68 protein-coding genes and 1 tRNA gene are annotated in these 83,406 nt (G+C 43.2%); 44 read left to right on the plus strand and 25 right to left on the minus strand.

Translation table 11 applies throughout. The annotated features are described in order from the left end of the window. Positions 1-1,307 (minus strand): DUF6600 domain-containing protein (locus tag ABIC84_RS25190; protein WP_429265371.1); only part of this gene is annotated, 1,307 nt, incomplete at its 3' end. A gap of 203 nt (positions 1,308-1,510) precedes the next feature. On the opposite strand from ABIC84_RS25190, the gene ABIC84_RS25195 reads away from it, so the two are divergent. The 3 genes from ABIC84_RS25195 to ABIC84_RS25205 all read left to right on the plus strand — a co-directional run bounded on the left by ABIC84_RS25195 (position 1,511) and on the right by ABIC84_RS25205 (position 3,655). After that, positions 1,511-2,473, plus strand: a complete 963-nt coding sequence (locus ABIC84_RS25195; protein ID WP_429265372.1) for an isopenicillin N synthase family dioxygenase — start codon at positions 1,511-1,513, stop codon at positions 2,471-2,473. 73 nt (positions 2,474-2,546) lie between these two features. After that, entirely contained in the window at positions 2,547-2,918 is a 372-nt protein-coding gene (locus ABIC84_RS25200; RefSeq protein WP_426582816.1) for a hypothetical protein, read from the plus strand. 68 nt (positions 2,919-2,986) lie between these two features. Continuing rightward, the gene (locus tag ABIC84_RS25205) at positions 2,987-3,655 is read left to right on the plus strand and encodes a CPBP family intramembrane glutamic endopeptidase (RefSeq protein WP_426582814.1); all 669 of its coding nucleotides are present in this window, start codon (positions 2,987-2,989) and stop codon (positions 3,653-3,655) included. Positions 3,656-3,661: 6 nt separating this feature from the next. Here ABIC84_RS25205 and ABIC84_RS25210 read toward each other — a convergent pair whose 3' ends face one another. Beyond that, positions 3,662-4,900: an MFS transporter gene (locus ABIC84_RS25210; RefSeq protein WP_429265373.1), complete on the minus strand. Its 1,239-nt coding sequence runs from the start codon at positions 4,898-4,900 to the stop codon at positions 3,662-3,664. A 143-nt stretch (positions 4,901-5,043) separates the two neighbouring features. Between ABIC84_RS25210 and ABIC84_RS25215 the strand changes: the two genes are divergently transcribed. Continuing rightward, entirely contained in the window at positions 5,044-5,925 is an 882-nt protein-coding gene (locus ABIC84_RS25215; RefSeq protein ID WP_426582810.1) for a LysR substrate-binding domain-containing protein, read from the plus strand. Between the two features lie 91 nt (positions 5,926-6,016). Further along, on the plus strand, positions 6,017-7,489 hold the full coding sequence (locus tag ABIC84_RS25220) for a TlpA family protein disulfide reductase (RefSeq protein ID WP_429265374.1): 1,473 nt from the start codon (positions 6,017-6,019) through the stop codon (positions 7,487-7,489). Positions 7,490-7,519: 30 nt separating this feature from the next. Here ABIC84_RS25220 and ABIC84_RS25225 read toward each other — a convergent pair whose 3' ends face one another. The 4 genes from ABIC84_RS25225 to tilS all read right to left on the minus strand — a co-directional run bounded on the left by ABIC84_RS25225 (position 7,520) and on the right by tilS (position 10,934). Beyond that, positions 7,520-7,957 carry a hypothetical protein gene (locus ABIC84_RS25225; RefSeq protein ID WP_429265375.1) on the minus strand — a complete coding sequence of 146 codons (438 nt, stop codon included), beginning with the start codon at positions 7,955-7,957 and terminating at the stop codon, positions 7,520-7,522. Positions 7,958-7,959: 2 nt separating this feature from the next. Further along, complete coding sequence (locus ABIC84_RS25230) at positions 7,960-8,901, minus strand: hypothetical protein (protein ID WP_176626671.1); 942 nt, start codon at positions 8,899-8,901, stop codon at positions 7,960-7,962. Between the two features lie 216 nt (positions 8,902-9,117). Next, positions 9,118-9,600 (minus strand): hypothetical protein, encoded by a 483-nt coding sequence (locus ABIC84_RS25235; protein WP_426582804.1) that lies wholly within the window; start codon positions 9,598-9,600, stop codon positions 9,118-9,120. Further along, positions 9,597-10,934, minus strand: coding sequence for a tRNA lysidine(34) synthetase TilS (gene tilS, locus ABIC84_RS25240; RefSeq protein ID WP_429265376.1), 1,338 nt, complete (start codon positions 10,932-10,934; stop codon positions 9,597-9,599). Before tilS ends, ABIC84_RS25235 begins: the two co-directional genes overlap by 4 nt. Before the next feature lie 87 nt (positions 10,935-11,021). Between tilS and ABIC84_RS25245 the strand changes: the two genes are divergently transcribed. Together ABIC84_RS25245 and ABIC84_RS25250 are read left to right on the plus strand one after the other, a co-directional pair. After that, on the plus strand, positions 11,022-13,562 hold the full coding sequence (locus ABIC84_RS25245; RefSeq protein WP_429265377.1) for an OstA-like protein: 2,541 nt from the start codon (positions 11,022-11,024) through the stop codon (positions 13,560-13,562). A gap of 271 nt (positions 13,563-13,833) precedes the next feature. Next, entirely contained in the window at positions 13,834-14,079 is a 246-nt protein-coding gene (locus ABIC84_RS25250) for a hypothetical protein (protein ID WP_091216455.1), read from the plus strand. A gap of 16 nt (positions 14,080-14,095) precedes the next feature. Here ABIC84_RS25250 and ABIC84_RS25255 read toward each other — a convergent pair whose 3' ends face one another. Then, positions 14,096-14,461, minus strand: a complete 366-nt coding sequence (locus tag ABIC84_RS25255; RefSeq protein ID WP_429265378.1) for a hypothetical protein — start codon at positions 14,459-14,461, stop codon at positions 14,096-14,098. Positions 14,462-14,567: 106 nt separating this feature from the next. On the opposite strand from ABIC84_RS25255, the gene ABIC84_RS25260 reads away from it, so the two are divergent. From ABIC84_RS25260 to ABIC84_RS25275, 4 genes are all read left to right on the plus strand, one after another. Continuing rightward, positions 14,568-15,653, plus strand: a complete 1,086-nt coding sequence (locus ABIC84_RS25260) for a Gfo/Idh/MocA family protein (protein WP_426582796.1) — start codon at positions 14,568-14,570, stop codon at positions 15,651-15,653. Between the two features lie 3 nt (positions 15,654-15,656). Then, positions 15,657-16,391, plus strand: coding sequence for a glucosamine-6-phosphate deaminase (locus ABIC84_RS25265; protein WP_426582794.1), 735 nt, complete (start codon positions 15,657-15,659; stop codon positions 16,389-16,391). A 121-nt stretch (positions 16,392-16,512) separates the two neighbouring features. Then, entirely contained in the window at positions 16,513-18,228 is a 1,716-nt protein-coding gene (locus ABIC84_RS25270) for a GMC oxidoreductase (protein WP_429265379.1), read from the plus strand. A gap of 25 nt (positions 18,229-18,253) precedes the next feature. Further along, positions 18,254-19,012, plus strand: coding sequence for a 3-keto-disaccharide hydrolase (locus tag ABIC84_RS25275; RefSeq protein WP_090534489.1), 759 nt, complete (start codon positions 18,254-18,256; stop codon positions 19,010-19,012). Positions 19,013-19,165: 153 nt separating this feature from the next. Here ABIC84_RS25275 and ABIC84_RS25280 read toward each other — a convergent pair whose 3' ends face one another. The 5 genes from ABIC84_RS25280 to ABIC84_RS25300 all read right to left on the minus strand — a co-directional run bounded on the left by ABIC84_RS25280 (position 19,166) and on the right by ABIC84_RS25300 (position 25,749). Beyond that, positions 19,166-20,869, minus strand: coding sequence for a CocE/NonD family hydrolase (locus tag ABIC84_RS25280; protein ID WP_429265380.1), 1,704 nt, complete (start codon positions 20,867-20,869; stop codon positions 19,166-19,168). Positions 20,870-20,899: 30 nt separating this feature from the next. Continuing rightward, the gene (locus ABIC84_RS25285; protein ID WP_429265381.1) at positions 20,900-21,598 is read right to left on the minus strand and encodes a LytR/AlgR family response regulator transcription factor; all 699 of its coding nucleotides are present in this window, start codon (positions 21,596-21,598) and stop codon (positions 20,900-20,902) included. Then, entirely contained in the window at positions 21,595-22,653 is a 1,059-nt protein-coding gene (locus tag ABIC84_RS25290) for a sensor histidine kinase (RefSeq protein WP_426582784.1), read from the minus strand. Before ABIC84_RS25290 ends, ABIC84_RS25285 begins: the two co-directional genes overlap by 4 nt. Positions 22,654-22,830: 177 nt before the next feature. Then, positions 22,831-23,280 carry a hypothetical protein gene (locus ABIC84_RS25295; RefSeq protein ID WP_426582782.1) on the minus strand — a complete coding sequence of 150 codons (450 nt, stop codon included), beginning with the start codon at positions 23,278-23,280 and terminating at the stop codon, positions 22,831-22,833. A gap of 129 nt (positions 23,281-23,409) precedes the next feature. Next, positions 23,410-25,749, minus strand: a complete 2,340-nt coding sequence (locus ABIC84_RS25300; protein WP_429265382.1) for an efflux RND transporter permease subunit — start codon at positions 25,747-25,749, stop codon at positions 23,410-23,412. Positions 25,750-26,163: 414 nt separating this feature from the next. On the opposite strand from ABIC84_RS25300, the gene ABIC84_RS25305 reads away from it, so the two are divergent. The 4 genes from ABIC84_RS25305 (at position 26,164) to ABIC84_RS25320 (ending at position 32,890) form a co-directional block, all read left to right on the plus strand. Continuing rightward, positions 26,164-26,532, plus strand: a complete 369-nt coding sequence (locus tag ABIC84_RS25305; RefSeq protein ID WP_426582778.1) for a diacylglycerol kinase family protein — start codon at positions 26,164-26,166, stop codon at positions 26,530-26,532. Next, positions 26,522-27,247, plus strand: a complete 726-nt coding sequence (recO, locus tag ABIC84_RS25310) for a DNA repair protein RecO (protein WP_429265383.1) — start codon at positions 26,522-26,524, stop codon at positions 27,245-27,247. Before ABIC84_RS25305 ends, recO begins: the two co-directional genes overlap by 11 nt. Positions 27,248-28,099: 852 nt before the next feature. Continuing rightward, entirely contained in the window at positions 28,100-30,484 is a 2,385-nt protein-coding gene (locus ABIC84_RS25315) for a glycoside hydrolase family 3 C-terminal domain-containing protein (RefSeq protein WP_429265384.1), read from the plus strand. A gap of 60 nt (positions 30,485-30,544) precedes the next feature. After that, the gene (locus ABIC84_RS25320) at positions 30,545-32,890 is read left to right on the plus strand and encodes a glycoside hydrolase family 3 N-terminal domain-containing protein (protein ID WP_429265385.1); all 2,346 of its coding nucleotides are present in this window, start codon (positions 30,545-30,547) and stop codon (positions 32,888-32,890) included. Positions 32,891-33,028: 138 nt separating this feature from the next. On the opposite strand, the gene ruvC is transcribed toward ABIC84_RS25320, so the two are convergent. The 4 genes from ruvC to ABIC84_RS25340 are packed head-to-tail and all read right to left on the minus strand — an operon-like array spanning position 33,029 to position 38,154. After that, a complete protein-coding gene (gene ruvC, locus ABIC84_RS25325) occupies positions 33,029-33,613 on the minus strand; it encodes a crossover junction endodeoxyribonuclease RuvC (RefSeq protein ID WP_429265386.1) in 585 nt (194 codons plus the stop codon). 19 nt (positions 33,614-33,632) lie between these two features. Next, entirely contained in the window at positions 33,633-34,271 is a 639-nt protein-coding gene (gene aat, locus ABIC84_RS25330) for a leucyl/phenylalanyl-tRNA--protein transferase (protein WP_429265387.1), read from the minus strand. 11 nt (positions 34,272-34,282) lie between these two features. Continuing rightward, a complete protein-coding gene (locus ABIC84_RS25335; RefSeq protein WP_429265388.1) occupies positions 34,283-36,220 on the minus strand; it encodes a DUF3857 domain-containing protein in 1,938 nt (645 codons plus the stop codon). A gap of 8 nt (positions 36,221-36,228) precedes the next feature. After that, the gene (locus ABIC84_RS25340) at positions 36,229-38,154 is read right to left on the minus strand and encodes a DUF3857 domain-containing protein (RefSeq protein ID WP_429265389.1); all 1,926 of its coding nucleotides are present in this window, start codon (positions 38,152-38,154) and stop codon (positions 36,229-36,231) included. Between the two features lie 463 nt (positions 38,155-38,617). Between ABIC84_RS25340 and hflX the strand changes: the two genes are divergently transcribed. After that, positions 38,618-39,802, plus strand: coding sequence for a GTPase HflX (gene hflX, locus ABIC84_RS25345; protein ID WP_426582762.1), 1,185 nt, complete (start codon positions 38,618-38,620; stop codon positions 39,800-39,802). 144 nt (positions 39,803-39,946) lie between these two features. Here the strand turns inward: hflX and ABIC84_RS25350 are convergent, their stop codons facing one another. Together ABIC84_RS25350 and mqnB are read right to left on the minus strand one after the other, a co-directional pair. Next, positions 39,947-40,852 carry a menaquinone biosynthesis family protein gene (locus ABIC84_RS25350; RefSeq protein WP_429265390.1) on the minus strand — a complete coding sequence of 302 codons (906 nt, stop codon included), beginning with the start codon at positions 40,850-40,852 and terminating at the stop codon, positions 39,947-39,949. A 12-nt stretch (positions 40,853-40,864) separates the two neighbouring features. Next, on the minus strand, positions 40,865-41,485 hold the full coding sequence (mqnB, locus tag ABIC84_RS25355; RefSeq protein ID WP_429265391.1) for a futalosine hydrolase: 621 nt from the start codon (positions 41,483-41,485) through the stop codon (positions 40,865-40,867). 76 nt (positions 41,486-41,561) lie between these two features. Between mqnB and ABIC84_RS25360 the strand changes: the two genes are divergently transcribed. The 7 genes from ABIC84_RS25360 (at position 41,562) to ABIC84_RS25390 (ending at position 50,411) form a co-directional block, all read left to right on the plus strand. Beyond that, a complete protein-coding gene (locus ABIC84_RS25360; protein ID WP_090534603.1) occupies positions 41,562-41,978 on the plus strand; it encodes a 6-pyruvoyl trahydropterin synthase family protein in 417 nt (138 codons plus the stop codon). Between the two features lie 9 nt (positions 41,979-41,987). Beyond that, the gene (gene folE, locus ABIC84_RS25365) at positions 41,988-42,629 is read left to right on the plus strand and encodes a GTP cyclohydrolase I FolE (protein ID WP_090534521.1); all 642 of its coding nucleotides are present in this window, start codon (positions 41,988-41,990) and stop codon (positions 42,627-42,629) included. A gap of 119 nt (positions 42,630-42,748) precedes the next feature. Beyond that, entirely contained in the window at positions 42,749-43,636 is an 888-nt protein-coding gene (gene fabD / locus ABIC84_RS25370; RefSeq protein WP_426582753.1) for an ACP S-malonyltransferase, read from the plus strand. Positions 43,637-43,719: 83 nt separating this feature from the next. Next, complete coding sequence (locus ABIC84_RS25375; RefSeq protein ID WP_429265392.1) at positions 43,720-47,454, plus strand: ATP-binding protein; 3,735 nt, start codon at positions 43,720-43,722, stop codon at positions 47,452-47,454. 70 nt (positions 47,455-47,524) lie between these two features. Then, positions 47,525-48,280, plus strand: coding sequence for a DUF6597 domain-containing transcriptional factor (locus ABIC84_RS25380; protein ID WP_426582749.1), 756 nt, complete (start codon positions 47,525-47,527; stop codon positions 48,278-48,280). Positions 48,281-48,310: 30 nt separating this feature from the next. Further along, positions 48,311-49,468 (plus strand): FAD-dependent oxidoreductase, encoded by a 1,158-nt coding sequence (locus tag ABIC84_RS25385; RefSeq protein ID WP_429265393.1) that lies wholly within the window; start codon positions 48,311-48,313, stop codon positions 49,466-49,468. A gap of 259 nt (positions 49,469-49,727) precedes the next feature. Beyond that, on the plus strand, positions 49,728-50,411 hold the full coding sequence (locus ABIC84_RS25390) for a hypothetical protein (protein ID WP_429265394.1): 684 nt from the start codon (positions 49,728-49,730) through the stop codon (positions 50,409-50,411). Between the two features lie 218 nt (positions 50,412-50,629). Here the strand turns inward: ABIC84_RS25390 and ABIC84_RS25395 are convergent, their stop codons facing one another. After that, a complete protein-coding gene (locus ABIC84_RS25395) occupies positions 50,630-51,496 on the minus strand; it encodes an NmrA family NAD(P)-binding protein (RefSeq protein ID WP_429265395.1) in 867 nt (288 codons plus the stop codon). Between the two features lie 243 nt (positions 51,497-51,739). Between ABIC84_RS25395 and ABIC84_RS25400 the strand changes: the two genes are divergently transcribed. The 3 genes from ABIC84_RS25400 (at position 51,740) to ABIC84_RS25410 (ending at position 55,487) form a co-directional block, all read left to right on the plus strand. Next, positions 51,740-52,213: an SgcJ/EcaC family oxidoreductase gene (locus ABIC84_RS25400; protein WP_426582738.1), complete on the plus strand. Its 474-nt coding sequence runs from the start codon at positions 51,740-51,742 to the stop codon at positions 52,211-52,213. Positions 52,214-52,325: 112 nt separating this feature from the next. After that, on the plus strand, positions 52,326-55,247 hold the full coding sequence (locus ABIC84_RS25405) for a response regulator (RefSeq protein WP_429265396.1): 2,922 nt from the start codon (positions 52,326-52,328) through the stop codon (positions 55,245-55,247). 78 nt (positions 55,248-55,325) lie between these two features. Next, positions 55,326-55,487, plus strand: a complete 162-nt coding sequence (locus ABIC84_RS25410) for a DUF1016 N-terminal domain-containing protein (protein WP_410505664.1) — start codon at positions 55,326-55,328, stop codon at positions 55,485-55,487. A gap of 296 nt (positions 55,488-55,783) precedes the next feature. Here ABIC84_RS25410 and ABIC84_RS25415 read toward each other — a convergent pair whose 3' ends face one another. Then, positions 55,784-56,680 carry a helix-turn-helix domain-containing protein gene (locus tag ABIC84_RS25415; protein WP_426582734.1) on the minus strand — a complete coding sequence of 299 codons (897 nt, stop codon included), beginning with the start codon at positions 56,678-56,680 and terminating at the stop codon, positions 55,784-55,786. Positions 56,681-56,840: 160 nt separating this feature from the next. On the opposite strand from ABIC84_RS25415, the gene ABIC84_RS25420 reads away from it, so the two are divergent. Beyond that, the gene (locus tag ABIC84_RS25420) at positions 56,841-57,602 is read left to right on the plus strand and encodes an SDR family NAD(P)-dependent oxidoreductase (protein WP_426582732.1); all 762 of its coding nucleotides are present in this window, start codon (positions 56,841-56,843) and stop codon (positions 57,600-57,602) included. Between the two features lie 196 nt (positions 57,603-57,798). Further along, positions 57,799-58,782, plus strand: coding sequence for an aldo/keto reductase (locus ABIC84_RS25425; RefSeq protein WP_429265397.1), 984 nt, complete (start codon positions 57,799-57,801; stop codon positions 58,780-58,782). A gap of 625 nt (positions 58,783-59,407) precedes the next feature. Here the strand turns inward: ABIC84_RS25425 and ABIC84_RS25430 are convergent. Next, positions 59,408-59,481, minus strand: a tRNA-Met gene (locus tag ABIC84_RS25430). 163 nt (positions 59,482-59,644) lie between these two features. Between ABIC84_RS25430 and ABIC84_RS25435 the strand changes: the two genes are divergently transcribed. The 3 genes from ABIC84_RS25435 (at position 59,645) to ABIC84_RS25445 (ending at position 62,927) form a co-directional block, all read left to right on the plus strand. After that, a complete protein-coding gene (locus ABIC84_RS25435) occupies positions 59,645-60,025 on the plus strand; it encodes an START-like domain-containing protein (RefSeq protein WP_090534561.1) in 381 nt (126 codons plus the stop codon). A 107-nt stretch (positions 60,026-60,132) separates the two neighbouring features. Then, entirely contained in the window at positions 60,133-61,587 is a 1,455-nt protein-coding gene (locus ABIC84_RS25440; protein ID WP_429265398.1) for an LptF/LptG family permease, read from the plus strand. A 134-nt stretch (positions 61,588-61,721) separates the two neighbouring features. After that, on the plus strand, positions 61,722-62,927 hold the full coding sequence (locus tag ABIC84_RS25445; RefSeq protein ID WP_429265399.1) for a bifunctional 3,4-dihydroxy-2-butanone-4-phosphate synthase/GTP cyclohydrolase II: 1,206 nt from the start codon (positions 61,722-61,724) through the stop codon (positions 62,925-62,927). 134 nt (positions 62,928-63,061) lie between these two features. Here the strand turns inward: ABIC84_RS25445 and ABIC84_RS25450 are convergent, their stop codons facing one another. Further along, positions 63,062-67,492 carry a translocation/assembly module TamB domain-containing protein gene (locus tag ABIC84_RS25450; protein WP_429265400.1) on the minus strand — a complete coding sequence of 1,477 codons (4,431 nt, stop codon included), beginning with the start codon at positions 67,490-67,492 and terminating at the stop codon, positions 63,062-63,064. A gap of 186 nt (positions 67,493-67,678) precedes the next feature. Between ABIC84_RS25450 and tsaD the strand changes: the two genes are divergently transcribed. Next, positions 67,679-68,680, plus strand: a complete 1,002-nt coding sequence (gene tsaD / locus ABIC84_RS25455) for a tRNA (adenosine(37)-N6)-threonylcarbamoyltransferase complex transferase subunit TsaD (RefSeq protein WP_426582599.1) — start codon at positions 67,679-67,681, stop codon at positions 68,678-68,680. Positions 68,681-68,757: 77 nt separating this feature from the next. Further along, positions 68,758-68,943, plus strand: coding sequence for a hypothetical protein (locus tag ABIC84_RS25460; RefSeq protein WP_091176516.1), 186 nt, complete (start codon positions 68,758-68,760; stop codon positions 68,941-68,943). 29 nt (positions 68,944-68,972) lie between these two features. Here the strand turns inward: ABIC84_RS25460 and ABIC84_RS25465 are convergent, their stop codons facing one another. Next, positions 68,973-69,299: an MmcQ/YjbR family DNA-binding protein gene (locus ABIC84_RS25465; RefSeq protein ID WP_426582596.1), complete on the minus strand. Its 327-nt coding sequence runs from the start codon at positions 69,297-69,299 to the stop codon at positions 68,973-68,975. Between the two features lie 104 nt (positions 69,300-69,403). On the opposite strand from ABIC84_RS25465, the gene ABIC84_RS25470 reads away from it, so the two are divergent. From ABIC84_RS25470 to ABIC84_RS25520, 11 genes are all read left to right on the plus strand, one after another. Next, positions 69,404-70,018 (plus strand): class I SAM-dependent methyltransferase, encoded by a 615-nt coding sequence (locus ABIC84_RS25470; protein ID WP_426582594.1) that lies wholly within the window; start codon positions 69,404-69,406, stop codon positions 70,016-70,018. 175 nt (positions 70,019-70,193) lie between these two features. Beyond that, entirely contained in the window at positions 70,194-70,757 is a 564-nt protein-coding gene (locus ABIC84_RS25475; protein WP_426582592.1) for an adenylyl-sulfate kinase, read from the plus strand. Between the two features lie 7 nt (positions 70,758-70,764). Beyond that, positions 70,765-71,643 carry a sulfotransferase gene (locus ABIC84_RS25480; protein WP_429265401.1) on the plus strand — a complete coding sequence of 293 codons (879 nt, stop codon included), beginning with the start codon at positions 70,765-70,767 and terminating at the stop codon, positions 71,641-71,643. Positions 71,644-71,866: 223 nt separating this feature from the next. Continuing rightward, positions 71,867-72,037, plus strand: coding sequence for a hypothetical protein (locus tag ABIC84_RS25485; RefSeq protein WP_429265402.1), 171 nt, complete (start codon positions 71,867-71,869; stop codon positions 72,035-72,037). A 28-nt stretch (positions 72,038-72,065) separates the two neighbouring features. After that, positions 72,066-74,513 (plus strand): TonB-dependent receptor domain-containing protein, encoded by a 2,448-nt coding sequence (locus ABIC84_RS25490; RefSeq protein ID WP_429265403.1) that lies wholly within the window; start codon positions 72,066-72,068, stop codon positions 74,511-74,513. A gap of 131 nt (positions 74,514-74,644) precedes the next feature. Further along, positions 74,645-75,325, plus strand: a complete 681-nt coding sequence (locus ABIC84_RS25495; protein ID WP_429265404.1) for a porin family protein — start codon at positions 74,645-74,647, stop codon at positions 75,323-75,325. A gap of 120 nt (positions 75,326-75,445) precedes the next feature. After that, complete coding sequence (locus tag ABIC84_RS25500; RefSeq protein ID WP_426582586.1) at positions 75,446-76,405, plus strand: zinc-dependent alcohol dehydrogenase family protein; 960 nt, start codon at positions 75,446-75,448, stop codon at positions 76,403-76,405. An 86-nt stretch (positions 76,406-76,491) separates the two neighbouring features. Next, complete coding sequence (locus ABIC84_RS25505; RefSeq protein WP_429265405.1) at positions 76,492-77,325, plus strand: universal stress protein; 834 nt, start codon at positions 76,492-76,494, stop codon at positions 77,323-77,325. 247 nt (positions 77,326-77,572) lie between these two features. Beyond that, complete coding sequence (locus ABIC84_RS25510; RefSeq protein WP_429265406.1) at positions 77,573-79,060, plus strand: alpha-amylase; 1,488 nt, start codon at positions 77,573-77,575, stop codon at positions 79,058-79,060. A gap of 57 nt (positions 79,061-79,117) precedes the next feature. Continuing rightward, entirely contained in the window at positions 79,118-79,417 is a 300-nt protein-coding gene (locus ABIC84_RS25515; RefSeq protein WP_090534590.1) for a GNAT family N-acetyltransferase, read from the plus strand. A 3-nt stretch (positions 79,418-79,420) separates the two neighbouring features. After that, positions 79,421-80,275, plus strand: coding sequence for an NAD-dependent epimerase/dehydratase family protein (locus ABIC84_RS25520; RefSeq protein WP_429265407.1), 855 nt, complete (start codon positions 79,421-79,423; stop codon positions 80,273-80,275). A gap of 68 nt (positions 80,276-80,343) precedes the next feature. On the opposite strand, the gene ABIC84_RS25525 is transcribed toward ABIC84_RS25520, so the two are convergent. Both ABIC84_RS25525 and ABIC84_RS25530 read right to left on the minus strand, forming a co-directional pair. Continuing rightward, a complete protein-coding gene (locus ABIC84_RS25525; RefSeq protein ID WP_429265408.1) occupies positions 80,344-81,111 on the minus strand; it encodes an SDR family NAD(P)-dependent oxidoreductase in 768 nt (255 codons plus the stop codon). A gap of 144 nt (positions 81,112-81,255) precedes the next feature. Beyond that, positions 81,256-82,971 (minus strand): IlvD/Edd family dehydratase, encoded by a 1,716-nt coding sequence (locus tag ABIC84_RS25530; protein WP_429265409.1) that lies wholly within the window; start codon positions 82,969-82,971, stop codon positions 81,256-81,258. Positions 82,972-83,406 lie beyond the last annotated feature (435 nt).

Below are 83,406 nucleotides of genomic sequence, written 5' to 3' on the forward strand. Positions count from 1 at the left end.
GCTTGTTGCTGCTGACGTTGCTGTTCCATCTGTTGTTGGCGCTGAGCTTGTTGCTGCTGACGTTGCTGTTCCTGCTGTTGTTGGCGCTGAGCTTGCTGTTGCTGACGTTGCTGTTCCTGTTGGTTTTGAGGCCGTTGCTGCTCACGTTGTTGTTCCTGTTGCTGTTGGCGCTGAGCTTGTTGTTGCTGCCTTTGCACTTGCTGTTCCTGTTGGTTTTGAGGCCGTTGCTGCAGTTGCTGTTGACGCTGTTCCTGCTGTTGTTGCTGGCGTTGTTGTGCTTGTTGCTGACGCTGTGCCTGCTGGTTGTCGCCTACCGGCCTTGCATTGGGTTGATTAGGGCGAGCATTAGCACCGGGATTTGGCCGGGTAGCGGGCCTTTCATGATTCACCTGTACTACCTTGTTGTCTGGTTGTGTATTTCGGGCCACTTCCTTTAAGCGGGCAGCGTTGTTCCGGTTGATGCCAGCGTTACCGGCTCGCCTGTTGGCTATGCCATCATTAGGGTTTTGCTGCCTGTAAGCTGCCGCGTTCACAACTCTTGCCGGGCGTGCATCGGGTGCTTTCCTTACCTCAGGACGATAAATGTTTACTGTATTATTAACTATTCTACCGCCGCCGTTTGGCCGGTTAACATTATTAATGTTGTAAACACGAACGTTACGGTTGTTGGTAACCTGCCTGATCTCGTTAATTCGTGGGCCGGCTATATAAGTGCGGTTGTTATTAACATAAGTGTTGTTAATAATGGTTGTTTGATGAATAATGTTCACCACACGTGTTGGCGGTACATAATAGTTGTAAATGTTTGGCCTGGTAATATAAGCCTGTGGCGCACAAACCCAGTAATAATCCGGCACACGGTAACTGTTGCCCAATGATATGCTGATACTGATGCCCGGTTGTAAAGGCGCCCAGCCGTAATAACCGCCGCCATGCCTCCAGCTAACCCATGCCGGTGCCCATTCGTGGCCCGGAATCCATTCCCAGCCGTAATAATCATCATAACGCCAGCGGCCATAATGAAACGGGGCCCAGCCCCATTCATAATCGGATACCCAGGTATTGCCATAGTCGGTTACAACCCAGTGGCCCCGCGTAGCATATGGTCTGAAATCGTCACCGGCGTCCGGGATCCAAACGTTGCCGTATTGCGGGTCGTTAACCCAGGTACCGTATGGGTCAAGTTCGTCGTAAAACTCCTGGTCGGATACATAGCCTCCTTCCTGGGCTTTGCTCATGTTTGGTGCGGCAAGCATTATTAAAAATGCTATTAAGCTGATACCGCATATTTTATTAATAAATTTCATAATAACGTATGTTTAAGATGGCCTGTCACGTGGTGTTGCTGAATGTATGACAAGCAGAAGTATAAAACGTTTAAAGCAAAAATTGTTTTGAAGAGTTAATGCGAACAGGCTCAGCGTAATTATGGGGATAAAATTTTATCACTATCTTGTGTTCCTCGCTTAAAAATTAAATAATTTTGCTACCTGTTTTATAAACTATAACTATGAGCACAGTAAACATTCCACGCCTGGACCTGAATACCTATATAAACGGCAGTGCCGAAGAACGCAAGCAATTTTCGAACGATATCGGCAAGGCTTTTAACCAAACCGGCTTTGTTACCATCTCTAATCACGGCCTCAGTAAAGAATTGATAGATAGGCTTTACGATCAGGTTAAAACGCTGTTTGCCCTGCCCGATGCAATAAAACAGCAATATGAAATTCCCGGTTTGGCTGGCCAGCGTGGGTACACCGGAAAGGGCAAGGAAACAGCAAAGGGCTTTAAAACCCCCGACCTGAAAGAGTTTTGGCAGATTGGTCAAACCGTAACTGACGATGAGACGCTGAAAGCACAGTACCCGGATAATGTAACCGTTAACGAGCTGCCTGAATTTAACCCAACCACCATCGAAGTTTACAAAAAGCTTGAGACAGCCGGTAAACATCTGCTCCGCGCAATTGCCGTTTACCTCGAATTGCCCGAAAACTATTTTGATGATAAAGTCCATAACGGTAATTCCATACTTCGTACCCTGCATTATTTTCCGATAACCGATCCTGAATCGGTGCCTGATGATGCTGTACGTGCCGGAGCCCACGAAGATATTAACCTGATCACCCTGTTAATAGGAGCCAGCGCCGATGGTCTTGAACTGTTAACCCGCGATAATACCTGGTTCCCGGTTAAAGCTTACGGCGAAGACCTGGTAGTTAACGTTGGCGACATGCTGCAGCGCTTAACTAACAATAAACTGAAATCAACCACTCACCGTGTGGTGAACCCGCCGCGTGAGTTGATGAAGTTTTCACGTTTCTCGGTACCGTTTTTCCTGCACCCAAAATCAGGTATGGATTTGACCAGTCTTGATTCATGTATTGATGAGCAGCATCCTAAGCTGTATACTGATATCACTGCTGGTGAGTATTTGGATGAGCGCTTGAGAGAGATTGGTTTGAAGATGTAAGATATTACAAGCCCTTTCAGTTTTGAGAGGGCTTTTTTTGTAACAGATTATTTTATCCGCCGCCCGCCATTTTATGACAGGAGATAACCCTCACCATTCATTTAGTGAAGATTTTTGTATCTACCTTGAATACCATCTGTCAAAGACATTCAAAAATTTTGAAGATGATGAATTAAGACGTTTTTGGTGCGATGGAGTGTCAATGCCGGCAAATGAAAAGCAGCTAACGGCTAAAAGCGTTAACGATACCCGTAAAATCGTAACCAAAGCATGGATTGGGGAAGACGGGCAGGGAGAATACGAGATGACAATAAGTTTAGGCCCGAAAGCACTCAGCAGATATACGCGGGGATTGGATTTAAAAGGATGTGTTCCATCTGAGAATTTTTTAGATTGGATTACGCTTGCAAGGGTTGAAAAGAAAATTGAGTTACGTCTGAAATAAGCTCTGCCCAAACCATTGCTAATTCATAATCTTTTGGTACATTGAAACACTAAACCTTAAATCGCTAAATGATACAACAACTGGAAAACGATGAACGGAAGGTAATAATTAACAGTCTTTTAGTTGTTATATCACTCCATGTATGCTGGTCGTTAAGTTCAATACTGTTGCGCGGCTTACCAATAGCCGAAAGGATGTTGATAACCAGAATAACGTTTTGGGTTTATTGTGGTGTTGTTTATCTGTACGCCCGTGAGGTTGAAAAACGGCCTTTTTTGTTGTGGAAAGAAGAAAGATATCCGTTTAGGTTTTATATAATATCTGTCATCGTTATAGTGGTAGTCATTGTAGCTGCAACTGTTTTGCTGTGGCTTCCTTTAAAAGCGGTGGGGTTTAAAACCAGTGCTTTAGCAGCTCAGTTTTTGCAGATGGCAGTACCGTTGAAGATTTTCGCCCTGATCACTGCCGGTGTTTTGGAAGAATTAATTTTTAGGGGTTATATTCAAAGCCGGTTACAACTTCTTTTTGATCACTGGCATTTCCCAGTTCTTATATCGGCACTTTGTTTTGCCTTAGTCCACGCTGGGTATGGCACCCTTATTAATATGCTTGTGCCATTTGTTATTGGGCTGATTTTTGGGTACCACTATTATAAGTACCGCAATATTAAAGTTTTGATCATTTGTCATTTATTGATCGATATTAATGCTTTGTTTCATTCAATCCCTAAGCATTAACATATTTTAATCAGCCAGCACGGCTTTTCCTTCAACGGCTTCACCGGATGCCTGTCTTCTTTTATACAATACAAACAATGCAGTAGCCAATACCCCAATAATTCCCTCGATACAAACAGCCCTGCGTGGCCCAAGTTCATTGGCTAACCAACCGGCCATCAAACTTCCTACCGGGATCATGCCCTGGTAAGCCATCACATAATAGCTGATAGCCCTTGCCCGCATAGCCGGGATAGCATGGGTTTGGATATAGGTGTTGATGGCCGATGTTTGCGCCATCATACCAACCCCGGTAAATACCATAAATATTAAAGCAAAAGGGAGTTTGCCTGCGTAGGCCACCATCAGCACGCTTGTACCAAAAATAAGACTTGCTATCGACATGATCTTTACCAGGTTTTTATTACTCTTCAGGTTAGCCAGATATACAGCACTAATTACTGAGCCTAAACCAGCTGCGCTCTCAAACCAACTGAAGGTTTTTGCATCGCCATTAAAAAGATCTTTGGCGAAGATGGGCATCAGTGTATTAAATGGTATCACAAACAGGCTGCTTGCAGTAAGCATCAGGATCATGCTGCTCAGGTCGCTGTCACCGGATACATATCTGAAACCTTCCTGTAATTCTGTCCAGATGCTTTTTTCTGAACGGACAGGCACTATGGTGTTTAGCTTCATCATAAATAAACAGGTGAGCACAGGGATATAGCTCAAAAAGTTGCCAAAGAAACAAACATCCTCACCAAAAGCACTTAGTACGATGCCTGCAATGGCCGGGCCTGCAATACGCGCCAGGTTGGTCATGGTTGAGTTTAAAGCGATGGCATTTGGCAGATCGGCCTTGTCATCAACCATATCCACCATTAATGATTGGCGACAGGTAACATCAAAGGCATTGACAATACCCTGCAACAGGCTAAGACCGATAATAGCCGGGATGTTATAGATCTTGAAAAAGATCATAAAAGCAAAAGCGCCCGCCTGCAGCATGGATACCACCTGGGTAATAACCAAAATACGGTAACGGTTATGCCTGTCGACAATACTGCCCGCGTATGGGGCCAATATTAATGATGGGATCAGGCTTACAAAGCTTACTATACCTAATAAAAGTGCTGAACCTGTAAGGCGGTAAACCAGCCAGCTTACGGCTGTTTTTTGCATCCACGTGCCAATGAGGGATATTGACTGACCGTAAAAAAACAGCTTAAAATTACGGTACTTTAAAGAGCGAAACACATTCATTTGTTCAATTCATAACAAAAGCAATTTCAGGGGAGTACTTAATACAAGACTATTGAATTGTTTTATGCTGCAAATATCGCGCATATCAATACATTTGTAAAATAGATTGTTTTAATAGAATTGATAGATAAAAACGATTGATTATGGAATTGCGTCAATTGCAGTACTTTGTTAAAGCTGCCGAAACCGTGAATTTTACCGAGGCTGCAGCCGCTGTGTTTATTACACAAAGCACGCTATCGCAGCAAATCAAGCAGCTTGAAGAGGAGCTGGGCATGCTTTTGTTCGACAGGATAGGCAAGCATGTACGGATCACTGAGGCTGGTCATATATTTTTAACTCATGCCCGCAAGATTCTTAACGATGTGCAGCGGAGCAAGCAGGCCATCAGTGAATTGCAAAATGCTACCATCGGCGAGCTTAACCTTGGCGTTTCGTACGCTTTTACTTCTTTGCTGTTACCTGCATTGGCACCCTTCAGTACTAAATATCCCGGTATCAAGATCTTTATCACTTATGGCAGCCCCGAAGAATTGGAAAAGAAACTGCGCCTTGCCGAGCTGGATATGATCCTCGCTTTCCACAATGAAAGTGATGACGAAGACCTGGAAATGCAGGAATTGTTTAGCTCGAGCGTGGTAATGGTGGTTTCAAAAAATAATCCGCTGGCGCAACTCAAAAAAGTAAGTCTGGAAGAATTGGCTAAGCTTGACCTCATTTTACCGGGCAAAGGCTTCAGCTCGCGCGATTTTATTAATGATTTGTTTAACCGTAAAAAGATAGTGCCCAATATTAAAATCGAGCTCAATGATGTGCATTCATTACTAGCCCTGGTTGAGAACGGCCATTGGGCAACTATCCTGAATGAAAAAGCAATAATAGGCTGGAATAAAGTTATCGCCATACCCATCGAATCAAAAGATATCAAACGGCAATCATACATACTATGGCAAAAAGGTGTTTACCGCAAACGCGCGGCTATTTTATTTATTGAGGAATTGATGCGGGTGATGGAGAGTGTGTAGTGAATATTTACACATGATATATCTTTAACGGGCTATAAGCGATATAATAATCTGTTTATATTTGAGTTATAATCCGATATAAACCTTATCTATGAGCCTTAAATCAATTTTTTACCAGATATTACTATCTGTAATATGTGTTCAGCTCTTTGCCGCGTTTCGGCCTGATCAGCACAAATCAATTCATAGTCAAGCAACGGAAAACGGCTCTAAAGCAACGATTGTATTCCGGCTTAAAGCCCATGAGCAGTTCAGGCTCGAGTATATGAACGCTTTTTTGGAAGCAAAGCAACTCAAATTTATCAATCCCGGGGAAAAGGATACTGTAATTATACGTAATGTAACAACAGATATTCCTGTTGCCTTAACAATGACTTTTTTTGAGTTTGGAAAAGATAAAAGCACGAAAGAAAGAAAGTTTTCAGTACTTGCATCGCCTGGAGATACATTGAATTTATCATTAACAAGCCAGGGATTTCTGAATACAGAAAGATTAAAAAAAGGAATTGTATTATCCAACGATTCTATTTCATATTATACCAACTATACTACTGCGCCCGGCGGCAAAGCAGTATCCTCCAAGAATGAACTTTGGAAATCTTTTTATACAGAATTTAATAGAAAATTTCGAGAAGAAACGGATAGGATCAATGGCCTTTTGGCTAATTTTCAAATAGATTCATCAGCATTTGAGCAACTGACAATCAACTGTAAACTTCATTATTACAAACGGTTGTTTAATTGGCTTTATGAGGGTAATGGCCAATACTTTGAGCCTGCTTTACCTGTACTTTCAAAGTTGAGTGAGGATATCGAGCATGTTTTAAATAGCCCACACCTATTTTTGGCCGAAGATTTATTGAGTGTGATTGACGGCTACGTCAGGCTCAAAATCATTAACAAAGGTGAGGACTATGTTAATGGCATTACTATATATAAAGAAGCATCGGCAGCTAATTTGGGCAGGTTTAAAGCCAGCTATCTTATTATTTGTTTAACTCATTCGCCGGTAAAAAAAGGGGCTGAATTTGGCGAAATAATAAAGGACTACAAGAGAAAGATGGTTAATACAGCCTATTTGATACATCTCGATAGCATTATGAGAAACATGCTGGATGGCAAGCAGATTATATCAAGCGATATGTTAATTAGTTTAAACGGAAAAAAAGTATCATTGAATCATCTGCTTAAATCGAAGAAACAGTTTTACATATTGGATTTTTGGGCAAGCTGGTGTTCGCCCTGCAGGGCTCAGTTGCCGGTGATAGATAGTTTAAGATCTGCATTGAGAAAAAATGCTGTGGAGGTAATTTCGATTAATCTCGATCAAAAAGAAGCATCCTGGAAAACCGCATCCCTGGCCGAAAAAAAAAAACATCTTGGAATAAACAATTATCACCTTGGTGCGGCAACTAAATCAGCTATTGTGCGCCAGTTAAATATATCATCTATTCCGCGATATGTGATTTTGGATAACTTAAAAATAATATCATCAAACTTTTATCAACCCACAGAGCCCGGTTTTATTGATGAGTTGAAAAACTTAATAATGGGAAGTAGATAATATGATTATTGAAAATGTGCAGAAAAATTTTCAATCACTTTTCTTGGTAAAAAATACCCCAAGTACACCGCCCAGTATCGCCTCAAAATAGGGCAATATCTTGCTGGTTTGTTCAAAGGAATCTTTGGCATATTGCTGACCGTGCTGAAATTGATCTTTAGGGATCATAACCAAAACCACCAGGAGGAAACCTATATAAAAAATGCTTACCAACAATGATAGCCTGTAAAAGAAAATATCTATTTGCGCATTGTCGTATTTGTTTTCCTGACTATAAGCCACTATAAAACCTGTTGTAATGAGAGTGAGGTAGGGGACAAGATGCTGTAATAACCATGATGCAATATCTGTAATGATCTCTTTACCGGTCATCTGCCATAAAATTACGTAAATCAAAAGCAATGCGGATGAACAAAACCAAACTGTTGTTAGCTTTTTCTGGGCTTTATATTTAATGATCGAGGCCATAATTAGGGTTGTAAGCTTTCGGCTATATGTGATTTTTGGAGATGGGTTTGAGCATTGAACCGGGGTGATAACAAAGGTGACAAATGTGTGTTGGCTTCCTCGGATTTAAATTCATAAACAATTACGGTGCAATTATATCCCGGCTTAAAAGGTTTCTTTTTAATGGCATCAGGTAAAACATTGGCCGCCATACGGATCCATTCCAGTGCATTGCCTGCAGTTACAGGGGTGTTAGTTGCATTAAATGGCACATCCGTTACCAAAAAAGCGAAAACCCTGAAATATCCTTTACGGGGAGCAAAAAAATCTAACAGGCTCATACTTTGGTACCGCCCTTCAGAAAAACGGTCACTGCCGCTAACGGAAGTAGCATCGTCATTAATTTCTTCTACTTTGGTAACTACTACAAAGCCATCAGGAATAGCGTAGTACCCAACGTCACCATAATTGCAATTTGATGAAGTAATGGCCCTATAGATGATATTGCTTGCATCGCCTAATAACTGGCAGCTGCTAAAAATCGCATCGTCAAGTACCGCGTAAGTGTAACCTATAGGCGGAGGAAAAGGGAAAGACTTAATAGGGGCAACTGCTTTATCAAAAGCCACCATCAGGGTATCCTGCGATAACGCCTGGAAATTTTGTTTCTGATCGGTAGTGAGCAGTTGACTGGCTTTTTGCCGGGTTTCAGTCTGTAATATCATTAAACTGCGTTCAGATACAACAGGCGACATCCGTCTTAGGTCGTTTGCTTTTATTTTATAAGCTCTTAATAATGAATCAAGCCTCCTTTGCTGTTCTGTTGAAAACGCATAACGGGTGGGCATACGGCGCATAATAACCTGAGGAGTAGATTGCGGCCTGGGGCGGCTGATTATTTGTGCAAAGGCCAGGTTGCTCATGATACATAAATACCAAAGCAATGCACTTTTAAAGAGGTTCATACCAATTACTTTAAGGTTAAACTATTTGATAGAAACTAATGGTGCCGTTGTAACATATAAGGCAAAAGCTTTATTCAAAAGGCTGCCTGTAGCATACGGTCCAAATATAAACGATGGTATTTTAAATAACGTGAGTAGTTTTACTCAATATGGTAAATGTGAATGCGTAATTTTACCTGAATCAGCTGGTTGATGATCAGTGTGTTAGGTGGCTGGTTACTTCTTCATCTCTTCCCGTATAGCCCTCAAAAACTCATTAGGGTGTTTGGAGCCGATGATATAAAGCAGTCCGTCACGATCTGTAAGATGAATAGCTTCGTTGCCGGAAGTAAAAAAACGAATGGTACCTTTGGTATGCAGGTTATAAACAGGATTGTTAAAAAGATAACGGCTATAGGTACCTTTTTCGGCTTTAACAATACTGTTCAAATCTATTTTTACCAGCTTGGTTGTCCACAAACCGTCAAGCATAACGCTTTTGTTTTCTACACGGGTACGGAAATGCAGCAGGAATCCCAGGATAATGGAAATAATGATGATGGAAAAGCCCACTACAACCAGCAAATCGCCGTTGCGTTCGCGTTCGTCGGTGAAAAAGTAGGCTGCAAAACAGAACATAGCTAAAACCAGGCGTATGGTTAGCGGTATAAATTCCCGGCCAAGGTATTGTTTTTCGGTAAAAACGGATTTATCGCTCATGTTAGTTTAAACAGTTCGAAGATAGTAACTTTTTTAGTGTTATCACTTACTTTATACCTTTCGTCGGGGCGGTAGCCGCCAATCCACATAATTTCACCGTTGCCATTTACAAGTACAGGGATTTCGTCCTTTTGGTGCAGCGGTACTTTTTGGTTAATGAAAAAGTCGCTCAGTTTTTTTTTGCCCTTCATCCCTAAAGGGAAAAAATGATCGCCCTCGTGCCAGGTACGCATTTTTAACGGATAAACTAACTTATCAGCATCAATGGATACTGCCAACGGATTATCTTTTATAATCAGCGGACTATCATCATGCAACAGGTTAAGCTTATAAACGCCAAAATTTGCCTCGTGGTCTGTAGCATTGATAATAACTTCGGACAGGTGGGTCGCTGTTTTTTGTTTGAGAATGATATTTTCCCTGTCGAGCAATAAGGTATGTGTTCCGGACTCAAATACCCGGCCCGGATGTTTATCAAGTGAGGCAATGAGATCGTCGATGGTAGTTTCATTAAAACCGTATTCATCCAGCAGTTTAAAAAGAAGCAGCCGTTTGGGGTTTAGGTTTTTTACTTTGGTAATGGGCAGGTATGTGAGGTCATTATGTATCTGCGGCAACGTTTGCCTTAATTCATCAAGCTTAAGTTCAAGCAATAGTTCCAGGTCACGGAAATGGAGCAGGTTGTTTTCAAATGTTTTTTCCAGCGAGGGGTTCAGTTCCTTCAGCTTAGGTACTACTTCAAGCCGGATCTTATTACGGGCATATTTTGCTGATGCGTTAGAGCTGTCCTTCACAAAAGTTAAACCTTCGGTTGTAACAATGGTCTGTATTTCTGTACGGCTGAGGAATAGCAACGGGCGCACCAACTTGCCGTTTTTAGGTAAAATCCCATGCAAACCGGCAATTCCGGTGCCGCGTGTAAGGTTTAACAATATTGTTTCGATAGTATCGTTTTGGTGGTGAGCAAGCGCAACAACCTCATAACCTGATTGCTGACTGATGGTTTCAAACCATTGATAACGCAAATCGCGGGCTGCCATTTGTATGGATACCTTGTTGTCTGCGGCGTATTGCTCCGTATCAAAATTAACAGTATGAAAAGATACACCAAGGTTTGTGGTGAGGTTGCGGCAAAAGGCCTGGTCGCGCAGGGCTTCATCGCCACGCAGCTGAAAGTTACAATGGGCGATGCCAAAATCATATCCCGCGGCTTTAAGCAGGTGTACCATTAAAACCGAATCGATGCCGCCGCTTACAGCCGCCAGTATTTTGGTAGATGGTATAAATAAGCTGTTTTGCTCAATAAAATTAACAAACTGATTAACTGGCAGCATTCATCAAAATTATTAATTTAATAACCCCAACAAAAAACTAATTTTGCCATTGTGAGGAAATACGTTTTATGCTTTTTGTTTTTGGCGATGGCAACTGCAGCTATAGCTCAAAAAAAATCAATTGTAAACCTGATACAATCTGAACGAAGCACCGGCGGAAAAACGGCCAGTGGCAGACAGCTGATTAAGGTATACAAAGGTGTGTTTAAGCAGGATTACTCCATCCTCCGATCAGACAGCGCTTACTTTTACCCTAACGAAAACGCATTTGACGCTTTTGGCAATGTAAATATAAACCAGGGCGATACGCTGAATATATTTTCGGATAAACTGAACTATAACGGCAACACCAAAACAGCCATCCTCACCGATAACGTTAAAATGGTTGACCGTGATGCCACGCTAACCACTAACTATCTTACCTATAATACAGCCAGCCGCATAGGCACTTATACAGGCGGCGGAAAACTGGTGAACAAGGACAATGTGCTTACCAGTAAAAACGGTTACTATTTTGCCTTCAGCCGCGACTCATATTTCAGGTACGATGTGGTGCTCACCACACCCGATGCTTTGATAAAAAACGATACCCTTAAGTATAACACAGGTACGCGTATTGCCTATTTTTTCGGCCCAACTAACATTTACGGCACCAAGGATAAAGATACCCTGTATACCGAGAACGGTTTGTATAACACCGTTACCGAGCAGGCGTATTTTGGTAAAAAAAACTCATACAGGCAAGGTACCAAATCATTAAAAGGGGACAGCCTTTTTTACGATAAGCTAAAAGGATATGGCCGCGCGGTAAAGAACATCACCTTCGAAGACAAGGAACAAAAAGTAACCATTAAAGGCGACCTGGGTACTTATTACAGGGCCGAAGAAAAAACTGTTGTTACCGAAAATGCTTATGTGGTACTGATCTCCGAGCAAAAGGACACCAGTAAAACCGATACCACAGCTAAGCAATTACCCGCTGCAAATAAGAATGCCAAAGCGGCGGCCAAAAAAGTAACTGACCTTACTAAAATTGCTAATGCTATAAAACCTGATAGCAACCGCAAGGCCCCGGCCAATACTATTCCCGTTAAACAGCCTTTTGCCATAGGTAAAAAGGATAGTGCCAATGTTGACATGGCGACTACGCTGGTACAGGGTGCTTTAAAAAATAATAAAGATGCTAATGCCGATGCTTTGATAAAAGCGGCAACACAGGCCAAAAAAGGGAACGAAAAGCTGATCGATTCGGCACTGAAGGCGGCGGCCCCAGCATTAAAAAACAATAAAGATAAAGCGAATATAAAAAACATAGGCAGCTTGGCCGGGGTGGCCGATGCTATTAAGCCTGGGGTTGCTAAAGTAGCAGGAAAGCTTGTCCCCGTACAAACAACTGTGGCGCCAAAGGATACCAGCCACATCAAACGCGATTCGATATACATGACTGCTGATACGATCGAAACGCAGATCATGACCTATAAGAATCAAAAAATTTACCAGGAGCGCCAGCGTACTTTACGCGATACTACGTTGAAGCAGCGCAAGCTGGCAGCGGATAAAAAATCATCGAAGTTTTTGACTGCCTATTATATCAAGGTGCCCAAAGATACCAGTTACTTTCACCGCGACTTTTTTGGAAAGTCTAAACCGGTAAATGATTCATTACAACGGAAAAAGGACGCACTCGCTGCCGCTAAAAAAGCAAAGCAGGATAGTATATACCGTGAACAAATGCAACGGGACCCGGTTTTTAAACAATACCCGGTTAATTTGAAAGATACAGCACGCGTGCGGATGCTTATCGGCCATCACCACGTTAAGATCTTTAAATCTGATCTGCAGGCTAAATCTGATTCGGTATTTTACAGCAACAGCGACTCAACCATGCGCATGTATGTGAACCCAATTATCTGGACACAGGGCTCACAACTGAGCGGCGATACCGTATATATGCAAATGCGCCATAAAAAGCTGGATAATATTGAACTTTTCCCCTCGGCATTTATCGTAAATATTGAAAAGGACGACTCAACGCATTTTAACCAGGTATCGGGTAAAAAAATGCGGGGATATTTTAAGGATGATAAGCTTGACCAGATGTATACGTTTGGCAATGCCGAAACCATATATTTTCAACGCGACAGCGGCAAGGTTTCGGGCATGCAGCGGTCATTAAGCAGCCGGATCCGTACTGTTTTTAAAAAGAACCAGGCTACAGATATTTACTTTTTAACCAAGCCAGAAAACAGGTATATCCCCATTGATAAAGTAAAGGAAGACGATAAGATATTGAAAGGCTTTTTATGGAAGCCTAAAGAGCGTCCAGCATCAAAAGAAGATATCATTAAAAAGCACAGTAAAAAAACAGCATCGACCAAATCGCCGGCAAAAAATGCCCCTGCTAAACCCGGAACTGTTAAGCCGGGGCTAAACCTCAAAACTGATAGCCTGAAAGGGCCGGGATTAAAAAATATGCAGGATAGTACTCTAAAAGTTGATACTGGGAAGAATAATACGATAAAATTTAAAAAGGATACGATAATCAGAAATTTTGCACCAAAACTGCCTGGAAATGGGCAGAAAAAGGACAGTATTGTTAACAAAATGCCATCTGTTAAGGAAAACTGACCCAAAATGAAAAAAAAGTAACATTTTTTATCAAAAAAATTAGTCTACTAATTCTATAGTGCTTATATTTGACTAATTGTTATTATCGTTCTAACCAATTAGTTCTTTATGATAAATAATGAGGTCAGTCAACTTAAATTTAAAAAAGAGACAGCCGGCGGGCTATCTCTTTTTTTCTGCCTCATTTTAAAGCATGTTTAAACAACTGTTTTATTTTTCAATAAAGTAAACATCATCAATCGTGGTATGTTATCTCAATAAACAAACTGCCATGATCGATCAAAAAGATACCACACCGGCCGCGAAAGATGGGAAGTACGAATTCCTGATCAACTACTCAGAACGTGAGCTTACCTGCCGTGTTGAAAAAGAGCAAAATAAGCTGCATGTTTTTATTGATAACAACATCAATGCCGAGCTCGAGTTACAGCCCGACGGCAGCCTTACCCAGGCCAGCGGCAATGCCCTGCCCGAATCAACCATCGAGTTTATTAAAAAACACATTATGGAGGGGTAGGAGAATAAAACTGTTGCTAAACTTGGAGATGGTATTTATAAAGGCTCTGGTTAAATTCCCGTAACATATTTGAAACCGCTTCTGTCAGCAGGTAAGCTTCGGGCGAAAGCGGGCAGAACAATGGTGGCCAAGAGCGCAGGAAAGGGCATAGCAAGTTTTTGCAGGAGCGGGAGCCTGTGAAGGCAGGGCAAAATAATTGCAGCCCGTGGTTCTGCCCGGTTTGCAGGGCAAAGGCCTTGCGCGCAAAGAAGCCTATCTGCTGACTTGATTTTTGGTTCTTTTTATCAAGAAAAAGAACAAAGCCAACCCACGGCGATTGAGCGGGCCAATGTGACTTGGATACAACAACAGCTCTTACATGCTCCCAGCAAGCATCTTCCAAAAATTTTCAATTTCTAAATATTATTCATTAATCTTGAACGGTATTCTAAACCAGATAAACCCTGCGCGCTGTTCCAATTATCGGCGCTTTATTATATATATGTTTTATGAACAAAACTAAAGTAGCCATACTGGGCGCCGGTTTTATTACCGATATCCACATGGAATCATATCATCGCTTTATTCCCGAAGCTGATGTGGTGGCCTGCTATGCCCGCAACCCGGAAAAAGCCAAAGCCTTTGCCGAAAAATATCACATAGCCCAATGGTTTGATGATATTGATAAACTGCTTGCCGAATCGGGCTGCGAGGTAGTGGACATCTGCCTGCCTAATTATTTGCATGCCGAAGCCACCATCAAAGCAGCCAAAGCCGGCAAGCATGTTATTATTGAAAAACCACTTGCCGTTACGCTTGAGGAGGCCGATGAAATGATAGCCGTATGCAAGGCCAACAACGTAAAGCTGATGTATGCCGAAGAGCTTTGCTTCGCACCCAAATATGAGCGGGCAAGGCATTTGGTAAAAGAGGGCGCCGTCGGCGAGATCTATATGCTGAAGCAGGGCGAAAAGCATTCGGGTCCGCATTCGGATTGGTTTTATGATATCAATTTTTCGGGCGGTGGGGTGATCATGGATATGGGCTGCCACGCGTTAGGCTGGTTTCGTTGGATGCTGAATAATGCCAAGCCTAAAAGTGTGTATGCCAGCATGAGCACGGTGCTGCATAAAGGTCGTACCAAAGGCGAAGACAATTCGGTAATTATTGTTGAGTTTGAAAACGGGGTAACTGCCGTGGCAGAAAACAGCTGGGCGAAACATGGTGGAATGGATGACCGTTGCGAAATTCATGGCCTTAGCGGCGTTATTTATGCCGATTTGTTTATGGGCAATGCAGCAGTAACATACAGCCGCGATGGCTATAGTTACGCCATGGAAAAATCGGATACTACACAAGGCTGGAGTTTTACCATTTTTGAAGAGGCTTTTAACCAGGGCTATCCGCATGAGCTAAAACATTTTATTGACTGTGTACAAAACAACAAAACACCATTGGTAACGGGCGAAGACGGCAGGGCGGTGCTTGAGCTCATTTACGCGGCCTACGCATCAGCAGGTGCCGGCAAAAAAATTGAGCTGCCTTTTTCGGCAAAGGTTGATAAACCGGTAAATCTTTGGCTCGATAATAAATAGCAAATGAAATTACATACATATCCTGATTATAATACCATGTCGAAGGCGGTGGCCGACCTGGTAGTTACCCTGGTTAACCAAAAGCCAAATGCGCTAATTTGTTTCCCTTCAGGTGATTCGCCGACCGGTTTGCTTAGCTACCTGGTTCAATATGCAAACCATGGCCTTGTTAATTTTAGCCAAACCAATTTTGTTGGCCTGGATGAATGGGTGGGCCTCGACCGTACTAATGATGGCAGCTGTACCTACTTCCTCGAAAAACATTTTTTTACGCCGCTTAATATTTCAGCTAACAAAAAGAAGTTTTTTAATGCCGTTGCTGATGATCTGGATGCCGAATGCCAGGCTATGAACAAACATATTGATAAACTTGGTGGTCTGGATATGATGGTGGTTGGCGTGGGGCTAAATGGTCACATCGGTCTTAATGAGCCCGGTGCTGATTTTCATTCGTATGCCCACCACTCGCCCCTGGCGCCCATTACTATTGAGGTTGCTCAAAAATATTTTACTACGGATACTGTTTTAACCGAAGGCATTACGCTTGGTTTAAGGCAGCTGGCCGAAGCTTCCGTACCGGTGCTGATAGCCAGCGGGAGTAAAAAAGCACCTATAATAGCACAGGCTTTGCAGGGATGTGTCACTAATGATATACCGGCTTCCATATTTAAAACGCTACAATATGCGCAGGTGTTTTTAGATGAAGCCGCGGCGGCGCAACTGAGCTTAACAGTATAAGAGTTGAAAGCCGAGGGCGGAAAACATAAAGGTAAAGGCGAATAGCTTTAAGCCTTCTGCTTTTAGCTTTATAAAACCTATTGGCAATTAAACAGTTTATTAACCATAACCAATTGTAGCTATGCCTGATGAACCTAAAAATACCGCCGAGCGGTTTACTTATGATGCCATAGTAATAGGCTCGGGCATCAGCGGCGGATGGGCGGCTAAAGAGCTTTGCGAGCAGGGCTTAAAAACCCTGGTGCTGGAGCGGGGCCGTGATGTGCAGCACATCAAAGATTATCCCACCGCAACTATGGATCCCTGGGAGTTTAAACACCGCGGGGCTATGACGAAAGCTTTCCTCGACGAAAATCCGTTGATAAGCCGAGCTGCCGGTTATGGTGAAGACGATGCCCATTTTTTTGTGAAGGATAAAGATCATCCTTACATTCAGGAAAAACCTTTCGATTGGATCCGTGGCTACCAGGTTGGCGGTAAATCGCTTACCTGGGGAAGGGCCTGCCAGCGATGGAGCAAGTATGAGTTTGAAAACCCGGCACGGCTTGGTTATGGTATTGAATGGCCTATTAGTTATGATGATGTGGCGCCATGGTACTCACATGTAGAAAAGTTTATAGGTGTTTGCGGCAATAAGGATGGCATTGAAGCTATGCCCGATGGTGAGTTTTTGCCTCCTTTTGATATGAATGCCGTGCAGGAACATATCAGCAAAAAAGTAAAAGAAAACTATCCAGACAGGCACCTGGTACATGCCCGCTGGGCGCATATTACTGAGCCGAAGCAGATCCATATTGACCAGGGCCGGGTTAAATGCATGGCACGCAACCTGTGTATGCGCGGTTGCCCCTTCGGTGGTTATTTTAGCTCAGTGAGTTCAACGCTGCCATGGGCCAAAAAAACAGGTAATCTAACCATACGGCCGTTCTCGGTTGTTCATTCTATTATTTATGATGAAAAACTGGGCAAAGCTACCGGAGTAAAAGTTATTGATACCAATACCAAACAGGAACTTATATATAAAGCACGTATCATTTTCATGAATGCCTCGGCATTGAATACTAACCTGGTTTTGCTTAATTCAACATCGGGCCGCTTCCCGAACGGGCTTGGTAATGATAATGGATTACTGGGCAAATACATCGCCTTTCAAAATTACCGGGCATCGGTTACCGCCGATATAGATGGTTTTTTAGATCGATATTATTTTGGCCGTAACCCAACCGAGCTGATCCTGGCCAATTATCGTAACCTGCACAAACAGGAAACCGATTATAAAGGTGGCTTCACCACGTTTATGGGTGCATACCGTAACCGGGGACCAAAAGAAACTGCCGAAGGCGGGGTAGGAGGGGCTTACAAAGATTCGCTTACAGAACCGGGCGGATGGAGTGCTTACATGTACCTGCAGGGCGAAACCATACCCAAGGAAAGGAACCATGTGCGTTTAAGTAAAGAGCAGAAAGATCAATGGGGGATCCCGCTGCTAATCACTTCGGTTGAGTATGATGATAATGATGAGCGCATGATCCAGGACTTTTTAACCCAAACCGCTGATATGTTTGAGAAAGCCGGCTGTACCAATATTCAAAAGCACGAAAACAAACAGGCGCCGGGTCTTGATATCCATGAAATGGGAGGGGTGCGCATGGGGAAAGATCCAAAAACATCGCTGCTTAACCAATGGAACCAGCTCCACTTGTGCAAAAACGTGTTTGTGACCGATGGCGCTTGTATGGCGACTACCGGAAACCAAAGTCCTTCAATTTTGTATATGGCTTTAACGGCCCGTGCTGCTACTTATGCGGTGGGTGAATTCAAAAAGGGAAATCTTTAAAACTTACTAATTAAACATAACACCAATGAACAAGGTATTTTTAATAGCATTAACAGCCATCGCCATAAGCGGCTGCCATTCATCCACCCCAAAAAACTATAATAACGACAGCACCGTTGTTGCCGATACCAACAAAAAAACGGCGGTCACAACTACTGGATTTGAGCCATTATTTGATGGTAAAACTACCGACGGCTGGCATGCGTATGGTAAACCGGCACCGGGTTTGGCCTGGAAAGCAGAAGATGGTGTACTGCATCTTGACGCATCGCAAAAAGGCGACTGGCAAAGCAAAAACGGCGGCGACATGGTTAGCAATAGTGAATATGAAAATTTTGACCTGAAGCTGGAGTGGAAAATTTCCAAAGGCGGCAACAGCGGGATCCTGTTTCATGTTAAGGAAGATACTACTAGATATAAATACAGCTACTTTACCGGCCCCGAATGCCAGGTTGTTGATAACAAGGAGAACGAAGACGGCAAACTCATCAAGCACCGTGCAGGTGATCTGTACGATCTGATCTCCATATCAAAAGAAGTAGTTAAACCTGCCGGCGAATGGAACCAAGTGGAGATAGTTTGCGATAACAGCAAGCTTGATTTTACTATCAATGGCGAGCATGTATTGTCAACTACGCTATGGGATGATAACTGGAAAAAACTGGTAGCAGGTAGTAAGTTTAAAGAATGGCCCGATTTCGGCACCTTTAAAACCGGCCACATCGTATTGCAGGATCATGGCGCAGATGTTTGGTACAGGAATATTGAGATTAAGAAGTTATAAGGCTTGTCCATGACTAAATCGTCATTATTGTGAGTTGGAAAATTTGACGTGTGAAGACTTACGAAGTTTCTGAAACTTCGTAAGTCTGGATTCTACAACTTGACGATATATTTCATCCCTGCCTCTTGTTTCCTGGGCATCTCGTGTCTTTCCTCACCTCAATACCGGAACATTAATGTAGCTATCATTAAACCATTTTATTTGCAGTGGTTCTTTAGCATCGCTGATAGTTTCGTCACTTACATTTTTTCCTGTTCCGTAATTGATCTGCTCAAAAGGGCTTTTGTTGATATGGAGCAGGATCACGATACGGCTGCCTTTGCTGAATTGACGGCTGGTGATATAGCTGTTGGTAAAAGGAATGCTTTCCATTTGTTCGGGTTTTAATAAATGCCTTTTCTCGGCGTTGGTGGCATAACTCGCCCGGCCCATAAAGTAGGTGAGATAAAAATATTTGCCATCAGGCATTTCTTCAAACATAACCATATGGTAGTCCATATCTTTTTTATTGATGATGGTTTTTAAAACGCCCGAAAAAGCTCCGCTTATAGTTAAAGGCTTTTCGAGCGGATCACTTTTAAAAACAAGGCTGCTGCCGGTATTCAGCGTGTCGTAAATAAGCTGATTTAAAAAATAATAACTGCTGATACTATCCCGGTTGGCAAAATCTACACGTTGTGAGGTGAAGTGCTTCTTCAATGGCTTAACCGGATTTAACCGGGAGTTATCCAAATAAAACTTCAGGGTATCATTACTCATTTGCTTTAATGAAGGCACATGTTTCCACTCGTTGCTGCTCATAACTTCAAAGTTGAATTTATTCTTCAGGATAGCAGGTTTGGGTTTGTTTTTGAAGATATAATCAAACCACTGGTAAATAATTTCGTGAATATTGATCCGCGCCGCATCATCAATGCGGTAACCATTAAAAACCGAATCGGGATGCCCTTGTGAACCGAAATGCCCGTAGGGGCCGATGATGACATAGTGGTTGGCGTTATGATTATATTTAAGATGTTCGCGATAGTAATACATGCCGCCAATTTGCCCGCCATCGTAGTAGCCGGTAGTTGTTAACACGGGTATGTTGATATCTGCAAATTCTTTTTTATAAGGGATCATATCCTGCCAGTATTGATCATAAGTGGGGTGTGCTACCCAGTGCTTGAACATGTGGTTAACTCCGCGGCCGGTAAGGCTATCAAGGGTATGATAAGCTAAGCCTGCATTATACCATTTCCAGTACAACTGGTTCCATTGCGGACTGTTGTAATCTTTTTCATCCAGGAATTTATTGTTGCTGGTGTAATAAGTCCACGAAAAAACGAAGCTCATTTGCACATTATTGGTCATGGGTACGTCAAGCCCCGGTGCTACCGCGGCCGATGGTACAATGGTTTTAAGCGCCGGGTGAAGCTTCTTTGTAGCAGCCCATTGTGTAAAGCCGTTATAGCTTCCGCCGTACATGCCAACCCGGCCATCGCTCCAGGGTTGTTTGCTGATCCAGTCGATCACATCGTATGCATCGCGGCCGTCGGTTTCATAAGCCAGCGGCTCACCGGGACTGTTCCATTTGCCGCGGGTATAGGCAAACACACCAACATAACCCCTGTCTGCAGCTTCCTGAATTTTTAATGAATCTGTTCGTCGGGCATAAATGGTAAACTGGAAAATAGCTGGCAGCTTTTCGGTTACGCCTTTTTTGCGGGCCACCATCACGGTAACAAATGCGCCGTCACGTGTTTTTAGCAATACGCTATCCTGAAGGTAAGATCCCGTAGCTTTTTTGCTTTGTGCCGATGCCATGCTGCCAAAAACAAAGCATAGCAATAGCAGGGAGAATAATTTTCTCATCATTTTTTATTGTTTATATATGTGTTGGTTGATTTACTTACTTGCTATCCATTGCCTGAATTTGCCAGACTGTCGTTCGGAAACCTCCAGTTGAGCACCTGTACTAAGCGTTATTTTTAAACGGCCATCCACCGTTGTTATGGTTTGGATGTATTGCCTGTTAACAATTTGCGCACGATTGATCCTGAAAAAGATATTGCTGGTCAATTTATCTTCCAACTGGTTAAGAGAGCTTTTCAGGAACACCGTTTTATCGCCCAAAAAGATCCTTGCATAATTATCCATCGATTCAATAAGGTGTACAGAGCTCCACTGAATGAAATGATATTGCTGATGGTCTTTCACAAAGATCTGTCCGGCAGGGTCTGTTTTACCCAGGCGCTGCCTTGACTGCGCTATGGCTTTTTCAAATCTTTCATCGCGGATAGGTTTTACAAGGTAATCAAGCGCACTTACTTCGAAAGCTTTAACCGCATATTGGTCATAAGCCGTTGTAAATATCACCGGTGGTGCCTTCTCTAACGATTCCAGTAAGTCAAAGCCTGATTTTTCGGGCATCTGGATGTCTAAGAAAAGGAGGTCGGGTATTTGGTCATTTATTATTTTCAGAGCATCATCGGCATTGGCGGCTTCTCCTGCAATTTCAAAGTCTGGATAATTGGCCAACAGTCGCCGTATTTCATTTCTGGCAGCGCGTTCATCATCAACAATCAAGACCATTATCTTTTTCATGAAACAGGAATTTTAATGGTTGCCGTTACTATGCCATTTGTTTCGCTGATGGTAAAATGGGCAAAGTCTTTGTATTGTAATCGCAAACGCTCAGTTAGGTTTTTAAGGCCAAGCCCGCTGCTATCGTCCGTCGGATTTAACCGGCCGGGATTACTTACGGATACTATCAAATTGTCATGATCATTAATAAGTTGTACCCGAATGAGCCCACCTTGTTTTTGCTGACTGATGCCATGCTTTATAGCATTTTCAACAAGCGTTTGAATACACAAGCGGGGAATAAGCATACTATGATACTCATCGCCCGCTTCAATGTGATACTGTAGCCGCTCTTCAAGCCGGAGTTTTTCCAGTTCGAGGTAATCTTTAACAAGTTCCAGCTCTTCTTTTATGGAGATCATTTGTTTGTCGCCGCTGTAAAGGGAGTTCCGCAGCAGATCGGCCAGCAGGTCGATTGCCCGTCTTGCCGATTTGGGATCATCAATAACCAAAGCTTTAATGTTATTTAAAGAGTTGAATAAGAAATGCGGGTTAAGTTGTGCCGAAAGGCTGTTAAGCTGCGCATCGCGCGTAATAACCGCCAGCCGGGCATTTTCTCTGGCAATGCTGATCTCGCGTTTTGAGTAATGGTACATGTGGTAAGCCAGTAGCCAGATGGACATTAACCGTACCCCGGCCACGAAAATGCTATCCCGGTAGAAATCAAAAAAATCACCGAACGCTTCCGAGAAGCCCGGTTTAAACCACACTCTGAAAAGGTAAACCTTTGAAACAGTTACAAACAGGTAAACCAACCCCAATACGACGACTGCGGGTACTAACCTGGGTAATAATTTGTTTAATCCGAGGTTTTGCCAGCCCAATTTTACAGCGAAGCGATGGTAAAGGTGGGTTATGGTAATATAAACTGCAACATCGGTAGTAAATTGAAGAATGCTTAACCACCAGTTAAAGCCCGGCTGATTGTAGCCGGTATATCCCCAGTAAAGCGCCGCAACCGACCAGCCAATGAGCTGACATTTCCAATAAAGTGATATAGTTACCTGTTGTTTCAATTTGCTTGCTGCCGAATTATTATCAAAGCAACAAAAACTATTATATAGTTAAAAGATAAAGTACATGAGTGCAGGTATTTAGGGGATGAGCGCGGGAAGAAAATCGAGACTTTTAGACATAAGAGCCAGGAATATTATGACCTGTAAAGCCTTCACAGATTTGTAACTTTAAGTGGGTTACTTCTTAGGGACTTTAAGTTTCTTCTCTCTCTTATTATCAGATACCATTTTTACAATGGTTTTACCCTGGGTTAGCTGTTTGGCATCTTTAACTTTTGCCAGCGAATTTTGCCAGGCTTCGTCTACCAACTTTCTTATTCCCTGCTGCGGAAAAGCTTCAATATCGTTCACCAGCAAATAGCGATACTGCTTGCCTTCACCAATAAGTAATTTTTGCGGATCAGAAAGCTCGGCGCCCCAATAAAAACCAAAATGGGTGTTGTAATTAATGCCCCGGTATACGGCAAACGAGCAAAATATATGGCTCATTTTTTCGGTAGGCGACCAGCCCACGGCCAATGCATTATAATTATCGTAAATAAGTTCATTGGCCTGCGGGTACAAGTCCCATATAAAATCGCGCAGCCATAAAGCGCGCTCCCGCACTTCGGAAGGGAAGGTTCTCATAAAGAAAAGTAGATCGGTAACCTCATCTTTTGGCATAAATAAATGTACAGTATTTATTTATGCCAAAAGGAATTGTACTTAAATCATTTAGTTATGGGCCTAAATGCCTGCCATAGATATGCGATTGTTTTAAGCTTCCTCAATATCCGGTCCTTTGATCTTGTCGCGGTCAACACCGCCTTCAAGCGAGAGTAAAAACGCAGGCAGCAAAGTAAGGTTGCTGATCATAGCCACCAGCAGGGTAATGGATAGCAATACGCCCAAAGCAACGGTGCCCCCAAATTTTGATATCGCGAAAATACCGAACCCAAAAAACAGCACAGTAGCAATGAAGATCATGCTGACACCGGTTTCGCGGATAGTGTCTGAAACTATTTTAGAGATACTTTTTTTACTGTGACGTAATTCATGACGGTAACGGGTAATGAAATAAATGGTCTGGTCGGATGAGATACCCATGGCAATACTGAAAATCAATATGGTTGATGGTTTAAGCGGGATCCCGAAAAAGCCCATGATGCCCGCTGTGATAACAAGAGGAATAAGGTTTGGCACAAGCGATATGGCAATCATTTTTATACCCCGGAAAAGGATCCACATTACGCCCGCAATAAGTACAATAGCCCAGGCCAGGCTTTCATATAGGTTTTTCAACAGGTAGTTGGTGCCCTTTATAAATATGATGCTCGAGCCGGTTAGCTCAACATGGAACTTCTTCGGGTTGAAAATAGAATCGATCCTGGGCTGCAATTCAGCTAATACGGTATTCATTTTTTTTGAACCGGCATCAACCATTTCGAAGGTGACACGGGTAACGCGGTGGGTGCTGTCGAGATAAGTTTTCAGCAGGCCGCTTGTACCTTTGCCTGAGTTGCCGGCATAGTTGAGGATAAAATTTTGCTCCAGCCCATCGGGCAGGCGGTAATACTCAGGGCTGCCACCATAAAATGCCTGCGTGCTGAATTTCAACACTTGGATCAATGATACCGAGCGACTAAATTCAGGGTAGGAGGAAATCAGTTTTTCCAGTTTCTCCACCTTGCGGGTGGTGGCTAAGTTCATTACGCCGTTTTTGCGTTTGGTATCGATACTAACCTCTAAAGGAAGCACCCCGTTAAAATTCGATTCAAAAAATTTAAGATCGTGCAGGGTGTTGTTGCTTTGGGGCAGGTCGTCAACCACATAACCATTGATATTGATCCTGATCATACCAACAATGGCGATGACAACCAATAGGGCTGTGGTTAAATAAATAGTTTTACGTTTGGTATGCACCAGCTTATCTAAAGTGGCCAATAGCCCATCCATTAGTTTACTGTCTTTAATACCGGTTTGACTTGCCTTTGGTGCAGGCAGAAAGCTGAAGATAATAGGCACTAAAATAAGGCTCAACCCAAAAGTGCCCATGATACCAATTGAGGCTATTAAACCAAACTGGGTAAGCAATTCGCTATTGGTAAAGCATAACACACCAAAGCCAATAGCCGTAGTAACGTTGGCTATAAAGGTGGTGATACCTGCTCGCTCAACGGCAACCTCCAAAGCAGCCATTTTATTGCCGCTGATGCCGTACTCGTGAAAATACTTATTGAGGATAAATACACAGTTGGGGATCCCGATAACCACAATAAGCGGCGGGATGATGCCGGTTAAAAGTGTCATCTCATAATGCATCATTTGCAGTACGCCAAGACTGAATATTACACCCAATATCACGATCAGTACCGGGAAAATAACCGGGAATACAGATCGGAAAAACAGTAGCAGGATAAGGCCGGTAATAGCCACTGAAAGGCTCAGGAATAATGAAAACTCATGGGCCACCAGGTCGCCAACCACGGTACGGATAAGCGGTAGGCCCGAATAGTGTACTTTGATATTATGCTTGTTTTCAAATGTCTGCCCAAGCTGGTTGATCTTTTTAATGATGGGCACGCGGAACGGCGTGTTGATGATCTTATCATCAAAAGTAATGGCCATCAGGGTGCTCTGGCCATCGTTACTTACAATCAGCCCCTTATAAAATGGCATGGAAGCAAGTTGTTGTTTTACACTATCAACAGCCGCGGCGGTTTGCAGCAGACCGGTAACCAAAGGCTTCAATACAAATTTATGCTGCAGGGTGTCCTTTTGCAGGTTGTAGATATTAGCCGCCGAGATCACAGCTTTGATCCCTTTTATTTTCTTTAACTGTTCGCCAATCCGGTACCAGTCGTTAAAAACATCTTTATCAAAAATATTGGGCGATTTAATGCCGATAACCATCGATGAAGCATCCTGCCCGAAGGTTTTCTTAAACTCGGTGTAGCGGATAAACGCCGAATCAGTAACCGGAAGCACTTTGCCGCCATTGAAGGTGATTTTTACCTTCGACGCTTCATAGCCCATAAAGGCACTCAGCGCTAAAACGCAGATAAAAATTATCAGCCTGTTTTTAAGAATTGCAGAAGCTACATGTTTCCAGAACATTATTAACAATATATAAAAGAGAGGCGCAAAACTACAAAAAATGCGTTATCTGCCTATTAATGATAGTGATAATGTGACAATGAGTTAACGGGTAACGGGTTATATGCCATTAGCTGATTTATTTGCGGCGTTTAGTGTTCAACTTTTTTAGGGCTGAACACTTGTTGTTTTTTTATAAAATATTGACCCTGATAATCAGTGAGTTATGTTTTGTTGGATTGGCTGTTTTTGGATATTTGAACGGGTTGGTGTTGATAATCAGGGTTTTGTATTTTGGTGAAAGAAAAAGTTGAACACCGGTTTTTTTAAAAATTGAACACTTGTATTATGTCCTTTGCTATTGGTGCCATACCTATGGCAGGAGCGCTGTAAATGCGCTATCCGCTTTTGTGCCTAAACTTTGTATTTTTGAACATGAAAAGGTTGGTACGCAGTTTTGGTTTTGCGTTTAAGGGTTTGGGGTATGCTGCTAAAACCCAGCCTAACTTCAGGTTTCATTTGGTGGCCGGAACGATCGCCGTAATCCTGGGCTTACTTTTTCAGATCTCAACTGCCGAGTGGCTTTGGCTTACGGCCTGCATTGCAGTAGTGCTTATCACCGAATTACTCAATACTTCGCTCGAAACACTGACCGACCTTGTTTCGCCTACTTATAACGAAAAAGCGGGGCATGTAAAAGATATAGCTGCCGGCGCTGTTGTTGTGGCTGCATTGTTCGCGCTGATAACCGGGATAGTTATTTTTTTACCGAAGATCATTTTATTGATAAGGCATGCTGCATAAAACCCGGGGTATCATATTCAGGGCTACCGATTACGGTGAAAGCAGTGTGATCGTACAGATCTTTACCGAGAAATTTGGTCTGCAATCGTACATCATTAATGGTGCTAAAAAGCCCAAGGCTAAGATAGGCAGGAACATGCTGCAACCCCTGCATTTGTTAGATCTGGTGGTTTATCACAAAAATACAGGCAGCTTGCAGCGCATTTCCGAATTAAAGAATGCGCCGGTATTGCTCAGTATCCCTTACGATGTGATTAAGAGCTGTATAGCCATATTTTTAAATGAGGTGCTGTATAAAGCCATAAAACAGCAATCGCCGGATGAGAACCTGTTCGATTTTATTTTCAGCGCCATTGAATGGCTCGATCATCAAACCGAAAGTGTTGCTAACTTTCACCTAATATTTTTAACCCACCTAACCCGTTACCTCGGTTTTTACCCCGACCGCTACATGGCGGCTGAAGCTGATTATTTCGATATAAAAAATGGACAATTCACCCGCTATAAGCCCGAGAGCATTTCCTATCTCTCGCCCCCGCATACCAATAATTTTCGATTAGTATTGCAAACCAGTTTTGAAGATATGCACCTGCTTAAACTAAGCAACGATGAACGCCGCTACCTGGTACAAAAGCTGTTGGAATATTATGCCATGCACATTGAAGGGTTTGGCAATATCAAATCGGCAGATGTATTGGAAGAGGTGTTGGCGTAGGGCTAAAGTTCAAATTTTCTCTTTTTTGCGTTAGCGATAGTAGCGGATACCGGCCAACGTGGCTAAGGCTTGGTGCAGTATGAGCGGATAGCGCGGGCCACAGGCAACGCCCATATTACAAAACAGATCAGAAAATATATTTAATAATCAGCGCCTTGCAATTACGTCATCATAAGGAACGAAGCAATCTCCCACAGGCAGGTAACAGCTATTGTTGTAATGAACTTACATCGTCGCGCTCTTGGCCGCGCGGGGCCAGGTACTTTTGTCTTGATACAAAAGTACCCAAAAACCGAGTGAAACGAGCTCATGAGTACCTATTAAAACATATACTTAACGAATAAATCAAGTCAGCAGGGAGGCTTCTTTGCGCTCACCCACTCCACAACCCGTCGCGCCGGCCTTGCCCTGCAAAACGGTCAGAACCACGGGCTGCAATTATTTTGCCCCGCTTCGCACACACATGTCCAACGCTTCCGCAAAAACTTGCTATGCCCTTTTCCTTCGCTCAAGGCTACCATTGTTCCGCCCGTTTTCGCCCGAAGCTTACCTGCTGACGAAGACGCCTTTTTTAACATGTCATGGGTGGGAACGAAGTATCTTCTTCACCCTGTATGCGGCTCTGCATCTTGAAAAGATTCTTCGTTATCTTTCAGAATAACAGGTAGGTGTATCAGTGTCCCATTTTATCGTCCAATTTCTCCTTCCCATCCGTATTGTTCATCTATTCATCGATAAAACTTGCTATTGTAAAACTTAATTTTTACTATTGTGTAATAATGACACAAAGAGTATGTTTTCGTTGCTGTCGTTATCGCCAATTAGCCCCTTTAACCTATTTAATTTTAAAAAATGAGAACGAGCTACAAACTACACGTTGCTTTAGCATGCGTTTTATTTGCCGGTGGCATCCACCAGGCAGTACAAGCCCAAAGCAAAAGCCCTGCCCCACAATTAAGCGCAACAAACGTAAAGCAGATTGTTGCTGCCATGACACTCGAAGAAAAATCGAAGCTTGTTGTGGGAATGGGTTTTAAGATGCCGGGCGTACCGCCGCCGATAAAGGGTAAAAAGCCCGAAGCTATTGATATAGGTGGTTTTAAATTGCCTCCGTCTGATCCGGATGCTTATAATATTCCCGAAAAAGTGCCCGGAGCAGCCGGTCGTACCCATGCTATTCCACGTTTAGGCATCCCGTCTATCACGGTATCTGATGGTCCGGCTGGTTTAAGGATCGAGCCTATCCGCAATGGCGATAAATCAAAAACCTATTATGCTACGGCGTTCCCGGTTGCCACCTTGCTGGCCTCAACCTGGGATACACAGCTTGTAAATAAAGTAGGCGTTGCCTTTGGTAACGAAGTGCGCGAATACGGCGTGGATATTTTGTTGGCGCCGGGCCTCAACATTCACCGTAACCCGCTCGGCGGCCGAAATTTTGAATATTATTCTGAAGATCCTTTAGTGGCCGGCAGTATGACCGCGGCCATTGTCAACGGTATCGAATCGAACGGAGTAGGTACTTCTATTAAACATTATGCGGCTAACAATCAGGAAACCAACCGTAACTCCATCAACACCATTGTAAGCGAGCGTGCCATGCGCGAAATATATTTGCGTGGTTTTGAGATCGCGGTGAAAAAAGCGCAGCCATGGACAGTGATGTCGTCATATAACAAACTGAACGGCACTTTTACCTCCGAAAGGCTCGACCTGCTCACTACCATTCTTAAAAAGGAGTGGGGCTTTAAAGGTTTTGTGATGACCGATTGGTTTGGCGGTAAAGATGCCGTAGCACAGATGAAAGCAGGCAACGATCTGTTGATGCCGGGTAACCCAACCCAATCCGATGACATAGTGGCTGCTGTAAAAATCGGGAAGCTTAGCGCTCAGCAACTTGATGCCAATGTTGAGCGCATCCTGAATGTGATAGTTCAGTCGCCAACGTTCAAAAAATATAAATACTCGGATGCGCCTGATCTGACCGGTCATGCTGCTGTAGCCCGCGAGGCCGCCGCGCAGGGCATGGTACTTTTAAAAAATGACGAACACGCATTGCCATTTGGTGCTGGTAAAAGGATAGCAGTGTTTGGTAATACCTCGTATGATATTATTGCAGGCGGTACCGGCAGCGGCGATGTGAACAAAGCCTATACCATTTCGTTAATGCAGGGTCTGGCGAATGCCAACTTCAAGTTACAGGAAACGCTTTCCAATAATTACAAAGCGTACCTCACTGATATGAAGGCCAAACAGCCAAAACCTAAAAACTTTTTTGACCATCCTGCCCCAATACCCGAAATGGATGTAAACGCTATCGTAGGCGAAGAAGCTAATGGTGCCGATGAAGCCCTGATCACGATAGGCCGTAACGCAGGCGAAGGTGCTGACCGAAAATTGGAAAGCGATTATTATTTAAACGATGCCGAAAAAGGATTGATCAATGGTGTTGCCAGCGCGTTTCATGCTAAAGGTAAAAAGGTAATTGTTGTGCTTAACGTAGGTGGTGTTGTTGATGTTACCACCTGGCGCGATAAGGTAGATGGTATTTTATTAGCCTGGCAGCCTGGCCTGGAAGCTGGTAACGCCATTGCGGATGTGCTGAGCGGTAAAGTAAACCCATCGGGCAAACTGGCAACTACTTTCCCTGCCGACTATAAAGATGTGCCATCGGCTAATAATTTCCCCGGCACACCCGAAGGTAAACCAACACAGGTTATCTATGAGGAAGGTATTTACGTGGGCTACCGTTATTACGATGCCGCTAAAGTTACCCCGGCCTATGAGTTTGGCTATGGCTTGTCATACACCAATTTTAAATTCAGCGATCTGAAATTGAGTTCGAAGGTTTTCAAAAACATGATCACTGCCTCGGTTACTGTTAAAAATACCGGTGATGTTGCCGGTAAAGAGGTGGTGCAACTATATCTCGCTGCTCCTAAAAAGGACCTGGATAAACCGGAAGATGAACTGAAGGCTTTTGGTAAAACAAAGCTGCTGGCACCGGGCCAATCTCAAACCTTAACGTTTACTATCAAAGCGGCAGATCTGGCTTCGTTTTATACCGACAGGCAGGCCTGGATAGCTGATGAAGGAAGCTATAAAGTGAAAATAGGCTCATCATCGCGCAAAATAGAAGAAACGGCATCTTTCAGCCTTGCTAAAGATATCACTGTTGAAAAGGTAAACAAAGCGCTGCTGCCCGAACAAACCATAAAAGAACTAAAACTAAAGTAAAACCAACCCCGGCCTCTGCATATTTTTTGCAGGGGCTTTTTTCTTTAACCCGAATCATGAATGATCATGGCCAAACCTATTAAACTGATAACCCTGCTGGCCCTGCTGCCGGCAACCGCTGTTATAGCACAAAACAAATGGACAGAAAGAAAAGCAGGCGATATTGCTTTTGTTACTAACACAGGTGGGCAAAACCTGGGCTACGCTACCACATCGGGTGTGAAAATATTAACCGTTGATGGCTTTGCTTTTAAAGACCTGAACAAGAACGGGAAGCTTGATAAATATGAAGACTGGCGCTTGCCGGTTGATGAGCGTGCCAAAGACCTTGCCTCAAAAATGAGTGTTGAGCAAATTGCCGGGTTGATGTTGTACAGCCGTCATCAACCAATCCCGGCGGCAGCGGGCGGGCCATTCGCCGGTACTTATAACAATAAAGTTTTTGCTGAAAGCGGTGCCAAAGCGTCTGATCTTTCGGATCAACAAAAGCAATTTTTAGCTAAGGATAATGTAAGGCATGTGCTGGTAACCTCGGTACAAAGCCCTGAAATAGCAGCCCAATGGAATAACAATGCGCAGGCATTTGTGGAAGGGTTGGGTTTGGGCATTCCGAATAATAATAGCTCCGACCCACGACATGGTACCGTAGCTACCGCCGAATATAATGCAGGGGCAGGCGGCGCTATTTCCATGTGGCCTGGTTCGCTTGGATTGGCCGCAACCTTTGATCCTGAAGTGGTAAAAAATTTCGGCCACATTGCAGCACAGGAATACAGGGCATTGGGGATCTCGACAGCGCTTTCGCCACAGGTAGATATTGCTACAGATCCGCGCTGGGCTCGCGTTAGCGGTACCTTTGGCGAAGATCCGCAGTTAGCTGCCGATATGGCCCGTGCTTATATTGATGGCTTCCAGACTTCGGCTGCCGAAAAGGAAATTAAAAATGGCTGGGGATATAACAGTGTAAACGCTATGGTTAAACACTGGCCCGGTGGTGGTGCCGGTGAGGGCGGCAGGGATGCGCATTATGCTTATGGTAAGTATGCCGTTTATCCTGGGAATAATTTTAAACAGCATCTGATCCCTTTTACCGAGGGCGCATTTAAGCTGCAAGGTAAAACCGGCATGGCCGCGGCGGTAATGCCTTATTATACCATTTCCTATAATCAGGATATTAAAAACCATGAAAATGTAGCCAACAACTATAATTCGTATATCATTAATGATCTGCTCCGCAAAAAATACAAATATGACGGCGTAGTTTGTACCGATTGGCTGGTTACCGGCGATGAAACTACCGTTGATTCCTTCCTTTCGGGTAAGTCATGGGGTGTTGAAGGGCTTTCTATAGCGCAGCGCCATTACAAAGTGCTGATGGCCGGTGTTGACCAGTTTGGCGGCAATAATGAAGTAGCTCCTGTTACCGAAGCTTACCAGATTGGCGTAAAAGAACACGGTGAAGCATTTATGCGGGCAAGGTTTGAGCAGTCGGCAGTGAGGTTATTGCGCAATATATTCAGAACAGGATTGTTTGAAAACCCTTATTTGGAGCCTGAAGTTTCCAAACAAGTAGTGGGTAAGCCTGAGTTTATGGATGCCGGTTACCAGGCGCAGCTTAAATCGATAGTGATGCTGAAAAACAAGGCAAACATTTTGCCTTTACAAAGCGGCAAAACTGTATATGTTCCTAAAAAATTCATACCGGCAGGCAGGAACTTTTTAGGCATGGAAACACCTGAAAAATTGGAGTACCCGGTAAATATGGAAACTGTTAAAAAGTATTTTAAAGTAACCGATAACCCTGATGAGGCCGATTATGCCCTGGTATTCATAGCCAGCCCCAACAGTGGCGGCGGTTATAACAGCGCTGACGCCAAAAACGGCGGAACAGGTTATGTACCGGTTAACCTGCAATACGGTGCCTATACTGCTGCCGATGCCCGCGCAACCAGTATAGCAGGCGGCGATCCGCTGGAGAAATTTACAAACCGTACTTACAAGGGTAAGTCAAGCACTGCTATTAATGTTACCGATTTGGTTATGGTTACCGATACTTATGCCAAAATGAAAGGGAAGCCGGTTATTGTATCTGTTAATATGAGCAATCCGATGGTATTTGCTGAATTTGAAAAGGATGCCAATGCCATCATTGTTGATTTCGGCGTGCAAGGCCAGGCGTCACTTGATGTCATGACCGGTAAAGCAGAGCCATCTGCATTGTTACCGCTGCAAATGCCGGTGGATATGAAAGCCGTTGAAGCCCAGTTTGAGGATGTGCCGCACGATATGAAATGCTATGTTGACGAGCAGGGCAATAAATATGATTTCGGCTTCGGCTTAAACTGGAAAGGGATGATTAAGGATGGGCGGGTGGATAAATATGTGAAGAGTGTGGTGAAGCCGTAAGGGCGAAATATTCAAAACATAACAGCGTCATTGCGAGGTACGAAGCAATCCCCGATTAGCAGGTCCGCCCTGTATAGTTTTGGGATTGCTTCGTACCTCGCAATGACGCTTCTTTTATTATCCTACTTCAAATTCATCTCACTTCACAACCCGCTTAGCATTATCCTTTACAAAAGTATCCCAACCGGAGTATGATTTTTTACTTCCAGCCTTACCCGAACCTGTAGGGATCCGTTGAAATGAATGGCAAACAGCCACAGCCAAACCATCTGTAGCGTCCAAAAAATCAGGCGTTTCTTTAAATTTCAGCAGGCTTTGCAGCATGGCCGCTACCTGCTCTTTGGTGGCGCTGCCATTGCCGGTTATAGACTGTTTTATTTTACGAGGAGCATATTCGGTGATCTCGACATTGCGCGATAATGCGGCGGCTATGGCCATTCCCTGGGCGCGACCGAGTTTCAGCATCACCTGTATGTTTTTGCCGTAAAAAGGAGCTTCAATAGCCAGGCAATCGGGGTGATAGTTATCTATAAGGGCGACGGTTTTTTCGAAGATACGCTGCAGCTTAAGCATATGATCGTCTGTAACGGGCATTTTTACTACGCCCATAGCAAGTAGCTCAATTTTAGGGCCGGTTTCCTTTAGCAGTCCGTAACCCATAACGGCTGTGCCGGGGTCGATACCTAAAATGATCCTTTCCTTTAAATTTACCACCTGCTGCATAGGGCCCAAAGGTAACTAATCAAACTAAATTATTTAGCAATACATCCATATATTGCTCCCGGCTTATCATCCTTGCTCCCAGCGATTCGAGATGACCGGTGTGTACCTGACAATCGATAAGCTTGTAAAGCCCTGTATTGCACAGACAGATGAGCGCTGTTTTTGAAGCGTTGCTGACGCGGCTAAACATACTCTCCCCACAAAAAACATCACCTACGTGTACACCGTAAAGCCCGCCTACCAGCTTGTCATCCTGCCATACCTCAACAGAGTGGGCATAGCCTTCCAAATGCAGGCGATTGTATGCAGCTATCATATCGGGCACAATCCAGGTGCCATCCTGCCCTTCACGCGGAGCGGTTGAACAGGCTGTTATGACATCGTTAAAGCAGGTATCAACAGTAACGTTCAGTTTGCCTGAGCGTAATACCTGCCGCATGGATTTGGATACTTTCAACTCATCAGGAAATAAAACAAACCGTTCATGAGGCGAATACCACAGGATAGGTGTATCATCACTATACCAGGGAAAAATGCCGTTTTGATAGGCAAGCAATAACCGTTCAGTACTCAAATCACCGCCAACAGCCAAAAGCCCGTCTGATTCGGCCAGATCGGGCTTTGGAAATATTAAACGTTTGTCGAGCCTGAATATCATCAGGCACAAATTTATGCTTTACGGCGTATCACCAGCTTTTTATTTTGGGCTTTGGCAATCGCATCCATATAAACCTGCATTTCGGTGTATTTGGCAGCGGGGATCACATGGTTTTTTAAATTGAATTTGGTAGTGCTTACTACCTGGTTTTTAGTTGCATCATAAACATACTTAACATCATAAGTACCGTAAGTAAATTTAAGGCTTTGATCGGCAGGCAGGGCATCAATTTCAAAGCCGGCAGGCAGATCGATAGTAGTAACACATGTTTTTAACATGGGTACTTCAAAATAATAATCACTTTTTCGTTTTTCTTCTACCGGGAATGTTGACTGCCATAAATCAAATACTCTTGGTTTATAAAACTGTTTGCCACCTGCTGATACATCACAAAACTTATCGTACTCCAGATCGATGTCGACTTCTTTTACCCCATCTTTGTCTGTTGACGGTTTAAAAGTAAAAACGGAAGGCTGTTTCATGTTCAACATAGTTATCACCTTCGATTTCTGTTCATCTGTTTTTAAATACATTAAGCCAAGATAATCGTCCCTGTAATCGCCTGTACTGATGATTTTGACGTTTGCCTTGGCACCGCCATCGGCATCAAGTGTGATATGTACTTCGCTGTTAAACTGGTTATCGGTATCTATACTCTTAGGCGTTTTTACGAGTTTGCCACCATCTTCAGTGACTAATAACGCATACCTGTTTTCGGTAAATGAGCCTAACTTTCCAAAAGCCTGGGTCTGGCTTGTGCATTCAAGCCAGGTAGTATCGCTTTTAAGCGGTACACATAATATAATGTGGTTAAAAGGATCGTAAGGGAATGAAGGGTCTGCCGGTTGCATGTTTGCGCCCGCGTTTATGATTGCATAGCACGAAGGTATATTTACCGCTTTAAGTAAGGCCGACATATAATTAGATAAAGCCTTGCAGTCACCATATTTTTTCTGATCAACAAATGTTGCGGGGAAGGGTTTCCAGCCGCCTATACCTAATTGTATGCTCACATAACGTACATTGTGTTGCATATATTCATATAAAAACTTTACTTTTTCTTTATCAGTTTTTATATCGGCAGTCATTTTCTTTATTTCCTCAACCCGCTCCGGGCTAAGTGTACATACATCTGCATTCAATTTTTGTTGCCATTTGCCATAGTTTTGCCAGGTACTGATATTGCCGGGCACGCCGTAAAACTCAAAATCGCTGGCGGCAAAATAGACCCTTGGCAATACCCGCCATCCCTTTGACCCTTCTTCATGCTTAAAGGCTTTTAGGTTGGCAACCTTCCACGAATAGCTGTCAATTTTATCGGCGGTGGTTTTTTGTGGCTTAATATTGGTATTCTTATTCAGGTACCTAAAGCCGGCATCGCTGTTAATGGAGATGTGATAATAGGCATTTTGAACAGATTGTTCATAATCCTGGTAAGCCCAGCTTCCAAGGTCCATCAGGCTCCTAACATCTAAATCATAAATAAACTCAACAGTTGTAGGATAACTGGCAATGGTATGGCTTATAGCAAGCAGCCTGTCATCAGTTGCCATGGTTTCATTGTCAACAGCTAACCTATCATACATATCACTTTTGTGATATTTTTTGATGAGGGTACCATCAGCACCGTAAACACGCATTTCAAATGAATTTACCAGGCTGTACTTTCTGTTGTATTGTAAAACCTTCTCGGCCTCGTCGTTTCCTTTTTCATTTAAGATGGTAACAATAGTATGGAAGTGCTCTTCCGCTTTACCGGGACCTATAAAATTATCATCTTCCATGCTATAGCGCACTACAGAATTTGCATCCTCCTTCAATGAATCGGGAATAGTTGAGGCTATATAAAGATCTTTAGGAATGGTTTTATCCTGTCCGTAGCTTTTAGCTGCTAAAACAAACAGGGCTGCTGCTAACTGCAGCAGCCTGTTAAAATATTTACTGAACATATTATTTATTATGACTTTTTAAGCACGATCTGCTCGTTGATCATCTCGTACATTTTTTTACAGAACTCATGAAAATCAGCATATTCTTCTTTAAAGTATATCGATTTTTTGTGATCGATATTAAGACGTACCATGATCTGCCCATCCTGTTCGGCTACCATGCGTTTAAACACAATGGAGTTATCAGGAGTAGCCATACTTACGCTTTTAGGTAAGGCATCAACTTTATAACCTGCAGGCAGCTTAAAAATGCCGGTTATAGCATAGTTGTCACGATAGCCGAAGTTGATATCTGTAGTACGGTTTTCACTTAAAAACGGGTTCTTTTTAAGATCGGTAAACAGGTTTGAATTAAAGTAGATATAATTATCATCTGAGCCTGCAAGGTCGAGATTGAAATTGATGTTTTGACGTACAGGTAGCGTATCAACGTCAATATCTTCAATTTTTAGCGACGATATTTTAAGGCTGTTGTTATTATCGCGCAGGTTTTCAATATATTTTTTTTCACCATCGGTTTTATAACCTCTTATAACATTGATCCTGTTATAGGCAAAGCTGCTGATATCGGCGCTTCCGGCCATTTTGCCATCAGGCTTAATTTCGGCGTTAATCAAAACTACCTGTCTTACCGCATCAGTATTTTGTAAAAACGTCATTTCGTAAACATTATCCGCTTTGTTTATTAAAAAACCAAATGAATTAAGGTAGTTATAAGGGATTTGGTTATAAAGATTGTATTTGCTGGTCGCATCAAGTACGTAGTGTTTTGCGCTATCAACAGGTATATAAGCCACCGTGCTGTTAAACTGGTATGAGTTTGGATAAGCCGGGTTTATGCGGCCATGTTTACGGGTACTAACCATCATAGGGTAAACCTTTAAGCCCGCTTTTTGAAGTAAATGATAAAGGATGAGGTTTACCTCTGTTGAATTGCCGGTTTTCTTTTCCCATGCTTTAACTGTACCATCGTTGGTGGTTTTGTCATATGACTCGTCCCATTTCATGGTGTTTTTAACCTCGTTAAAAATGTAGGCTATTTTTTCTTCGTCGGTTTTGAAAGTTTTTGCTTTAGCAACAATTGTTTCCTCGCCTGCGAGTTTGCGGTTAAGCTGTTCGCCGAAATCTTCCCATTTAACAACATTTTCGCCAACTTTTGTCCATGTGTCGGAGAAGCTGTGCATAAAAGTTCCGCGAACGCTTAGCAACTGGAAAAGGATCCTTTCCGAATTATCGTTAATGGCATCCATGTATGGCTCCTCTTTTACCGAAGGGATGTTGGCCATTGCCTGGGTGTGGGTATTACTGCCCGAAGTTTTATCCACCACCAAAGGGTAATGAAGGTTTACCAGGTTTTTGTAAGTTAGAATATCCGGAATATTGGTATTAAGCTCGCTGTAGCGTGTAGGTAATTCGTCCTGAAAATACCAGTCGGGAAAATCAACAATGTTATTAATGGTATGCCTGTATTTATATTCAATAATACTACCGGGTTTTACATTAGGGAACGAAAAAACAATTGCGGAGCGGCTTTTGTCGACTGTTTGTGTGAAGATCTGCTTTTTGTCGACCTTAATTGGAGTTGCCACGCCATTTTCAAGGTTAATAGTTTCGGCCTGTAAGCCTGTTATAAATTCCGAATGATTGGCACTGATATAAGATAACCGGATATTGGCCTCATCTTTACCATTATCGTTAAATATTTTAATCCGCCTGTGCCTTTCAAATATGATATTGTATTGGGTATCGAAGTACACTTCGCCTTTATCAAAAAGAATTTCAGCGTTGGCATCTTTTTCAAAATCGCAGGCTTTCATTTCAAGGTCGGCTTTGTCCACCTTGCCAAAGGCCTGAGCGGTAGAGATAGCAGGAGCTTGTGCTTTTGCGGCAGTTGCAAAGGCTCCTATTGCAATAAGGGTTAATAACTTATTCATTTAAATTAATTGTAAGGGTTTAAATTATACTATAATGGTTTGAGTGCAGGCTAATAGAGCATTACATGAGGTGCATTTGCCTATCAGGATTATTTTAATTCAGAGCAAACAGATGATCGCAGAATGATACGTAATCGTTCGGGTACTGATATGGTCAAGTTATAAAATGAAAAAAATGGAGATGTGTTCCGGCTTTTGAGGTTTTAGCCGGTAACCTAAATAGGGCTGCTCCAAGCAGCAGTAAGAGCCTGTTCATCGTGATGAGGTTTAATCAAATCAAAAATAACAATTACCGGAATATTTAAAAGCAAATTTTTTTAGTCATTTTAATTTAATTTTTCATAATGAAAGCTTCTGTCATGAATTTATTCCCGCTTATGTTATTTTGACATTAAAATTTTATTTCACAGCCCCGTTTACGTACATTTATTCAATTGGCATTTGGATTGATATACTGTAATTAATGAAGCAAAAATTTTATGATACTGCTGTGAAGCAGGAAAAAGCTGTACTTGTTGGTGTAATAACCCCTAACGAAACCGACGAGATTGAGAAGGAACACCTGGAAGAGTTAGAGTTTTTGGCCAGCACGGCTGGGGCATTGACTGTTACCCACTTTACTCAAAAACTGCAGCGCCCGGACAGGGCAACTTTTGTTGGCTCAGGTAAGCTGGAAGATATTAAAGCCTACGTTAAAGAAGAAGAAATTGATATAGTTATTTTTGATGATGGCCTTTCGCCTTCACAATTGCGTAATATTGAGAACGAACTACAGGTAAAGATCCTGGACCGCAATAACCTGATCCTGGATATTTTTGCAAGCCGTGCTCAAACAGCGCAGGCCAAAACCCAGGTTGAGTTAGCACAATTGCAATATTTATTACCCCGCCTTACTCGCCTCTGGACACACTTGGAGCGCCAGAAGGGAGGTATTGGTATGCGCGGCCCGGGTGAGTCGCAAATTGAAACCGACCGTCGTTTGATCCTGAATAAAATCTCCTTACTAAAGGATAAGCTAAGGCAGATAGATAAACAGAACGAAACCCAGCGTAAAAACCGCCATCAACTGGTGCGTACGGCATTGGTTGGTTATACCAACGTAGGCAAATCAACAATAATGAACATGATTGCCAAATCGGAGGTGTTTGCGGAGAATAAGCTGTTTGCTACGTTAGATACCACCGTGAGGAAAGTTGTGATTGAAAACCTGCCTTTCCTGATGTCGGATACGGTAGGCTTTATCCGTAAGCTGCCCCACCATTTGGTTGAGTGTTTTAAATCGACGCTTGATGAAACCCGCGAAGCGGATATCCTGATCCATGTGGTAGATATTTCACACCCTAATTTTGAAGATCAGATCCGTACGGTTAACGAAACCCTCAAAGATATCGGCGCTATTGATAAACGCATTATTACTGTATTTAACAAAATAGACGCTTTTAAACCCGAAGATCACCAGTTACCGCAACAGGAAGAACCATTAACACTGGAAGACTTTAAACAAAGCTGGATGGCCAAAAACAATGCTCCTGCCATATTTATCTCCGCAACTAAAAAGGAAAATGTGGAGGAGTTTAGGGCCTTACTTTATAAAGAAGTGAAGGCTATACATACTGAAAGGTATCCTTATGATGCTTTGTTGTATTGATTGGCAACTTACTGTTAAAAAGGAGTTATAATATAAGAGCCGTCATTGCGAGGTACGAAGCAATCCCCGATAAGCTGGGCAGCTCTGTATAGTTCGCGATTGCTTCGTACCTCGCAATGACGTTGTTTTAATAATTTCAGTTTTTTAATTTGTCAAAAATATCCCATCCTTCACCTCCGGTATAATGCCCTTCTCCAAAGCAGTATCAAACATCAGGTTAATAGCTTTACGCCCTTCTTCGCCCAACTCAACGGAGTATTGGTTTACATACAGTTCAATGTGTTTATACATCACTTCTTCGCTCATTTCCTGGGCGTGTTGTTTAATGAACTCCAGGCCTGATTTTGGATTGGCAAAAGCAAACTCCACCGATTTACGCAGCACCCTGTTAATTTTATGCTGAACATCTAATGGTAAATTGCGGTTAGCTACAATGCCACCCAATGGAATTGCACAGCCTGTACGTTTTTCCCAGTAGCTACCAAGATCGACTAATTTCGCAAGCCCTTTTTCCTTATAAGTAAACCTGTTTTCATGGATGATCAATCCAAAATCAATTGTTCCGTTTAATACCGAGTTTTCTATTTCAGAAAAAACAATCTCTGTTTTGTTATTTGCTTCCGGAAATGCGAGGCTTAATAAAAAGTTCGCGGTTGTATATTTCCCAGGTATCCCAATCTTTGACCGCGAAACGATAGGTATTAAGTCAACTTTTTCACTTGTGCCCGATTCGCCTCTAAAAACTTCTTTATCGTCATCATCTTTAAAGAAACGAGTAATTGGCGGATTAAAGATCAGCATGGGGCCAACTCCAAAACCCAGCGCGCTGCCCGAATCGAGCAGTACATATCTATCGGTTACAAAGGCAAAGGCATGATAGCTTAGCTTGGTAATATCCAGCTCACCGCGAAAAGCTTTTTGATTAAGCGTTTCCACATCATCATAAAATACTTCAAACTCCAGGCCTTCGGTGTCAATTTTATGGTGAATAAGGGCATCAAAAATAAATGTATCGTTAGGGCAGGGCGAAAATCCGAGGGTTAGTTTCATACGGGTAGCAGATTAACTGTTAATGATCTGGCTCACCAGGTCGATGGCAAATGTATTCAGATTTTTAATGGCCAGCCCAATGTTCCAGGCTTCGCGGTTGCGTTTTTCAACATAATTTGACACTGCCCTGATTTGCATGCCCGGTACGTTCACCTGCCGGCAGGCGTAAAAAAAAGCCGCGCCTTCCATGCTTTCCAGTTGCGGGTTTAACCGTTGCTGTACTTTTTGAATGGATGGTTCGTGCCCATGTACCATATTAACAGTTATAGCCTTTGCTTTTTTTAGAAAAAAGGCGGGATAAACCTGCTCAAGCGATGTTGTAGGCAAAAAAATGCTTTCGCCAAAGCCGAGGGCGTCTATAGAGATAAAAGCCTCATCATCCTGGGCTCCAAGTTCGGCAAAGGTATCTTCGGTAACCTCTACTACATCGCCTAAATTGAAATTGCGGTCGAAACTGCCTGCTATGCCAAGATTGAGCACAAGATCATAGGTATGGTTGCTTAATTGCCGGGCCATGCCAAAGGCTGTTGGTACCATGCCTGCACCGGTTATCAGTACATCAACCTTGCTGCCAAAGGCATTGGCCAACGGCTCAACCTCAAATTTGGTAGCTGCAACAATGAGTATAAGCATATTGCATTATTTTGACGGCTAATATAAAACAACTACCCTGTTTTTGTTTTGTATATTTGCACCCACTTTTGTTATGATGATACATATAACGCGCAAGGAACATTTTAATGCCGCTCACCGGATGTACCGTGAGGAATGGAGCGCTGAAAAAAACTTTGAGGTGTTTGGCAAATGCGCCAACCCCAACTGGCATGGTCACAATTACAACCTGTTTGTAACTGTAAAGGGCGAAGTCACGCACGCCACCGGTTATCTTATCGATTTAAAAGAGCTTAAAATTATAATCAACGAGTATGTTATTGAAAAACTTGACCATAAAAACATCAACAAGGATGTTGATTTTATGGCGGGTAAAATGGCATCGACCGAGTTGCTCTGTATTGAGATCTTTAACCAGTTAAAAGGACCTATTGAAGCTTATGAGGGGGTGTTTTTACATTCGGTTAAGCTTTATGAAACTGAGAATAATTCTGCCGAGTATTTTGGCGGTTAATTTTATAAAATGAGCGACTCACAATTTAGCCAGGATACCGACGACGACGATTTCGGCGGATACATTAAAATAGATCGTTATAACCAGGACCGGATTGATAGTTTGAAAGATAACTACCATAACGTATTAAAGCAAATAGGCGAAGATGCCGCACGCGAGGGTTTGTTAAAAACTCCCGAGCGCGTTGCCAAAGCCATGCTTTATTTAACCCACGGTTACGAGCTTAATGCCGAAGAGATCCTGAACTCGGCCAAATTCAGGGAAGATTACAGCCAGATGGTGGTAGTAAAGGACATTGAGGTTTATTCGATGTGCGAGCACCATATGCTGCCATTTTTTGGCAAGGCGCACGTGGCTTATATCCCTAACGGGCATGTGGTTGGTTTGAGCAAAATTCCACGTGTGGTTGATGTTTTCGCCCGCCGTTTGCAGGTGCAGGAGCGTTTAACAAACGAGATCCGCGATTGTATTCAGCAAACACTGAACCCTGTGGGCGTTGGTGTGGTAATTGAATGCCGTCACCTGTGCATGAGCATGCGCGGCGTACAAAAACAAAACTCGGTAACCACCACATCGGCATTTACCGGCGAGTTCCTGAAAGAAAAAACCAGGACTGAATTTTTGAATTTGATAAGTTCGAAGTTGAGTTAAGCCCTTTGGGGAGAGATTAGAGGTTGGAGATCAGAGATTAGTTTTTAAAAAGCTTGATCGACTCCCGCCTTTAATCAAATAACAACCAATCTCTAATTAACTAACCTCTAATCTCTAAAATGAAAGCATATATTTTCCCGGGCCAGGGCGCCCAGTTTCCGGGTATGGGCAAAGACCTGTACGATCAATCAGAAAAAGCACGTGAGTTGTTTGAAAAAGCCAACGAAATCCTGGGTTTCCGCATTACTGATGTAATGTTTGAAGGCACAGCCGATGACCTGGTGCAAACCAGCGTTACCCAGCCTGCTATTTACTTACATTCAACCATTTTGGCCACGGTTTTGGGTGATGATTTTAAGCCCGAAATGGTTGCGGGCCACTCCCTGGGCGAATTTTCGGCCCTGGTAGCCGCAGGGGCTTTGTCATTTGAAGATGGCTTGCGTTTGGTAGCAGCACGTGCCAACGCTATGCAAAAAGCTTGTGAAATACAACCATCAACCATGGCCGCTATTTTAGGCCTGGATGATTTTACGGTAGAAGATATTTGCCAGCGTATAAGCGAGGTTGTTGTGCCTGCAAATTACAACTGCCCTGGCCAGTTGGTGATATCGGGCTCCATTGCCGGTATTGACGAGGCTTGTATTAAAATGACCGAAGCCGGTGCAAAACGTGCGCTAAAGCTCAAAGTAGGCGGAGCTTTCCATTCACCGTTAATGGAAGCCGCGAGGGTTGAACTGGAAGCCGCGATTGTGGCTACCGAGATCAAAGCCCCGGTTTGCCCGATCTATCAAAACATAGATGCCAAGCCATATACCGATCCTGAACTGATTAAACACAACCTGATAGCCCAGCTTACCGGTGCCGTTAGGTGGACACAAACAGTAATGCACATGCTTGAAGATGGCGCTACCTCATTTACCGAAGTGGGGCCGGGCAACGTACTGCAGGGCCTTGTTAAAAAGGTTGATAAAACCGTTGAAACTGCAAGCGCCGCGTTACCGCAATAATTTTTAAAAGCCACATACAACATGTGGCTTTTATTTTTGTTATAGGCTTGTATTAAACAAAAAATCCATAGTATAGCAACATCTTGACTACTTCCGGAAAAATACGCCTATTGCTTGCCCTTTTAGGGCTTAGTTTGCTGCTTACGGCCGTTATTGTTCAAAAAACATATACGCCCGTAAATAGTCTTGTGCAGTCTGCCCGGATACTGGAAGAAAACCTCCATAACAAAGAAGCGTTTATAAATAAGCAGCTTAACGGCACCGAACGTTTTAAAAAGATGATGAACCTGCGCAATAATGAGCAGGATGCTATTAATGCTATTGAAAATTTTACTACCAAAAACAACATTTGGTTTATAACCTTAACCAATAATAAATTAAGCTTTTGGAGCGGCATAAAAGTATTGCCCGATAGTACCAATACCATTAAAGATGGTTATTCCTTTATTAAGCAGCCTAATGGGTATTATGAAACCTTCCGGAAAACGGAGGGAAACTTTTCCGTTATCTTCTTTATTCCGGTTAAAATCAATTACGCGTTCCAAAACAAATATCTTCAAAACAAATTTGCCAGGGATCTTCTCGACGATGATAACATTGACATAGCCGATTTTACAGATCTCAACGTTTATGAAGTTCATAGCAGCGTTAATGATTACCTGTTTTCGGTAAAGCTTAAAAATAATGACGCCAATAATGATTTTGTTTACTATGAACTTTCATTTTGGATCCTCACCGCCATTACGCTTTGTGTACTGATGCACAATATTTGCAATTACGTGGCAGCAAAAGGGTATGTGGTATTATCTGTCATATTCCTTGCTTTATATATCGTGCTGTTCAGGTTTGTTAACCTGCATTATAATCTGCCCGATTTTACTTATAAGCTTAGCATTTTCAATCCGGCATTTTATGGCTCAAGCCTGGTTTATCCTTCGCTGGGCGATTTTTGTATCAATATCCTGGTCATTTTTTGGTTTGTAGCCTTCGTGTACAGGCAGCGCCGCAGGCTTTTAACCAATGTGCAAAACAAAACTGCCGGCTATGTTATCGTGGTTATTGCTATTTTAACCCTTATAGGGGTGTCAACATCATTATTGCGTTTGTTTCATGGCCTGGTTATCAACTCAAAAATCAATTTTGATGTAAACAATGTACTCAGCTTAACAGGGTTCAGCATATTGGGGGTATTAATGCTGTGCTTTAGCTTTTTGATATTTTACCTGCTCAATGAAATCATTTTAACCATATGTCTGAAGCTTAACGTACCCCGAACGCACCAGTTATACCTGTTTTTGGCGGGAATTATCATGGCTACCGCTGCGTTTACCTATTTTCATGAATTTACGTTGTTTTACATATTGTGGGCATTGTTGGTACTGATAAGGGCTTATAGTTTTATTTACTATAAAGAACAGCTTTTTGCCACGTCGTTTTTAGGTATCGTGTTTATTTGTGCCTTGATAGCAGCCATTAAGCTTAATCACTTTGAAGACCTGAAAGAGCACGAAACCCGGAAAGCCCTGGTACAAAAACTGGAGATCCCGGATGATGCTACAGCCGATTATATTTTTAAAAGGATAGAAAATCAAATTATAACGGATACCGCCATAGTTCGCTATTTTACCAATGGCCTGCACAACGGCGATTATCTTAAAACCCGTTTCCAAAAACTTTATTTTGATGGCTACCTGTCAAAGTACGAGTTTAAAGTTCATGAATTTGATGCCAATGATGAGCCTACATCGGCAGATAAAAACTACTCGCTGAGTGTGTTTAAAGACCTCGTACTATATAGCTCATTTAAGGTATCCGACTATTTTTACCGCGAAAATGAATCGTTCGGATACCAGAATTACTTTGCCATACTGCCTGTAAATACCAGTAATAAACAATTGGGCACTATTGTAATAGAGCTTAAATCAAAACCGCTGCAATTATCGGGCGCTTTCCCTGAGTTATTGATTGACGGCAACATAAGCCCTGAAAATGACTTTAAAGATTATTCATACGCCTTTTATAGCGATAACAAATTGCTGAGCCAGCGCGGCACCTATGTTTACCCGCTTGATAACAGGGAGTTTAAAGGCGAGCTGAAAAAATACACCGAAAAAACCACTCAAAATCACAGTACTGCCTGGTACGAAAGCTTTACAACATACAATCACCTGATATACAGGCCCAGCGAAAGAAACCTGATTGTTGTTAGCAGGGAGGAAAACTCGCTTTACTATGCGGTTACTTCGCTCACCTTCTTTTTGGTGGTTATACTGATATTCAGCGCGGTTATCATCACTTTAAAATGGTCATGGGCCCGCATCAAGATCTTTAACATAGCCGAAGACGGGCTGAAGATAAACTTCAGGATAAATTTTGATAAGGTATTGTATAAAACCCGCATCCAGATCTCGATGATACTGGCCGTAGTGGTTACCCTGGTGCTTGTTGGTTTTATTACTTTTTTATCCATCAGTAACCAGTACTATACCCAGCAGGAAAAAATGATCAGGGATAAAATAACCCGTATAGCATCGGCATTTGAAAACGGTCTTTTTACCCAGTACGTTGAGCATATCAATGAGGAGAGCCAGGTTCATTTTAATGAGCTGGCCAATACTTACGCAACCGACCTTACTTTGTTTGATACTAATGGGGTTCCCCTGCTAACCACTCAGCCTAAAATTTATGAAAACGGCCTCGTGGCAAAACGGATGAACGCCCGCGCATTTATCTTTTTGAGCAAACTGCAAAAAACCGAGTTTGTAAACGACGAAAAAATTGGTGAACTGAACTATAAAGCGGCCTATGCCCCGGTAACCCTTACTGCATCAAACAAAACGGTTGCCTATATCCAGCTGCCTTATTTTAGTAATGAAGCCGATTACCGTGAGCGCATAAGCTCATTGCTTAATGTAATGATAAACGTTTACGCCATTGTTTTTATAGCAATTGGCCTGTTTGCCATCATCATAGCAAGGCAGATAACCGCGCCGTTAAACTTTATACAACAAAGCCTCAGCAAAACCATCTACGGTAAAAAGAACGAACATATCAAATGGTCGCGCGATGACGAAATCGGCGCATTGGTTAAGGAGTATAACAAAATGATATCGGCTCTGGAAAACAGTGCCCAGCGGCTGGCACAATCCGAACGTGAAAGCGCCTGGCGCGAAATGGCCAAGCAGGTTGCGCATGAAATCAAAAACCCGCTAACGCCGCTAAAACTGGGCTTACAACTGCTTGATAAATCATGGAAGGATAAAGATCCTAAGTTTGATCAGAAATTTGAACGTTTCAGCAAATCATTTGTGGAGCAGATCGAAAGCCTGTCGTCGATAGCGTCGGAGTTTTCGGCATTTGCCAAGATGCCGGATACCCGCATTGAGCAGATCAATATTTTTGATATGTTAAACCAGGCAGTTACCATTTTTAAACAGATGGATAACGTGCAGATCACCTATCTGCAACCAGAGAATTCGTTCATTATCAATGCCGACCGCGACCAGCTGTTGCGCTGTTTTAATAACCTGTTGAAAAATGCTATTGAAGCCACCCCCCAGGACAGGAAGTGCATCATAGATATTAATTACCTGGTAACCAGCAAAAATATCCTGCTCACCATCAAAGATAATGGTAACGGGATTCCGGAAGAGATGCGTGAAAAGATTTTTGAGCCAAACTTTACCACCAAAAGCTCCGGAACGGGTTTAGGCCTCGCATTCATCAAAAACTCTATTGAAAATGCCAACGGCAAAATTTGGTTTGAAACAACTATGGGCACAGGAACCACATTTTATTTAAGTTTACCTGCTGCTTAATAATTAAACCACCTGTAAATCAATGATAACCAGCTAATTTGAAGTGTAATACAGTAAATTAACAAAAGCTATGAGCAATAACCTGGAATACAGAATTGTTAAGCCCGGTAAACCACTTTCGGATTTTGTTGATAGCTTTTGGTTTTTACGCAACCTGTCGGATGCCGACAAAGATACAACGGGGTTACCGGACGGACTTATTGATATATTGCTTTTTAAGTCTGCCACACAGCCTTTTAATATTGCACAGCTTGGGGGGCTAACCCAGTTTGAACAGGCCAAAGTTTCGGCCAATAGCGTAATATTCTGCGTTAGCTTCAAATTGCTTGCCGTTGAGTATATTTTTGGAGAGGCCATTGCCGATATAGTAAACGGTGGCAGATTCTTACCAGATGGTTATTGGGGATTTACAGAAAACGATCTGTTGGATTTTGACTGCTTTGTAGAAAAAGCAACGCAAAAGATCAGATCACTTATTCCGGAAGAAATAGATGAACGTAAACGAAAATTGTTTGAACTGATTTATGTAACGAAAGGGAGGATCACGGTTAAAGAGCTTTCCGAAAAAGTGTTTTGGAGCAGCCGGCAGATAAATCGCTACTTTAATCAGCAATTCGGGATCTCACTTAAAGCCTATTGCAATATTCTTCGTTTCCGCGCCTCCTTGGAGCATATTGCAGACGGCCGGCTGTTTCCGGAGGAGAACTTTTTTGACCAGAACCACTTTATCAAAGAAGTGAAGAAGTTTTCGGGCGTTGTGCCCAAAGAATTATCGAAAAACAAAAACGACCGATTTATACTATTATCGGCCATCAGGCAGAAATAATTTTGCATCGTAATTAAACGATGAAAAATTATGTTATTAGATAATAAACAGGTTGCCATAGTAGGTGGCGGACCGGCGGGGCTGGCCTTAGCAAGGCTTTTACAACTTAAAGGTGCAGATGTAAAAGTATATGAACGGGATATGGACAGAAATGTACGCGTGCAGGGCGCTACGCTCGACCTGCACGAAGGCACAGGACTGGAAGCGCTGAAACGGAGCGGTTTGCTGGATGAATTTTATAAATACCACCGTCCTGTAGCAAGTAAGATGCTGCTTGTGGATAGAATGCTCAATATTACTTTTGATGACCACAATTTTGCGACCATTACCGCGGAAACCCGCCCCGAAATAGACCGCGCGCCTTTGCGGGATATTTTATTGAACTCCCTGCAGTCCGATACCGTGGTATGGGACAGCCATTTCATTTCAATGGAAAGAGAAAGAAAAGGCTGGCGTTTGTTTTTAAAAAACGGATCGAACGCTTATGCCGATCTGGTAATTGCGGCTGACGGGGCCAATTCAAAAGTGCGGCCTTATTTAAGTGATGTTGAACCGGTTTATTCAGGTATCACGCTGATTGAAGGCAATATTTACAACGCTGAAAAATACACCCCAAAACTTTTTTCCTTTGCAAAAGGAGGAAAAGTAATGGCGTTTGATGACGGGCGATTTGTAGGTTACGGCACAAAAGCCGATGGCTCAATTATGTTTGTGGTGAATTTTAAAACGCCCGAAAACTGGCTGGAACAAAGCGGCATTAATTTCAATAACAGAGAGGAAGTTTTTGAATGGTTTAAGAAAGATTTTGCCAGCTGGAGCGATGAATGGCATGAGTTTTTTACAAATGATGCAGTTTGTTTCATTCCCCGCCCACAATATTATTTTCCATTAAATCAAAGCTGGGAAACGGATGAGAGCCTTACAATGATTGGGGATGCCGCGCACCGGATGCCACCATATGCAGGCGAAGGTGCTAATGTGGCATTGCAGGATTCGTTTGAACTGGCCGAATGTTTAACCGGGAATCAATTTACTGATATCAAAGAAGCGATTGCCCATTTTGAAAAAGAAATGGTTGAAAGAGGAGCTAAAGCCACAAAAGACACGCTGGAAAATTCGGAGAGAATGTTTTCAAAAACTGGTTTGGCGCAAATGGCTGAATTTTTTAATCACGTGGAGAAACAATAAGGAAACAACTACGAATTGGAGTAAAGGCCTGTGCGATCTAAAGTTCTGCCCAGACCCTTCAAAGAAAATCAGTAAAAAGCCGCCATTGGTATACAAATGGCGGCTTTAGTAGCTTTTACCGGGCAATTTTTGAACTGGTTCCTTGAGATTCTTAAAAGTTTAGTCTATTGTGACAAATGAACTCCCGTAGTAATTAATAATATTGAGGTTTTTTTGCTCATATCTGTCATGCCCCGATCTTTTAGATTAAATTGCCTTAATGAACTTTCTCTGTAAATTTTTGCTATTGTCTTTACCTCTAAATTATTCTTATCAACAACTCTGTGCAAAAACTGAGGAAAGCCTTAATTCAGCTGTTTTAAAGAAAGATTCAGTTTTACAACGTGGAACGGAAATTATAGATGGCAATAAATATACTGCCGTTAATATTATTGACAATTGGGGAGTTAAATTCTATATAAAAGATGAGAGCGGTAAAATTGTTTACACCTATAAAGATGGCGGAGTTGTAAGCTTTAAATTCCTGGATTTTAATAGTGATGGATATAAGGATATAGTATTAGAATTAATAGCTGTGGATTTTGGCCAGCAAGACCTGATTATTTATGACCCAAAATCAAAACGGTTTAAGTTAGCTGGCAATTGTTCGAATGCTCGAGAAATACCCAGGACAAAATATTATTATTCATATGAAGATTGTTGCATGGGAAGAAATTGGAGTAGTAACCTCTTTTATATTGCTGACTCGAAAATTATTAATATTGGGCACATTAAATATCGGGATGGTTACGGACTATCTTTTTTTAAACTTAATGGTAAAAAGATATTGCTAAAAAAATGGAACGTGCGCATAAATGGTGATACGCCGGTTACAACAGGGCCGCATATCGATTTTGATTTAGGCCGTTATTGGACTAAGCATTGGAGTTCTTTCACTAAATAATTCATCGATCAGTCCCTGTCAATAAGTGGTTCGAGAAACGCACAATCAGCGAACCCTTTCTGTAAATATGCCTCAATTGCGCATTTAGTAGCGGGAGCAGAATCGAACCGCCGACCTTAGGCTTTTTATTTTTATAGCTCTTTTTGTGGTTAGTAAAAAGATTGACCTTGCGGTAAAACAAGAAGCCGCGATGAAACACGAAAAAGAGATACAGTATTTTAAGCATCATTAACCTGCAATTGCTTTTCCAGGTAGTGAAACAGGGTAGTAGGCCCGTGTTGGGCGGTTGGAATTTCCGATTGCTGGCTAATGGTAAGTCTCGTCATATTAGCGAAAGATGCCGCCGCTTTTTCGGAAAAGCCGCCCTTTATCATAAAGTCTTTCCAACCAGCTTCCGGGATAGTCACCACGTTTACCGTTTTGTGCAATAGCTTACCGAATGTTTCAGCCACATCCTGATTAGAATAGGTTTCAGGGCCTTCCAGGAAGAACAGCCCGATCCGGTCGTCCAGCATTAATTGGGCTGCAAATGCGCCGATATCTGCTGGCGCAACCATGGGTAGCTTAAAGTCCGCCGGAAACAAAGTGGTTAATTCTCCCTTTTCCCGGACGGCAGGTATTGCCTGGTCAAAATTGCTCATGTAATAAGCGCTGCGGATCACTGCCAGCGGGATGTCCAATTTGGCTAAGCCCTGCTCTAATTCATACAGTGCACCGAGGTCAAAAATATGATCTCCAGGCTGTGCGCCATAGGTAGAAGCGGCGACGATCTTTTTCAGCTCCGACCCCTCAAGCGCGTTTAGGATACTACCTATCTGTTCCCTTTCCACCGCATCGATATCTTTATCGGGAGCCGCATTTGGGTTCAGCACAAACAGGCGCTCCGCCTGCCCGAACAGTTCTTTTAAACGGGCTGCATCCCGGATGTCTGCAACTTCATAGGCTGCCCCCTTAACAGTCCATTCGGCAGCTTTAGCCGGATCATGGCCAATGATCATCACCTTTTGTTGTTTTTGCAGCAAAGCGGTCGAAAGCGCGGCACCGATATGGCCGGTTCCTCCTAAAATAGCGTGTGTGTATTTCATAACACTATTAATTTCAATATTCATGCCGTAAAAACTTGCCAGAAGTCGGCAAAGATTTTTTTGTTTTTCCTTCATCCCAACCGCCGGCCATTTCTACATGCATCCGCAAGGATGAATAGGGCGGGTTTAGCTGTATGTAACAAAAGGTAAAGGATTTGTAACATAAACATAAGTAACATCATGAAGTATCACCTTTATTTGTAGTATCCGCTATGGATGTTTGTCGTCCTGTATATAATACCTATGAAAAAGATAACAAGCCTGATACTTCTGATATGGCTATGCAGTATCAGCGTACTGGCCCAGCAGCCTGACACTGCATCGAACAACGCTGCGATACGGCAGATGATCAAAAATTATGAAGATGCATGGAATAGCCATAACCCGGAAAAACTGGCTGCCAACTACACCTCTGATGCTACCTGGGTAAACTGGTTTGGCGCCTACTATAAAGGGCGGGATGATATTTTTAGGCATTATAAGCAGGTTCATAATACTTATTTTAAAAACACCCAGTACTATACCCGGGCTGTTGAAGATATTACCTATCTTAACCAGGACCTTGCGGTTGTACACGTACGAACGGGTCTTGCCGGCGACGAACGATATCCGGGTCAAACGTTTGAGTTTCGCCGGATGATCGTCGTGGTAAAACGGGACGGTGAATGGAAGATATTTGCGGGGCAAAACGCCAGGCTGGAAAAAGGCATTAACTAATATTAAGGCTGCTCTGTTATGAATAAAGCCCCGTAGTATCTGTATATTATAATAAATAGAATATTATTTTTGATTATAAAATCCCGGCAGTTTACGCAAACTTAATCTCAGCATGCATCCAGCTAAATGTACCTTCGTCTTGTTGCTTTTGCTTTTGGCTTTTTTCGGTACGGCCAATGCACAAGACACGGTAACCCTGCATCACAAAGATTTTGGTGTTTACAATGAAATATCACTGCGTGATAAACACTGGTTCTTTCATCCTGAAATAAATAGCGCAAATACACCGCCTGATGTCCGTTCCGACGGCTGGGAAGCTGTACGTTATACGGCGTTTGGCGCAGACAAGCTACCCGCCGGGTGGAAAGGTGTTGGCTGGTTTAATATTTGGGTAAAAGCAGGTAAGGATGTGGCCGGCCAAAAATTTGGCCTGCGCATTAATCATGACGGCGCGTCGGAAATATTTATTGATGGTGAGCCAACAGGCGGCTATGGCAAAATCGGCCACCCGGTTGAAGCAACGGAAGCCAACCGGGCACCATTGGAGATGATACCCTTTTGGTTAAAGGGCAATACGCCGCATCTGATAACTATTCACTACGCCAACCCTTTTGGTGTATACCGTAATTTTGTAGGCTTTGAAGTGTTACTTACCAATTACGATTTGTATAGCAAGCGGATAATGCGCGCCCGGACACTATATAATTTTGTGCCAATGTGTGCCGCCGCCGCCTTCATTCTTGGCTTGCTGCACTTTTTGCTTTTTCTGTTTTATCCGAAGCAGAAGCTGAATTTTTATTACGCATTGTTTGTTATGCTAACAGGCATCACCAGCGGGGGTATATACCTTTTTTATTTAACCGGCCATCCGCAGCTGCAATATATTGCTCATTACATGACCTATAACCTGAAGGTGTTGCTGTTGTGGTGGGGCCTCATTTTGTTGTATAAGTTAGATTATGGCCAGGTACATCGCTGGCGCCAGATTATCCTGGCGTGTGTATGCTCGGCCTATTTACTTTTTTACTTTTATAAATTTTATATATTAAAGGAAACTGATTTTCCTGATTTTTTTTCATCAGTTTTCCTGGTTTGTAATGTGGATGGCTTTATCTGTGTATATCACCTCATACGTAAAGGCAGGCGCAAGGCGTGGTTGGTTACAACGGGTGTAATGGCCGTTTTCCTGGTTTATATTTTTTGCTGGGATGATACGTTCGGCGTATGGCCTTACGGTTATAATTCAATGCGGGTATTTGTGATGAGCGCGGGCGAACTTGTTTTACCGGTGTGCCTCTCCCTTTATCTCGCGCTCGATTATGCCGGCACAAACCAGCAATTGGCCGCACAGTTGGCCGAGGTTGAAGCATTGTCGGCTTTTGCACTGGCAAAAGAAGCTGAAAGAACCGAACAGGTTGCGGCTGAAGCCCGGAAATTAGAAGCTATTGTACAGCAACGCACGGCAGAACTAAAAGAAAAGGCGGATAAACTGCGTGAACTGGACGCTGTTAAATCAAGGTTCTTCGGCAATATTGCGCACGAATTCCGGACGCCGTTAACGCTCATCCTCAATCCGGTTAAGGAACTTGCCGGCAAGACCTCCGATCCATCATTGCTGCGGGATTACCGAATGATCCTGAATAATGCCGAGCGCTTGCTGAGGCTTATCAACCAGTTGCTTGATCTGAGTAAACTGGAGCAGGGATTAATGGAATTGTTGTACGAACAGCTCGATTTAAATGCGTTATTATTAGGCCATGTCCAAAGTTTCGAGCCGCTTGCATTGCAAAAGGGTATCACACTGCATTTCCGGTCAAACTATCGCGAACTTTGGGTAATGGCAGACCGGGATAAATTGGATAAGGTCATGTTGAACGTTATCGGGAATGCGGTAAAATTCACTGCGATCGGCAGGGTGGAGATTTTTCTTTATCACGATGATGGGATGTCCGGGAATCAATATGTTGTTCGCGTTCGCGATACAGGTAAAGGGATACCCAGATCAAAGCTTCCCTATATTTTCAGTCGGTTTTACCAGGTCAATTCGCCGGGCAGCCAGGCTGCCGAAGGAAGCGGTATCGGGTTGGCACTTTGTAAGGAACTGATTGAGCTAATGGGCGGCAGTATTGCGGCAAATAGCTGGGAAGGGGCGTTTACCGAAGTGGTGATCCAGTTGCCTTTGGACGAAGCGGCGAGCGCTCATGAGGGTGTAGTGGAATTTAAGACCATGAAAGCAACCCCTGAAAGTGAAGAAGCAAAACCTGATAAAACCGAGACCGATATGGACTTGATTTTGCTGGTAGAGGATCACCGGGAGCTCCGTGACTTTATTGAACGTCAGCTTGCGGAGCAGTACCGGGTAATTACCGCTTCGGACGGCAAGGCAGGAATCACCATGGGTATAGAACAAATTCCGGCACTCATTATTACCGATGTGATGATGCCCGATACAGATGGTTATGAGTTGTGCGGGATATTGAAAAAAGACGAACGGACAAGCCATATCCCGGTCATCATGCTGACGGCAAAGGCCGACGTAGATAGCCGCGTAAAAGGCATTCAAACAGGAGCCGATGCTTATCTTGCCAAACCTTTTGAGAAGCGCGAACTGCTGGCGCTGATCGGGAACCTGATCGAGACGCGCAATATTTTGAAACAACATGTTGCAATGCACAAGAGATGGCTGATAGAGTTGCCCAATATGCCGACGATAGAGCAGGCTTTTTTAAATAAGATAAAAGCCGCGGTTGAAAATAACCTGGATGATAACAGCTATGGAACCGATCAGTTGGCCGGGGATATTGGTGTGAGCAGGATTCAGCTGCATCGAAAATTAAAGGCAATAACTGGCCGGGCCCCTGGCGAACTGGTGCGCGAAATACGGCTACAGCACGCACACGATCTCCTGGCGCGCCGCACTGCCACCATTGCAGAAGTAGCTTACCAGGTTGGTTTCAGCAGTCCGGCAAGCTTTTCAGCAAGTTTTTCACGGCATTTCGGTTTTTCGCCCAAGCAGGTAAATCCATTGCATTAACTCCATTATTAAGCCAGATCTTTTTCTTGCTGCTCTTCTTCAAAACCGGAATATGGCAGTGGGTTTTCGAAACGGCAGATAGAATTATTTAGGCAGTTTTATAGCATGTTTCCAATTGCGAACGCACTTCGTTCGCAATTGGGCCGGACACATTACAAGAGAATATTGCGCATCGATAATTCAGATAAAAGAGATTTTTACATAGCGGAAGCCATAAAGAATAATTGGACGACACGTTAGTTAGAACGCCAGGTTCATAGCAGTTTATGAGTAATGACAAAGATAGCGTGTTGGCAGTAGCCCGAAATGAGAAGGAACTATCTGATGCCATAGAAATCATAAAAGATCAAATATGAAAGTTCGAACTTCAAGGCTTTTTGCTTGAAATGTAGCCATATACATATGTCGAACTTTTTCTTGGAGGATTTGCGTAAAATGGTGTTTTAGAAAAAAGTTCGAGAGCGGCGCATCGTATTTCTCGAACTTTTTTCTGCATCATAACAATGTTCGGGAACTCTCAAGGTAGATGCTTGGTTTCAATTCAATCTCCTGTATTCATTTGGCGTGACACCTACCTGTTGTTTAAACAGGCGGGTAAAGTGTGATGGGTATTTGAAGCCCAATTCATAGGCTATCTGACTGATGGTTTTCCGGTCGTCAAAGATTTTCTCTTTTGCCGCGTCGATCAGTTTGAGCTGGATAAATTCAAGCGGTGTTTTGCCGGTTTCTTTTTTGATCAGGTCGCCGAAGTAGTTAGCCGATAGGTTGAGTTCGTCTGCAAAGTATTTTACAGCCGGTAAGCCAATTGTTTGCGGTTTGTCAGAAGTTAAATAACCATTCAATAAACTTTCAAAGCGTTCGAGGATACCCTTATTCACTGTTTCCCGGGTAATAAATTGACGGTCATAGAAACGTACACAATAAGTCAGCAGCAATTCCAGATTAGCTACGATGACTTGTTTGCTGTGTTTGTCAATAGGGCGTTTCGTTTCCGTTTCGATTTTCGCAAAGCAGTCTTTGATAATCTCCTGCTCATCTTCTGAAAGATGCAGCCCTTCATTAACCTTATAGCTAAAGAAATTATACTCATGAAAATGACGGGCAAGGTTAGTGCCGCGTATCAGGTCAGGATGAAAAACAAGTATCAGTCCCTGGGGTTGGCGCCATTCTTCATTGCTTTCAATATGAAGAACCTGCCCCGGTGAGAAGAACACCAGCGTTCCTTCCTGAAAGTCATAATGACCTTTTCCGTAACGGAGGTCGCCAACTTTTACGCCTTTCAAACTAATGGCATAAATACCCATGTGCATGTGCTTAATTTGATTGGGCTTCGCCCTGGACAAATCCAAAACGCTGATCAGCGGATGATAGGTCGGGTGATTACCAAACTTATTATAGGAGCTCACACTGTCGAAGTTGATGCTGTGTTCCATAACCGGATGAATTAATACACTCAAAATTACAGGTTTTCATTCCAGCAACGGCTTCTGCCGGTCACAATATGTAAAAATGGTAAGCATCCCCGTAAAACGTATAAGTTAACATTTCTATACGCGGGCTAATTTTGCACTATCAATGTTAAACATAGAAAATATGGAAATCTCATTCAGTAACAAAGTGGTTCTGGTTACAGGTGCAGCATCGGGCCTTGGCCTGGCAACAGCTAAAGCCTTTGCGCAGGCAGGCGCAGCAGTTGCCCTGGCCGATGTGGATGAACCAGCCGTTAAGGCGGTGGCAAGCGAACTGACGCAGGCCGGATATAAGGCCATAGGCATCGGCTGTGACGTAAGTAACGAAGCAGAAGTTGCAGCAATGGTGGAATATACTATTACTACACTGGGGGGCCTGGATGCAGCCTATAACAATGCAGGTATACAAGTGCCGGTAGCGGAAACTGCTGATGCATTGGGGGAAGACTTTGACCGCGCTATAGCAGTAAACCTTCGGGGCGTTTTTAACTGCCTGAAATATGAACTGCGCCATATGCGCGAACAAGGGAGTGGTGCTATTGTCAACTGTTCCTCACAAGGTGGCCTGATCGGCACCGCCAACTTAGGCGCTTACACCGCTGCCAAACATGGCGTGCTGGGTTTAACCAAATCATCGGCCTTAGAGTATGCTGCAAGAGGTATTCGCATCAATGCCATTTGCCCTGGTGTCATCGAAACGCCGATGGTTTCCAAAGCCATTAAGGATGCGCCTGAGCACATGGACGCGATCATCAGATCCATTCCAATGGCAAGAGTGGGTAAGGAAGACGAAATCGCTTCAACCATTCTTTGGCTTTGCAGTCCGCTTGCAGGTTTTATGGTCGGACAGGCCGTTGCGCCTGACGGTGGTTTTACCATAGCCTAAGACTGTTATAAATACATTTCAACAAAATCTTAATTATCAATAATTAGACTATGGTAAGGGTATTTAGGATAACAATAATCTTGACGGCGGAAATATGTTGCCACTGTAGGGCCGCACCATTTCTGCTGGATATTAACAAGGGCTTAACGCCCCGAAAAAAATACGCTTGATTTAAAAACATATAAATAGGTATATTATGAAAACAAGAAAATTAGGAAGCCAGGGTTTAGAAGTTTCAGCTATTGGCTTAGGCTGTATGGGTATGAGCTTTGGTTATGGCCCTGCTGCAGACAAAAATGATATGATCAAATTGATTCGTCGTGCAGTAGAAAAAGGCGTTAGCTTTTTCGATACCGCTGAAGTTTATGGCCCGTTTGCCAATGAAGAACTTGTGGGAGAAGCATTGGCACCATTTGGCCACGAAGTAAAAATTGCCAGTAAATTTGGCGTCAAAATAGAAGATGGCAAACAGCTGATGGATAGCCGCCCCGATACGATCCGTAAAAGTATTGAGGGGTCGCTAAAACGACTGAAAAGAGATGCTATTGATCTTTACTATCAACACCGTGTAGATGTTAATGTGCCGATGGAAGATGTAGCCGGAACCGTTCAAGACCTGATAAAGGAAGGTAAAGTTAAATTCTTCGGTATGAGTGAGGCTGGTGTCGATTCCATCCGCAAAGCGCATGCTGTTCAACCATTAACCGCATTACAAAGCGAATTTTCGTTATGGTGGAGAGAACCCGAAGAAACCATCATACCTACCCTGGAAGAACTGGGTGTCGGCTTTGTTCCGTTTAGCCCGCTTGGTAAAGGGTTTTTGACCGGTAAGATTACAGAAGATACTCAGTTTGGGGACAAAGATGTGCGCGCCAATTTTCCGCGTTTTCAGAAAGAGGCAATCGAAGCAAACCAGGCATTGATCGACCTGATCGGTAAAATCGCCAAAGATAAAGATGCCACACCGGCACAGATTGCTATTGCATGGGTACTGGCACAAAAACCGTGGATCGTTCCGATTCCGGGAACTACTAAAATCCACCGCCTGGATGAGAATTTGGGAGGTGTTGAAGTTGAGTTAACACCTGCTGATCTGAAAGATATTGAAGATACCGCTGCTCAGATAAAAATTGTAGGCGACCGGTATCCGGCTGCTATGCAAAAAAGCATCAACCGCTAATTTAAATTTTAACAGCCGGTCCTGCCTCTTAATGCAGGATCGGTTTAACACACATTTATCATGGAAATAGTGCTCAAATATTAAATACCCGGCAACAGGATCTGGACAAAATATCTGCATTCACTTCGGTCGGCAATATTCCCAAATTAAAGCAAGCGTTAACAGCGGTGTTAGAAAATGGCTTAACCGTTAACGAGATCAAGGAAGCATTAACACATCTCTATGCTTATGTCGGTTTTTCACCATGTATATTAGCATTAAACACTGTTAAAGCATTAATAGACGAGCGTGAGGCAGCCGGAATAAAAGACGTTGTTAGAATAGAAATCGCACCAATTCCGCAGGAAGATAATCGCGGATGGGCGTATTTTAAAAGAGTACCTTTTTGCTGATATTTTTGATCGTGATTTAGTAGTCTCTGGGCGAGATGAACCTTAAGGAGAAATCGAACTGCAAAAAGATTGTTGATCGTAGTGCCATCTTATTTTTTTGACTGTTAGCTACAACCGGTTTACGAATTTCTTTACTAAAATCGAATTAGTAAAGCTCGGATTGTAATTGTCTGCCTTATAGATTTTTATTAGCATAAAAAAAGGAAACGGCCACAGGGTGGTGTTTCCTTAAGTAGCGGGGAGCAGGATCGAACTGCCGACCTTAGGGTTATGAATCCTACGCTCTAACCATCTGAGCTACCCCGCCGTTTTTATTTTTATGGCTCTTTTTGTGGTTAATAAAAAGAGTGGCTTTGCTATAAAACAAATGGCCGTCCCTAAAAAGGTTTGCAAATATAGTAGAAATTCGTTTTCTTTAGAAAAAATGTTTCACATTTACTTTTGTTCCTGTTTTTTTAAGTGTAAACCGAATGTCCGAAAAGAAAAAATTTACCATTGAGTACGAGATTAAGTCATCTCCGCGTATCCTGTTCAGCTTCTTAAGCGAGCCTAATGGCTTGTCTCAATGGTTTGCCGATGAGGTTAATATTCGTGACCATGTTTATACTTTTACATGGGATGACGAATCGCAAAAAGCCAAACTTTGTTCAGTTAAGGAAAACAGATCCGTACGTTTTAAATGGCTCGATGATGATGCCCAGTATTATTTTGAAATGGAAATAATGCAGGATGAACTTACCAATGATGTAGCCCTGGCCATTACTGATTTTGCCACCGAAGATGCCATTACAGAACGAAAGCAGATCTGGGATAACTCTATCGATTACCTCATAAGTGTATTGGGCGCCTGATAAAACTTTATTTTAGCTAATTTTGTACGCTGAACTGGTTTTGCACGTTAAAGGGTTTTAACTGTGCGGCTAACTGGTTTTGCCCCTGTTAATTGCAAATAGCACTAATGAAGAAGATTCACCTTTTACTCCTTAAATCATTTATAAGGCCTTTTTTGGTTACGCTTTTCATCGTGATGTTTGTGTTGTTGATGTTGTTTTTGTTTAAATACATCGATGACCTTATTGGCAAGGGCTTTGCCTGGTATACCATCCTGGAGCTCATGTTGTATAATTCGGCCACCAATGTTCAAATGGCCCTCCCGTTGTCCATCCTGCTTTCAACCATTATGACTTACGGTGCGCTTGGTGAAAATTATGAGCTGGTAGCAATTAAGGCGGCCGGTATTTCATTAAAACGGGCTATGTACCCTATGATCGTCATCATTACAATCCTTAGTATCGCGGCGTTCTTTTTTTCGGATTATATGCTGCCGGTGGCCAACCTTAAATATTATTCGCTGTTGTATGATGCCCGGAAACAAAAATCGGCCGATTTACTGCCCGAGGGGGTGTTCAGTACCAGTTTTCCCGGCTATACCATCCGTGTAAAACGTAAGGATCCCGATGGTCAGCGTTTGTATGATATCATGATCTATCAAAAAAGCCCGAATGGTGATAATAACAATTCAGTAATTCTGGCCCGCGAAGGCACCATGTTCCGTACCATGGGCGATAAATACCTGGTATTGCGTTTAAAAGATGGGGTGCGATATGAAGAAACCGCTTCCGAAAATGCCACATATAATACCCGGCAGCGTCTTTTACGCCAGCGTTTTAAGGAAACCGAAACCAAGTTTGATCTGTCGGCATTTAAGCTTACCCGTACCAATGAAAGCGAGTTTAAGCAGGCATCGCAAATGATGAACATTAAACAGCTGAGGCATTATCTCGATTCGTCGCAGCGTTCGGTGGATAGCAATGTGATGGTGAATTATAAACTGGTTACACCATACATTAAATACTATTCAATACCTGCGCAATCAAAGGTTATTAAAAAATATAAAGAGTTTGATCCTAAAAAAGATGTTTTTCAGGGCCTTACCTTATCCGAACAGCAAATGAGCCTCAACAGTGCCGCTTCCGAAATAAGGTCGATCAAGGATGTGATCAAGAACCGGAGCGACAGGTATAAAGGCGATTCGGAAGGCATCCGCAGGTATTTTGTAGAGTATCAAAAGAAATATAACCTTTCGGTAGCATGTTTGGTATTATTTTTAATCGGTGCGCCGCTGGGCTCCATCATCCGCAAAGGTGGTTTGGGCTTGCCGGTTGTAGTTTCGGTGGTATTTTTCCTGATTTACTATATCATTACCACTATTGGCGAAAAATCGGTTAAGGGCGGCGATATTAATAAGTACCTGGGCATGTGGATTTCTATTATCACGTTGCTGCCTATCGGTTTGTTCCTCTCTTATAAAGCGGCTACAGACTCCGCCCTGTTTGATATGGAGATTTATAAACGCTTTGTAAACCGTGTGGCGGCAAAGTTTAAGCCCAAGGCAACCCGCCACGGTCATTAACGGTATATTTAATAAACGCCATATTATAAAAGCATTATCATTTTACACAAGGCCGACCCAAGTCATAGTAATATGCGTTAAATTTGATTTAGATTAAACAAGCGTTTAGGCGCTGCCCAACAAGTAAGTATAGAATGTTAAACACCATACAGGAAGCGATTGAAGAAATCAAAGCAGGTAAAACAATTATCGTAGTTGATGACGAAGATCGTGAAAACGAGGGCGACTTTTTAACGGCCGCCCGCAATGCCACCCCCGAAACAATTAATTTTATGGTACGCCATGGCCGCGGCCTGGTTTGCGCCCCAATTACAGCGCAAAGGGCGCGCGAACTTGACTTGATGCCTATGGTAAGCCACAATACCACATCGCACGAAACTAATTTTACGGTTTCTGTCGATTTGCTTGGTCATGGCTGTACTACAGGTATTTCTGCAAGCGACAGGTCAAAAACCACACTTGCGCTGATCGATCCGGCTACTAAACCCGAAGACCTTGGTCGCCCGGGGCATATTTTCCCGCTGATAGCCAAGGATGGTGGTGTACTGCGCCGTACCGGGCATACAGAAGCTGCGATTGACCTGGCCGTTTTAGCCGGTTTTGAACCTGCCGGCGTTATCTGCGAGATTATGAAGGAAGACGGCGACATGGCCCGCCTGCCCGATCTGCTGGAGATAGCCAAAGAATTTAATCTTAAAATTGTATCTATCAGAGATTTGATCGCTTATCGCCTGGAGCATGAGTCGATGGTAAGACGTGAAGTGGCTGTTAAAATGCCTACCGAATGGGGCGATTTTGATATGATAGCTTATACCCAGGTTGATACCGGCGAAAATCACCTCGCTCTGGTAAAAGGAACCTGGGAGCCTGGTGAGCCTATTTTGGTCCGCGTGCATAGTTCATGCGTTACCGGCGACATATTTGGTTCATGCCGTTGCGATTGCGGTCCGCAGTTGCATAAAGCAATGGAGATGATCAGCAAGGAAGGTAAGGGTGCTATTGTTTATATGAACCAGGAAGGCCGGGGCATTGGCCTCATCAATAAATTGAGGGCCTATCATTTGCAGGAAAACGGTTATGATACTGTTGACGCTAACCTGAAGCTGGGCTTTAAGATGGATCAGCGCGATTATGGCATCGGTGCACAGATCCTGCGCAGCCTCGGTATCACCAAAATGCGTTTGATGAGCAATAACCCTAAGAAACGGGCAGGCCTTATCGGCTACGGTTTGGAAGTTGTTGAAAACGTACCTATCGAAATAGCGTCAAACCCTCACAACGAAGCTTACCTGCGCACCAAACGCGACAAGATGGACCATGCCATTATGCGGGATCATTGATCGTTATAAGCTGAAAGCCCAAAGCGAAATAAATAATTTATAGTAAAAGGCTTAAAGCGATCTGCTTTAAGCCTTTTACTATTCAATGTATTTGTGCAGGAAAGCTTTTGGCTTTTAGCTTTAAGCCTTCGGCTCTACTGGTCCTCATCTTCATCTGGCCTGGTTGCCGGAGTGGTAATTGACGATGGGATAGGAGCGGGGTTAACCGGCGCATTTTTGCGGCGGCCCTGTCTGAATATGTTCCGGATAAACTCGCCGAAGGTATCAAAGTCTCTCTGGTAAACCAAACCTAACCCGTTTACATACTGCGGCGCCAGCACGTCTGTAAGGCTGCTTAAGGTTACGTTGTTTAACGCCCTGTAAGAGTATCTTGCCGTTAGGTTGCCATCACGGCGTATCTTGTATAAGGCCTCAAAGTCTTTAGTGAGGCTGTTAAACCGTTGGTTAAACAGGTTGCTGTTGTTATTATTAAAAATATCATTTGAGCCATTGTTGCTGAACAAGCTTCCATTAAAGGTAAGCCTGTCGCCATAAAACCTAAACGATGCGCTTGCTTCATTTAATGAGCGAATGTTCAAATCAAAATATTTAATGTTCGATTGCGAAATCAGGCTGTTAAGCTTGTTAAATGCAAATTCGCTCACCGCTTCGCCGGCAGTGCCCAGCACCTGGTTGGTTAAGTTATTACTGTTTGATGTAAAGTTACGGCGAACAATAATGCTGATAGCCTGCTGGCTCCGGTTATTGGCATCGGCAAGGTAAGTTGACAGATCATCTTTAACCGAAGGATCGGTAGGGAAGTTAAAGTCAAAATCAATATTAGGCTGTAATAGAGATTTGGTCAGGATCAGCTCGGCTTGAACCAGCGTTTGCTGCCCCGAGGTAGGGGTTTGTAAACCCGCGGCAGTGTACAGCGGCGCCTTACTGGTACGCACCTCATACAGGGCTTTAAGGTTAATCTCGGCATTTGAGGGGTTACCTGTCCACCTGATGGTACCGCCCTGGCTTACTGTAAAGTTTTTACTGATAAAGTTTTTGGCAGTAAATTCAAACTTGCCCGATGATATCAAAAAGTCACCGTACATCTCAAAATCGCCCAGGCTGTTAATATTCAATTTTAAATTACGGGCTACGCCGCTGCCCTCAAGTTGTCCATAATCAGTAGCTATTTTTACAATAGTTTTTTCATCGGCGCTCAAATCAAAGTTTAGGGTAACACCATTAAAAGCACGCTCTTTGGCAACAACTTTGGCGGTATCACTATGGCTTACAAATTTGATGAAATCGTAATCATTGGCGGTTGATGAAGTATTGAGCGGGATATTGAAAACAGTACCGGCGTTGGTGCTTGCAGTAATATCAATCTTCATATTATCAACCGGGCCATTAAAGCTGAAAGTGCCTGTGCCATAAGCTGTACCATAATAAAGGTGATTGTCCTTGAATGTGGTATTCAGGGCCATCAGGTTATTGGCTTTAAGGGTTACATCAATATCCGGGTTGGATAGGTTATTGAGGTTTACGGTACCATTGGCGGTTCCGGTACCTTTGTGAATGTCTTTCAAAACCATATCCTTAATGCTGATAATGCTGTTATTGACATCCAGCTTATTATTAACCGTGTAAGCTGTTTTTAAATAATTAACGGTAAGGCCGGTATTAACAAGGGTAACGGTGCCATTAAGTTGCGGGTTTGAGGGCTTGCCGGTAAGTTTCAGGTCGGTTGAAACATGGCCTTTTATATCCGAAACAAGGTCTTTAACAAAAGGCTCAAATATAATGGCTTCGGTTTGGTTCATCTTGATATCAAAATCAAGGTTATCATCAGTCTCTTTGCCAAACGAGTAGGTGCCGCCAATGTTCATGGTTTCCAGCCCGCGGTTAATGATATTCATATTAACATCGGCTTGTTTACGGTCGTTACCAAGCGTGGTGGCCAGTTTCACATTACCTATCAGCGTTTTGTTCATGGTAAGTGAATCAATGGTTAAATGCGAATCGATGCCCGGAGATTTGAGCACCGAGGTTAGTTTAACATCGCCATCCAGGTAGCCCTTTAAGTTTACCCCCGAAGTACGCGTGAGCTGGTTAAACGTACGCATGTTAAACTTCTGGAACGACAGCTTTAATTCATCAGCAGGGTTATCGGATATAAAGCCATCGATAAATACTTTTTGCGGCCCGTTTGAAAGCTCAAAGCCCGATACCTGCGTTTTGCCATCCAATAAACGGATCCGTACCTGCTCCTGTATCTTCCATTTCTCTTTTTCCAGTATGATGTCTGATGGCAGCAGCTTCAGCTTGGCCGTAGTATCGCGGCCAAATTCAACCAGGCCGTAAAGGTCCAGCTGGTTAACAGCGTTTTTATCGGAGAGCTTAACGTTAAAGTTAAGGCTGTCGTTTTTCAGGAAGTTGGTAATGTTGATATCCTTGATAAAAAGACTGTCGGTTAGGTCAACCCTCCTCAGGGACACGTTGAGGCCCAGCAAACTATCGGTAGTGTTTTCGTCAATAATAAAATCATGGAAAACTGTTTTGCCGTATTTAAGCGTTTTAATATAGCCCGATAGCGTAGCTGTTTTCTTTTCCGAGTTAAACTGCCCAACAAAAGTTCCTTGCTCAGGAATTTTCAGATCGGGCAGGAAGATGGCTGTAAGCGGATCGAGGTTTTTAAGGTTCAGCGAAAAATCAAACTCCTCAGGCTTAGGCGGCACTATAGTTGTTTTTATGGAAGGGATATACTTTTTAACAATGGTTTTAAAATATGAAGGCAGGGTTGCAAGATCGTATTTGCCCTTGATGCTACCATCGGCAAAGTCAGATTTTAAAGCAATGGTGCGGTTATTACCCATGCCTTCGGCTGATAGAAACAGAGAATCAACGGCATAATTATTTCGTGGATTGACCACCCTTGCCGGCGAAAACAGGATGTTACCCTGCAAATTGGCCAGGTCATCGCCTTTAAACTGGGTTTTAAGCAGTGTGCTTACAGTCAAAGTATCTTTGGTAAAACCAAGCTTGTTCAGGTTAGCGTCTTTGATATCGGCAGTTAAATCATAAGTTGGCAAAGCGGGGTTAAGGTTAACCTTACCTTTAAGGTCAAGCTTTATGTTCCTGTCGTTTATGGTAATATGAGCGTTGGCCAGCCTGTTTATAAAACTGCCGTTAAGTGTAAGCCTGTTATAGGTGTAGTTATTATAGGTGATGGATGCGATTTTTGCATCCACTTTTTCAGTAAGGCTTTTCAGCGCGTCGCCGCTGCCCTGTATGTTTGAAGTAAAGGTGGCCCTGCCCAAATCGCTTTGATCAAGCAGGGTGCCCAGGTCAAAAGCATAGGCGTTAACCCTGCCGCTGTAGCTTGGGCGGTCATTTTTATCAATTTTAAGGTTGATGTCTGAATCAAAACGACCGAGTGCAGTTTTAAAAATACCATAGGCAACAAAATCATTCTGCGAGCCGGTAAACCTGCCGGTAAAATTAAAGTTGCCGAATTTGGAAAGTATGGCCGGAGCCTTTTCTGTAGGCGTTCCCGAAAAATGGCTGATCAGGTAATCAAGGTCTTTTTTGTTGGAGGCAACCTGGTCAAATTTTAGCTCAAGGAATGCGTTATCCCAATCGGTAAGGTTGTGCAGGTTAAAATCGCCTTTAACAAAAGTGGCCTGCCCGCCGGTAATGGTCACTTTTTTGGCTTTGAGGTTGTTCACATAACCTTTGGCTTGCCCGTCAATACCCAAATCAAAACTCACTTTTTTTAATGAACTGGTAAAGTAGGCGATATCCGATGACGAAATGCGTGACGATTTAAAGCTGGCATCCATGTGTACCTTATTTTCAAAATCGTCAAAATCATCAAACGATTTAAACTTCATCCTGAAATAATCCTTTAGGTCTGATCGGGGCGTTTGAATGGCCAGGTGCTTCAGCATGATCTGGTTGGTATCGATCGTAGCATCCGATGCGAAGTGTTTTACCGTAAAGCCGCTTTTTTCATGCAGGCTTAAGCTTTTTATATTAGCTTTAAACAGGTGGTTCTTTAAATCCATACCCTGTATCAGCGTGCTGAAATGCTGCACATCCAGGTCGTTAAAGTTAACCCCGGCTATTACTGTATCGCGCAGGCTGTTCTTGTACCTGAAATGAAAGTTATTAATAGCGATGGTGCCAAAATTTAGCGTCCAGGGTTTGTTTTGGGTTTTTTTGGTGGTATCCGCCGAATTAAAATAATCTATAACAAATTGCAGGTTGGTAGTACTGTCTTTTTGTTTTTTGAGATAGAAGGATCCATTATCCAGTTCGATATTGGAAAAGTTGATGGTACGGCGTTTAATACTTCTGAAAAGATAAAAACCCTCAATATCAACAGCTAATCGGGGTGTGCTTAGTAAAGTATCCTGTTTCTTATCCAAAATATAAAGCCCCTCAATTACCACCGAGCGAAATGGCCTCAGGTAAAGGCTTTTAATCCCAACCTTGGTTTTCAATTCGCCGGCAATGTAAGCTGCCGCTTTTTTGGCAGCCCAGGTTTGTACCGGCTTAAATTGAAACGTGAGCAAAAGTATGCTCAATGTCAATAAAATGAACAATACCAGGCCCAGGAATATTTTGAGTACTTTTTTAATAACTTTGCCTTTTATTTGGATTAAAGAGTAAATTCAAAACACATCAAATAGTTTTACCCTTTAGTCGATTTTTTAATAATTCAACAGCCTTAGTCTTTTTAAGACTTTTGACTTTAAACTTTTGACTTAAAAATGCCCGTAATTTTAGGAATCGAATCATCATGTGATGAAACCTCAGCTTCGGTTTGTGTTGATGGCGTGATCATGAGCAATGTTATTGCCAATCAAACCATACACGAGGCCTATGGAGGCGTGGTCCCGGAGTTAGCCTCAAGGGTTCATCAGCAAAATATTGTTCCGGCTGTTCAGCAGGCATTAATAAACGCAAAAGTAAGCAAAAATGATATTGATGCGGTAGCTTTTACACGCGGTCCCGGACTTTTAGGCTCTCTTTTAGTGGGCGTATCATTTGCCAAAGCTTTCGCACTGGCAAAAGGCATCCCGCTTATTGATATTAACCACATGCAGGCCCATATCCTGGCCCACTTTATCGGCGATAAAAATCCCTCGTTCCCTTTCCTTTGCCTTACCGTATCTGGCGGCCATACGCAAATTGTGCTGGTGAAGGATTATTTTGATATGGAGATCATAGGGCAAACCCTTGACGATGCCGCCGGCGAAGCTATGGATAAAACCAGTAAAATTTTAGGCTTGCCATATCCCGGCGGACCGCTCATTGATAAATATGCACGCCAGGGAAACCCTGATGCTTATAAGTTCCCGGAGCCGCAGATCCCGGGGTATGATTTTAGCTTTAGCGGGCTGAAAACCTCCATCCTGTATTTTATCCGTGATAACGTAGCTCAAAACACTGATTTTGTTAACCAGAACATGGCCGATATCTGTGCATCTGTAGAAAAACGGATCGCTACTATCTTGCTTAACAAACTGCAAAAAGCAGCGCAGGCATATGGCATAAAAGATATAGCTTTGGCGGGTGGCGTATCGGCCAATACAGGCTTGAGGTTAGGCCTGCAGGCAATGGCCGAAAAAAACGGGTGGAACAGCTTTATCCCTAAAATGGAATACTGTACGGATAACGCCGCCATGATTGCCATAGCCGGGTATCACAAATACCTTAAAGGCGAGTTTATAGGGCAGGAGGTTGCCCCGATGGCGAGGATGGCTTTTTAGATAATAGATCATAGTTCATGGATCATAGTTAATAGCTATTTGCTATGATCCATGAACTATGATCCCAGAATAACGATATGAACGCATCAGGATATATTTTTTACATTGTTTTTGTTATTCCGCTAATAGCTGCGATGGTTTGGCTTATGCGCCAGGACAAGAAAAAAGGGAAGATCGGACTTGTAGTGCTGGCGGTTTTAGTAGTAGGGGTTTTGATTTACGTTTATCTTAACCGCGACGCTTTGAACGGAGTAAGGCCCTAAGGAGGATAAGCCTGTTTGTTGATATCCAGCTACCCATTTGCTACCGTCTTTTCATATTCCCTGATCAGTTTTTTGGTAGCCCTTGCAAGGTACGCTGTTATTAACAGTTGCTTCAGGTCGCCGGGTGATACGGTTTCGAGGCGCACCAGCATGTATTTGTAATTTTGATAATGCGGCGTGATGAAAAAGGTATGCGGATCAAGCGTTATCCATTTTTCGCGCTCGGTGGTATAAATGGCCAGTTGCTCATGCTTTTCATGTATGTTGGCGAAGATCTTATCATTAACATAAAACGCAGGATGCTCAAAGTGCATTTTGGTGGTAACGCCCGGGAGCGGAAGCAATGTGCTTTTCATAAACTGCAGAAATATTTGCATATCGGTAGCCATACTTAAAGTTAATAAGTTTTCTCCATGGCATCCAATAAAACAGTAATTTCGGGTGCAAAACAGTATTGGCCATGAACAGCAGTAACCTCCGGAAATTATACGGCAATATCGATATCTATTTGTTCGATCAGTTATTGAAAGGGCGTTTTGATGATTGCCGTACTATACTTGACGCAGGCTGCGGCAACGGGCGAAACATACCTTATTTTTTGCAAAACGGTTTCAGCGTTTATGGTATTGATCAAAGCGAACATGCTGTTGAACTTTCTAAACGCTTATCGGCCGAGCTGTGTCCCGATCAGTCGCCTGATAACTTTAAACTGGCCGCTGTCGAAAATCTGCCTTTCGAAGACGAGCAGTTTGACCTGGTAATTTGCAGTGCCGTTTTACACTTTGCCAATGATGCCGAACATTTTGACAGCATGTTGCGTTCATTGTGGAGGGTACTAAAACCCGGCGGTTATTTTTTTGCAAGGCTGGCATCTGATATCGGTATAGAAACTTTAGTACGGCCCCTGGGTAATTACCGCTACCTGCTGCCCGATGGTTCAGAACGTTTTTTGGTAAACGAAGAGATCCTGCTTGAATATACCCGTGAACTGGGCGCGCAGCTTTATGAGCCTATAAAAACCACCAATGTGCAAAACCTGCGCTGTATGACAACCTGGTGCATGCAGAAGCAGTAACCATAATTAATTGCTGAAGTTTTCTCTCCGTCTACATCATTTTGCTGTTCATCGATACAATGTTGCCATGTATCGACACAGTAAGTGTTAACAGCAATTTTGTCCGAAATATTTGCGTTAAGCTTTCAATAACGGTTTACACAACAATTATTATTAATGCTTAACACACCACCTTATGATTATTCTGCTTTGCGGGTTATCCGGATCAGGTAAAACCACCCTTGCTCAAAATGTTAAAATGAGGTTATCTGATAATGATATCCCTATTGAAATTATTGATGCTGATGTATACCGTCAAAAGCTGTTCCCTAACCTGGGTTACACTAAGGAAGATCGCTTTGAAAACATCCGCAGGCTGGGGTTTATCGCCGGTAAATTATCCGGGCATGGCGTGGTGACTATTATCAGCGCTATAAACCCGTACGATGTGATCCGCCGTGAACTGATAGCTACTTATCCTGATGTGAAGCTGATATATATTGATTGCCCGGTGAAAACATTAATTCAAAGGGACACCAAGGGTTTATACAAACGTGCGTTACTGCCCGAAGGACATCCCGATAAAGTAACTAACCTAAGCGGTGTTAATGATCCTTTCCAGATCCCGTCATCGCCTGATTTGTATATCAACACCCATATTACCAGGCGGACTGAGGCAACCGAAATGTTGGCAGGTTTTATTCTTGATAACTATCAGCAGGTGCAAATTAAGCAATTACAGCCAGCCGGCCGCTATTAACCAAGCTATGATCAATACAACAGTTAAATTCATACCCCGGCAAACGTTAATTATTGCGGGGATGCACCGTTCGGGCACATCGCTTATAACCAACTGGTTAAACCGCTGCGGCCTGCAAATCGGCGAACGCTTATGCGGCAGCGGTACTGGCAATGTTGATGGCCACTTTGAAGATCTGGAGTTTTTGAAGCTCCATGAAGAGATCCTTGATCGTAACAGTTTGGAAGTATCGGGGTTAACAGATACCCGGAATATTGAGGTGCCGCTTTACCAACTTGAAAAGATGAGGGCGGTAATTGGCATTAAACAGCAGCTTTATGAGCAATGGGCCTGGAAAGACCCGCGCACCTGCCTTTTTTTGGATACTTATGCCAAGCTGTTGCCAGGCGCCAGGTACCTGGTAGTTTTGCGTAATTACCAATCGGTGGTTAGTTCATTACTCAGGCGCGATTTTGTATCCGTTGATCAAAAGTATATGGCCCGTAATTATATTCAGCGCCAGGTGTGGACTCATTTCAGACGGCCACGCAGGTTGAAAGCATTTTACCACGACCATGCCGAAAGCTATTTAAAAGTATGGATTAATTACAATGAAGCAATATTGAACATGCTTAAAAAGCTGCAGCCCGATGATTACCTGGTAATTAACTATTCGCAATTGCTTGAAAACGACAGCGAAGTTTTTTCGTTTTTAACCGGCAAATGGAAATTTGCACTCAATTATTTCGATTTTAAGGACGTGTACAAACAGGAGTTAATGAACAAAGCAGACGATATCAGCGAATTTGTTACCGATAAAACACTGCTGATAAAAGCAACCTACCTGCTTAAACGTTTGGGCAGCTATATGCGGGGCAGTGAAAGTTTTCCGGGGAGGGAGGAGTAGTTTTTAAGGGATAGATTTTAAATTGCCAGACCTGGTTAATAACACCATTTCAGTACCTCAATTACTCATTACTTTCAAGCCCCAGATAAAACTCACTGTTTTAAAACATTATAGTTTGCTTTACGTGGACAATATAACTGGCGATACGCATACCCGCGGGAAGGGGGCAAATTGCTGCGCTTGCAAATGGCTTCAGAATTAATTATACACGTCCCGCCCCGCCATGATTGATGAGCTAAGCGATGTAAACATCTTAGTAACTTTTGTACTGGCGGTCATGGCTCATAATGAGCATGATAAAATCTATTATAAAACCTTATTTGTAATTAATCTAAATAAATATAAATTTGCGCCGGTTCCGGGTATCTGGTACACTTTAGCTCCGGATCAATAATGCTGATCCTTTATTTTATTTAGTAAATATGCATTTTACACTTACTTCTATTCTTGCTTCCGGTAAGCCGGCCGTAACAAATATCTCTTCAAATCTCAAAGTAGTATTCAAAATAGCTTTTAGTATTATACTGGCGATACTGTTTGTAAATCGTAATGCAACTGCACAAACTGGCACAGGAACTATAAAAGGTACCGTGAAAACCGCTGATGGTAAGGCTGCTGAGTATGTCAACATTGTTTTAACCAATACTAAGTTTGGTACTACTGCCGGACAAAGCGGCCATTTTACTATAAAAAATGTTCCCGCAGGTACATACACTGTTGTTGCAAGCTTTATTGGCCTGGCATCTCAAACCAAAGAGGTTACTGTAATTGCAGGCGAAACTGCCACTGTAAACTTTGTTTTAACCGAAGGGGCAAAAGACCTGCAGGAGGTTTATGTTAAAAGCGCCAGGCACAACAAATTCCTGAAGAAAGAAACTGAAGATGTTGCCCGCCTGCCACTGAAAAACCTTGAAAACCCGCAGGTATACAGTGTGGTTACCAGCGAACTGATGAAAGAGCAGATTGTAACCAGTTATGCAGATGGTTTTAAAAATATCCCGGGTACGGGTGTGCCATTAGTATATAATAACGGGCGTACTACCTTGTTATCAAGAGGTTTTGTTACCGGCAACTTTATCCGTAACAGCGTGGCGGGGTATAATTTTAATAGTATCGATCCTGCCGATATTGAAAAGATAGAAGCTATAAAAGGCCCTACGGGTACGCTGTTCAATAGCAGCCTGGCTTCATTCGGTGGTTTATTTAACCGCGTTACCAAACAACCTAATGAAACGCCGCGTACCGAAATCGCTTATCAAACAGGCAGCTTCGATCTCAACCGCCTTACAGCTGATGTTAACATGCCTTTAAATAAGGACAAAACCGTATTGTTTCGCGTTAACGCTGCGCTGCACAATGAGCACAGTTTCCAGGACGCGGGCTTTAACCGCGGTTTTTTTGTCGCCCCCAGCATAACCTACATCGTTAATGATCGTTTATCGGTTGATGTTGACGCCGAAATAGGTAACTCGAACGCCACTTCGGCCTACAGGCTTGCCCCGGATATCAAAGGAAAGACCTATAATGTTAAGGATCTCGGCATCGACTATAAACGTTCTTTCGGTAACAATAGCGTTGATTACCTGAGCAGGCAAATTGATCTTTATTCATTGATCAATTACAAAATTTCGGATCACTGGAAATCGCAAACCATGTTCAATAAAACTTTTTCGACTACAAAGGGCATGGTGACCGCATTTACCCTTGTCGATAGTAGCAAGCAGATAAAACGGCAGGTTACCCAGGAAGATTATCCTTATTATATCACCAACGTACAGCAAAATTTTATAGGCGATTTTAAAATCGGTCAGTTCCGTAACCGCATTGTTGCAGGTTTGGAGTATTACAATCAAAAAAGCAATAATACCAACGTTACCGTAAGCACACCGGCAATAAGTTATCTTGACCCGGGAGCAGCTTATAATAGTTTTACGGCAGACAAAGTTTCGGCACTTGTAGCCGCCGCCGCTCCCAAGCCCGGCGATTATGTTCAAAACAATCAAAGTTCATATGCGGCCTATGTATCGGATGTGTTTAATATTACCGAACGCCTGAATGCCATGGCCAGCATCCGTATCGACAGGTTTGTTAACAAAGGCGCTTACACACCCGCCGATGGCAAAACCACCGGCAATTTCAGTCAAACGGCATGGTCGCCCAAATTTGGTTTGGTTTACCAGGTAGTTAAAGACCAGGTATCGTTATTTGGTAATTATATGAATGGTTTTAATAATGCTACTCCTACAGCCACAAGCTTTGATAACTCAACTTTTAAACCCCAATATGCCAACCAATGGGAAGGTGGTATAAAGGCCGACATCTGGGATCATAAAATCAGCTCGACAGTTAGTTACTATAATATTTCTGTGACTAATACCATAATGGATGATCCGGCACATACTGGATTTATTACCCAGGCAGGCACCCAGTTAAGCAGGGGCATTGAGGCCGAAGTGATCGCCAATCCTTTGAGTGGCTTCAATATCGTCGCTGGTTTTGCTTATAACGACAGTAAAATTACTAATGCAGCCCCTGGTGCTGCCAGTATTCTGGGCTTGCGTCCGGCCAACTCCGGCCCGGCAACGTTGGCCAACTTATGGATGAGCTATCGCATTACCCACGGTAAAATTCAGGGTTTGGGTTTTGGAGTGGGTGGCAACTACGGAAGTGATTCATTCCAAACCAATACCGCCGCGTTTAAATTCACCATACCGTCATATACCACGGTTGATGCTACTGTATTTTATGATCAGCCTAAATACCGCATAGGCTTTAAGCTGGACAACCTGACTAACGAAAAATATTGGTCGTTCCGTTTGGCACCTCAAAATCCAACACGTGGTACATTAAGCATGAGCATTAAGTTTTAAAAATAATAGCATACAATTATAAAAGGCTTACCTCATTAAGGGTTAGCTTTTTTTATCGCTAAAATTTATTGTTGAATGTCGCATCCCGGTGCATTTTTTCGTATCCCTTCTAAACCATACTTTACACAAACATGAAATTACATTTGACCTTGTCGTCCCTGCTATTATTGGCATGTTTTAAATTGTCCGCACAAACAAACGCTATTCAAGTTGGCATCAGGGCAGGTGTAAGCAGCACCTGGTTATCCCGGACGCCCGGCACGGATGTGCAGATCCGCGATGCCGAAAAAAGCGCGTCTGGCTATTTCGCCGGAGCCTTTGCCAGCTTTAATATCAACAGGTTTTCGCTGCAGCCAGCTATTATTTTCAATTCATTAAGCAGTAAAACTACGGAAGAAGTTTTAAGCGGAGATATTGTTTACCGGATGTATGGCAAATGGCGTTTATATTATATCCAGGTGCCGGTTAACCTGGTTTATAACATCCCGGTTCATGGCGGCAAATTTTATCTGGGCGCCGGGCCATATATTGGTTGGGCTTTGTCAGGCAGGTTTACACCGGTAAGCAACGAATCACCGGGGCAATCATCTCCCGCCGACCGTAGCTTCAAAGCTAAATTTGGCAGTGATGACAGGAGCAATTTTAAATCTTTCGACTATGGAGCCAACATAGTCGCCGGCTTTGAGTTTGATAACGGTTTAATGATTAATGCAATTTATAATTTAGGGCTTGCCAATATCGAGGTTGGTAATTACCCGTACAAGAAAACCAGGACCCGGAACCTTGGCATTGCCTTGGGGTATAAATTTTAGTGAAGCTTTTTAGCTCAATTTTGCAAACCAGGCCTGTCAACATGCTTGTTTTACCTATACTCCTTGCGGCAGATGTTAACCTCATTCAAAACTTTCATAGCCGAAATTTGTATTTCAACTATGAAAGCATTGGTTTTTGAGCAGGCAGGCAATGCCGCTGATGTGATACAACTGAAACATTTAGCCTACCCCAAACCGGCTTCCGGCCAGTTGCTCATCAGGGTGAAGGCCTGCCCTGTACACCCGGCCGACCTGCTTTTTATTGCAGGAAAATACCGCTATCAGCCAGTGCTGCCCCAAATAGCGGGACTGGAAGGCGCTGGTTATGTTGAAGAAGCCGGGCATGACAGCATTATCCCCAAAGGCAGCCTGGTAGCTTTTAGCAAAATAGGGGCATGGGCGCAATATGTGGTAGTTGACGAGCAGGACGTGGTATTATTGCCCGATACCTTCCCCTTAGCAAAAGCCGCGCAATTATTACTCAATTCGTACACCGCATATGGTTTAATAGAGGAAGCAAAAGTTAAAAGCGGCGATTGGCTGCTGCTTACCGCGGGCCATTCCACAGTATCGCGCATAGTGATACAGCTTGCCGCCGAAAAAGGTATTTGTGTTATAGCCACAGTACGCGATGAGGCGCAAAAGCAAGAGTTATTAGCTTTAAAAGCCGAGGAAGTAATAGTTCCTGAACCCGGTAAGCTTAAACAGGTTATTGATGAAATTACCAAAGGCAAGGGCATCAAAGCCGCACTTGACGCGGTAGGCGGGGAGCTGGCTACTGAAATAATATCCTCATTATCGCCCGGAGGACACCTTATTGTTTATGGTTTGCTTGATCCACAGCCGGCTGCCTACCTCAACGCCGAAGTCGTTTTTAAAAACCTGGTCATTAAAGGTTTTGGTGTGAGGGGATACGTGGCAGGGCTTTCGCTCGAAGAAAAAACTCAGATGATCAGTCATTTAGTACATTCCATTGGCAGGACCGAATTTCAACTTGCGGCATCGGCAACTTATACAGTTGATGAGTTTGCGCAGGCTTTTGCTTATGATAAAGGGGGGAAGGTTTTATTAGCGTTTTAGCTATAAAATAGTTGTATTAAATAGTTAAACAAATCGTAAATTTAGCATTAAGCGCACTGGTCTCGTAAGTACCTAAATTGTTTGTTATGAAAACTATATTAATACCGGTAGATTTTTCCGACACCAATACCAATGCTATAAAATATGCAGCCGACATGGGTTGTGATATGCCGGTAAAGAAAATTATACTGCTCAAAAGTTATTATACATCGGTATATGAACAAATCCTTCCTTCGCCCGATTTTTTACTGATAAGCGCTGATGATATTGAAAATGAGCGGCAAAAAATAGAAGCTCAGCTTAAGGAGCTGATGAAAAAGCTGAAAAATCGATGTCACGAAAATATTGAGATAGAAACGGTAGTCAGCACTGAGCCTATCGTTAGGGCTATACACAATGTAGTTGAAGATCAGCACCCCGACCTGATGATAGTTGGCGGCGATATGGGGCATGAGTTAAGTATGATTGGCGAACAGATCATTGAAATAGCAAAAAGCAGTCCGGTAAAAGTATTGGTTATTCCGCCCGATTGTAATTATCAGAAAATAGAGCAGGCACTGGTACCCTGTGATCTGGAAGCCGTAGCCCGGCTCGGCGTTTTAAAGGGCCTTAACACGTCGCACAGCTGGCTTAACCCAAAGCTGATGCTTCTTTATGTCGATCCAAAGAAAAAACATATTGGCCGGGAGGCCGAATTTGAAGCATCGGTAAAACAACTGGTTAATTGTTATGAATGTAAGCTTCATTATTCGGAGGATAAAAATATTGTACGGGGCATACTCAATTTTGCTACAGAACAGCAGGTACAATTGATCATTGCCCTACCGGGCAAACACAGCTTTTTTTATAATTTAACCCACAGCAGCATAACCGAAGCTTTGTCTTTAAATGCCAGGCACCCGGTATTGATCCTTAAATAAGATTTCTAATCCGGAAATAACTCTAAATGTGTTAAAACGGGGGTATTACAGTGACCGTATCGGCGTGCTTATTGACGAAAGCGCTGTAATAAACCATTGCCAGGATAGTGCCATACAAAACATCCGCCAGATTCATGCCGGGTAAACAGGTTCATAATGATTTAACATCGAGGTTAAGCCGGGATAAAACCTTTCTGTTTATATTTAGTTAAGTAGTCATTTATAATTAGCTTACTTAATTAAAAGCATGGAAAATTTTACAATGCTGCAGTTTTTTGAATGGTATTACCCCGCCGGAGGCAGATTGTGGAATCAGTTAAAAAATGATGCAGAAAACCTGAAGAAAAAAGGGATCGATTCGGTATGGCTTCCGCCGGCTTATAAAGCGGCAAGCGGAGGGCTCTCGGCCGGGTATGATGTTTACGATATTTATGATCTTGGCGAGTTTGATCAGAAAGGTACAATCGCAACAAAATACGGCACCAAACAAGAATATCTCGATGCGATAGCTGCGGCGCAAAAAGCCCAGTTAAAGGTTTATGTTGATGTGGTGCTTAACCATATGGGCGGTGCTGATGAAATTGAAAAGGTGAATGCCCGCAAGGTTGACCCCGCCAACCGTAACGAGTTTATAAGCGAGGTTTACGAAATAGGCGCATATACCAAATTCACTTTCCCGGGCCGTAAAGGCAAATACTCTAAATTTATATGGGACTGGCAGTGCTTTTCGGGTATTGATTATGATGCCTATAAAAAGGAAACTGCCATATTTAGTATCCAGAACCAATATGGCGAGGGCTGGAAAGATGTACTTGACGACGAAAACGGCAATTTTGATTACCTTATGCTTTCAGACATTGACACCCGTAACCCAAGCGTACGGGACGAACTGAAAAAGTGGGGCAAATGGTATTTTAAAACCGCAAAATTTAATGGCTTCAGGCTTGATGCCATAAAACATATGGATCATGGCTTTTACAACGAATGGCTTGATTATATGCGCGACGAGTTTAAACATGAGTTTTTTACCGTTGGTGAGTACTGGGCTTTTGATTTGCCTAAACTGTTAGCATATATTGAAGCTACCGAAGGGCGCATGTCGCTTTTTGATACCCTGCTACATGATAACTTTCATCATGCCTCAAGGAGCGGAAAAGATTATGATCTTACTACCATTTTTGATAATACGCTCTTAAGTGTAAAACCCGAACTGGCAGTTACACTTGTTGAAAATCACGATACTCAACCGCTGCAATCGTTAGAGCAACCGGTAGAGCAATGGTTTAAGCCTTTGGCCTATGCGTTGATCCTGCTGCGTGAGGCCGGTTATCCCTGTGTTTTTTATGCCGATATGTATGGTTCAAAATATACCGACAAAGGTGGTGACGGCGAAGATCATGAAATAGAGCTGCCTGTAGTAACCGAACTGGAAACCATGCTTTATGTAAGGAAAAACATGGCCTACGGAACCCAGCGCGATTATTTTGACCACCCAAATTGTGTAGGCTGGACGCGTGAAGGCGATATAGATCACGAAGATTCAGGTTGTGCCGTAGTGATTTCAAATAGTGAGGATGGTTTTAAGGAAATGGAAATTGGAGCCGGGCATGCCGGTAAAGTTTTTGTGGACTATTTAAACAAACATGACGGCGAGGAAGTAGTGATCACCGCTGATGGCTGGGCCGAGTTTAAAGTAAAGGCTGGATCGGTATCGGTTTGGGGAATTAAGAAGTAATTTCTGTTAAACGGGGTGAACATTTTATACATTTGTTCACCCCGTAATATATACGCTATGAAATACGAAGAAATCCCCCTGGTAAATAATGAGGCCATCCACAATTTTGAATTGACTGTTGAAGGCTACCGTGCTTTTATCGACTACAAAAAAAAGGACGATAAAATTTATCTCATCCATACCGAAGTGCCGGTTGAGCTGGAAGGCAAAGGCGTGGCATCGGCCATTGTTGAAAAAACATTCAACTATATCGAACAGAATAACCTGAAACTAGTGCCGCTTTGTGTTTACGTGGCATCGTACCTGAAACGCCACCCCGAGTGGTCCCGGATATTGGCTATTGCGCCCGGTCATTAACTTATGCGCGTTTTAATAACAGGATCATCAGGAAGATTGGGCGCGGTTACAGTTAACCATCTTCGGATAAATGGGCACCAGGTTACCGGCATTGATATCATCCCGGCCGAAACTACCGATGAACTGATTGATATATTAAATAAAGCTGCTGTTTTAGCCATCGCAAAAAACACCGATGCAATTATTCATACTGCGGCCATCCACGGCAAACATTATGAGCTCAACTATCCCCGGGAAGCTTTCATTGATGTAAATATTTACGGCACGCTCAATTTGCTCAATGCCTGTATTGCTAATGGTGTTCAAAAAATGCTGTATACCAGTACTACATCTATTTATGGCGATGCGATGGTGGATGCTAACCAGGCTATTTGGGTTGATGAAGAACTGCCCATTAAACCACGCGATATTTACGACATCACCAAGCAAACGGCCGAGCAGCTTTGTAAAGATTTTTTTTACCGCGAAGGTTTGCAGGCATCGGTGTATAGAGTTGGCCGTTTCCTGCCCGAAACGGATAACCTCAAACTAAATCACCGCCTGTACCGCGGCCTCGATGAACGCGATGGGGCCGAAGGCCTTCGCTTAGCATTAGAGCAAACTTTTTCCGAGTTTGAGATCTTTAACATTACCAGTAGTTCTCTTTTTAAAAAGGATGAGCTTATACAATTAAAACAGAACCCTCTCGAAGCAATAAGAAAGCATTATCCTCAGGCTGAAACTGTTTATCTATCAAAAGGCTGGGAGTTCCCAAAAAGTATCGACCGGGTTTATGTGAGCGAAAAGGCTAAACGGTATTTTGGTTACGAACCAAAGTTTACATTTGATTATCTGTTGAATAACCTTATAGCTCGTTAAAACTTCGCAAGTTTTAATCCAAAGAAAGGAAACCACTCACTTATCAACCTAATCAACCATTCACTACACTAATAAGGAGAAGTACTAACCGCCGTCCACCCCCCATCAACTACCAAATTTTGACCGGTAATGTGCCTTGCATCTGGCGAAACCAAAAACAACACCGCGTTTGCCACATCTTCAACAGTTGCGGCGCGACCCATAGGGGTAATGCGGGCCCAGGTTTTTTGATAACCGGCATCTTCCAGGGTACGTTCGGTTAGGGTGGCGCCGGGAGCAACGGTATTCACGGTAATTTGATGCTGCGATAGTTCAACTACCAGGCTTTTGGCCAGCATTTCGAGGGCTGCTTTAGTCATACCGTAAGCGGCAAGATCCTGATGGGCCTGATGCCCCGTAACCGAGGACATGAACAGGATGCTGCCGCCGCTTTTTTGTTTCACAATTTGCCTGGCTGCCCTTTGCGCTAAAAAGAAACTGCCCTGCAAATTAACATTCATTACACTTTGCAGGGATTGGGCAGGGTAATTCAAAAAATCGCCAAACAAAGTGATCCCAGCATTGGCAACGGCAATGGTAAGTTTGCCATAACGCTGTACCGCTTCATCAACCATTTGCTGTATAAAATCAATGTCCGAAGCATCGCCGGCTATCGGGTAACAATTACCGCCGAGCCCGTTAATGGTACCGGATGCCTGAACAGCCAGTTCCTCACTCAAATCGTTCAATAATACATCCGCACCGGCAAGACTTAGCTGTTTTGCTATTTCAAAACCTATCCCTTGCCCGGCACCGGTTACTATAGCTACCTGTCCGCTAAATTTATCAGTTATCATTTTTTAGGTTGATGGTTGGTTAACTAATTGCTGGTTGTCATGGGTAGCATGTCGAAGCATGGTGGGCGGGCCTCTGCGCGCGAGTCTTCGACAGGCTCAGACTGACCGGCCCTCGCTCAAAGCTTATTTGTTATTTTGTCTCTCTCAATGCGAATCCCTTAAAACCTCACTCCCCGAGCCCCCTCTTAAAAAGTCAAGATCAGCCCCAAGATGGGCTTGCTCTACATGCGTTTGATATAAATAAGTGTATCCCCGTTTGCTGATATTGTTATTTAATGCCAGCTTTGATTTTCTTTCGGCAATTTCTTCATTACTAACCTCAAGGTGCAGTGTACCGGCGGGTACATCAAGTTTAATCATGTCGCCATCCTGCACTACGGCCAGCGTTCCGCCGATTGCCGCCTCGGGCGAGACGTGCAGCACTACCGTGCCAAAGCCCGTACCGCTCATCCGCCCGTCGGAGATGCGTACCATATCGGTAATGCCCTGGTCGGCCAGTTTTTTGGGGATCAGCATATTGCCTACTTCAGGCATACCGGGGTAGCCTTTTGGGCCTGCATTTTTCAATACCAGAACGCTGTTTTTATCCACATCCAATGCCAGGTCATTGATGCGATGATTAAAATCCTCTATATTTTCAAATACAACGGCCTTACCGGTATGCTGCATTAAGCCCGGGCTTGCCGCCGACGGTTTCATCACTGCTCCATTTTCGCAAAGGTTACCTTTAAGTACCGTTATACCCGCTGTTGGGTTAAAAGGATTATCAACCGGCGCTATCAGTTCGCGGTTAAAACATTCGCTGTTTTCATAATTACGTAATATAGGGTGGCCGCTTACGGTTATAGTATCGCTGTTAAGTTGTTCATGAAGCTCTTTCATTAAAGCCGGTAAACCACCAGCATAATAAAAATCCTCCATAAAATATTTACCCGAGGGCTGCAGATTGGCCAGTAAGGGTATTTTGCGGGATGATGTATTGAAATCATCCATACTTAAATCAACCCCTATGCGGCCTGCTATGGCCAGCAGGTGAATAATAAAATTGGTAGAGCCGCCAATAGCCGCATTAACGGTGATGGCATTTTCAAAAGCCTCCCGGGTCAGGATGTCTGAAGGTTTCAGATCTTCATGCACCATATCAACAATGCGATTGCCCGATAGGTGCGCTAATACTTTACGACGAGAGTCGGCCGCGGGGATAGCCGCATTCTCTGCCAGTGAAAGTCCCAGCGATTCGACCATGCAGGCCATTGTTGATGCCGTGCCCATTACCGCGCAATGCCCCTGGCTGCGGGCCATGCAGGCCTCGGCAGTATAAAGGTCTTCATCGTTCATTTGCCCGGTTTGATGATCGGCGAAAAAGCGCCAGATATCCGATGTGCCGATATCCCGGCCCCGGTATTTACCTGTCAACATGGCCCCGCCCGATACTACTATGGTTGGAATATTTACGCTGCAGGCTCCCATTACCAGTGCCGGCGTGGTTTTATCGCAGCCGCAAAGCAGCACCACGCCATCAAGCGGATTTGCACGGATACTCTCTTCAACATCCATACTTACCAGGTTTCGGTACAGCATGGCAGTAGGTTTAACCAAAGTTTCGCCTAATGACATCACCGGGAATTCAACGGGATATCCACCGGCTTCATAAATGCCGTTTTTTATAGATTGGGCTAATTCCCGGAAATGGGCATTGCAGGGTGTAAGCTCCGACCATGTATTGCAGATGCCAATCACCGGCTTCCCCTGCAACTGATGTGCCGGGATGCCCTGGTTTTTCATCCAGGCGCGGTATATGAAGCCATCCTTGCCTTTTTTACCAAACCATTGCCGGCTCCGTAGCGGTTTTTCCTCCATTATATAAGATGTGTTGTGTTTTGAATTGGTTGTTTAACAAATATAGATTTCTATAAATCGTTTTAGGCATTGTAAATGAAAAGTTAGAGAAATAGTATGCCGGAGGTATGCAAGTCATTGTTGGGGGAGTTTCCGGCGGTTGTCTTCCTAAGTATATAGTAGAGGTTTGCGACTGGATAAGTTATCTATAGCCCGGATGTTGATGCCCCGTGATTTTTGTAAGTATTAATTGTGTGCTCAAAACAGCAAGCTGAATGCAGGCGTTGCCTCTGACCGGGCTATTCGCTCATACGCCTGCAGGCTTTACGCTCGTTGGCCGGTATCCGCTGCTATCCCTAATGCTGGTTTTCGAGGCTTGTATAAACTTTTTTGCCTGATGTATAGTATGTTAAGGAAACATTAAGGAAAATAGGTAGAAATAATTTGGAGAAGGCG

This window comes from Mucilaginibacter sp. 3215 (assembly GCF_050433785.1).
Classification (GTDB): Bacteria; Bacteroidota; Bacteroidia; order Sphingobacteriales; family Sphingobacteriaceae; genus Mucilaginibacter.

Bases quoted from the DNA above. Each gene is read 5' to 3' on its own strand.
- ABIC84_RS25220 (WP_429265374.1), top strand. From the start codon at position 6,017: ATGAGCCTTAAATCAATTTTTTACCAGATATTACTATCTGTAATATGT.
- ABIC84_RS25200 (WP_426582816.1), top strand. From the start codon at position 2,547: ATGACAGGAGATAACCCTCACCATTCATTTAGTGAAGATTTTTGTATC.
- ABIC84_RS25515 (WP_090534590.1), top strand. From the start codon at position 79,118: ATGAAATACGAAGAAATCCCCCTGGTAAATAATGAGGCCATCCACAAT.
- ABIC84_RS25265 (WP_426582794.1), top strand. From the start codon at position 15,657: ATGAAATTACATACATATCCTGATTATAATACCATGTCGAAGGCGGTG.
- ruvC (WP_429265386.1), bottom strand. From the start codon at position 33,613: ATGCAGCAGGTGGTAAATTTAAAGGAAAGGATCATTTTAGGTATCGAC.
- ABIC84_RS25280 (WP_429265380.1), bottom strand. From the start codon at position 20,869: ATGATGAGAAAATTATTCTCCCTGCTATTGCTATGCTTTGTTTTTGGC.
- tilS (WP_429265376.1), bottom strand. From the start codon at position 10,934: ATGCTGCCAGTTAATCAGTTTGTTAATTTTATTGAGCAAAACAGCTTA.
- ABIC84_RS25350 (WP_429265390.1), bottom strand. From the start codon at position 40,852: ATGAAACTAACCCTCGGATTTTCGCCCTGCCCTAACGATACATTTATT.
- ABIC84_RS25475 (WP_426582592.1), top strand. From the start codon at position 70,194: ATGATTATTCTGCTTTGCGGGTTATCCGGATCAGGTAAAACCACCCTT.
- mqnB (WP_429265391.1), bottom strand. From the start codon at position 41,485: ATGCTTATACTCATTGTTGCAGCTACCAAATTTGAGGTTGAGCCGTTG.
- ABIC84_RS25205 (WP_426582814.1), top strand. From the start codon at position 2,987: ATGATACAACAACTGGAAAACGATGAACGGAAGGTAATAATTAACAGT.
- ABIC84_RS25210 (WP_429265373.1), bottom strand. From the start codon at position 4,900: ATGAATGTGTTTCGCTCTTTAAAGTACCGTAATTTTAAGCTGTTTTTT.
- ABIC84_RS25230 (WP_176626671.1), bottom strand. From the start codon at position 8,901: ATGAACCTCTTTAAAAGTGCATTGCTTTGGTATTTATGTATCATGAGC.
- ABIC84_RS25525 (WP_429265408.1), bottom strand. From the start codon at position 81,111: ATGATAACTGATAAATTTAGCGGACAGGTAGCTATAGTAACCGGTGCC.
- ABIC84_RS25270 (WP_429265379.1), top strand. From the start codon at position 16,513: ATGCCTGATGAACCTAAAAATACCGCCGAGCGGTTTACTTATGATGCC.
- ABIC84_RS25440 (WP_429265398.1), top strand. From the start codon at position 60,133: ATGAAGAAGATTCACCTTTTACTCCTTAAATCATTTATAAGGCCTTTT.
- ABIC84_RS25405 (WP_429265396.1), top strand. From the start codon at position 52,326: ATGCATCCAGCTAAATGTACCTTCGTCTTGTTGCTTTTGCTTTTGGCT.
- recO (WP_429265383.1), top strand. From the start codon at position 26,522: ATGCTGCATAAAACCCGGGGTATCATATTCAGGGCTACCGATTACGGT.
- ABIC84_RS25505 (WP_429265405.1), top strand. From the start codon at position 76,492: ATGAAAACTATATTAATACCGGTAGATTTTTCCGACACCAATACCAAT.
- ABIC84_RS25415 (WP_426582734.1), bottom strand. From the start codon at position 56,680: ATGGAACACAGCATCAACTTCGACAGTGTGAGCTCCTATAATAAGTTT.
- ABIC84_RS25250 (WP_091216455.1), top strand. From the start codon at position 13,834: ATGATCGATCAAAAAGATACCACACCGGCCGCGAAAGATGGGAAGTAC.
- ABIC84_RS25245 (WP_429265377.1), top strand. From the start codon at position 11,022: ATGGCAACTGCAGCTATAGCTCAAAAAAAATCAATTGTAAACCTGATA.
- ABIC84_RS25320 (WP_429265385.1), top strand. From the start codon at position 30,545: ATGATCATGGCCAAACCTATTAAACTGATAACCCTGCTGGCCCTGCTG.
- ABIC84_RS25275 (WP_090534489.1), top strand. From the start codon at position 18,254: ATGAACAAGGTATTTTTAATAGCATTAACAGCCATCGCCATAAGCGGC.
- ABIC84_RS25360 (WP_090534603.1), top strand. From the start codon at position 41,562: ATGATACATATAACGCGCAAGGAACATTTTAATGCCGCTCACCGGATG.
- hflX (WP_426582762.1), top strand. From the start codon at position 38,618: ATGAAGCAAAAATTTTATGATACTGCTGTGAAGCAGGAAAAAGCTGTA.
- ABIC84_RS25460 (WP_091176516.1), top strand. From the start codon at position 68,758: ATGAACGCATCAGGATATATTTTTTACATTGTTTTTGTTATTCCGCTA.
- ABIC84_RS25435 (WP_090534561.1), top strand. From the start codon at position 59,645: ATGTCCGAAAAGAAAAAATTTACCATTGAGTACGAGATTAAGTCATCT.
- ABIC84_RS25315 (WP_429265384.1), top strand. From the start codon at position 28,100: ATGAGAACGAGCTACAAACTACACGTTGCTTTAGCATGCGTTTTATTT.
- ABIC84_RS25495 (WP_429265404.1), top strand. From the start codon at position 74,645: ATGAAATTACATTTGACCTTGTCGTCCCTGCTATTATTGGCATGTTTT.
- ABIC84_RS25335 (WP_429265388.1), bottom strand. From the start codon at position 36,220: ATGTTCAGTAAATATTTTAACAGGCTGCTGCAGTTAGCAGCAGCCCTG.
- ABIC84_RS25510 (WP_429265406.1), top strand. From the start codon at position 77,573: ATGGAAAATTTTACAATGCTGCAGTTTTTTGAATGGTATTACCCCGCC.
- ABIC84_RS25215 (WP_426582810.1), top strand. From the start codon at position 5,044: ATGGAATTGCGTCAATTGCAGTACTTTGTTAAAGCTGCCGAAACCGTG.
- ABIC84_RS25425 (WP_429265397.1), top strand. From the start codon at position 57,799: ATGAAAACAAGAAAATTAGGAAGCCAGGGTTTAGAAGTTTCAGCTATT.
- ABIC84_RS25420 (WP_426582732.1), top strand. From the start codon at position 56,841: ATGGAAATCTCATTCAGTAACAAAGTGGTTCTGGTTACAGGTGCAGCA.
- ABIC84_RS25500 (WP_426582586.1), top strand. From the start codon at position 75,446: ATGAAAGCATTGGTTTTTGAGCAGGCAGGCAATGCCGCTGATGTGATA.
- ABIC84_RS25470 (WP_426582594.1), top strand. From the start codon at position 69,404: ATGAACAGCAGTAACCTCCGGAAATTATACGGCAATATCGATATCTAT.
- aat (WP_429265387.1), bottom strand. From the start codon at position 34,271: ATGATATTCAGGCTCGACAAACGTTTAATATTTCCAAAGCCCGATCTG.
- ABIC84_RS25530 (WP_429265409.1), bottom strand. From the start codon at position 82,971: ATGGAGGAAAAACCGCTACGGAGCCGGCAATGGTTTGGTAAAAAAGGC.
- ABIC84_RS25300 (WP_429265382.1), bottom strand. From the start codon at position 25,749: ATGTTCTGGAAACATGTAGCTTCTGCAATTCTTAAAAACAGGCTGATA.
- ABIC84_RS25485 (WP_429265402.1), top strand. From the start codon at position 71,867: ATGATTGATGAGCTAAGCGATGTAAACATCTTAGTAACTTTTGTACTG.
- ABIC84_RS25285 (WP_429265381.1), bottom strand. From the start codon at position 21,598: ATGAAAAAGATAATGGTCTTGATTGTTGATGATGAACGCGCTGCCAGA.
- ABIC84_RS25260 (WP_426582796.1), top strand. From the start codon at position 14,568: ATGAACAAAACTAAAGTAGCCATACTGGGCGCCGGTTTTATTACCGAT.
- ABIC84_RS25395 (WP_429265395.1), bottom strand. From the start codon at position 51,496: ATGAAATACACACACGCTATTTTAGGAGGAACCGGCCATATCGGTGCC.
- ABIC84_RS25465 (WP_426582596.1), bottom strand. From the start codon at position 69,299: ATGAAAAGCACATTGCTTCCGCTCCCGGGCGTTACCACCAAAATGCAC.
- ABIC84_RS25305 (WP_426582778.1), top strand. From the start codon at position 26,164: ATGAAAAGGTTGGTACGCAGTTTTGGTTTTGCGTTTAAGGGTTTGGGG.
- ABIC84_RS25235 (WP_426582804.1), bottom strand. From the start codon at position 9,600: ATGAGCGATAAATCCGTTTTTACCGAAAAACAATACCTTGGCCGGGAA.
- ABIC84_RS25225 (WP_429265375.1), bottom strand. From the start codon at position 7,957: ATGGCCTCGATCATTAAATATAAAGCCCAGAAAAAGCTAACAACAGTT.
- ABIC84_RS25445 (WP_429265399.1), top strand. From the start codon at position 61,722: ATGTTAAACACCATACAGGAAGCGATTGAAGAAATCAAAGCAGGTAAA.
- ABIC84_RS25480 (WP_429265401.1), top strand. From the start codon at position 70,765: ATGATCAATACAACAGTTAAATTCATACCCCGGCAAACGTTAATTATT.
- ABIC84_RS25195 (WP_429265372.1), top strand. From the start codon at position 1,511: ATGAGCACAGTAAACATTCCACGCCTGGACCTGAATACCTATATAAAC.
- ABIC84_RS25385 (WP_429265393.1), top strand. From the start codon at position 48,311: ATGTTATTAGATAATAAACAGGTTGCCATAGTAGGTGGCGGACCGGCG.
- folE (WP_090534521.1), top strand. From the start codon at position 41,988: ATGAGCGACTCACAATTTAGCCAGGATACCGACGACGACGATTTCGGC.
- ABIC84_RS25490 (WP_429265403.1), top strand. From the start codon at position 72,066: ATGCATTTTACACTTACTTCTATTCTTGCTTCCGGTAAGCCGGCCGTA.
- ABIC84_RS25380 (WP_426582749.1), top strand. From the start codon at position 47,525: ATGAGCAATAACCTGGAATACAGAATTGTTAAGCCCGGTAAACCACTT.
- ABIC84_RS25390 (WP_429265394.1), top strand. From the start codon at position 49,728: ATGAACTTTCTCTGTAAATTTTTGCTATTGTCTTTACCTCTAAATTAT.
- ABIC84_RS25340 (WP_429265389.1), bottom strand. From the start codon at position 38,154: ATGAATAAGTTATTAACCCTTATTGCAATAGGAGCCTTTGCAACTGCC.
- ABIC84_RS25295 (WP_426582782.1), bottom strand. From the start codon at position 23,280: ATGAGAACCTTCCCTTCCGAAGTGCGGGAGCGCGCTTTATGGCTGCGC.
- ABIC84_RS25520 (WP_429265407.1), top strand. From the start codon at position 79,421: ATGCGCGTTTTAATAACAGGATCATCAGGAAGATTGGGCGCGGTTACA.
- fabD (WP_426582753.1), top strand. From the start codon at position 42,749: ATGAAAGCATATATTTTCCCGGGCCAGGGCGCCCAGTTTCCGGGTATG.
- tsaD (WP_426582599.1), top strand. From the start codon at position 67,679: ATGCCCGTAATTTTAGGAATCGAATCATCATGTGATGAAACCTCAGCT.
- ABIC84_RS25400 (WP_426582738.1), top strand. From the start codon at position 51,740: ATGAAAAAGATAACAAGCCTGATACTTCTGATATGGCTATGCAGTATC.